Below are 115343 nucleotides of genomic sequence, written 5' to 3' on the forward strand. Positions count from 1 at the left end.
TTCACACACCAGGTTGAGATATTCCTGATGAGGTAGCCCGGTAACCAATGCACGCAACAAAGGAGCTACTACCAATTCAAACCAGTGACATTCGCGCCGATGTAAAATGGCCATGACCTTGTCAAGGTTGGGGCCGTGCCGCTCGACACACTGATCCAGTTCCGCTTCTATATCCAGAAGCTGGGAGGCGCGATTGGCCTTCTGGCGCTGCTGTTGTACGGCCGTATCCTGTTCAAATAAGTAATGCCAGGAAATATTAAGCAGGTTATTAAAATAGCGATTAACATCCGGCTTGAATGGCAGTGGTGTGCGACAGAGTTCTGCCAGTTTATCCTCACCTTTTACTTTGACGTCATAGAGATAACCGAAATGGTTAATACCAAAATAGCGCGCATCCACATCGGCAACAGCCACACCATAATAGTGTGCAATAGAATGACGCATCATCTGCGGGTAATCACAGATACCCACTACGGGAATGGCAAAGTGCCGCTTTATGTATTCCGTGACGATAGAACACGGGTTGGTAAAATTAATAAATTGATATGAACCCTGTTTTTGCTGTATCAATTCCAAAAAAGGTTTAAGGGCGGTTATCGTCCTGACCGCATTACTGGCGCCGACAATTCCCAGTGTCTCATCCGCAAACAGCCCCACATCCAGTGCTATTTTTTCGTCCTGGTCACGGCTTTTTAACCCGCCAAAACGCATCTGGTTAAAGATCAGGGCGTATTCCGAAGACAGGCAATCCTCCAGCTGCAAGCTGTAATCAACCCTCAGGCTGCCGGCAAAAAGTTCTGTTCCACAACTGACCAGGGTACGCAATCGCGATTCGTTGCGCGCAAACAGGGTGATACGCCCCAGGTGTTGATCCAGCGCAACATCCTTCATCGCCTGAAACAGCAGGAGCGTGTAGTAGGTACTGCCACCCAGGATAAATAAACCGGGTTTAGCCATGGTGAGCCTCCATATAGCGCCCCAGGCCAATCAACGAATGGTCATCATCCAGGGCGCCCAATTCACACACCCTGGACATGTCCTCAACAGTTAAACCAAACCAGGATTCCTGTACCAATAATTGGCGCAGACTCGACAGGTAGATATCGCCCAGGGCAGCGACAAAACCGCCAATAAAAATAAACCGCTGCAATCCCATGGCGTGATAAAGGCTGCTCATCACCTGAACCAAATACTGTTGGCTTGATACAAGTACCTCCCGACAAAATGGATCATCCTGTTTCAGGGCTATTACCAGGTATTCGCTGGTAATAGCGGCAGGATTATGCTGCACAAGATTCCCCAGGTAAGAGCGGGCAAATGACGAACCCTGCTCTCCCGCCAGGTGTTTTGCCAATTGCACTAATCCCCGACCAGAAGCCATAGCACCCAGGTGTCCTTTTCCACCGCAGTCACAAGGTAATGCCCTATCACCGTATTCAACCCGATGATGGCCCAGCTCACCGCCCTGGCCCAACTCACCCAAGAGAACATTGCCCTGGCGAAAAATTTTATTACCCACACCCGATGAAATCGTGAAGATGCAAAATGCATCCTGTTGCGACTCCACGTAACGCCATACTGCTGCACTAATATCATTCATCAACAGCACACGACGCCCCAGCAAGGCTGAACAATCCTCCAGGAAAGGAATATTCTGCAGATGGTTGCCCCAGAGTGTGGGCGCGCTATACACAACACCCTGGGGACTGATAGGCCCCGGGAAAGATAAGGCCAGGGGATAATCCGGATAATCGCGCAAATAAGGCGACAGCGCCGAGGCGAGCTGATCCATAAAGGATTGGTATAGCGCCCTCGGTTCCGCACTACTGGCATTGATAAAATTATTGACTTTGGTTCGGCTCACTTGCTGCAACTGGCCCTTGGCAAAAATACCACAGCGCAAATTGGTTCCACCGATATCAACCACTATGCTATCCATACCGGTGCTCACTTAATGAAAATATTCAATATGGCCCTGGCTTACCAGGGCATTGCTAATGTGGGTGCCGGCGGGCAATTCTGCATCGGGCATAATCACCGAGTTTTTAATAAAGCACTGTTCACCAATACGTGCACCGGGAAAAATAACACTGTTTTCCGCCTTGAAATCCACACGGATAACCCGGCTATCAGCCAGGACACGATTGCGTTTTTCATCGTCAATCAGACGGACTTCTTTTGCATCGGATAACGTTTGGGGTGGCAGCAAGCGGATCTTGCCATTGACAAGGTTAAGGTGTGCCTTATAAAAGCGCTCGGTTGTACCTATATCTTCCCAATAATCCTCGAAACAAATGCCTTTGATAATTTCACCATTGCGCAACATGGCTGGAATCAAATCATGACTGATGTCATGGCGCCATTCCGTGTGCTTAAGCTGATCCAGGTACTGGTACATCAAGCGGATATTGAAAATACACACGGCAGTAAAAACTGTATTGGCCGTTGGGTTCGCGGGCTTTTCAACAAATTCAACCAAATTGCCATCAGTATCAAACCTGGACATTCCAAATAATTTGACATATTCCAGGGGGATTTCCTGATAGCCAATGGTCAATGCAGCTTTACTGGATTGATGCAGCTCATACATTTTCTTAAAGTCGTAGTGATAAATATGGTCTGAGTGCAAGATCAATACGTCTTCATAACCATCGCGGCAAATATATTCACGCCCATTGAGCAACGCATCTGCGGTGCCCTGCTCATCCGGTTTCTGTACGCTGGCATAAACCGTTTCTGCAGGCTGGTGATGGAGCGCCTGGTAAGGGCCAAAATGAATTTTTATTTTGTGCGTCCACTCAGCTAATAAATACTGGTGGATCAGCGTTTCCATATGTTTGGACAGCAACATCACTTCCTGTACACCGGAATCAACACAGTTTTGCAGGCTAAAATCGATCATGCGACATTGCGCGGCATAGGGAACCAGGGGTTTGGGAAGCTCACGCGTCAATTGTTTAAGGCGCTGGCCTTTACCACCTGCCAACAAAATGCCCAATAATTTGTTCACAACCGATTCCTTTTAATGAAGGGAAGAGGGAGACAGAAGGCCATCCCAGTATTGGACGCCATTGCGCAGGGTGACCAGCAGAAAAAGATCGCCAGATGGAGGCTGTGCCAGCAAAAACTCATCGCCCTGTGCCGACAGGGTGTGGCGCTCGACATGACCATTAACCACAAACGCCTCTACCGCTTGCGCCTGGGGATACCGGTAGCGGATCACCTGATCCCGGGTCAGTTGCGGTAGCTGTGCCTGTAGCGATAAATCCTGTTTCTGGCTGCGCAGGCTGATGAGTTCACCCAACTCATCAATCGCATCTTCCAGTGACGCAGCGGTTAACGGCAAAGAGTCTGCCGCTGATTGCTGCCGGGCAGGCGTATCCCTGTCCTTGATGAAATGCGCCAGGTGTAAATCGGCAACCTTGGCCCAGGTAAATTCCTGTGCATGCCGCCTGGCGCGCTGCGATAGCAATTGATACTCGGCAGGTGTTTCAACATAGAGCCTGATAGCCTGCTCAATTTTTACCGCCAGGTCATGGATAAGCTGGGCGTCCTCCTCAACAAAAGAGCGTACAACCGAGAAGCCGGTTACTTTACTCTCGTCGCCGGTTAAATCCGTGCAATGATTCCAATGCATCATTCCCAACTGGGAAGAGGCAATCGGTACACACCCCGCCAGCATGGATTCACCCTGGGCAATTAAAAAAGTATCCATCTCAAACTTGGAGGGGAATAAGGAAAAATCGGCAGCCGCGGCCATCGCCATCAACTGTTCCTCTGCCTGGTACTGCCACATAAGCGCGACCTTGTTCGGATAGCGCGCTTGCAGTTCATGGAATCGTTGATCGGCAATGCCGTTACCGGATACACAGCGCAAGATAAAATTGGCCTCGGCACCCGATGCAAGCACCTTGGCAATTGCCTGCACCAATTCCACTTGCCCCTTATGGTTGGGTGCATAACGGGCATTGTGATAAAACGTAGGGAGTTCCGGTGTTAATCCCAAATCGCGCAGCACCTGATTTTTTTGGGCATTCCATGGTGAAAAATCCTGTTTCAGCCAGGATTCGGATAGGGCACATCCGCCGACAAACAAGTGTGCCTGTCGCTGGTCAACCAGGGATTTAATCCGCAATTGGTTGTACAGGGCTCGAAATGCCGTACCTTTAAATGCCTGGTAAAACGCCAGGTGCCCTTCTGATAAGAAATCCACCTTGTCGCTATACGCCAGGGTCAGGGCATACAAATTAATGTAGTCATCGGGATAGGGGTAATTCAGGTGCGTCCGCGGCATATAATCCAGCAGGCATTGATTGAAGCTGTCTTCGCTCAAGTGATCATCAAACTGGTTAAGGTCGATGGCCACACCCAACTGATCAAGCAAGGCCGCCACCTTGGGTTTGTAGACTTTTTTATTGACAGGCATATTGCTTTGTACGGTACTCACGACCCTGTAGCCATCGCGTGACAGGGAGCATGGCAATAAATACTGATAATAGGGCTCGTGTGCATGCACCACTATATCGGGGTTATTAAAGAAATCGCGAATGAAAAAAATGGCTTCCATCTGGAAAATAAGCGACTTATAAAACCCCAAATCCTTTCCCTTACTTGAATAAGGCGGATAAAAAGTATCCGGATACCTATCCAGGTATTCATTGGATAACAGGTAAATATCAACACCGTCCTTACGAATCCTGTAGGCCTTGGTTACCAACGCCAGGGACACTCTGGATTGATCCCCCCAAATGGCAGGGTCCAATACCAGGTCCATTTTCCATTGACGACAGTAATCCAGTTCTTCCAAGTCATAGTGTTCGCGCAGGTATTCCTGTTTACCGTGCATGGCTGTTAATAAAGAAACCTGGTGCCCCTTTTCAACAAAAGCCTTACTCAGGTTCCACATATAGACGGAGATACCGCCTTTAATGAGGTTGTAATCGTAGCCGCCGGACTCCAGATACACTTCCAGAATATGCATGGTTAAACCTCTATGGGGATAGATTGTTTGCGTGCTGTTACGGGCGCAGGCGAGTTTTTAGCGAGCGCAGGAAAATCAATGAATTTCCTCAGGTAGAAATAATCACAATACTTAAACAGGTTGCGCTCATAGGCATAGTTGTATTCCATCTCCTTTAGCAGGCGACAGAAATAAAACAATTGCATCACCTCACCCTGCTTGCTACTGCTGTGCGATGCCTGACTGTTATAACCCTGCATTAATCCATCAAATACCACATCGCTCCAATAACAGAGCAGATGGAAGTGCGCAGGGTAAAGCTCCCGGGCTTTGGCTGGATAACGCCATATAAAGTGGGCGGCATCCAACTGGGAAACACCCATGGCAAGGGCCAGGTCGTCGACAATTTCATCGTAGGAAAAATAATCCAGTCCGCGGTGCAGGTTTTTTAAGTCCTGCAGGCAACTCTGGGTTACAAATTCCCGCTCATGTTCATCCAGGCTGCGCGGCGCAGGGTCGATCAACAGGCAACGGGACACCTGGGCCGGGTCGATAAAGAGATGGGACAGGTGCAAATCACCATGGGAAATACTGGCGGGAATACCCGCATTGTCCTGTACAAACGCATCACCCAGGTAACGCTCATAGCCTTCCTGTAGCAAGTGGCACAAGTAGTCGCTATCACTTGAACTCAAAGACCGGTCTTGCTTTAACAAGTCATAGACACGTAACCAGCGATTGCGGTTGCATTGGACATAGCTGCCCACATCGAACGCTTGCTCACCCTGCTGCACATAATGGGCATTCACCTGCTGGTGAAAGAAAGCGGTATTAGCACCAATAGAAAAAGAGAGCAGATATAAGTCTTCAACCTGGGTCAAGGCGGATAAATCCAATACCTCGCCCGCCGCAATACGTGAAAATAACGCCTTGATACTGCGGCTATACAATTGATAGGCGGGAACCCCTTGCATAAATTTGTTGGCAATGGCCAGGGTCGTCGATGACACCTGTCCATTCACACAGGTTTGATACTCTAATGTACCGGCAATAGCGTAATCATTGCTTTTTTTCGCTAAGGCCTTGAGTACACTGACTTCATTTTCATTATTGTGGGTCAGGGTGCGATAGAACTTTACCGCCCAGGCACTATCCGGGGTGCTCAATTTAAAGAGCGTATTGGTGGTCATGTTTTTTTCGAGCGGTACGACCTGGAAGGGCGCCGTTAATGTGCAAGCTGCATTGAATGCTATGAATGCACCTTTGGCTGTTGGCAAGCGCTTATCCGGACACGCCAACAGGCAATGGACTAACTCACTGCTATACGTAGCATCTTCATAGAGATGCAATTGCGGATGCTGCCGGATGACAAAGGAATAGCGCCGCTCGCTGGCAAGATGCTGCATGAGTATCCACAGACAGTGCCACGCCTGATCCTGGCTAACCAGTGCCCAGTCCAGGCATTGAAACTCCTCACAGCTGGCCTCTTTATCAGCAAACCAACGCAATGGGCGCAGTGAATCCAATAGCGCAGGAGTGACAGAGACAGGTGTGGCAGATGCGAGTGTCATGCGGCAATCCTCGCCTGGCGCAACTCACCCAGGACCTGATCAAAAATCCGGAGTGCTTCCTGTATCTCTGCATCATCAATCGTCAGCGGAGGCCCTATACGCACAATGTTACCGCCCACACACACCCGCGCCCCCAGCGCCAGGGCGCGGGTATAAAACGCCTTGGCCATGTCACTGTCCGGTGTCTTGGCAATCGGGTCGGATACAAATTCCAGTGCCCAGAGCAACCCCAGGCCGCGCGCATCGCCGATCACCGCATGGTCCCGCGCTAATTGCTTAAGCCCATCGCCAAGCAACCGGCCTTTGCGCGTTACGTCATCAATGACATGTTCTGTTTTTAATATGTCCAGGGTCGCGGCAGCAGCCGTGCAGCTCAATGGGTTACCGCCATAGGTTGACGAGGATGCGCCCGGTGCTGCAAACGCCCCCTCCGCCATCAAGGCCTCTTTTCCTGCTAACACCGAGAACGGAAAACCGGAGCTTAAGCCCTTGGCAGCCGTCACCAGGTCAGGCTTAAGGCCATAATATTCACACGCCAGAAAATAGCCTGAACGGCCACCCGCCGTTACGATTTCATCGGCGACCAGCATAACCCCGCTTTGACGACATTCGCGCTGGATAATGTCCCAATATTCCTTGGGTGGTACTATGACACCGGCGGCGCCTTGAACAGGTTCAAAAAATAAGGCAGAGATATTGTCTTTACTGGCGATATGCTTAGCGACCAGCATGGCACACTGCATATCACAGGACGGATAGGTGCGACCCAAGGGACAGCGATAACAATTTGCAGAATATCCCAATACGGAATTGCCGGAAAAAGCACTAAAGCCCACATCCCAATGCACCAGTGAGCGAGCGCCCTGGGTTTTGCCATGGAAGCCATAACGCAGGGCTGCCATGCGTTGGCGCTTTGGTGATGCGGCGGCTAATACAGCGCGAATTGCTGCCTCCACCGCCTCTGCACCGGTTGAAAAAAATGCAAAGCGCTGCAGCTCATCCGGAAAGCATTCACTTAAATGCAGACACAGTTGCGCACGCGCCGGATGGCTGGAGTCGTGGACATTCCACAACTGATCCACCTGCTGCTTGAGACGTTCAACCAATTGCGGATGACCATGGCCGATATTTTGCGTAAAAATCCCCGCGGCAAAATCCAGGTAAGCTTTACCCTCGGCATCATATAAATAGCAGCCCTCACCACGCACAAACGCCATATCTGCCAGGCGTGCTTCCTCCGAGATTCCCGGAGCCAGATAGTCGGCTTCTATTGTCTTGACCTGAATCGAATTCATAAACCCACCCGCTCGCTGTGTTGGAACACAACCAAATGAATATCCCTGGAGGAATTGTTAATTAATGCATGCTCGCCATAGGGCGGATTCACCAGTACATCCCAGGGAGCCACCTGGATGTGCTCACCCTGGAATATCATTTCTCCCTGCCCTGCCATAATGATGTACCACTCGGTATTGTTACCGTGGCGATGCCGCCCAATTGTTGCGCCCGGAGGAACAACAACAAAATCAATATGGTCGACCTGTTCAATCTGCTGCTTGCGATCAAAGGCCCGATAGACCTGGATACGCCCGATGCCTTCATGGCAACCTTCCTCAGGTGTCATTAGGTCCTTTAACATATTGCTGATCATGGCGTTTGCCCGTGCTCCTTGTTGATGCCCAGATGATCCGGTGAACGGAGGATTGTCTCGGCAAAGCTGTCAATCAATGATGACTCTCGATAGATGACCGATAGATCAGCCGCTGCTGAAAATGAAGAAGGTGATAGGAGGGCGGAAGACACGCTGGGTGAATAAGCTACCTGGATAACCAGAGACATCGGTTTTCCATCCTGTTCTGTACGCAGGACGCGCGCAACCGGCAGTATTAACGGCGCCGCTCCAGAGTGCGCCACTTGCAACTTCCATGAAGGCTCATCCATCACAAATACACCGGGGGCCAATAACCTCCAGTGTCCTGCGGATGAATTCACCAATAGGGATTGTTGTGATGATACAGGCACCAAAGACCAATACGCTTGCTTCTGCGATTCGCCGGTGTGAATGGATTTACTGGCGATGAGTGATGCGCGAGTTGATCCATCCATAGCCTGCAATATTTTTTCGGTTAACAGCGTTACCCTGGCTTTTTCTACCAGGGGTGTACGCATTAATTCAACCATTGCCCCTACAACCAACACCAATAAGATAATTAATATCCAGGCGCTATGGTTGGTTTCCTCCAGGTAATCGCGCTCAAGGTAGGCAAGGAAATTAGTGACCATGGCCAGTCTCGCCTCCGTTCACAGCAGCACCGGTTATCCTTCCTTCGATGCTTTTTCCTGATGCACTTCTTTCTGATACTGAGCCTTTTTGCAGATCAATACACACATCCGCCAACAATTTTAACGCCGGTGAATGGGTGCACAGGACGACAATTTTTTGCTTTGCTTCCTCGCGCAATACCGCCAGGATCTGACGCTCAGTCACCACGTCCAGGTTTGCCGTCGGCTCATCCAGCAGCAGCACTGATGCATTACTATAAAATGCACGCGCCAGGCCCAGGCGACGCAACTGGCCACCAGACCAGTTTCTGGCCCCGGAATCCTCAAGCGAGAAACCGGTATTGGCAAAATGGCAACTCGCCTTATCCAGGGCCTGTTGTATAGACTCCAGGTTAACGGTTTCAGCAAAGAGACCGAGGTTATCGACCAGGCTGGCCTCTGCCCAATAAATTTGCTGGGGACAATAATGTAAGGACGGATAAGCCTTTTCCAGAAAAGCGGGAATAGCAATGCCATTCCACAAGGCCTTGCCGTGCGAGGGAGATTCCAATCCGGCAATCAGTCGCAGCAGGCTGGACTTTCCTGTACCACTGGGGCCATCAATCAGATAAATCTTGCCCGGCTCAAGCCGGATATTGATTCCCGTAAACAGCGCCTGTTGTCCCCGGTGCAGGCTGACACCAGATAATTCAATCCGTTGCAGATCCTGTACCGGCAGGGTCGCCAGGCGATAATCGGTGGCGGTATTCTTATCGGCGCAGGCCTCGCCCAATAATGCCTGCAACTGCGCCTTGCAATCGGCATAGGCTTTGGTAATGGCATTGAGCCGATAGATAGGGTCATACACAAAACCAACCAGCAAAATGCACAACAACACCAGCGCCATCGTTAGCTGCTCATCAAGCACAGCGACGATACCCACCAATAGCAGCAGGACAAACAGCAGGTTTTTCAGGAAGCTCTGGATAAGCTCCTGCCGATTCACCACCAATTCACGCTGATAGTAGGCGGCGTACAGCGGCTCGGTATCCTTACCCAGCAGGCTTTCCACATAGCGGTTCAAGCCAAAGACATTGATAATTTTTTTACTGGACAGCAGGTTGCCAATGCGCGCATTCATCTGGTTTTTTGTGTCTACATAGCGCGCAGACAGCGCTTTAGCCTGCCCCAGATGCGCGATCAAATTGAGGTAATGCGCCCCCAAAAATACCAATGACAGCGCTAAAAACGGTATCGAAGCATAAGCCAGGATCAATAACACCAGCGTCGAGACAAACAATGAATAGAGTAAAAAATAAAACAGCTCTGAAAAATTAAACTGGAAATTGGTAATAAAGGTAGAGAACCGTGCAACCACATCATCACCAGCATTGCCGGGTGCCGATGCCCTGGCATGCAGGGTTTTGCCCATCACACGCCACAGCACCCACTTTTCAAACAGGAAACGACTTTTCATAAAAAAGTAGTCCTGCGCAAAATTAGCCAGCATGCGCACCGCCACCATCGCCAATAAAAGACCGATCATGAGCGAGAAATGCACAACATAGCCCTGGGGCAAAATAAAATCGGTGACTACAGAAAAAGCCAAGGGCACAACAATAGCAAATGAACTGACAGCGATAACCAGCAACACCAGGAATAACATATGCAACTTGCGTTGCCTGAAAAATATCACCAGGGGAGTCATGGCTGTCGACCTCCCTGCCTATCCTGTACGCTGCCATCACCAGCCAGGGTCCATACACGATGGGCAATATCAGCAAACCCTTCGCTATGGCTAATCACCAAAACGATGGCATCGGTTAACGCCAGCAGCAAATCCTTGATAAGGTCTTCATTGACGCCATCCAGGGCGGATGTCGGCTCATCAAAAATAAAGACATCTGCCTCATATACATAGGCACGCAAAAAACACAGGCGCTGTATCTCACCACCGGATAACTGGTGGACGGGTTTATGTCCCCAGGCGCCCAGTCCCAAACGATGGCATGCACGGGCAAACCGCTCCGGGTGGATGGGACGCTTTACCAGCTGGAGATTTTCCTGTGCCGTCAGGCTGGATATCAGCAGGTTATGCTGTTCTTGCAGGGCGATGCGCTGCCAGTATGTCGATAACTGCTCTGGCGCGAGTGGTGAGCCATTGACAAGCAGCGCCCCCTGGTCGGGAACCTGGAACCCCAACAACAGGTTAACCAGGCTGGTTTTTCCACTGCCACTTTTTCCGCTCAGCAGATACAGCTGTCCCCGGGACAATTCGATCCTTACCTCCTCAAACAGGGGATGATCATGACCCGGTAACAGCAAACGCTGGCAGTGCAGCACTATGTTCTTTAAAGGGTTACCCAGTGTTGTATTGGTGACCGGGCCAGTCGGATGGCGATTCCCCACCTGCTGGAGGGATTCCAGGTGCTCCAGATAATGGGCTTGCTGGTAATAGGCTTTTAAGGACTGTAAATAGTTATAGATTTTATACAGGGAGTCTAATCGCGGAACTGTCATGGAAACCAGGATGTAAATTGCTATCAGCTCTGCAACACCTATTAGCCCATAAAAATAGAGCGTACCACCAATACCCAATAAGCCAATGGACGTTAAAATGTTGAGTGTTACCTTTAAGTTGAAGGCAAAATTCCAGGTAATCCACTTACGTCCTTCCACCACAAAATATTCCTGCAACGCAGTTTGTATCCGCCTGAACAGATGGCGATTATCCTGATAGGCGAGCAAGTCACCCAGCCGTAAAATAGACAGCAGATAATGATTGAATTGATTGAGCGCATGAGGCTCTTCATCTATGGCAGGCTGGGCTTTTTCAGCCAACCAGATAGGACTGAAGAATGTCATTGCCAACGCGACAAAAACCACCAGGATAAACCAGGGGTTATGCGCGAATAAATAAGCCAGCGTGATAGCGACAACCAATACAGCACGCAGTGCATTCTGTAACACATAGAGTTGGTGGCGCTGGAACACCTCCACCGAATCGGCCAGGAAACTTTTGACAGAATGTAAGGCAGCCTGATTGGCGGTCGTAGGCCGGGCGCTCAGTGCAATACCAAAGAGCTTGCCAATATTGCGCTGCCACAAGCGGGCATTGATGGAAGCCGCACAGCGATTAACGGCGTAATCACTGAGCGATCCTAATAACAACAGTACCAACACCAATGCACTGACCCGTGCAATAACACTGAGCGATTCAGTACCATCCCAGTGTTGGGTTTCCATAACACCGAAGGCATAGCCAGTATAGAGGGACAAGACGAAGGGACCTGCCAGTACCGCCGATAACAAGCTTGCTATACATAATTGCCAGCCTCCCGGAGAAACGCGTACCTCTTGCCATATCAAGAGGGCAACCTGTGCAATCGTCATCACCGGTTTTTCATTTTCCTGGCCAACAGCTGAAGTGCTGGCAGAGATAGATTCTGGTGTCTGCGCAGCAGTATCCCTCCCTGTTAGCGAAGCAGCAATCCCTCTGTTAGTGGAGGAATTCATAAACCGGGAGCGCTTGTGAATGTATTGGCTTTTAGCTGCACAGCGTAATGCTGTTCCAATATTTCCGGAGCAAGATTTTCAGGGTAAAGGTGTTCGGAATTAATACACATGGCAGCCACAGTAGCGCCATACTGCATAGATTCCTGCAAGGTTTTTCCGCGACCATAGGCGTACAGAAAACCACTGAAATAGGCATCGCCAGCACCATTGCTATCAACCAGGGGATAACCGGTCGCTATGCCGCACTCATACCAATTACCCTGTGAATCCAGTGCAGTTGATCCCGCTTTACCATGGGTGCACACCACAAATTCCTTTCCAGCGGCAACCTGCTCGCGCATAAATGTCTTATAGTCAGGAAGATTATCACTGGCGACAAAAATAACATCTGCCGCATCAATAAACGCCTGGTGATAGGGATTTTTTCCATCGTAGTCGTGCAGGTCAATCCAGACGGCTTTTCCGGCAGCGCGGGCAATCGCCAGGGACGGGCGCGTGTAGTTGAGGATGGAGATTGCCGCGATATCAATTGTGTCGATTGCCGCTTCCAGGAACTGCCAATCCAATGCGGGTGATTCACAGGGCGGGATGGTGTACAGCGAGATACGTTCGCCAGTGGGAGCCATTAAATTGGTATGTTGTTCTGTGGGCTCATCCAGGTAATCCACTACCAGTTTGATATTGGGATGATCACAGGTTTTGATGATCTGTTGCGCTTCGGCGTCGCGCCCCAGGATACTGTGCATCAACACCGGAAACCCCAGGCGCGCAAGGTTTAACGCCTTGCCGGCCCCCGTACCGCCGACAGCTTTATAGGCTTTTTTGGCCCATATTGTCTTTGGCTCACCGGTGAGCGGTGCGGGTAAATGAATGATGGTATCAATCGAGGTTCCCCCCACAATCAATACGGTTTTATTTGAGCGGGTGTTTGCATTCATTCAGGTTTCTTCCGTAATCAAAATACCATTTTTGGCTTTACCATTGGTGCACAATAACTGTTCATCCACGCACAGCAATTAATCACTTGCATTTTTTCAGGAAAATACGGGGGCGGATTTTTACAAATTCGAAAGCAAGGATAAGGCAACGTCAGACACAGTGGATTTCGGCATGGCAATGCTACTTGCATTTTTTTACGCACAACAAGCAAGTGCATACGTATTCAGATGCGTGGGTTAGCACATAAATCAGATTGCAAAAAATTACATACGTATTCATTTCCCGGCGAATTGCTTTTTAAAAATGAATAACTCACCTTCCGCGGTTTTTTGACCAATTTCACAATGGTGATCCCATGAAAAAAATAGGCATGTGTGCTTTGCTGGCATTGCACAGCCAACTGCTGTGCGCGGCGCAGATAGTTGAAAAAAACGATAACAAAAATGAATGCGACGACAGACAGGCAGTATGCGCTCCAGCAGAAAAAATGATTCACGTGCCATCACCAGAATGGCAGGACCAAATTATTTACTCATTGATGATTGATCATTTTTACGATGGCGACAAAAATCGAAACGACCAGGGCTTTGGACTTTATCGCCCCCAGGAAGAAGGTTTTTATAGTGGAGGAGACATTCCCGGCATTACCCAAAAAATTGATTATTTAAAAAGCCTGGGGGTCACAACCTTGCTGATCTCGCCGCCGGTTGCCAACCAGTGGTGGAATGGTTGGCTCAAGTCAACCGGTTATCACGGTTATTGGCCGGTAAACTTTCGCGAAGTCGATGCCCATTACGGCAGCCTGGAGGATTACAAAACCCTGGCTGGCAAGCTGCATGAAAACCAGATGTATTTAATTCAGGATGCCGTGCTTAACCATGTGGCCCCCTATTACGAATATATTGGCAAATACGATCCTGAAGATCGCCGCAAAAATTATCGACTCGACCAGGAGTCAATTCCCAAGGTTCCCACCCAGTTTCCGTTTAATAAAATCGATTTATTAAATCCGGAACACGAAAAGGCAGCGGTTTACCACTGGACACCGCAGATTACCGACTACACCGATCCCGAACAGTCATTTCGCTACCAGGTGGCCTTTGTCAACGATTTGAACACCAGCAACCCATTGGTGCGCAAAACCCTGACCGAATCCCATACCTATTGGATCAAGGAGGTGGGGGTTGATGGATTCCGCTTTGACGCGGTTAAACATGTCGAACCGGACTTTTGGTATGAGTTTATGAATGGTGACGATGGTTTGCTGGCGGCAGCCCGGAGCACCGGACGCAATAACCTGTTGACCTTTGGCGAGTCCTACAATTTTTCTGATCCCTATCGCAACGATGGCGAAAAAATTGCGCTGCTCAACCTGGGCACCGAGGAAAAGCCAACCATTAAAACTGTGTTTGGTTACCCGCTCTACAATGAGTTGCGCCGTGTGCTAAATGATGGCGGTGCAACAGCCTACCTGGGCTATCGGATTAACGCGCAGATGACGCTGTTTCCCGATCCCTTTATCGTGCCCAACTTTATTAATAACCACGATGTCGAACGCTTCCAGAAAAGCAGCAACCCACAGAGTTATGAGCAAGCCTGGGCGGTGTTGTTAACCATTCCGGGTATTCCGGTTATTTACCAGGGCGATGAGCAAAATTTTATGCCGATTCGCCAGGCCATGTTTAAGGGCGGTATCCGATCTGATCGGGATCATTTTGACCAGGACAGTCACTTTTTCAATCACCTGCAGAAACTGATTGACATCAGGCGGCAGCACAAGGTGTTTACCCGCGGCAGTTTTTCCCTGCTGCAGGACAACACCGCAGGCCCCGGAATATTGGCTTATTCGCGCCACTACCAACATGATACAGCCCTGGTGGTGATTAATACGTCCGATGTGTTTAGCTCCCTGGTAAACCTTCCTGCGGGCAGCTTTCCGCCCAATCGTCGATTAAAACCGCTCTTTGCAGATAAAGGCTCCACCGGCGTTAAGCCGTTGGTAACAGGCCCCAACGGGGAGTTGGTATTTAATGTGCAAGCGCGCAGTACGCTGGTGTTTATCCTGGATGACAAAGAACAGCGTCCAGCCTCAAAAAGTCGCCATTGGATTACGCTCGACCAGCAACTGAAGAACAACGAAATCGGCAAGGCAACAGATTTGAGCGGCCGCTTATCCAAGGCGAATACCGATATGCTGCTGGTGATTAATGGCAACCTGGATCGGGCGCTGCCCCTGCGCAGTGACAACAAAGGCTACTGGTCCGTATCCCTGCCCGCCCTGGGCATTAACAATAAAGCGCAGGAGTTTTCACTGTATGTGCCCACACTGGGCCTGGCCTCGCCCACACAACAATTAACCGTGTCCGCCCAGAGTGGCGTGAATCACTATCGCGTGGAAGATCCACTGGGCGATGATTACGGTTTGCACAAGAACTACACCAAACCGCGCTATCACACCTTCCGCCAGCAAATGGATATCAAGGCCGTACAGGTCAAACATCGCGGCCCGGCATTGGAATTGACCATCGAAATGCCCGAAATAACCCACATGTATGCCTACCCCAACGGGTTTGACCATGTCGGTTTCCATATTTATTTTGATGTAAGTGCGCAGGGCGACCGCCACTTGCCCATGCTGAATGCCGAAACACCGGCGGGCATGCGCTGGGATATCGCACACCATATGTTCTGTGCCGGCAATTACATTTACCTCAACACCGGCAGCGATCGCAACAATCCAGGTAAGCGCATTAACCTGTCACCGGTCATTGATATAGACCGCAAACAAAAAACCTTTACCTTCACCTATGATTTTTCTGCGCTGGGTGTAGACAATTGGCACGGCAAGAAAATTTATATCACGACCTGGGATCGCAACCAGGATGGCCTGCGTCCACTAAAACCGGTGGCGAGCCAAAGTGATTTTGGTGGCGGCAACGATAGCAGCGCCAAAATTTTGGATGATATTCTGGTGAGTATTCCCTAGCTGGTTTCTCAGCCGGGAATTAGCGCAGTACCGGCAACCTGCCCACGCAGGTTGCCGGTCTGAAAATGGATTACAGGACTTTCTCGATTGCGCTGGTCAGCTCGGCGGCATCCGGTTTCACACGGCTGCCAAAATGCTGGATCAGCTTGCCGTTTTTATCCAGCAGGTATTTATTGAAATTCCACTTGGGTTCCGTCGACTCTTTGGCCAGGGTTTTAAACAAATCATTCGCCTGGTCGCCAGTGACATGGGTGGGCGCCAACATGGTAAAGGTGACACCGTAATTCAGGTAGCAAATTTCGGCCGCTTTTTCTTCGTCCTTATCTTCCTGCTTAAAGTCGTCACTGGCAAAACCCACCACGACCAACCCCTTGTCTTTGTACTTCTGGTAGACCGCTTCCATTTCCTTGAACTGGGAAGTAAAGCCGCAATGGCTGGCGGTATTTACCACTAATACCGGCTTGTTTTCCGTCAGTTCACAGAGATCGACCGACGCCTGGGAATGCAGTTTGCGGTACTCACCCTGCAGGTAGTCCGGGCAGGCAGCCTGGGCGCCTGTAGCCGCCAGCAGGGCGCCGAATAAGAGTCCGGAATAACAGTGTGCAGCCTTGATCAACACGATAAACCTCCTGACGATAGAAAGGGGAAAGACTGCTGATCATACGCCTGCCGGCAGGAAATGGATGCGAAGAATGGTTAAGGAATAGCGAATCGGCAGGATTTTCTGCCGATCCGTTTAATACCAGAAGGAGAAGTAGAAGCGGATAACGTCAGCTTCAAGGCTGTAGAGCGGTTCAGTACCGGCGGCATATTCGCTGGGATTTACACGCGCATCGCGGAAATCATCGTAATCAATACTGAAGTGATCCCAATAGAGGTTGACGGTGGATTTTTCAAACCAGGGGACAAAACCTTTGGGTAGTTTATAAGTAGCCCCTAAACCTATCACAGACGATGAAAACGGGCTCAGCTCCTTATCGCGCGCCAGATAATTCTGGGCATCACGGAACGGAAAAAGATCATTGTAAAAATCCGCGCCGGTTTTCTGGTCGTAGATACGCACCTTGCCTTCCAATATCCAGTTATCGCGCCAGGCATGGGTATAACGCAACTCGTAGTTTTGTGCCTCAATACCCCAGCTGTCCTCAAAGGTGCGGTACTCACCGCGTATCGACGCGCGCCAGGGCAAATGGTAGATAGCCCGAATACCAAAGGCATCACTATTGCGCGTATGCGGGTAGCGCTCAGCTTGATACGAATACCCTCCCGATACCGCATCCAGGAAACGCACCGAACGATAGGGGTTGTTTAAACAACTTTGTTCATCAGTCAGGTTGAGGCACTGGTCTGTCGCCGCGTCGTAGCTGAAGGAGGCGAGCAGATTTTTAGTCACAATCTGCGAGGCATTGATGCTGTATTTGCGCCGCTGCAAATCGCGCTTATAGGTGGGGTCGGTATTTTGGCCAACCACATCCTGGCCAAAACTCACGCCAAAACCCAGGGTGGTCAGGTCACCAAAAAAGCTCTGGTCGATGCCAAAACTGTAGGTTTTTGCGTCGTAATCATTTTCCTTGCTGGCGGTATAGCCGAGGTTGATGGTGGACCGGTCCACCAGGTACTGCGCACTTAAACCGTGCTCCTTACGCTCTTCGCTGTAGGGGCTTGCGGTGGCCTCCACGTCAATCGACGCACTGCTGACCATATCTACATAGTAATTGGCCGCCAGCGACACCGAAGCGCCCACATTTTTGCGCACCAGGATTGAGGGGCCGTCGATTTGCGCACCGCCGCCATCGTAACCGTGGTAGAGGATATCGATACGCTCATCGGGCAACACGGCGGCCCGGGCAGACACGGACAAGACCAGCAGCAGTAGGAGCAGGCGATTAATTACAGCCACAGCCACCTCCCGATGCGCCATCGCCACCGCGCGCTGCTTCACGTGCATCGTAGACGTGGTGCAGATAGCTGGACGCTACCGGATCGCGATCAAAGCTCATGATTTCATCGGCGATATTCTGCCGTTCATAAGGTTTGACCCAGGGTTTAATCGGACTGCAGGCGGCGATAGCAAAGAGCGACGCCAGCAACAGGAGGCGCTGTGTTTTCATTCTTTGATCAGCTCGCGGATCTGGTCGCGGTATTTGTTTTCGTCACCGGGTTTGTAGCCGCGGTTGACGTAGCGGATCTGGCCTTTTTTATCGATCAATACCGTGGTGGGCATGGCATCGACTTTGTAGAGGCTGCTGGCTTTGCTCTCAGGGTCGTACAGCACCGGCAAATCCACGCCCAGCTCTTTAATCAGTTTTTTCGCGTCGGTGTTGTCCTCTTCCACATTCACGCCGTAGAGCACAAAACCAGCCGCGCTGTAGCGCTTGTACATGGCATCCAGCAGCGGCATTTCCTGGCGGCAGGGGCCGCACCAGGAGGCCCAGAAGTTGAGCATCACCACCTTGCCGCGCTGTTCGGCCAGGCGAACATTTTCACCGGTGCTCGATTGCAGGGTGAAGTCCGGGGCAGGCTGTGCATTAGCCGCGCCAACCATCAGGCTGGCAACCAATGCCAGGCCGAGCGAGAGAATGGTTTTGCGTATCAACATAGACATAACTCCATGGTCATAGGGCATGTGCCCGTTGAAAAACAGTCATAGGGCCTAGGCCCGTTGAACATTAGAAAAACAGCGAAATACCGAAGCGCGTTTCCAGGTTATTGGTTGCTTTGGATTCGCCAAAAATCTCGTGCTTGAACGCGTGGTTGCGCATGCTGATATCCAGCGCTAACCAGTCGGTGCCATAAAAACGCAAACCGCCACCGATGTTGTAGGTGAAATATTCCTTGGCGGCAAATTCGGTGTTGCCGGCACCGGCAATCAGGTAGAAGTTGCTGTTAAAGGTCCAGCGCTTGGCGATGTAAATTTGCCCCGGGAAAAAATTGTAGCCGAGCGACAGGTTGTAATAGGTAAAGTCGCGCTCGTCCTCGGTGAGCAGCTCCACACCCCCACTGAGCAATTCATAACTGGTTTCCTGGGCCTCACTTAAACCATAGGCACCTTCAATAAATACATTTTCGGTGATGTGGTAAGTCAGGGTCAGGCCGGTCACCGCCCCAGAGCCAAAATCTTCGATGCTGAGCAAACCGGCAAACACACCAACCTCAAAGTTTTCACTGTCGAGGTCCGCCTCCTTGATCTGGCGCCGCTCAATATCCGGCGCGATGATCTTGCCCAGCTCGCCGTCTTCTTCCGCTTGCGCCCAGGTACCCAGGGAGCAGCTTGCAAGCGCCAGCGTCAGAAAAAGACGTTGAATCCAAGTTTCCATTCGTTGACCTCTTCATTGGTATTACGGCTGGTCAGCACATAGTGGTTGGCGTACTCAAGGCGCAGGAACAGGCGACCGTTGAGGTGGATATAGGAACCCAGACTGGCTTGCAGCAGGTTGTCATCGCGGTCTTCCGCTTCGACCAGGGTTGCGCTGGGATAGGTTTTGATGGTGCCGGCACCGACACTGAAGTAAGGCGATACGCGCCATTGCGGGAAGGGTTGGAACAGCACCGCCGCCGCCATGATCTTGCTATCGGAGAATTGCCCGGTATTGGAGTCGAAGCGCAGCTCCGCCGAGAGGTTGCGCGTAAAGCGGTAACCCAGGTTGAACGCCAGGCCATCGGCACCGGCAAAGTCGCCGTAGGCTACCCCCAGCTCAAAGCGGTCTTCCAGGTAATCCACCTGGCCCGGATCGGGGAAATCCGGCACAGAGCCATCGGGCGACAGGGTGAGCAGCATGTCGCTGCGCTTGATCCAGCCCTGCAGGCCGCGGCGGGTTTCGATCTTGATCCAGTCGGTGCGGCTTTTAAGCAAGGTGATGACTTCATCGCGCTCGACCACATGGAAAATCGGATAGCCCGAGCCGGGCCCTGCATAGACATTCAGAAACGCATCGTTGACGGTCACTTGCAGCGGTGCCTTGTCGGAAAACCAGTTCCATTGGGCCTGTGCAGGCCCGGCAGCCAAGGTGGCCAGGAGCGCCAGCCATAGCAGATAAGGGCGCCACACTACGGCGGGGTACACGGCGGTCATGCCTTGATCTCGGTCTATTCGTTTAATTGGGGATCACCATCTCGAAAGGATTGGCGTAGTACTGCCCGTTGGTATCCAGCCACTCGGAGAGCAGTTTCAGCTCCGCCTCGTTGAGTGAACCGGCGTGGTCAACACTGTCCTGCAAGATGCCTTCCAGCATCGGGCGCTGGCGCAAACGCTGCCACTGGACAGTTTGGCCCTGGTTAACATCGGGCGTGGCGCCTACATTATCCACTCGCGCCTGGAATGTATATCCTCCTATACCATCACCAGCGACAGGGTCGTAATAGACAATAGCACCGGTTTTATAGTTGGCCGCGACATCCCAGTTGGGTGCAAAGCGGTCGAGGAAACGGTTGCTGCTGTTGGCCCCCGCGCGACTCATGGGCGGCGGCAGGGCGCCGGTCTCCACCATAAGGGGAATAGGATTGCCCTGCGCATCCAATTCCAACTCACCGGTTTCTTCATCGCGGATTTCAAACGGGCAATCGACTACCCCGGCACAGGTGGGAATCCCCTCTTCATCGAGGGTGACCTGGCATTCGGGGATAAAGTCGTAGTTATCTTCCAATTCACACACAGGCAAGAGCGTCGCCAAACCACCTTCGTACAGGTACTGGATGCGGCGCTGGTTGCCGTTGAGCAACTGGTTGTAGGAGGTCATGCGCGCATTGGCCTGGAGCTTGGTGCGGGTCAGGTCCAACTGGCCTTGGGGCACCTGGATATTGCCATCGGCATCGGCCGGCGCATGGCAGCCGGCACAGGTATTGGCTGTCACCACACCATCGGTCAGCGGCTGGCGCTCGCGCTCCCACAGCGGCTGGATGTGGTACTCGTAATTGATTACCACACGGCAGTTGTCGGTCCAGGTTGCCGCATTGCGGCAGGCTTCCGGGGTGGGCGCAGTGACCTGGTCAGGGGTGGCTCCGGGCTCCAGGTCGTTATAGCGCAGGCTGATGCTGGCCGATGGGGTAATACCGGGCGCACTCCATTCATCGTTGAATAACAGGTCAACCGTTATGGGTCGCAGGTTGCGCGCCTGGCCGGGACCCGCCATGGGTAAGCACACCACCTGCGCCAGGTTGTTTTCTGCACAGTAGGTGGACTCGGCGGCAAACTCGGCCATGGTCTGGCCCATCTCCGGGGCGATCAAGGCCCCCAGGGGATCGTAGCGCTGGGTGTTGGGAAAGTTGGCGGTCGTTGCGGCGCCGGTATTGAGCGGCGGCGGCGCTAAATCGGCACGGCTGAAAATCGCCAGGCCATTGCTCTCGCGCCATTCACCCGGGCGCAGGCTGGTCCATTGGCTCTGGCGCGCCAGGATACGGCGGCCGCGCGCATCCAGCACTTCGATGGTAAAGGCAACATCGGCAGGGACACGCGCCAGCACCGAGCCATCGGCCTCTACCGGCGCATAGCCGAGGATTTCAAACAAACCATTCACCTGGTTAAAGGTATTGGCGTAAATCTCGTCCGGCTGGTCGTCCAGGGTTTCGTTATCGGGCACAGAGACCGCCTTGATAAAACGCACAAAACGCGCCGGGCGCAATTCTGCCGGACGCGCGGCCAATTCACCCAGGCCGGCCGCACCGGAACCCAGGGGATTAAACACGCCGTCCTGGTCGTAGACACTGCGGATATGCACTATACCCACCCCCAATTCCGCCAGGGCAGCATCCAGTTCACTGGGGCGATATGCCGGTGGTGTGGCCAGGTTCTCCAGCGCAATAGCTTCGGTAAACAGCTTGCCATCTTCGGCCAATACCACCGGCAGTTGCGTCTGGTTGGCCATGTCGTAAATCCAGATGCCGTAGAAGGGCGGCGCCTCTTCATAGCCGGCGATTGGCTGGCCCTCACTGAACAGTTCGGCCAGGCAGGGGCGCAGGCGTTCGGTGGCGGTTTCCAGCAGGCGGCATTGGCTCCAGCTCACCAGCAGGCGGTTGGTGCCGTCGAACAGTGGGGAGAGCGACGCAAAGCGGCCGTGGAGCGAGACATTGCCGGGGGTGATATCCACCGGCTTGACCGAAATGGAACTGGGTTCGCCCTCGGCATCGGCGACCGGATTGATCACCACCATATCGCCCCCCAACTGGGTTTGGTTGTACATGTAGATGGCCGCAATACGACCATCGGGCAGCATTTGCGGCTGGAACAGGCGCGCCGTTTCGTCCAGTTCCGCATTGGCAATATTGAGGCTGGCGTAGCCGAAATAGCGCTGCACATCGCTGCCATCGGGATTCATGGTGTAGAAGCTCAGGCGATCCGTGGCAAAGCCATCCCAGCGCAGGTAGAGCACACGGCCATCGGCAAGCAGGCTGGGCTCGATATCGTGGCTCTGGTTAAAGGTCAGTTGCTGGATGTCGGTACCATCGGCGCGCATGCTGTGGAGGTGAAAGGCAGTCAGGTCATTGTCGCGCTCATTGACCGCGCCAAACTGCGGTTTGCCCTCATCGAGCAGGATTTCACGCGCGCGCTTCTGGCGGTCGGAACTGAACAGTATCCGCCCATCGGGCAGGTAGCGCGGGCTGACATCATTGCCCTTTTCCGCCTCGATGTTGGAATCGATGATGCGCCGCAGGGTTTTGCTGGCGATATCGTATTCCCATATATTCCAGGTGGGCTGCTCGTCCTCGTCCAGGTCGGGATCTTCAGGCGCACGCATGGCAAATGCCAGCTTCTTGCCATCGAGGGAGGAGGTCACATCCTTCACATCGTAATTGGGGGTTTCGGGCGTGAAATTGGGGTCGCCCTCAAAGGCGGCGCGACTGATATTGGCAACCGCTGCCTGCACCGTGGCGCGGTCTTTCAGGAATAACTCGGCCCCGGGGTTAAACGCATCCGGCTCAAACACATCGCGAAATACCGGATTGCCATCCTCATCGACCGGAATGCTGCGCTGCACATAGGCCAGGGGCATATCCACTACCACCGGGTCCGGCTTTTGGCCGGAATTGGAACTCCCTCCCGAACCACCGCCGCAGGCGCCCAGCATCAGGCCCGAGAGCGCCAGGGAGGCGATGGCCAGGCGGCGGATCAGGTAGAGAGATGAGGGGGATGTGTCAGTCATAACCGGGACCCGAGGTCGCTAGATAGTGGGTGAAGGGATGTTTTATAAAGTTTTCTTATCAGTTATTGCCAATATATAGCCAAAACTGACCTTGATATACAAAACCCACGCCAATCAGGCAAGGCCAGCCGGTATAAGCGGTGGAATCGCATCATCAACCCATTTCGGTTATGGAATTGTGAAAAGCCTCTCGATTTAACCAGAGGACATTTCCCGAGTCGATGGCCGGTTACTGCAGGCGGAATAACGGCAGGGATTACCGAATGACCCAAACGCCAAAAATGCCATCAAATCCCCGTCAAACACACCCCGGGGAACCAGTTCGCATTGCGCCCCTATTGGTACCAAATTGACAATCTGTGACATGGTCGATGCGTCCGGGTAAGCGCAAGCCAGGCTTTGTTATAGCGCCAGGTTTATACTTGGGCCTGATTCCGCCCCCGATAAGCAGGGACATCCTGCAACGTTAATCCGACTGACCCGATTCCCCTGGACGCCAGGCAAGCTGGCATCAAGCAAACATGTGAAAGATAAAGGCATTTTTAGCGATTTTTTACAGATTTTTCCTTATAAACCATAGATTTTACCTGTATCAGCCATGTGCAGTGCCACACCGGATATTGCGCCGCCCTGCCCACAGCGGCGGCGGCCTATCTGACAAAACAACCGGCTGTCGTTCCACAGGTGTAGCAAGCCCTGGCAAGCAGAAACAGAAAATGTGCGCCATTTTTTCAAAAACTGTGACCTATGCTCAAAATCATGCAAGAAGCCATGTACCCCATTACTTTTAGGCATAGCGGCTGCATATAAGCGACAAAATGGCTATTTATCCATCAGTCGTCAGGTTGCGCGCATATCCGCTTGTAGCGCCAAAGCAATGGACACATTACGCACGCACAACGAACCGGCATGAGCAACAAAAAATAAGCACGATGAAATAAGCCACCCGTTCCAGGCTGTTAACTATTTTCGATTAAACCAGAGCGCCCCCGCGGCGCCTTTATGGGAGCAACCGTGACCACTCAATCCGCCTCCTCCAGCTCAGGGACTGCCATTACCTGGCAGCGCCTGTTGCGACAGTTGCCCCGTATCGGGCTCTTGTCGCTCGCCATCGCCAGCAGCTATAGCCATGCCGGCCCGCGCGAGCAAGCCCTGCAAATCCATAACCGCGTCGCCGGTGTGCTGCCGACCGAAGCCGTGCTGCAAACCATGGCCGACCACATCCGCAACAACGATGTCGCCGCCGCCGTGCGCGTTGCCATGGATAACGAAGCCTTCTACAGCGTTACCCTCAAGAACCTGGCCACACCCTGGACCAACCGCGACCGCACGGTCTTTGCGCCGCTCAATGACTACACTGCAACGGTGATTGGCATGGTGCGCGATGAACTGGATTTTCGCTCCGCGCTCTACGACAACATCCTCTACACCAGTAGCGCCGGTGGCCTGCCCGCCTACTCCAACAGCAACAATGCCCATTACGAGGCCATCGAAAACCAGGGCGTCAGCCTGAAGAATACCCTGGTGCGCCGAACCCAGACGGAAGTGACCGGGCTGCCGGCAGCCGCGACCTCGGGTGTCATCACCACCCGTGCCGCCGCCAAGGCCTTTTTCTACGCCGGCACCAACCGCGCCATGTTCCGCTTTACCCTGATCAACCACCTGTGCCGCGACCTGGAGCAGGTGCACGACACCAGCCTGGTTCCCGACTTTATCCGCCAGGATGTGAGCCGCAGCCCCGGCGGCGACAGCCGCGTCTACCTCAATAACTGTATCGGCTGCCACAACGGCATGGATCCCCTGGCCAAGGCCTACGCCTATTACGACTACGAGTACAACCTGGAGACCGACCCCGAAGGCCAGAACGGCAGCATCCATTACAACACCGAGAGCACCCTTGACCCGGATACCAACAGCCGCGTCGAGAAAAAATACCTGATCAACGCCAACACCTTCCGCTACGGCTATGTCACCACCAATGACGATTGGAAAAACTACTGGCGCGCCGGTATCAACAGCCACCTGGGCTGGGACAGCAGCCTGCCGGGCAGCGGCTCAGGCGCCAAAAGCATGAATACTGAACTGGCCCACAGCCAGGCCTTTGCCAGCTGCCAGGTGGAAAAAGTGTTTCACAACGTCTGCCTGCGCAAACCCGCCGATGCGACTGACCGCGATAAGGTGCGCGAGATCACCCAGAATTTCGCCAGCGCCGGTTACAACCTGAAGCAAGTGTTTATCGACACTGCCGACTACTGCAAAGGTGAATAAGGTGAAGATCGTGAACACTACCCGCCCATTGCTTCGCCCGCTGGCGCTGGTCGCCAGCTTACTTGTCGTCGGCCTGCTCTCCGCGTGCGGTTCCGGCAGCGGCTCGGAAGTCAAACCCAACACCCCGCCACCGCCCCCGGCGGGCGGCGGTTTTACCTATAACGGCAAGCCGGCTACCACCAGCGATATCACCAAGTTCCAGAATGAACTCTGGCTCAACATCGCGCGCGAGGATCGCTGCGGCGGCTGCCACCAAACCCAGGCGCCCACTTTTGCGCGCGGCGACGACATTAACCTCGCCTATGCGGCAGTGATCGATAACAGCCTGGTGAACCTGACCGATCCCGGCTCATCGCGCCTGGTAACCAAGGTGGTCGGCGGCCATAACTGCTGGCGCGCCGACCCGGTCGCCTGTGGCGACGATATGACCACCTGGATCAACCGCTGGGCCGGCCCGCGCGAAACCAGTGCCAATGACATCACCCTCAAGGCACCGGAAGACCGCGAGATCGCCAATACCCGCAGCTTCCCGGTGGATAACAGCGGCTTTGCGGCTACGGTTTATCCGCTGCTGACCCAATACTGCGCCGGTTGCCACTCCGAATCCTCCGCCACCCGCCAGCAGCCCTACCTGGCCAGCCAGGATGTGGCTGTCGCCTATCAGGCATCGAGAAGCAAAATCCGCTTGGACAATCCATCCCAATCGCGCCTGGTGCAGCGCCTGCGCGCCGACTCCCATAACTGCTGGAGCGGCAATTGCGCGAACGATGCCAATGAGATGCAGAGCGCCATCCAGGCATTCGCCAACGGTATCCCGGAAGTGGAAGTCGATCCGGATCTGGTGGTGAGTAAGGCGGTGGGGCTGGGCGATGCCTTCGTGCTCAGCAGTGGCGGACGTATCGACAGCGATATCATCGCCAAGTACGAATTCAAAACCGGCAAGGGCACAGTGGCGTTTGATACCTCGGGGATTGATCCGGTTGCCGACCTGGGCCTGATCGGCAATGTCGCCTGGAGCAGTGCCTGGGGCATCAAACTGGCCGACAACGGCCGCGCCCAGGCGACCGTGGCGGGCAGCCGCAAGCTCTACGACCTGCTGCGCGGCACCGGTGAATACAGTATTGAAACCTGGGTGATCCCCGATAACGTCGACCAGGGGATGAACAACGAAAACCCCGCGCGTATCGTCAGCTACTCCGCCAGCACCAACGAGCGCAATTTCACCCTCGGCCAATACGACTACAACTATGTGGCGATGAACCGCACCAACCAGAGTAATGCCAATGGCGAGCCGGTATTGGCCACCAATGACAACGACCAGCGCGTGCAGGCCTCGCTGCAGCATGTGGTCGTCACCTTTGACCCGGTCAATGGCCGTCGCCTGTACGTGAATGGTGAATTTACCGGCGACCAGGACCCTTCTGCCGGTGCGGTACTGCGCGACTGGGATAACGGCTATGCCCTGGTGGTAGGCAACGAAGTCTCCGCCAACCGTCCCTGGAAAGGCAGTGTGCGCTTCCTGGCTATCCACAAACACGCCATCACCGCAGAGGCCATCGCCACCAACTTTGAAGTGGGTGTAGGCGCCAAGTACCTGCTGCTGTTTAACGTGTCCGACCTGATTGACCTGCCCGGCAGCTACATCGTATTTGAGGTGCAGCAGATTGATGACTTCGGCTATCAATTTGCCACTCCCTTCTTCACCAACCTGAACGATGCGGAACCAGCCGGCGACATCCCACTCAAGGGCATCCGCATTGGCGTGAATGGCACCGAGGCGCCGGTTGGCCAGGTCTTTGGCCATATCGACACCCTCATCAGCGCGGCATCGATTGTCGATGGCCGCCAGTTGCTCTCGCCCCTGGGAACAGTGGTGGAAGCCAAATCCGGCCCCGAGGAAGACCTGTTCTTCCTCACCTTCGACCAGATTGGCGCCAATCTCTATAACCGCGAAATCCCCGCAGCACCGGCACCGGCTGATCCGGCGGATATTCCCGACCAGCCGCGCCTGGGCCTGCGCGACTTTGGCGAGATCAACGCCAGCCTGGCGCAAATGACCGGTATTCTTGCGACCCACACCCAGGTGGCCGCGACTTACGAGAAGGTCAAGCAACAGCTGCCAACCCTGACCAACCTCGATGGCTTCCTGGCAGCGCAGCAAATGGGCATCACCCAATTGACCGTCGCTTACTGCAATGCCCTGGTCGATAGCAGTGCAGCGCGCGCCCTGGTATTCCCCGGTTTCGACTTTAGCGCCGGGGCCAGTACTGCCTTCAATACCGCCACCAAGCGCGAGCAAATCATCGAGCCGCTGCTGGCGCGCCTGCTGGCCAGCGAATTAGCCGATGGCGACAACCCCGACAGCCCGCTCGCTGAGCAGGCGGACCCGGCGGCGCTGCGCCTGGAGCTGAACCAGTTGATCGACAACATGACCAGCTGTGGTGGCAGCTGCGCCAGTGATCGCACCCTGACCACCGTCAAGGCAAGCTGCGCCGCCGCCCTCGGCAGCGCCGTCATGCTGTTGCAATAATTCCCGGAGTGACAAAGACCATGGCCAAATACAAACAACCTTTACACCCGGATGCGCCCCTGTTGCTCAACAACCACCGTCGCCCGGTCACCCGCCGCGAACTTATCGCCCAGGGGTTTAAAGTGGGCGGTGGCACCCTGGTGGGCGGCTCGCTGTTGAGCCTGATTGCCAACCCGCTGCTGGCCGCTGAAGTCGGCCTGTCGCCGGATATAGCAGCGGTGCGCGATGCCTGCGGTATCGCCGCCCAGGGCGCGGGCAAGATTCCCTTCATTTGTTTCGACCTGGCGGGCGGCGCCAACTTTGCCGGCTCCAATATCCTGGTGGGCCAGCGCGGCGGCCAGTTGGATTTCATCAGTGCGGCGGGGTACAGCAAACAGGGATTACCGGCCGATATGGCGCCCAGCGCATCCACCGCCGGTACCCTGGTCGATACCAGTCTGGGCCTGGCCTTTCACAGTGACTCGCAATTGCTGGCGGGCATCAATGCCAAGATCCAGGAATCCACGGCAGCCAATATCAATGGCGCGGTGATCGCTGCACGCTCGGAAAATGACACCGGCAATAATCCGCACAATCCCATGTATGGTATCTACCGCGCCGGTGCGGGCGGTTCACTGGTGGATTTGATCGGCTCGCGCAACAGCGACTCGGGCGGCAACTCCATGGCGCCGGCATCGCTGATCAACCTCGAAGTGCGCCCCACCAAAATCGACAACCCCAACGATGTCACAGGCCTGGTCGATGTGGGCGACCTGGTCAGCCTGATGTCGCAGGAAGATATTGTAAAAACCATGGAATCCATCTACCGCATCAGCGATGCCAAAATTAATTCGATTCCCGCACTGGGCACCAGCCGCGATGCGCAATTAAAAGAATTGCTGCGCTGCGGTTATGTGAAGAGTGCCGACCTGGCCGCGCGCTTCGGCAACCCCGGCGACATCAACCCAATCCAGGACAGCGATATCGTCGGCAGCAATGGGGTCTTCTCGTTCGATGAGTTCAACAGCGACGGCGAATTCCGCAAAACAGCATCGGTGATGAAACTGGTGGTAAACGGTTTTGCCGGTGCCGGCACCATCACCATGGGCGGTTACGACTATCACACCGGCGATCGCTCCACCGGTGAAATCCGCGATGAGCGCGCAGGCAAATGTATTGGCGCCTGCCTGGAATATGCCGCGCGCAAAGGCATACCCTTGATGATTTATGTGTTCAGCGATGGCTCGGTATTCAGCAACGGCATGCTCGACAACTCTATGGCAGGCCGCGGCAAAGGCGTCTGGACGGGCGATGACCAGCAAACCGCCTGCTCCTTCTTTTTGGTATACAACCCGGCAGGGCGCCCCACACAACTCGACGGCAGTCTCACCGGCAAGCAAATTGGTTATATGCGCCCCAGTGGCGATGTGGAAACCGCCGGCAGCCCGGCAGCCAATAACGTCAACCTGCTGGTTGAAACCGTGTTGCTCAATTACATGGCACTGCACGGCGAGCAAAACCTGTTTGGCAGCCGCTTCCCCGGCCACGGCCTGGGCAACGCCACCATGATGGACCGCCTCACTGCCTTTCGCCCCATCGTCAACGGCACCATCGGCAACGCCCCCACCTGATTTCGTTGTTCTCCTTGCTAGCGCTCAGCCGGTACCCTGTACCGGCTTTTTTTATGGCGTGCCGTCCCGGTTTACAATAGTGTCCATCGCAACACCCGCCTGAACAGCCCATCCAATAACGAACAGGATTTTCCACAATGACACTACAACACTATGCCGCTACCCTGCTTATCCTGTGCAGCTCACCACTTCAGGCCGACATACTTTGGCGCGGTGATTTTGAAACCGGTGATGCGAGCCAGTGGCATACCGGTATCAATGCAGCGGGACTTTCGGTAACGGACCAATGCAGCTACGACGGCAGGTTTGCCGGCAGGGTACAACTGACGGGAGACGATATGTTCCTGTGGAATGGTAACAAGCAATTGAATCGCAGTGAGTTTCATCACCGTATGCCAGAGGGCGCGACCCGGGAAGGCAAGGACACCTTTTTTGCATTCGCTTTTTATTTACCCAAAGCCCTGAGCCAACACAAACATGAACTGGGCTACTGGGAATCGGATAAAAGCTGGCAGCAAATGTTTCGCTTTAATATCCACGGCCAGTCCCTGAGCTTCCAGCAATCCAATCAGGATACGCCTTTTTGGACACTCGATGCAGGAGCTGCCCCCGGACAATGGCAGCGAGTGGCGCTGCATATCCACTGGTCAACCAACCCGGCTACCGGTTTTGTCCAGACCTGGGTCAATGGCGAGGATATGGGCAAATACCACTTCCCTACCCTGCCTGCCAAGGATGCCCGGATGTTTACCCAAATCGGTATTTTGCGCACACAGGAAAAACAACCGGCGGAAATCTGGATTGATGCAGCGCTGGAAAGCAGTAGCCTTCAATCCCTGCTGGCCATAAAGTCAGACAAAAACAAGCGTGGATGCGAGTAGCTTTATAAAATGGCACCCAAACTCCTATTTATATTTAAAAATAATGTCTTTAGGAAAAGGTGGATTTTTATAGATAAAATATAAAATTACAAAAGAAAAAATAATTCCCCAAAATAGAAGCAACAAGAATTAATTGCCTATTTTTGTCATTAGTACACAGCAAAAGCTGCTGCCGGTTCTCATTTTGCTGCCCATACCAACAAAAGCATATTGTCTATCAATAAGACGGTATGACATTATGTAATCGATATCAGCAAACACTGATAACCATAATAACCAGTGATACGCGCACCACGATACAGTTCAAGGATACTGACCTTCCCATGTTCAGGTTTTATAGAAATGCGACCTTCGCATTTTTAACGCTTATTATTCTGACACTCATGATTGTGTATGCCGGTGTCGCCAAGTCAAAACTGAACACGCCCTTGTTTCCTGCGCGAGATCAGGATCTGCCATGGATATCCTCGACAGAACCACCAAGCCCCGTTGGTAAAACCGTGTTGTCGTTGAAAAGCGAAGTGGGCACTATCGAGTACGAATTTCTACTCGATCCGGAAAAACCATTTCCCTACACCCATTACTCTATGTACTTTATCGAGGCCGACCAGCCTTATCGCCTGGTTGATCTGACGCGATACAGCAGTTTCTCCTTCAAAGTGTTATGCGACCCTAAAAATGTCTTGCTGTTGGTATTGTTCAGTTTTGATGAGAAAGTTACTGACATCAACCAGGCTGTCACCCGACGGGTTTCCTCAACGGCCTTTTCCTGCAGCCACCATTGGAACACGATTACTATTGGCTTTGATGAGCTGGACACACCCCACTGGTGGCTAGGGCGATACGGTTATGAATACAGCGACAGGGGCTACCAGCTTGATAAGGTGATGGGTTTTGCATTTGTGAACTCATTACAAAGCCCATTGGATACCCCCTCTTATGTCAAGCTGACCGATATCAAATTGCTCGGCAGGGAGGATCGTTATCTGTATGCCGCAGGCGTTATCAGCCTGTGTTGCTGGATCATCTTTTTTGTGTGGATCTTTCGTCAATATGTCGTTGCCCTGACCGAGCAAATACGGGAAAAGGTCAAACAGGATCAACCCTTGATCGCCTACAAAAAACTGTCTATTGAGCCGCAAAAGGATAAAGAGAAAAGCGCGCTGTTACGTCATATAGCCACAGAATATGCCAACCCGGATATCAGCCTGGAAATAACCGCAACCACACTTGGTATTAATCGCACCAAAATCAATGATATTTTAAAAGATGAATTAGGTCTCACCTTCAGTGCCTACCTGAACAAGTTGCGCCTGACAGAGGCAGCCCGGCTGTTATCCGAAAGTGAGGAGGCGAACGTCTCTGAAATTGCCTACTCAGTTGGCTATAACAATGTGTCCTATTTCAACAAGTTATTTAAAATTGAATACGGCTGTACCCCTAAAATGTTCAAGTCCCTTTACCTGTCAGATAGCGATTAAACCCTGCACAATCCTATAACCCGAATAGTGCAAAAAAATGATTGCTCATGTTGCACTGACCTCTAACGATAAATAGTTCACATATTGCATTTTCCTGGCACAGATTTCATTTAACTAACTGCAAAGAATCTTCAACTTTTTACAGTTTTATAAAAAACCTTTCATTAGTGCAATTGCTTCCCTTGCTCCCTCTCTACTCTGCCGTCCCGGCACAGCGACAAACCTGACAGAGTTAAACACACCTGCCATGTCTATTGCTTCGAGCACATTCCATAAAAACACCGACTCAAATATCAAGGAGCTACCAATGAATAACAACAAGAACAAGGGTCTCTACAAAACCCTGTTTCTGTCGATTGCAGGTCTATGCCTTGCCTGCACCCAGGCTTTAGCACAAACCATCAATGTCAATGCCGCAACGGAGTATCAAACCATTCGCGGATTTGGCGGTATGAACGGTGTCGGTTGGATCAACGATCTCACCACATCCCAATTGGAAACCGCATTTGGCAGCGACCAGGGTCAGTTGGGACTATCGATTATGCGCATGCGCATTGACCCCAACTCCGCCAACTGGCGCCTGCAAGTGCCTGCCGCTGTACGTGCACGTCAACTGGGAGCAATCTTACTGGCATCGCCCTGGTCTCCACCGGCCCATATGAAATCCAATAAAAGCTTGATTAATGGTGGAAAGCTCTTGCCTGAATATTATGGTGACTATGCCACCCACTTGCTCGGCTTTGCCGATCATATGTCACGTAATGGCGCACCGCTGCATGCGATCTCCTTGCAAAACGAACCGGATTGGCATCCGGATTATGAGTCTTGTGATTGGAATGGCAATGACTTTGTGAATTTCCTCAACGCACAGGGTTCACGCTTTGGTGCCGACTTGCAAGTTGCCGTCGGTGAAGCCGTAGGCTTCACAAAACGCTTTACCGATCCGGTTCTGAATAGCCCAACCGCCGTACAGCACGCCGATATCATTGCCGGCCACCTCTACGGTGCAGTTCCCCAGGACTATCCACTGGCGCGCAGTAAAGGCAAGGAAGTCTGGATGACAGAGCACTACACCGATAGCAAAAATGATGCGGATGTCTGGCCCCTGGCATTGGATGTGGGTGTAGAACTGCACAGGAGTATGGCAGCTAACTTCAACGCTTATATTTGGTGGTATATCCGTCGCTTCTACAGTTTTATCAAGGAGGACGGGCAAGTTAGCAAACGCGGCTACATCATGTCTCAATACGCACGCTTTGTACGCCCTGGATTCAAACGTATTGGCGCCACCGAAAATCCCTATTCCGATGTGATGGTGACTGCCTATAAAGGCCCTGACAATAAAATTGTCATGGTGGTCGTTAACAACGGTAACGCATCGCGCAACCTGAATGTCAATCTGCAAAATGCCACGGTAGCGTCTTTCGTCAAATACAGTACCTCAGATACCCTGAATGTGAGTTATGGCGGAGCCTACCGTATGACCAATGGTGCCACCAGCTTCTGGGTTGAGCCTAAAAGTATTGCGACCTTTGTCAGTGAAGGTACAACAACCAGCAGCAGTTCCAGTTCTTCCGTACGCAGCTCAAGTTCAAGCTCCAGTAGCATCGTCAGCAGTTCCAGCAGGAGCAGTTCTTCTGTTGCCAATACCGGCGCCAATGCCAGTTGTACCTATGTTGTGACCAACCAATGGAACAACGGCTATACCGCCTCCATTCGCATTACTAATAACGGTACTACTGCGATTAATGGTTGGAATGTCAGTTGGAACTACACCGATGGCAGCCGGATTAGTAATAGCTGGAATGCCAACCTGACAGGCAGCAACCCCTATGCGGCCAGTGGATTGAGCTGGAACTCGGTGATCCAACCGGGCCAGAGCGTTGAATTCGGATTCCAGGGGACAAAAAATAATAATGCGGCCCAGGCTCCGGCAGTGACAGGAAGTATTTGCCGATAAAAAATTTTCCAACAGCACTTCAGAATAAGAAATCACAGCGGTAGTTAACGCACTGTGAAATACATCAACCAAACTCATGCTGCATCAGTACTCATGTGCAAGCTGTCGATTGTACCCCGTACTGAATTAACCCGGTCTTCGGACCGGGTATTTTTACAAGCAGCACCCGCAATTCATCCCTATAAATTCCATGGAGATTACCATGACAATTTCCGCAAGCGATTACCGTCACCCGGGTAATTTTTTAAAACGTACAACAGCGCTATTGTGCGTCGGCACTGCACTAACAGCCCTGGCCTTTAACGCATCGGCTGCCTGTACCTACACCATCGATAGCGAATGGTCCACCGGCTTTACCGCCAATATCACCCTCAAAAACGATACCGGTGCCGCCATCAATAACTGGAACGTGAATTGGCAATACTCCAGCAATCGCATGACCAGCGGCTGGAATGCCAACTTCTCCGGCACCAACCCCTACAACGCCACCAACATGAGCTGGAACGGCAGCATCGCGCCAGGACAATCCATCTCCTTCGGCCTCCAGGGCGAAAAAAATGGCAGCACCGCCGAGCGACCAACCGTCACCGGCGCCGCTTGTAACAGTGCAACCACCAGCTCTGTGGCTTCCAGCTCTTCAACACCCACCACCAGTTCATCTTCTGCATCCAGTGTGGCCTCCGCACTGCTGTTGCAAGAAGCACAAGCCGGTTTCTGCCGTGTGGATGGCACCATCGATAATAACCACACCGGCTTTACCGGCAGTGGCTTTGCCAACACCAACAATGCCCAGGGGGCAGCGGTAGTCTGGGCGATAGATGCTACCAGCAGTGGCCGTCGCACCCTGACTATCCGCTATGCCAATGGTGGAACCGCCAATCGCAATGGCTCACTGGTGATTAACGGCGGCAGCAACGGTAACTATACGGTGAGTTTGCCCACGACCGGCGCCTGGACCACCTGGCAAACCGCAACTATCGATGTGGATTTGGTACAGGGCAATAATATTGTGCAGTTGTCTGCAACGACAGCCGAAGGCTTACCCAATATAGATTCGTTAAGTGTTGTGGGTGGTACGGTCAGGGCAGGTAATTGCGGCAGTGTGAGCAGCAGCAGTTCCGTGCAATCGTCATCATCGAGCAGTAGCTCAAGTGCTGCATCGGCCAAAAAATTTATTGGCAACATTACAACGTCCGGCGCCGTGAGATCCGACTTCACCCGCTATTGGAATCAGATTACTCCTGAAAATGAAAGCAAGTGGGGTTCGGTTGAAGGCACTCGTAACGTTTACAACTGGGCGCCATTGGATCGCATCTATGCCTATGCCCGCCAGAATAATATTCCGGTAAAAGCCCACACCTTTGTGTGGGGTGCACAATCACCTTCATGGCTGAACAATTTGAGCGGCCCGGAAGTTGCCGTTGAAATTGAGCAGTGGATTCGCGATTACTGTGCGCGCTACCCGGATACCGCCATGATCGACGTGGTGAACGAAGCGGTGCCAGGCCACCAGCCTGCAGGTTATGCGCAAAGGGCTTTTGGCAATAACTGGATCCAGCGCGTTTTCCAACTGGCGCGCCAATATTGCCCCAACTCCATTTTGATCCTGAACGACTACAACAATATTCGCTGGCAGCACAACGAGTTTATCGCGCTCGCTAAAGCCCAAGGCAATTATATTGATGCAGTCGGTCTGCAGGCTCACGAATTGAAAGGCATGACCGCAGCGCAAGTTAAAACCGCCATCGACAATATTTGGAACCAGGTGGGCAAGCCCATTTACATTTCCGAATACGACATTGGTGACACCAATGACCAGGTTCAATTGCAGAACTTCCAGGCTCACTTCCCCGTGTTCTACAACCATCCACATGTGCATGGCATTACCCTCTGGGGATATGTGGTGGGCAGGACCTGGATCGAAGGCTCCGGTTTGATCCAGGACAATGGCACACCGCGCCCGGCAATGACGTGGTTGATTAACAATTACCTCAATCAATAAAAGCGCCTCCCTGTTGCTCATAAACAGGATTTTATGAGCAACAGCCGCTGAGTAAACATCACCCGTTTTTCGTGAACGGGCTATTAAACAATAGCGATGAAACCACTTTTGTAACGGAGATTATGATGATTAACCACAACAAGACTCCCAACATCCTCGCCAAGGTATTTAAACGTACCTGCGGCCTGGTGAGTACTGGTGCAGCCCTGGCGATCTTATCCCAGGCTGCGTCCGCCGCTTGTACCTACACCATCGATAGCGAATGGTCCACCGGCTTTACCGCCAATATCACCCTCAAAAACGATACCGGTGCCGCCATCAATAACTGGAACGTGAATTGGCAATACTCCAGCAATCGCATGACCAGCGGCTGGAATGCCAACTTCTCCGGCACCAACCCCTACAACGCCACCAACATGAGCTGGAACGGCAGCATCGCGCCAGGACAATCCATCTCCTTCGGCCTCCAGGGCGAAAAAAATGGCAGCACCGCCGAGCGACCAACCGTCACCGGCGCCGCTTGTAACAGTGCAACCACCAGCTCTGTGGCTTCCAGCTCTTCAACACCCACCACCAGTTCATCTTCTGCATCCAGTGTGGCCTCCGCACTGCTGTTGCAAGAAGCACAAGCCGGTTTCTGCCGTGTGGATGGCACCATCGATAATAACCACACCGGCTTTACCGGCAGTGGCTTTGCCAACACCAACAATGCCCAGGGGGCAGCGGTAGTCTGGGCGATAGATGCTACCAGCAGTGGCCGTCGCACCCTGACTATCCGCTATGCCAATGGTGGAACCGCCAATCGCAATGGCTCACTGGTGATTAACGGCGGCAGCAACGGTAACTATACGGTGAGTTTGCCCACGACCGGCGCCTGGACCACCTGGCAAACCGCAACTATCGATGTGGATTTGGTACAGGGCAATAATATTGTGCAGTTGTCTGCAACGACAGCCGAAGGCTTACCCAATATAGATTCGTTAAGTGTTGTGGGTGGTACGGTCAGGGCGGGTAATTGCGGCAGTGTGAGCAGCAGCAGTTCCGTGCAATCGTCATCCTCCTCATCAAGTACCCCATCACAAACCTGTGAGTTAAAAGCCCCCTTGCGCTGGACCTCGACCGGCCCCTTGATCAGCCCTAAAAATCCAGGCTGGATATCCATCAAGGATCCGTCCATCGTGAAATACAACGACACCTACCATGTGTATGCAACCTACTATGACACTGCCTACCGATCCATGTATACCAGCTTTACCGACTGGAACACGGCACAGCAGGCACCGCATATTTCCATGAACGGCAGCCGTGTCGGCAATACCGTTGCACCACAGGTGTTTTATTTCCGCCCGCATAACAAATGGTATTTGATTACCCAGTGGGCAGGTGCTTATGCAACCACTGACGATATCCGTAACCCCAACTGGTCAGCCAAACAAAAACTGCTACAGGGTGAGCCTAATGGCGCGCTGGATTTCTGGGTAATTTGTAACGATACCCATTGTTATTTGTATTTCTCGCGCGACGATGGTGTGTTGTATGTATCCAAGACAACCCTTGCCAACTTCCCGAATTTCTCAGGCTATTCGATTGTGATGGAAGATCACCGCGGCAATGGCAACAGCTATCTGTTTGAAGCAGCCAATGTGTACAAGCTGGATGGACAAAACCGATATCTGTTAATGGTGGAAGCCTATATCAGCGGCCCGCGCTTTTTCCGCTCCTGGACAGCGACCAGCCTGGATGGCCCATGGACGCCCTTGGCTGACACAGAAGCCAATCCCTTTGCCGGCAACAACAATGTGGAATGGTCCACCGGAAAATGGGCTGATGGTATTAGCCACGGCGAACTGATCCGCTCCGGTCACGATGAAAAAATGACGGTAGATCCTTGCAACCTGGAGTTCCTCTACCAAGGCGCATCCGGCCCCGGCTCTACGTACAACACGATTCCTTACAAGTTGGGGCTATTGCGACTTAAAAAATAAAGTCGCTATCCCTTCCAATCATTGTTTTGATTGCATCAGCAACATCCCGACGCCCGTCGGGGTGCTGCTGATGCTTTCCTCCGTACATTAATAACAGGTGTAAACCTTTAATGAGGAAGCCATCGTGAAACAAAACATCATCCCGGATATGCATCGGGTTAATTGGAGAAACCTGATCGCCATTGCCGGAGCCAGCGCGCTTACCTGCCTGTCAGCATCCGCTGCCATGGCAGCCTGCACCTACACCATCGATAGCGAATGGTCCACCGGCTTTACCGCCAATATCACCCTCAAAAACGATACCGGTGCCGCCATCAATAACTGGAACGTGAATTGGCAATACTCCAGCAATCGCATGACCAGCGGCTGGAATGCCAACTTCTCCGGCACCAACCCCTACAACGCCACCAACATGAGCTGGAACGGCAGCATCGCGCCAGGACAATCCATCTCCTTCGGCCTCCAGGGCGAAAAAAATGGCAGCACCGCCGAGCGACCAACCGTCACCGGCGCCGCTTGTAACAGTGCAACCACCAGCTCTGTGGCTTCCAGCTCTTCAACACCCACCACCAGTTCATCTTCTGCATCCAGTGTGGCCTCCGCACTGCTGTTGCAAGAAGCACAAGCCGGTTTCTGCCGTGTGGATGGCACCATCGATAATAACCACACCGGCTTTACCGGCAGTGGCTTTGCCAACACCAACAATGCCCAGGGGGCAGCGGTAGTCTGGGCGATAGATGCTACCAGCAGTGGCCGTCGCACCCTGACTATCCGCTATGCCAATGGTGGAACCGCCAATCGCAATGGCTCACTGGTGATTAACGGCGGCAGCAACGGTAACTATACGGTGAGTTTGCCCACGACCGGCGCCTGGACCACCTGGCAAACCGCAACTATCGATGTGGATTTGGTACAGGGCAATAATATTGTGCAGTTGTCTGCAACGACAGCCGAAGGCTTACCCAATATAGATTCGTTAAGTGTTGTGGGTGGTACGGTCAGGGCAGGTAATTGCGGCAGTGTGAGCAGCAGCAGTTCCGTGCAATCGTCATCGTCATCGAACAGCAGTGCAGGTGCAGCAGTACCCAGTGCCGGTTGCGGTAAACCGCGCACACTGCAAAACGGCAGGATTACATTGCAAAGCGGCGGTACACAGCGCAGCTACATCCTGGATGCACCGACTAACTACAACAATACTCGTCCCTATCGGGTGATCTTCGGTTATCACTGGGTCGGTGGTACCGCCGATGATGTAGCGACCGGCCAAACGGTTCAACGCAATACCTGGGCTCACTACGGGATGAAAAAGTTGTCTGGTGACTCCACGATTTTTGTGGCGCCACAGGGTATAGGTAACGGGTGGGGCAATGGTGGCGGTGCAGATGTCACGTTTACCGATAATATTCTTGCGCAATTAAAAACAGAATTGTGTATCGACGAGAGCCGCATTTTTGCCAACGGTTTTAGCTTCGGCGGATCAATGACCTATGCTATTGCCTGCGCCCGGGCCAATGTATTCCGCGGTGTTGCCGCCTACGGTGCAGGCTCAATCAGCGGTTGCTCCGGAGGCAATAGCCCTATCGCTTATTTCGGCGGCCATGGGATTCGCGACAATGTGTTTACCCCGGATCGCGGTCGCGCATTGCGCGATCGGTTTGTCAGAAACAATAGCTGTACCGTCATCAACCCACCCGAACCCTCCATCGGCAGCCTGCGTCACACCTGTACCAGCTATCAATGCCCCAATAAAAACTATCCTGTACGCTGGTGTGCCTATGATGCCGGCCATATTGCAGCACCCCATGATGGCTCGACTGGCGATAGTGGCAATACCTGGCTTGCCGAAGAAGCCTGGCAATTCTTCACACAATTCTGATTACGTGCTCGTTGATAATTAATCCTCATTGAAAGGTGCCTGGTCGCAAGCGTCGACCAGCGCCTTTCCGGTTTCAGGGTGATAGCCAACCCTTTGGCCCGGTTCAATACCGGGCCTTTTTTAATCGCGGTTTTTTTAATCACAGCGTACCGGGCTAACTACCTCACTATTTTTGACAAAGACAACAAGCTGTGCTTGCACAAAAGGCAGATCACCGTTAAATTCCTGAATACCTCCCTGGCATAAAAATAATGGAGTGGCGATAGGTTATTGGACGGGTGATTGGATTCAATATATCCAATACATCACAAGCACTATGGCATACACAATATCGGCGTACCAATCATCAGGCTGTTGCCCATGGGCAAAATACAAGGCTTTTATAAAAGCTGTAACTTTCTATGTTCTTATTTTATCGAAAAGTGATCTTGGCAGTACTGATACTATTGTCCATCAGCGCTGGGGTGGTTTTTGAACTTTTTTATTTGAGTAAAGCCCAGGTATCATTGTTGCCACAGAATGATAGTGCCATCCCCTGGCGCGCTGTGATCAGTACAGACATTGACCATGGCGGCAGCTCAACACTTAGGGCGCGAGACTCATCATATAATATTGAATATGATTTTTTTCTCACCGACAACACCAAATATCCCTTTACCTCTTTTGCATTACGCTTTGTCCAGCAGGAGCAGGACTCACAGCAATATGTAGACTTATCCGCCTATACCCGAGCAAAGTTTTATATCACATGCAATCCTGCTAATATTTTATCATTCACAATCTACAGTTTTGATGAGGCAATCAGCAGGGAAGCGGATCTATCCAGCTTGCGAATCCTCTCGACCTACTTTGCCTGCACACCGCAACAAGATGCAATTGAAATACAACTTGGCCAACTGGAAACACCCGAATGGTGGCTCGCACTCAATACCAATCTGGCCAATCGCAATTACTCCCTGAAAAAAACCTCGTCAATCACATTTGGTAATTCAACACAAAGCCCACTGGGTACATCATCCCATGTGCTTATCAGCAATCTGGTACTGGAAGGAAGAAACTGGACCCCTATTCTTATCGGCATCATTGGTGTAAGTATTATCTGGGGCATTTTTGCCTGGTGGGTGATTAAAGAATATACCGGGGCATTGATGAAACATGTGCAAGAGCGAATTGCCAAAGACACTCCATTTGTCGCTTACCAACAACTGTCCATAGAACCACACAAAGATAAAGAGCGTAACGCCTTATTAAAGTTTATGGTCACCGAATATCCAAATCCTGATTTGGGCATGGATCTTGCGATCAAACAGTTGGGTATTAATCGCTCCAAGATTAATGATATTTTAAAAAGCGAAGTTGGCCTTACCTTCAATACCTATCTGAACAAACTGCGCCTGACCGAAGCCGCGCGTTTATTAAGTAATAATGCTAATATCAATGTCGCCGAAGTTGCTTATTCGGTAGGCTATAACAATGTGTCTTATTTTAATCGGCTATTTAAAAGCGAATACCGCTGTACTCCCAAGGTTTTTCGATCACTGACAGTGAATAAAGACATAGTCTCCGAATAACAAAAGCCTGGTGCAGCGCCGCATGTTGCTCACATAATGACTGATAACTTCGTCTCATTTTTCAGTGCCACATCCAGAAATAAAATAATAAAAATAGATTAAATTCTTGCACAAACTGCCTGAATCAAATCTTTTAGCATTTTCTTTTAGATCACGAATAACTTCACCCCTACTCTGAGATTGCTTTGCAGTATCTTTTCGATACTTGCCAGGCAACTATAAAAAATTTACCCCGAAGAGTTGCTCACGATTGGCCCATCTTCTCTCCTGAACCAATTGCCTGATTTCACCTGTCCCGATCAATCACAACATTTCCATCACGCCCTGCCGCTGATCCACGTACAAAAGTGATAACAGGTTCCGGATTGATGCAAAGACACGATGTATCTGCGACAAACAGACAATGGCCAGCGGGCGGGCTACTACCAGCCGGACAAGTCAACCATCTTCAGGGAATTATTGGTCAACACACCATCATGAGGATATTTTCTATGCCTAATGCATTAGCGCTGATGCGCAACCTGCGGCGCAACCTCCGATTGGCCACAGCGGCTACCGGCGTTTCAATAGCCCTGGCAACTTTTGCACCACAGAGTATGGCGGCCTGCCAATATCAGGTGAGCAGCGAATGGGGGAGCGGTTTTGTTGCCAGCATCCGCATCACCAATGACACCAATACAACGGTCAATAACTGGAATGTTAACTGGACCTACAATGGCAGCAGCCGTGTCAGTAGTTCGTGGAATGCCAATGTCTCCGGTTCAAACCCCTACAGTGCAACAGGCGTCAGCTGGAACGCCAGCATCGCGCCGGGACAAACCGTTGAATTTGGTATTCAGGGCACAGGGGCGGCAGAAATTCCCGCGCTCACCGGTAGTCTGTGCAGCCCGTCGAACAGCAGCACCAGCCTGTCGTCCAGTAGTAGCTCATCCAGTGCAGCCAATAATGCAACGACTATCCTGATCCAGGAAAATGCCACCGGCTTTTGTCGCGCTGACGGCACCATCGACAATGACCATAGCGGTTACACAGGGCCAGGTTTTGCCAATACACCCAATACCGCCGGTGCGTCTATTGAATGGAGCGTCAATATAATCACGGCCGGCACCTATAGGCTGGAATGGCGTTTCGCCAATGGCGGTGCCAACGCAAGACCCGGCTCGATTCTTCTCAACGGCAATGCGGTGGGAACAGCCAGTTTTGATCCCTCCGGCGGCTGGGCCACCTGGACGACTGCCGGTGCAAACATCACCTTGACTGCCGGTGTACATCGTATTCGCCTGCAGGCAACCACCGGTGAAGGCCTCGCCAATATTGACTCACTGGCACTGACCGGGGCTAATGCCAGCGCAGCAAACTGTGCCTCGGTCTCTTCCAGTAGTGTCTCTTCCAACAGCAGCTCATCCAGCTCGGCAACAGGCGTGACTATGCGCCGCCCACTCTCACCGAGCCAGCCGATGTTTATGGTGCATATCGATACCTGGAATTCTGCTGATCCCCAGAAAATTATCGACCTGATTCCCGCCGACATCCGACCTTATGTGGTAATGGTCATTTCCATGTCTATTTACCATGAAGGTGCAAATGGCAATCAGTGCCGGTGGCTCCAGGTAGAAAATGGTATAGAGACTGCAAGGTCCTGGATAAAAACCGCCGCAGAAAATAACATCTGGGCGATGGTGCAACCCTCTAGCGGCGGCTTTACCCATTTCCCCGACTACGGCCCTAATGCCGATCTTGAATCGACAATTTATGGCGAACTGTTCCGCGACTATCCCAATTTCCTTGGCATCAATTACGCAGAGCAATTCTGGGGCTTTGATGAAGACTGCTCACCTTCCCCACAGCAACGCTGGGAACATTGGGCAAACTTGTTAAAACTCTCCAATAAATATGGTGGTTACCTGGCCGTTAGTTTCACCGGGGGATTCTGGGGTGCCAGCATTAACCCTATGGCCATGGCCAAACGCAATTCAACCTTTGAGTCTGCACTCAAGTCTTATTCGAACCATTTCATCATCCAGGAAAAATTCACCATGCCCTATGGTTTCCATGACATAGAGAGTGTGAGTTTAGGGATGTACCTGTCCGGTTTTGCGGGCCACTACGGTATTCGTACTGACAGAACCGGCTGGCAAAATGTGGATGGCAGCGATAAATACCCCGTAGCTGCTGGTTCACCACACCTGATAGAACACCTGACCTTTACCGGGCAAACTGTTTTCGACGGACCTGAGTTGATTTGGCTGGATACCATCAGGGGCTTATCCAATGGCAGTACCTCGGATGGTTACACCACCAGACGCTGGGAGCTTTTCCCGCAGTTTAAAAATATTCAACTGGATATTTATCGCAAAATTCTCGACGGTTCATTACGGATCCTGGATCGCAAAGAAGTTATCGATCGCACCAAGGTTGTTATCGTCAACGATATGAATACCGGTGATGACCGCGTGCGCTATGCCTCCCCCGAAACACTCTTCACGGGACTCTATCTGCTGGATGACGATGGTACTTATTTGAACCAAAAAAGCTGGTACAAAAAAACCGGACGCTATCCAGCCATTCCCACGGTATGGAAACTGAATGACAGCATCGCCAACTCTTTCCAGGTGCAAGTAAACAGATCGGGCTATAACGCGCGCTGGCCAAATATCACCGCCAAGGTCAACGAATTTAATAGCGTTTTCCCACAGGAATATACGGGGGACATTTACGCTGGACGCCAGGAAAATACCTGGGTGACTTACAACCCCTATAAAACCAATCGAACTGCCAGCGGCACCATTCCCTTCAAATACAATACCTGTGATGCCATGAGTGTGACTTACTCACAATTCACAACCGGTGTTGTGAAGGAATATACCAATAGACTGGACTTCTACCTGACCAACTACGACATTGACAATACGGCGCTTAAAACCAATGTGATTCGGATTACCGGGGCATCGTCACAGCCGACCTTTACCTTCAGGGATCGGGGCGAACACCAGGCCAGCAATGTCACCAGTAATTGGACAAATGGCGTACTCACACTGAATGTGAATCACAATGGCCCACTTGAAATTACAGTGAACTGCTCCGGTTCTGCCAGTGGCCGCCTGACCAGCTACAAGACTGCCACACTGCAACCACCCGCAGCACCACCCCTTTACACCGGTGCTCGCCAATATGAGGCCGAACACTTTGATTTCAGAAGTATTGGTGGCCAGGTAACAAATGGCATCAATGGTGCGATTCGCAACTACCAGGGCTTGGGTTACCTGAACTTTGGTACCAGTGCCTCGGCCAGTGTCCGCGATCATGTTAGTGTTTCTTCTGCAGGTACTTACCAGTTGCGCACCCGCTATTCACTGACCGGTGCCAACATCAGTTCAATTGATGTGTATGTCAATGGCGCTCGTGTAGCAACCCCCGTCTTTACACAAACCTCATCCACCAGTAACTGGGCAATCAACCAGCAAACCATCAATCTGAATGCCGGTAGCAATACGATTGAGTTCCGTGCAACAGCAGCAAGGTCGAGCATTATTTACTTCGACAATATCGTTATTACGAGGTAAATACTTCGGTTTGCCCGGCCCACAAGCCGGGCATTTTTTATTAATACAGCACTACATAACTTTATGTGTAACTAGCGGAGTTCTAACAATGAATAATGGAAAATACCCACTCAACTCATTAATGAAAATACTCAAGTACGGCTCGATGGGTGCCGGCCTCGCTTTAATTGCCTTATCCCAAGCAGCGTCCGCCGCTTGTACCTACACCATCGATAGCGAATGGTCCACCGGCTTTACCGCCAATATCACCCTCAAAAACGATACCGGTGCCGCCATCAATAACTGGAACGTGAATTGGCAATACTCCAGCAATCGCATGACCAGCGGCTGGAATGCCAACTTCTCCGGCACCAACCCCTACAACGCCACCAACATGAGCTGGAACGGCAGCATCGCGCCAGGACAATCCATCTCCTTCGGCCTCCAGGGCGAAAAAAATGGCAGCACCGCCGAGCGACCAACCGTCACCGGCGCCGCTTGTAACAGTGCAACCACCAGCTCTGTGGCTTCCAGCTCTTCAACACCCACCACCAGTTCATCTTCTGCATCCAGTGTGGCCTCCGCACTGCTGTTGCAAGAAGCACAAGCCGGTTTCTGCCGTGTGGATGGCACCATCGATAATAACCACACCGGCTTTACCGGCAGTGGCTTTGCCAACACCAACAATGCCCAGGGGGCAGCGGTAGTCTGGGCGATAGATGCTACCAGCAGTGGCCGTCGCACCCTGACTATCCGCTATGCCAATGGTGGAACCGCCAATCGCAATGGCTCACTGGTGATTAACGGCGGCAGCAACGGTAACTATACGGTGAGTTTGCCCACGACCGGCGCCTGGACCACCTGGCAAACCGCAACTATCGATGTGGATTTGGTACAGGGCAATAATATTGTGCAGTTGTCTGCAACAACAGCCGAAGGCTTACCCAATATAGATTCGTTAAGTGTTGTGGGTGGTACGGTCAGGGCAGGTAATTGCGGCAGTGTGAGCAGCAGCAGTTCCGTGCAATCGTCATCGTCATCGAACAGCAGTGCAGGTGCAGCAGTACCCAGTGCCGGTTGCGGTAAACCGCGCACACTGCAAAATGGTACCGTCAATATTCAAAGTGGCGGAACACAACGTTCTTACATTCTGGACGCGCCCGGTAACTACAATAACAACAAGCCTTATCGTCTGGTTATTGGTTATCACTGGCGGGGAGGCACAGCGCAAGATGTACATACCGGACAAACCGTTCAACGCGATGCATGGGCACATTACGGCATGAAAAAATTGGCAGGTGACTCCACGATTTTTGTGGCGCCACAGGGTATAGGTAACGGGTGGGGCAATGGTGGCGGTGCAGATGTCACGTTTACCGATAATATTCTTGCGCAATTAAAAACAGAATTGTGTATCGACGAGAGCCGCGTTTTTGCCAATGGATTTAGCTTCGGCGGTGGCATGTCCTACGCTATTGCCTGTGCCCGGGCAAATGTTTTCAAAGCCGTAGCAGTCTATTCGGCAGGGGTTATCAGCGGTTGTAGCGGAGGCAACAGCCCAATTGCCTACTTCGGTGCACATGGATTGGGAGATTCAGTGCTGGGCATTTCCGGTGGCCGGAGCATGCGCGATCGCTTTGTCAGAAATAACGCGTGTACCGCAATGACACCACCCGAACCCTCTGTGGGTAGCCGGTTGCACACTTGCACTTCTTACGTTTGCCCTAACAGGCAATACCCGGTGCGTTGGTGTGCATTTGATGGGGGACATGATGCGTCACCACTGGATAATGGTGTGGGCCAGAAAGGCTATACCTGGCTTGCGGATGAGGCCTGGAAGTTTTTTACACAGTTTTAATACAGCTGTGCTTATCTTGCGAGTTCTGCAAGTAACAACCTCATTGAAATAACGGTTACCGATATATTCCCACCAGTGACATTGCCCGGTTTATGACCGGGCTTTTTTATATTTACGGGCGACTCATTCGTTGAGCGACAAGTCTCCGTCACTGGATTTTTTTCGCCCTGCACGTGGGTGCGCCTTGTCGTAGACTTTTGCCAGGTGTTGGAAATCGAGGTGGGTATAGATTTGCGTGGTGGAAATATTGGCGTGCCCCAGCAGCTCTTGCACCAGGCGCAGGTCACCACTGGATTCCAGCATATGGCTCGCAAAGGAATGGCGCAGCATGTGGGGATGCACCGGATTATCCATACCCTGCTGCACACTCAATTGCTGCAGGCGCAATTGCACGGCGCGATGGCTGATACGTTTGCCGCGCTGGGTGATGAACAGCGCCGGTTCACTGGCAGGAGCGTATTGCTCACGCTGGGATAACCAGTCTTTTAATGCCGCGATGGCGACCGAGCCAACCGGTAAGGTGCGTGTTTTACTGCCCTTACCCGTGACAGTCACCATGGCATCACCCCAGTCGATATCACCGAGGTTAAGGCTGGTCACTTCGGCCAGGCGCAGCCCGGACGAGTAAATTAATTCCAGCAGGGCGCGGTCGCGCTTGTGAATAAAGTCATCACCCTCTACTGCCACAAACTGTGCGGTTTGATCCACGTCGAGTGTTTTGGGAAGTTTCTTCGGCGTTTTGGGCGCTGCTATACCATCAGCAGGGTTGATGCTCATCCAGTGATGCCTGATCGCGTATTGGAAAAACCCGCGCAGCGATGACAACCAGCGCTGCAAACTTTTGCCCGCCAATCCCTGGCGATGCAAACTGGCAACGGCCATACGCACAGCGCGTGCATCCACCTCGGTTAATTGTTGAATACCGGCATCGCGACAATAGCGCTGGAATTTTTCCAGGTCGCGGGCGTAATTGCTTTGGGTATGGGGCGAAAACTGCTTCTCGCTGCGCATGTAGGTATAAAAGGCAGCGAGCGGTTCAGCAAAAGGCAGTGGAGTCTCGTTCACAAGGCCTCCAGGCAAAAGCGATTAGCGTGGTAAATGCGGTGGCAATAAACGGTTAAGCACTTCCGCAATATAGCCCAGAAACAGCGTTCCCATGCTGGAGCGATAGTAATGCGGATCGCGATTGCCGATGGCGAGCAAACCAAAGGCACTGCCGTGCATCAGCGGTACGGTGGCAACCGATCCGATCTCACCGGCGTGCGCCCCAAAAATAAATGCCAGCTCGGCACTGCCCAGGGTGCCGCACATGGCGCGACTGTTTTTAATCAGCGGTGCAATATGCTCGCGCGCTTCGCCCATGCTCACTATCCGCGCCTGGCTGCTGGGGATTTTGTCGGGATTACCAAACAGCAGCACACTGGTGAAGTGAATGCCAAAATCCTTATCAAAACTGTAGTAGAGCGCGTCCAGCACATCGCCCATATCCTGGCCTTCAAGCAGGCTCAGCACCAGGCGCTTGGTTTTATCAAACAGCTTGTCGTTTTCGCGCGCATTGTCGAGCAATTTGCTCAGGCGATGGCGCATGTCCATGTTGCGCTCGCGCAGGATCGCCACCTGCCGCTCTACCAGGGAAACGGCCGCCCCGCTTTCGTGGGGCAGGCTCAACTCCGCCAGCAACTCTGGATGCTGCGCAAAAAAGTCCGGGTGGGCTTGCAGGTAGGCAGCAACCTGTTCCGGTTCAAGGGGGTCAGCCAGGGTGGGGAGCTTGGTATCGGTCATAACACAGGTCTTATAGTTTTATTTGTCCATGGAATACGGTCACTGCCGGGCCGGTCATGATCACCGAGTGCCCTTCACCTGGCCAGCTGATCCGCAAACTGCCACCGGGCAGGTTTACTTTAACCGTGTCGTTGAGCAGGCCGCGCAAACGGCCTGTTACGACTGCCGCACAGGCGCCAGTACCACAGGCCAGGGTTTCGCCTGCGCCGCGCTCGTAAACCCGCAGGTTGATTTCATCGCGCGATACCACCTGCAAAAAACCGGCGTTGACGCGCGCGGGAAAACGCGGGTGGTTTTCCACCAGCGGCCCCAATTGCCCGACCGGTGCGCTTTTCACATCATCCACCAGCATCACCGCATGGGGGTTGCCCATGGAAACAGCGGAAATACTGCACACTTGCCCCGCCACATCGAGCGGATAGGTAACAGCTTGCTGATCAGCCACAAAGGGAATCTTTTCCGGCAGCAGGCGCGGCACGCCCATATCGACACTGACCTGCTCGTCATCCTGCACCCGCAGTTCGATAATACCGCCGGCGGTTTCCACCCGGATCACACGCTTGCCGGTGAGCCGGCGCTCGCGCACGAACACGGCGAAACAGCGCGCGCCGTTACCGCAGTTTTCGACTTCGCTGCCATCGCAATTAAAAATCCGGTAGCGAAAATCCACATTCGGCTGCTCGGGAATTTCCACCAGCAATACCTGGTCGCAACCGACACCGAAGTGGCGGTCAGCGAGCTTGCGGATTTTCTCCGGCGTCAGGCGCACGGTTTGGCTAATGCCGTCGATGACGACGAAATCATTCCCCAAACCGTGCATTTTGCTAAAACGTATGCGCATGACTCTTTTGCCTCCACCCTTATTCGGGCAACAGGGCTTCGCCGCGAATCAAATCCTCGAAGGTTTCGCGTGCGCGCACCAGATGCATTTGGTCGCCATCGACTACCACTTCGGCAGCACGACCACGGGTGTTGTAATTGGAACTCATACTGAAACCATAGGCGCCTGCCGACATCACCGCCAGCAAGTCCCCCGGCTCAATGGCCAACTCGCGGCCCTTGCCCAGGAAGTCACCTGTTTCACAAATCGGGCCCACCAAATCCCAGGTTTTCGGAGCCTGGCCGCGCTGCTGGAGTGGGCGGATATCCTGCCAGGCCTGATAGAGTGAAGGGCGGATGTTGTCATTCATGGCCGCATCAATCACTGCAAAATTCTTGTGCTCGGTCGGTTTGAGGAACATCACCTGGGTGAGCAGAACACCGGCATTGGCCGAGATAGAGCGCCCCGGCTCAAACATCAGTGCCAGCGGGCGATCGCCCAGTTTGGCTTTGATCGCCGCCATGTATTCCGCTACCGGTGGCGGAGTCTCGTCGCGATAGGTCACCCCCAATCCCCCCCCTAAATCCAGGTGGGAGATATGAATCCCCTTGGCCGCCAGCTCATCAATCAGCAGCAGCAGGCGCTCCAGCGCATCCAGGAAAGGGGTCAGCTGGGTCAACTGGGAGCCGATATGGCAATCCAACCCCTTGATCGCCAGGCTGGGCAATTGGGCAGCGCGCGCATAGACGGCAGGGGCGCGCTCAATAGCAATACCGAATTTATTTTCCTTGAGGCCGGTGGAAATATAGGGATGGGTATTGGCGTCCACATCGGGATTGACACGCAGGGAAACATTGGCCACCTTGCCTTTGTCGGCGGCGACCTGGGCCAATAATTCCAGCTCGGCTTCGGATTCCACGTTAAAGCAGAAAATCCCTACGTCCAGCGCCCGCGCCATTTCCTGCACACTTTTACCCACACCGGAAAAAACGATGCGCGATGGATTGCCACCCGCGTACAGTACGCGCTCCAATTCACCGCCAGACACTATGTCAAAACCCGCCCCCAACTTTGCCAGCATATTGAGGATTGCCAGGTTGGAGTTGGCTTTGATGGCATAGCAAATCATGCCGGGGTGACTGCCCAGGGCTTGCGCGTAGGACAAATACTGTTGTGTAAACGCCGCACGGCTGTAGACATAACAGGGCGTGCCAAAGCGTTCAGCCACATCGCGCAGCGGTAAATCTTCGGCGTAGAGTTCACCGTTACGCTCGGTGAAATACTGCATGGGGTTACTCATGGGAATCCTGCACAAAAGCCGCAGTGCGGCGGTTAATCTTCATCGTCAGGGGATACTTGTTCCGGTGCCGGTTTATCCGATTGGGGCAGATACAGCGGACCTTTTTGACCGCAGGCCAGCAGGAGCGCACACAGGGACAACAACAGGATCAGGGGCTTCATGGCCGGCTCCCGGGAACAAATTCTGAAGGTGGAAAGCGGGGCAGTATAACCGCGCACCTGCCGGGTCACAATAAACCCGACACTATGCGCGCTACAGCCACCAGGCGATCATCGCAGGTAAAAATCCTGCGGCGGCAGGTAGTTTTCGAGCAGGTCGATGCCAATCATGGGTTCCTGGCTGACCAGGGTGAGCGTTTGGACCAGGCGCTTGAGTTGCTCTACGTTTTCTTCCCAGTAGAGCATTTCCAGCAACTGCCAGGCATCGGCAGTGAAATCAAATTCAATACCATGCCCAAGTTCATGAATAAAGAAGCGCACGAGATCGCGCACATCATCGCGCCGCTCCTGCAAACCCGGCAACAGCAAGTCAGCTGCATTATCGGCAAGCCAGGCTACCATACCCGGCGCACCCACCGCTTCGCGGCGGCTGAGGCTGAATAACAGGCGCACATCGCCCTGGGGATCGCCGGAATAGCGGCGGCGGCGCGCCACATAATCGCGCACCACCGCAAACCCCTGCTCACTGAGCGCATCCAGGTTGCGCAGAAACAAAGTACCGCCTTTGGCATAGGTATAGAGCGACTGGAGAATACTCAGCACTGCGGCGTCCTGCCATTCGCGGCAATCGGACTCAATGAAAGGCACTATATCGCTAAAGCGCTGGCAGTGGAGGCTGCGCGCCGCGATCACTTTCCCCGTGCCCTTATCACCGCGGATAACAACCGGAACATTGAGATGCGCCAGCTTTTCGATACGCTGATCCAGTTGGCGCAGCACCCTACTGTTACCAATCCAGTAAGCCTGGTCGCCATAAACGTAGATGGCGCGATAGCGGGTTTGATAGCGCTTGATAGTGCGCACTATTTCATCCGCTACCGCCTGTAAACCTTGGCTCAGCCGCGCATCCAGCGCAGCATCACCGACATGTGAGTAGTCTGTCCGTGGTTGCGCGAGCAAATAGCCCAAACGCTGTTGCTGGTAATCCACAGGTAGCGTCATTGCACGACACACATCCAGGCTGTTATCGGGCACACACATCAGATCCTGTGATGAGATGATGAACTCCTCAACCCGCCCGGCCGCTGCAATCTGGATATACTGGTCATCATTCACCAACACCAGATGGCGATATCCCTGGTGGGTGACACAGCGCAGGGTGACCGCGAGGGTCGCCAGGCCCAAACGCTCCGCCCCGGAGCGCAGCACAATTTTGGTCAGTGCAATAAAACTTTTATTGACCGGAACCCAACGTGCGCCAGCCTGGTTCAAGGTGTGAACAGCCTTGGCTACCGGTTTATGACCAGCAGAAGAGTAAAACGCAGAGCCCATGGATATAACCACCGCTTAATCCAAACCATCCAACGGGTGAATCCCGACGCAACCTATGGCAATCTATAAGCCGCCCGCGCCCTTGCCCATTACAGTGAATTACACGGCAGGCAAAATGAACTTATGGCAAGGCACGAGAAGGATCCGCTGCGCTGCACAATTAACAAGAACATCTGCTGATTACGGATACTTCATGGCTTATTTACTGGATCTAGCAAGCAACCGGCTTTTCCCCCTTGCCGCTCACCACACTTTTGGGCGTCTCGCTGCCAGTGTGGATACCTGCATTGACAGACCCTATGTATCCAAACTGCATGCCGCCATTGAATGGAACGGTAGCCACTGGCAAATCAAACACCTGGGATTAAACGGTACCTGGGTCAATGGTGTTGCGATTAACCAGGGGGAAACCCATCCCTTAAACCAGGGCGACATCATCCATATCGCCGAGCAAAGCGATCCCGGATTTGAAGTACGCGACCTCAACCCACCCATGGATATGCTCTGGCCATTAGACCAGTCCGAAGACCAGGCACAGCCAATGCCGCTGGTGCGCTACCACCTGCTGCCAGACACCCACCACCCTGAATTAGCGGTTTACTTCGACGAAATAGACCAGCAGTGGTACCGGGAACAGATCGACCGCGATGACCCGCGTATTCCGCTTGCCAATGGCGATTTGCTCGAATTCAACAACAGCCAGTGGCAATTTATCAGCGCCCAGATCTATGGGCCTACGGAAGCGCGCCTGCATACCACACGCCAGCTGGGCGATTATGATTTTGTCTTTACCCTGAGCCTGGATGAAGAGACGACCGAACTGGCCCTGCACCTGGGTTCACAGGTGATCGATTTGGGCGTGCGCACCCACCACTATCTGCTGCTGCAACTCGCTCGCCACCGCGTGGAGGACGCCGAACGCGGACTGGACAGCAAAACCCGCGGCTGGGTCTATGCCGATACCCTGGCCTCGGAACTAGGCCTGGATGGCACCCACATGAACATCCAGATTTTCCGCGCACGCAAGCAAATGGCCGACAGCCTGCCCCAGGTTCCGCTGCAACAGGGGCTGCTCGAACGGCGCGGCGGCAAGATTCGTTTTGGCTGTGACCGCTTTAAAATCTACAAAGGTGAGAAACTCACGCTAGAATCTCCGCCTGTCAGCCATACAACCCCCACCAATGCATGAACAGCTATAGCGCCAGCAATGCCCAACCCAGCCATATAGGCCACTATGAAATAGGCGCCACCCTTGGTCGTGGTGGTATGGGGTTGGTGTACCTGGCGCGCGATACCCGGCTGGGCCGGCAAGTTGCCATCAAATGCCTGCGCACCGACCTGTTCGAAGAGCATTACCGCGAGCGTTTCAAGCGCGAGGCGATGCTGCTCGCCAAGCTCAACCATCCACACATCGTGCAAATCTACGACTTTGTGGAATCACCCGACCAGCTGGCACTGGTGATGGAGTATGTCGACGGGCAAAACCTGCAAAAGCAATTGCGCGAGCAACTGGTGCCCTTTAGCCAGCGCCTGCAATGGCTGACCCAAATCGCCCAGGGCTTAGCCATCGCCCACGACGCGGGGATTATTCACCGCGACCTCAAGCCGGAAAATATCCTGATCAATAAGCGTGGCGATGCCAAAATCTCCGACCTGGGCATTGCCAAATCACAGGACTACAACGCCACCCTGACCGATCACGTTGCCGGCAGCTATTGCTCCATGTCGCCCGAACAGGCGATGGGAGAATCGATTAGTTTCAAAAGCGACCTGTTTTCGCTGGGTATCCTGGCTTACCAATTGCTGTGCGGCGCCCATCCCTTTGGCGACACCAGCAATAAACTGCAGGTTATGCAGCGGATTATTTCCCATCCACCGGTTCCACCCACCAAACACAACCCGGACCTTGCACCGGATATCATCAACCTGCTCGGACAATTGCTCAGCAAAAACCCTGACAACCGCCCGGATAACACCCACTGGGTTGCGGCGCAATTTGAACAATTAAATAAACAACACCAGGAACAACCGCTTACCCTGGACGATACCCTGGCTCTCACAGCACCGGCTCTCGCAGTACCAACCTCGGGAACCGGCTATACCCGCAGTCCTTTGCGCAATACCCAGGAACATCCGACATTTGATACGGTCTACATCAACCAGGCAGCGCTCAAACCCGGCCTTGGCTCACGCCTGAAAACCTACTGCAAAGCCAATGCAGCCAGCCTCTCCATGCTGGGGTTGGCACTGGTATTGGTCGGGGCCATCACCGCCTGGCAATTGCAGCCAAAACCACCCCAATATGTCGCGGTTATTCCACCGACATTAAGCGCAGACGGTATGCAGGAATCGCAGCAAGAGCTGGTAAAAGGCGCGGTGTATGATGCGATCCAGCAGAGTGTGATTCAGTTAGATGGGTATTATCTGATCCCGCGCATTGAAGTTGCCGACGTAAATGGCGACCTCCTGGCAGTACAAAAAGCAACAGCAGCCGACGAGCTGATTACCGCCGATATCCGTTGTCAGATTGATGCTTGTTCCATCAACCTTTCGCGCTTAAGCCCGGAATCTGGAAGTGAGCAAACACGCCTCAAAGTGGAGGACACAAAAAGTTTCGACGTACTGACCGAAGACTATTTGTGGATTGCCAATGCTGTTCAAAAAAACATAGGATGGTTCTATTCAGCAGGCGACATCTCCAGCTACACCCAGACGCAGAACCAAGACTACCGGGGGTTTCTGGAAGTATCTCAAGAATATGTGCTTCAGGGGGCATCTGATAACTTGCTGGAAAAACTGGAACAGGTTGGTAACCGTAAATCCCTGGAGGAGATAAGTACTCTCTATCGGGACATTGCCCTGGATTTACATTACGAAAATACCGAGGCCATCTACATAGAAAAGCTGACACGCTTCCTCAATGACAATACACAGAATCCCACACAAATACCGGCCCTAATCAATCAGTATTACTTGCAGCTAGCCGAGCAGCGTTTTAACGATGCAGACAACACGATTGCATCCATTTATGCTCGACAGACCGATGACGCGCTACAACTATTCCTCAAAGCCAACCTATACCAGGCCAAAAATGATTATCAGAAAGCAATTGAAACTTATCGCATTCTTGTGAAGCTCAAACCGACTGCCATCAATTACCAAAACCTGGCGATTGCCTACTGGTACTCAGGTAAACTCGACAGCGCCAAAACCAACCTGACCAAAGCCCTTTCACTCTCCCCATTGTCTTACAAAGCTAACCAGATCCGCGGAGCTATTGCCCTTTCAGAGGGTGATACGCAAAGTGCCATTGTCTCGTTTGGCAAGATTACGGATAAGCGCAAAAATCCCACCGACATTAGCAACCTGGGAATTGCCCACCTACTGGCCGGCAATCTGGACGCCGCTGCTTTGTACCTGGCACAAGCGCACCAACTGGCTCCCAATAATATCGTAATTTTGTTGAACTGGGCTGACGCGGAAAACCTGCGAGGAGAAAAGCAGCAAGCTACCGAAAAATACCTGGCTATCACTACACGGGTTAATGCCGATACACTGGACGCTAATGAATTGCGTAGCAAGGTACTCGCTCATGCCCATTTGGGTGAATTTTCGGATGCTATACGATTATTAAAACAATTGCAGAAACTTGATCAACAAAATATAGACACCCTCTATACAGCCACAATTGTCTATACCCTTGCCAATGAAGAAATCTCCGCACTAACCAATATTGAAGAGGCATTGGATAAAAAGCTCAACGCCAAGTGGTTTGATATTCCCTGGTTTGACTCGCTATGCGACCAACCCAAATTTATTAGTCTGATGAAAAACAACGGGGCACCTCAACGGTGCCCCATTTGATGATCCGTAAAGGATCGCTACTAATGAGCGAACTGTTAACGCGGACGAGTGATAATCACGCTCGGATCTTGCGACTCGTAAATCGACACCACACCCGTAGTAGCATCAGTGAATGAGGCTACAAAACCAAAGGGCACAGACTCGTAGGAATCCTGCAATGCATGGATATAAACGAGCATGCCAAAGCCATTATCAATGATGTCCAACACGATATCGTTATTGGGATCCTCATCCTGCTGATCTGTAGCTACCCCACCAAGCGCAAAACGCCAAGTACCTCCAGCTTGCTCATCCTGTTCAATGGAAATCACCAGCACTGCACGTTCCAGCTCACGCTCCAGAGCTGATTGGTTATCCGGAAAAGTCACCGTCAGGGAGGAAATATCCGTAGTGGTACCACGCTCAGCAAATATCCAATCACCGGGACCAATAGGGGTTGCCAGAGCAGGCTTCAAATTAAAGTAGCGAATAACCTGACCGCCCTGGGGCACATCAATAATCAAACTATCACTGGGATCACCCAATTTCTTCTTGGACTTTTTCAAAACAAGCTTGGAGGTTTTGGGAGCCTTTTTGGTACTTGCTTTTTTTTCGCCAGCCTTCTTTTTGTCTGCTGCCATAGTGACTATTCCTGTTACTAATGTGGGTAATGTTCCTGGTTATAAGCACTACACCCGTGTGATGACCAAACCACGGGTACAGGGCAGCAGGTTTCATCCCGGGAGCCTGCAGTAGTCGATGGGGGCTTAAAACTGGTAACGCGCAGAAACACCAACAGTGCGCGGGCGAGTGACATATTCAAACTGCCCTCTTTCACCGTAAAACTCATCGGTACGGATACCAGTAACGCCTCGCTCGTTAGCGATATTAGTCACGAATGCACCAAAGTGCCAATTACGCAGACTTACATTGATACGGGCATTGGCCGTGGTGTAAGCATCCAGGCGACTGTAATTGTAGAATTCGTCATTCAGCGCCGTATACACATCACCGATATGGCTCAGTTGCAGCGAGGCATCCAGCGCTGCTTCGCCAATGGGTTGCGCGTAGCTCACGCCGAGATTCCACTGCTGCTTCGGCGAGCCCGGCAAGCGATCACCGGAATAGGCATTTTCATAGCTACCGGTAATGGACTCCACAGTTTCTGTCAGCTCTGCCTCGGTAAAGGAATAGCCGAGATTGACGCTCCAGCGATCGCTGAGGATTGCCTTAGTTTCCAACTCCACACCCTGGCTGCGTGCATCACCGGCATTAACTGTGGCTCGGAAATCCTCGATATAGCTTTGTACCTGGATATCCTTCCAATCCATATAGAACACTGCGGCATTTACCAGCAGGCGCTGGTTAAACCACGCGGTTTTGGTACCCAACTCATAATTGAGGGCGGTGTCAGGATCGTAAGCGGCATAATCCTCTGCACCTGCCGGAACCAGGTTGGCCCCACCGCGACGATAACCTTCACTAACCAGGAAATAGGCCTGGTGCTGCTCGGTAAACCGGTAGCGCGTACTGAATTTACCCAGGGTACCGGTTTGCACATCATCGCTGGCGCTGCAGTCGAGCGGAATTTCAGTCTCGCCCTCCTCCAGTGGAAACAAGGCGTAACAGGAGTCCAGCTTATCGTCATAGCGGAAATGGCGCGCCCCCAGCGTCACCTCCCATTGCGCGGTGAGGTCATAGGACAGTTCGCCGAAGGTTGAAAATTCTTTCAGTGTTTCTGACTGGGTCGCAATGTAGTCCAGATCCAGCGGGCGATTTTCCTCCCAAAAGTCAGCAAAGCCCGGCAGGAAATCCGCTATCAGCACATCCAGGTCATCCTGGCTGTAGAAACCGCCGATCAACCAGCGCAGGGGTTGATCGTTATCCGATGCCAAACGGATTTCCGCACTGTCTTTTTTCACCTCGACATTACCGGCACCTACGCCAATAAAATCATCATAACTGGAGAAATAACCACTACCGGCGTCGTAATAGGATAGGAAAAGATCTGTCTGGTCAGAGGCCGTGACAGTTTCATAATCGTATCGATTCACACTGGCGGTTAATGTGGCCGTGTCAAATTGATACTCGGCATCAATACCGTACAAATGCCATTTTCCCTCCATAAATTGGGGGAAGCGATGGGAAGCCTGGTATTCATCGCCGGTAAACGCCTCATTGGCTGCCTGGCGATCATCCACATTCACTTTCTGGTAGTGATAACTACCCGCCAGGGAAAACGCATCCGTGGCCTGCCACAGGGCACTCAAGCGCACAGCTTCGGTTTTATCGTCATTGATGTCTTTTGTCGGCCCGGTCAAGGCATAGGGGTTATCGATAAAACCCTGGTTCTCTGTTTGGCTCAACAATAACCGCAGGCCAACAGTGTCGGTGAGCGGGCTGTTCACAACCAGGTCCGTATCGTAGTTCAGGTCATCACTTTCTGCCGTTTGGGAGATACCGGCACCCAGGCGTACATAGGATTGGCTCAGGTCAGGCTTGGCGGTGACATAGCGCACTAAACCGCCGGTGGAGGCATTGCCGTACAAGGTTCCCTGAGGTCCACGCAACACTTCTACCTGCTGTAAATCCTTGAGCGTAAATTGCGGCGGGACAAAAAAGCCCTGCAGCGGAATATTATCGACATAGGTGGCCACACTGCCGCCATCACCCCCAAAATCATTATCGCCAACCTCATCAAAACGCAGGCCGCGAATGGTAAGCGATGAGGGATTGCGAGAACCTGCATCCAATACCGTGAATCCGGGAACCTGCGCAGCAATATCCGACAGGTTATTGATTGCATCCAGGCGGGTAATCACGGTGACGGAACCAGCAACGTCCTGTAGTCGCTGGTCGCGCTTGGTGGCGGTAACAACCACTTCTTCCACCTCATTGGCCACAGCAGATGTGGCTATAGCCAACAGCGGAACCAGCAGGGCCAGGGGGCGCAGTGAATGAGAAAAGGGGTGGCGGTGTGATGGTATGGTGTTCATAGGCGCTGTTTTAATGATCCGTTTGGCGTTGACGGTATTCGCTGGGAGTCATCCCCACGAGCTTTTTGAAAAAGGTATTAAATACAGATTTGCTGTTAAAACCAACTTCCAAATAAATATCGGTAATAGTTTTAGCTTTGTTTTGCACATCGGCCAAGCGTTTTTTTGCCTCTTCGATACGATAGCCATTAATAAACTCATAAAAGTTATGGTTGAAGTGGCGATTGATCACCATGGATAAATCCTTGGCGGGCATAGCCAGCGTTTCAGCGAGCATGTCCAATGTCAGGTCCGGCTCCAGATAGGGCTTTTGCGCACGCATGGTGCTGTCGATCTTGTCGGCAAGCTCTGGATTGAGCAGTTTTTCCGGGCCCGGCTTTTTATTTGCCTCTTTTTGGCGCACCGCCTCGAAGTTGCTGAAATAGCGCATGCTGGTGAATACCAGGGTACACACCAGCATAAACAGGACGTAATAACCACTGAGGCCAATAAATTCAAAAATCCAGAGGTCGTAATGCTGGAAATCATAATTCATGAATACACCAATTAATTTGGCAAGCCCCAGGATGGACTCCATGACCGTCACTACCAGAAAACCGATCACCAACAGGCGCAGCCAGACAATATCGACCTTTTCAATATTGGAGTGAGTGGCCTTGAGCAGGTCGCGGTATTTCACGATCAGTTGCAGGCAGGCGACGCAGTAGGCCACACGCAGCAATTTGCACAACATATCAACACTGATATAGGCCGGGCTGTAGACAAATATTTCGCGGTGAATCCAATCGAGGCGGATGGCGAGTGGATAGCGGTAGAAAGCCAATAGGATAAACAGCAAAAACAACCCAACGGGCAATAGGTGCCAGGCATCGCGCGGACGCAGGTGGAAATCGCGAAACACCAGGGACTTCACATAGAAATACAAGAGCATGGCATCGACAAAGTAGGCCGAACCTCCGAGGAAATACACACTGCTCAAATGCGCACGTGCATGTAATTTGAATTCTGCTCCCCACTGCATCAACTCATGCAGGGGAATAAACGCATGCGCCACCAGAAAGGCGGCCAGAAAATAATTACTGGTGTTATTGGGTGGATTGGTAATCACCAGCAGGAGCGCAAAAAATATGCACAGCATGGCTGTCATCAGCAAAATGACATCGTGAAAATTAAATACAACCTGATTCATCCCACGCCCCTTTATTCATTATTCTTTGGTGTTTTTATGATGGTTTTATGACCGCCGGCAACGGTTAGAGAACTAACTGGCAGCAGGATACTATAAGACTTACCCGCCATAGGCTACCGCTGCACCATGATTTGGCCACAAGCCCGCGGAGGCCCGGGTTGCCTCACCTGCCCCTAACGGTGTATTCGTGCTTAGCCAAAACGCCACCGATATCACCGCCAATACCAACGTGCCCAATACCAGCACTGGCAGACCATCACCAACAGCGTCTACCTCAGCCGGGCGGCAGGAACTGGCAATCTATGTGCGCCAGGGCGGTTGGAATATCAATTGGTGGCAGTTGACCCGGCAGTAACGGCGGGTTGGAAAAACAAAAAGCCGATGCGCTGGCATCGGCTTTTTGCTTTTAACGACAGGCGTTATAACTATCGCTGTTTCCAGTAGTCCGGCTCGCGATGCAGGTTCATCACGGCCATTACCAAGAGTTCATCATTGCGCAATGTATAGATAAGCCCATAGGGAAAACGCCGCAACAGGGAGCGGCGAAAAACATCATCCAAAGGTGCCCAGGCTATTGGGTACTGCTCAGCACTATTCATTTCACAACCCTACCCAACGCCAGACTGGCCTCCAGCGCAAACGCCAATCCCAAGCCCGGTTCGCAGCTTTCATAGTAATCGACGGCAGCATTCAGTTCGGCTTCGGCATCCGGGTGGAAAGCAACCTTCATTTACCCAGGCGGCTCCAGAGTTTGTTGAAAACTCCGTCGGCTGCTACCGGTTCAACCGCTGCCTGATGTATTTCCGCCAAGCGCCGATGGGCAAGTTCAAGCCATTGCTGATCGATGGCTGATGAAGGGGGATTCAGGCTATACAGGAGGGAATCCACGATCCGCGCGCGCTCTTCTACCGGCAGCTCGTTCGCCTCGACAATCAGTTGCTGTGCATTCATAAAAACCTCCCGGATCAACACCTGCGCACACGCAGGTAATGCGCCCACTATAGCCAGTGGCTGATGCCAGTGCCAGCACCAGGGTTTCAAAGGCGGATTCCCAGCGGAAATCACTTGCTATGTGAAAAACCATAATTCATTGATTTAAAAGAAAAAACAAAAAGTTCGACTTTTCCAGCCACAATCGAACCTCCCAGTTTGCATTCCAGTGCGTTCGACTGCACCGAGTCGGACGACGGCCGTGGAGGCCAGTTCTAGATTCAGTCTCGCAGTTATCGGCAATCCGCAACTGTACTAACCATAACAACACCCAAAAGCTAATAAAAATGACGAGGATCACTCGATGAACGCATTCCCGAAAAAATTCCCTACTCCCCTGGCGCTGGCCATTGCCCTGCTCAATGCGGGACTGGCCACCACCGCCTATGCCCAGAATAACAGCAGCGAACGGCAGGCCGGTATGCTGGAAGAGGTGATAGTCACTGCCACCAAACGCGAAACCAACCTGATGGAAACGCCTATTGCCATTACCGTATTCGGCGAGGAAACCCTGGTGCGCGAGGGGATCGCCAATGTGAAGGACATGGCTAAACTGGTTCCCAATATGGATATCGCCATAGACTCCTCGCAAACCGCGCCGGTAATCACCATGCGCGGCGTGCGCTCGACCAATATCACCGAGCTGGGCGACCCGGCGGTGGGGCTGCACCTGGACGGTATCTACTCCCCCCGCCCGCAGGGCGCCATGGCGCTGATGTTTGACGTGGAGCGGGTGGAAGCCCAGCGCGGCCCGCAGGGCACCCTGTTCGGGCGCAACTCCACCGTGGGCAACGTGAATATCATTTCCAAACGCCCCAATATGGAAGAGTTTGATGCCAGCCTGGGCCTGGAACTGGGCCGCTGGAACCACCAGCAACTGCGCGGCATGGTGAATATCCCCGTGTCCGAGACCTTTGCCCTGCGCGGCTCCTTTATGACCGAGCAGCGCGACTCCTACCTCAAGGGCTACTACGACCCCAACCAGTGGGATACCCGCTACCTGCCCGATGAGGTGCGCAATGCCCCCTTGTACGAAGGCCCGGCGGAAGAACGCACCCTGATACAGCGCCGCCGCTGGTGGGAGGGTGGTGGCGATGGCATCCAGCAGATCGTCAAAGCCGACGCCAGTGATTTCTATAACAACGCCGACCAATACGCCTTCCGCGTTGCCGGCCTCTGGGAGCCCGGCGATTCGCTGTCGTGGATGCTCGCCTATGAGCGTTTCCAGGACTCCAGTGCCGGCGGTACCGATACCCTCGACTGCTCCAAGGCCAAAAAGCGCGTGTTTATGGAGAACGATGAGCCCGCGCCCCTGCAAGGCTGCGAATACGCCTATGGCCCGGGCGCCGATGAATACACCGTCCTGGTCAGCGTGCCCGGCATGCTCGACCTGAGCATCGAAAATATCCGCTCCAACCTGCGCTGGGATCTGAGCGATGACCTGGCGTTTGTGTACAACGCCGGCTGGGCCAAGCAGACCCGCACCCAGATGTCTGACCAGGATCGCGGTATTACCGACTGGGATATGTCGATTTTCTTCCGCGACGCGGCGTTTAAATCCCAATCCCACGAGCTGCAACTGCAATCCACCGGCGACGGCCGGCTCCAGTGGATTACCGGCCTGTTTTTCTTTAAGGAGAACAACGATATGCAGGGCGGCTGGATGAACTCCATGGCCAGCGCCAGCTACTGGAACCAGCCCGATCGCACCCTGTCCTCCGAGGCCATCTTTGCCCAGGGCACCTATGAGCTTACCGATGACCTGACCCTGACCCTGGGTTTCCGCCACACCCGCGATACCAAAGAGGACGTGGGCGGCCACAATATGGACTGTAACGACGCCAACCCCAACCAGCTCGACCCGACACTCAACGACGGCAAGTGCTTCCCGGCCTGGGACAGGGCCGCGTACAACAACCTGCCACGCGACTACTTCTGGAACCCGGATATCTATGTGGTCTCCAGCAATAACGACATCAAGGGCAAGTGGGATTACAACAACTACCGCCTGGGCCTGGATTACGACATTAGTGATGACACCATGGTATTTGCCTATGTGGCCAACGGCACCAAGGCCGGCGGTATCGGCGATGTGGTGGTGCAATACGAGCAGGACCCGCTCACCACCGAATACCCGGTGGACGACAACGGCGACCGCATCGTGAAACAGCGCCACGAAAACACCTACGACCCGGAAGAGGTGGTGACCTGGGAGCTGGGGGTAAAATCCGACCTGTTCAATAACTCCCTGCGCCTGAGTGCCACCGTCTTCTACAGCGACTACTCCGATATGCAGATTGCGGTAGCGCGCCCGCTGTTTGTCACCTATGCCTTTGAGCGCGATCCGCAAACCGGTGAGCTGACCGGCGAGATAGAACAGAACCCCTTCACTGTGTTCCAGACCGACAACGTGGGCGAAGCGGAAATCAAGGGGGTTGAAATCGAGTTCGATTGGGCGGTCAGCGAGAACGGCCGTTTGAGCGGTTATGTCACCTGGCTTAAAACCAAGATCGTGAGTGACTTTATCCAGCAGTGGAACTACGCCACCGTCGACCTCTACGAGATCGACCACGGCGATTCGGTCAACCCGGAAAACACCCTGCTCACCACCAACCTCAAGGGCAACGAACTGCCGGCCTCACCGGAGTTTTCCATCAACCTCAATTACAGCTACAACCTGATGTTGCGCGATGGTTCCAGCATCCTGCCCTGGATCGGTGTTAACTGGCGCGATGAAAGCTACTACAGCATCTTCAACGTGGACAAGCACCTGGACCGCTTTGCCAGCGACACCCCGGAAGCCTTCTACGACACCCGCGCGGCGGTTACCAACGTCAACCTGGGCGTCAAGTACACCGCGCCGGATGAGCAGTGGAGCCTCGAAGCCTTTGTCAACAACGCCACCAACGAGATCGACTTCTACTGGGGCGGCAGCGGCGATGGCTATATCAAAGGCCCAGTCTCCATGCCGCGCTTCTACGGTGTGCGTGCCAACTACAACTTTTGATCCCGACACACACGAGTCTGATGCCCTTTGCCCCGCCCCCGGCGGGGCCTTTTTCAGCATCGGCCCCGAACGGCAACCCCTATAACAACACGTGGAGTCCAGATAATGTTTTCCCTTACCCAATACCCGGCGCGGGCCACAAGGCTCGGCCAATGCCTGCTGCTCGGCGCACTCCTGGCCGCCATCGGCTGTGGCGGCAGCGGCAGCGGCGGCGGTAAACCCGGCAGTTCCAGTGCCTCATCCTCAAGCCAGGTTTCCAGCAGCTTGTCGTCGAGCAGCGAGTCATCCCAGGGCCAGTCCTCCTCCAGCTCCTCCTCCGGCCCGGCCGAGCTGAGCCTGCTTAAAGCCCAGGGTACCCACTGGGTCAATGCCGCGGGCGAGCCGGTGCTGCTCAAGGGCACCAACCTGGGCAACTGGCTGGTACAGGAATTCTGGATGATGGGCCAGGGCGGCAACGGCGTGCACGACCAATGCACCCTCGAAGCCGAACTGACCGAGCGCTTTGGCTACGAGGAAAAGGAGCGGCTGATCAAGCTGTTCCGCGATAACTGGATCAAGGAGCGGGATTTCGACCAATTGCAGGCCTTTGGCTTCAACCTGGTGCGCCTGCCGATCCTGTGGAATGTCATCGAGGACGAAACCCAGCCCAAAACCCTGCGCGAGGACGCCTGGCATTACATCGACTGGACCATCGCCGAAGCCAAAAAGCGCGGCATGTATGTCATCCTCGACCTGCACGGCGCCCTCGGCGGCCAGACCCCCAATGACCACACCGGCTGCTCCGGCCAGAACCACTACTGGACCAACCGCGACTACCAGGAGCGCACCCTCTGGCTCTGGCAGCAAATCGCCGAGCGCTACAAAGACGAACCCGCGGTGGCCGCCTATGACCCGCTCAACGAACCCTGGGGCTCCAGTGCCGAAGCCATGGCCGAGCGGGTGCTGGAACTCTACGACACCATCCGCGCCATCGACGACCGGCACATCATCCTCCTGCACAGCCATTACGGCAGCATTGATGTATACGGCAAGCCCGCCGAAGCGGGCCTGACCAATGTCGCCTTCCAGCTCCACCCCTACCCCGGCCTGTTCGGCGACCGCCCCGGTGACAGCCACTACGATATCCAGCGCGACTGGCTGCGCTGCGGTGACAGCGGCACGGGCGGCGTGTGCGAGTGGAACACCCGCCTGAGCGCGCTCGACACGCCCATGCTGATGGGCGAATTCCAGCCCTGGCAATCCGCCGGCCTGGAACTGGGCGGCAAACTGGGCCGCGCCACCTATGACACCTATGCCAGCTATGGCTGGGCCTCCACCAGTTGGGCCTACAAACTGGTCAGCATCGCCGGCAGCCAGGGCCAGGGCACCTGGGGCATGGTGACCAATGCCATCAATACCCAACTGGATGTCGGCACCGGCCTGATCACCAAAGCCAGCACCTGGGATTGCGCCGGCTGGGACAGCAGCTTTGCCGATGCCTGCGCGCGCAAGGCAACCAGCATCAACCCCGGGGGCGAGGGTGAAAAAACCTATTACCTGGTGATCAAAACCGGCGCCAACGGCGGTGCCGATCCCGATGTGAGCTACGACAGCATCAGCCTAAAACACAGCGAAACCGGCGAAGAGCGGCTGGTGAACGGCAACTTCGGCAGCGGCGCCGGCTGGACCAGCCTGAGCATCGCCGGTTCACTCCAGTTCGATTACAACAATACCGACACCGGCAAACAGCCCGGCGGCAGTGAAGGTGCCGTGCTGAGGATCACCCGCCCGGACGGCGTCAGCGGTGAAATCAACGGCGCGATTTACCAGGCGGTAACCCTGCAAGCAGGCCAGACCTATCACTTCAGCGGCGTGTTTAAGGACAACGGCAGCAGCAACACCTGGGCGGAAATCTACCTGGTGGAAGACGAACCGGTTGCCGGCGTGGATGTGGTCGACAATGCCGGCAAGGTGGATTTCACCACTGCCAGCATCGAAGAGATCGAGGCGCTGTTTACCCGCTACGGTGACATGGACTACGACGTGCACAGCGGCCTCGCCCACTGGCTGGTAACCGACGAGCACAATGATGTATTCGACTACCCGCCGCGCCCGACCAACCTGCAATTAACCGAGAGCGGCAACAGTGTTTCGCTCAGTTGGAGCCCAGCCAATGGCGACACGGTTTCCTACAGTGTCTACCGCGCCACTACGCCCGGTGCCAAGGGTGAGCCTATCGCTGAAGAGCTGACGCAAAACACCTACAGCGACACACGCCCCGACGCAGACCAGACTTACTTCTACACAGTCACGGCACGCAACCATATCGCCGAAAGCTACCGCAGCAACGAAGTGCACACTGCCCTGCAATATGTGCCCGTACCGGCGCGGATCCAGGCGGAAAATTACACCGCCATGAGCGGTATACAAACGGAAAATTGCGGCGATACCGGTGGCGGCCTTAACGTCGGCCATTTCCATCCCAATGATTTTATTGAATTCAAAATCAGCGTCGCCAGCGCCGGCACCTTCACCATCGACTATCGCCTGGCCTCGCAAACCGGCAGCACAGGGTTCGAGGCGCTGATCGACGGCGAAGTGGTGGACACCCAAACCCTGGCCGCCACCGGCGGCTGGCAGACCTATATCACCAAAACCGGCGCCAGCTTCCCCTTGAGCGCAGGCAATCACACCCTGCGTTTCCGCTCCATCGGCCAGGAGTGGAATATCAATTGGTTTGAGGTGAAACAGCAGTAAGCACCTTGTAGCCCGTCTGGCATCGGTGTTCAGGTTTCGAAAACGCATGAATACATCCCTGTAGCTCCCGCAAGTCATCCTGACTTGAGGGTTTCGAAACCTGAACCCCGACACCAAACTGACACTGAGCCAACTTCAAAAAATTATTTACTACGAGTCTTAGGTTATGAATCTTATTTTTCGCACCGCCTTTTTGGCCAGCGCGCTTATCAGCGCCAATGTTACCCAGGCCGTGGACACCGGCCCGCAAAAAACCTTGCAGGTCTACACCACCGCCAAAGACACAAAATTGCGTCTCACCTTGAGCGATAAACTCTCGCTCAAACCCGCGCAACAGGCGCCGGAAACCGACACCGCCATTTTCGTCAACCCGGACAAGCGCTACCAAACCCTGCTCGGTATTGGCGGCGCTATCACCGATGCCAGCGCCGAGGTGTATGCAACACTCGATCAAAAAACGCAGCGGGAATTTATGCAGGCTTACTATGACCAGGACAAGGGTCTGGGCTACAGCCTGCTGCGCACCACCATCCACAGCTCCGACTTTGCCAGCAGCAGCTACACCTATATCGAAGAGGGCGACAAAGCGCTTAACACCTTTGATATAACGCCGGATAAAAAACACCGCATCCCCATGATCAAGCAGGCCATCCGGGCCGCCGGCGGCAGCATCACCACCTACGCCAGCCCCTGGAGCGCACCGGCGTTTATGAAAGACACCAACAATATGCTGCAAGGCGGCAAGCTGCTGCCCGAATACCGCGACACCTGGGCCACCTACTTCACCAAATTTATCCGCGCCTATGAGCAGGAAGGCATTCCGATTTGGGGGATTACCGTACAAAACGAACCCATGGCCAAGCAAACCTGGGAATCGATGATTTTCACCGCGGAAGAAGAGCGCGATTTCCTCAAAAACCACCTGGGCCCGATCATGCACACATCCGGCCTGGGCGATAAAAAAATCATCGTGTGGGATCACAACCGCGACCTGATCACGCACCGCGCCAACACCATCCTCAGCGATCCCGAAGCGGCTAAATATGTCTGGGGCGTGGGCTTCCACTGGTACGAAACCTGGACCGGCGGCCAACCCATGTTCGGCAACGTGGCCGAAGTCAAGCAGGCATTCCCGCATATCAACCTGCTGCTCACCGAAGCCACGGTGGAAAAATTTGATGCGGCGCGCTACCACCACTGGCCCAATGCCGAACGCTACGGCAACTCCATCGTCAATGACTTCAACGCCGGCGCGGCAGGCTGGACCGACTGGAATATGCTGCTGGACGATAAAGGCGGCCCCAACCATGTCAGCAATTTCTGCTTCGCCCCCATTCACGCCGACAGCAAAACCGGCAAGCTGATTTACACCCCGACCTATTACTACCTCGGCCACTTCTCGCGCTTTATCCGCCCTGAGGCGCAGCGGGTCAGTGCGGTCAGCAGCCGCAGCGTGCTGCAAACCACGTCGTTTATCAACGCCGATAACCAACTGGCAACGGTGGTCTTGAATTTAAGCGATGCCGCCGTGACCTATCGCTTTTATATAGGCACACAGGAAACCACCGTTACTATCCCCGCGCGCGCCATCCAAACGCTGGTGTATTAAGCGTTAAATTTTTACAGCGCCACAAAAAAACGCAGGTCGCTCCCACAGCCTGCGTTTTTTATTGCGTGCCATCCATGGCCTACACCCTTCGGGCCGTCGCTACGCGACGTTGAAAATGGCTCCCGGCCATTTTTTATTGCAACAGGATTGTTATCGAGCGGACGCAACCAGCTCGAAATGATCAAGCAATTCCATCGCTGCAACGATCAAATGGTAAAGCGTACTGGCCGGTGCAACATCCACCACCACTTCATCCTGTGGGCCGCGCTGGTCAACATAGGAACCGGGCGTAGACGCGCAGAGATAGTAGGTAAACAAATCCTCCACCCCTTTAATGGCAATCGCTTCGGCTGCGGGATTGCCCGCGCGGATCTGCACCAGGCTCGCCTTGATTAATTCAGTAATGCCCCAGCAGCGCTTGTTGGGATCGATAATGCGGCCATCCGCCGCCACCGCATCGTACAACAGCCCCGAAGGCGCCAGGCCGATGGCCAGGCCGCGCTTGTACAGCGTATCAATATAGCGCGCTACCGGGCGGCCGCTGCGGCGGCCGTACCAATCCAACAGCCACACCCACTCCATCATATGGCCGGGCTCGACCGTATCGCCCTTGGCATTGGGCAGGCGCACCCAGTTATCGTCGAAAAATTCAAACAGCACACCCAACGGCGCATCGAAAAAACGGGTTTGAAACAGCGCAAATAATTCGCCGACACGGGCCAGCCATTTTGCATCACCGGTGGCATCATGAAGCGCCAGAAACGCCTCAAACAAGTGCATGTGCGGATTCTGGCGGCGGTAGGGATAAGCGTAATCCCCTTCAATCCAGCCACCTACACTGGAACCAAATTTTTCGTCCAGGTGAGCCACCAGTGTGTTGGCCTCATCCAGGTACTGCTGCTCGCCAAACGCGCGATAGCACCAGGCATTGGCGAGCAGGAAAAAGGCGTGGTCGTAGAGATCCTGCCGGGTATCCACCACCACAAATTCCGGATTCAGCAGGTGGGTATAACCGGCACCGGCGGTCGGATGGGCCGCATGCTGATGTACAAATTCCAGCAGGGCCTTGGCGGTTGCCTTGCCTTCCGGGCACCAGCCGCGGTGATAGGCCGCAGCAAAGAAAAACGCCTGGCGCGCCTGCACACGGACACGGGTACTGGCAGCCAGGTCGGGGACACCTTCAGGGGTCAGACGCTCATAGTGAGCGCGGGTCTGCGGGGCTATACCCCGCTCCAGCCACAGAGGCAGGGCATCCTGTCTGATCCAGTGTTCAAGGCGGCTGGCAGCCGCGCGCAATGCATGTGACATAAACTCAGGTCCTTCAGCAGTGGCTCTTAGGCGTAGAGAATGCAACACCCGTACCGCCGCAACGAAAACGGTGCATTCTGCGGAGACCAACCGCTTTTCGCAAACAAAAAATATCGGGAGAAATTTTTAACGTCGCCACGCGACGACCCACAAGGTGACTGCCGGGAACAGCAGGCCACAAAAAATTGCCAGGAGCAATTTTTGACGCCGGAAACGGCGGCCCCGCAGGGGTGGCTGCCATGGATGGCGGCCACAAAAAAAACCCCGGAAAACCGGGGGGAGAAAAAACACAACAGCGGGCTATGGCTTTCAAGCCTGACTATCACAGTTAGGTCGGGGATAAACTCGGCACCGAACCTGTAACCGATTACTGATAAAAAATCAAAGCTGGAAGGCCTTAGCGGGATGCAGTATGGCAAAAAATGTAACCGATTACAACATCAAGTGACAATTTTGATGACCCGTCTGCAAAATCTCCCGGGTTAAACCCATCTCAGGTTTTCGCCTGGCGCAAGCGGGGCAGGTACAACCCCATAAATACGGCCCTGGCAATCACATACGCAATAAAGGCGCACCAGAGCCCCTGGTTAGCGCCAATGGCCACCCACCAATAGCTCAATCCCAAAAATACCAACAGGGAATACACCGCGGTATTGCGCATCGCCCGGCTTTGGGTGGCCCCGATAAAAATGCCATCCAACTGGAAGGCCACAAACGAACAGAGTACATAGAGTGCCGCCAAAGGCAGGAACCGTTGCGCTGCCGCCTGAACCTGGGCATCCGGGGTCAGCCAACCTATCGCATAAGGCCCCACGAAGAACACCAAGGCCGCCAGCCCCAGTGCGGTGATCGCCGACAATTCCGTCGCGACACGGATCACCCGATCAAACAAAGTGCGATTGCGTGCCCCGATAGCTCGCCCCACCAGGGACTCAAGGGCAAAGGCATAGCCATCCAGGAAAAATGCCGACAGGGAAATAAATTGCAGCAACACATGATTGGCAGCGAGGGTGACATCGCCAAAGACCGCACTTTGATTCACAAACCAGCCAAAGCCGGCCAACAGGCACAGGGTTCGCCACATGATGTCAGTATTGGTATTCAGGGTATCGAGCAGCGCCCTGGCATGCCGGATACGCGCCCAGGGCCAGGATGACTCCCTTAGCCCGATGCCCAGCACATCCAATAACACCTTAAACCCCACCAGGAAACACAGCCATTCCGCAATCAGGGTACCCAGGGCAATCCCCTGGATACCCCAACCGAAGCCCATCACAAAAAGCACATCCAGGCCCAGGTTCACCCCGTTCAGGAGCAACTGCAGCCCCAGGAGCACACGGGTTTTTCCCAGCCCGATCAGTGCCCCCATCACGGCATAATTGGCCAGTACGGCTGGCGCACCCCAGATTCGCCAATCCCAATAAAGCACAAACTGCTGCTCTACGCTTTCGCTGGCACTCAATAACCAGAGCGCGAAATAACGCAGCGGCACTTGCAGGAACAGCAGCAATACCCCGATGGCAACCCCCATAAACAGCGCCCGGGCAAAAGCCGCACGAACCTCTTCATCATCACCGGCACCCGCTGCCTGCGCCGTAAAACCGCTGGTGCCCATGCGCAGGAAACCAAAGCCCCAATACACAAAACTGAACACCAGCGCGCCCAGGGCAATACCACCAAGATCCACCAGCGAACCACCGTGACTAATCACTGCCGTATCAACCAGGCCCAATAAAGGCGTAGCCGCATTGGCCAGGATAATAGGTATTGCCATACGCAGAATGGCGCTGTGGCTGGTGGGTATGGGAGTCATATCAAGGACTATCTGACAGCGGGACAGGTGAGGAGAATATTTACATCATCCAATGACAACGACCTAACGGATAGAGTAGCAAGGCTCTATCCGGTCGGAATGAATAACAAAATCCTAAATTTAACTAGGGGCGAATCAGGATAGTTATTGCTCTGGGGGCATACCCCAAACACCCACTCACTTTTACCATAACCTCTTTTCCCGACATTAAAGCAGCCAATGCAACACTCAACATAGCTTTGCCACCGGCAGTTGAAACATCAATTAACGCCCTGTCGTTATGGGTACAATTTTGACTGGGGATAGTTGCTTCAACATAAATATCGTGAACATCCACACTACGAGACTCAATCTGCCTAACTTTAGTCCAAGGTGTGGCATCAACGGCATAGGTCGATATAGAAAACAATAAACAGAAGGCTAATATTAGTTTCTTCATCATAAAAAATCCTTAAAAAGTCAATAATTAGAATTCATTCTGCCAATAAGCCTATTTCTTATATTGCTCAACCACACCTTACACTCATCACCAATCTCATCCAAGGTATACGCATCAACACTCTCAATTAAAGACATATACCCTCCCATCCGTTCTGCAAAAATATCCATGAAGTCAACACATTTCGATCATGCATTTACTCATAGCTACACCCACACCACGACAATTTTCCAACTGGGGATTTATTGTGGAGTAAGGTGTTTGGTGTTGACGGCAGAGTAACGAACAAACCACACCTTTTAAAAACAAAACCCCGGGTAGCGAACTAGCTGGAGAATATGATTTTAAATGAACAAGCTATGATCCCTTTATTTTCGACGGAATAAATACAGATATTTCACCAGCTTTGTATTTTTCATTTAACACAGCAATTTCTGAAGATAGCCACGTATCAAAATCTGGCCATTCCTTAATCACATGAACTCCATCCTTTGCAGAAAAGCGAATAGCTTTTCCCACCTCATTTAACAATACATAAGAGCCATCTGATTTATACCACGCGACAACGACATCAGTTCCTTGAGTACCATTAATACGAGCGCTTACATTGGGAATGGTTACCGAGGATGGATAATCATAAACATCTGCATTAGATTTTTTTTTGATAGGTGTGTACCCCATAACACGGAGCGAACCCGAAAAAATCATTAAGCCATTAGCAAAAGAAAGAAAAGCTTTAAACTGTTCAGGAATTTCACGACCCAATATTTGAGTAAGCTCATCAAAATCACGATTATTCAATGGCGGATAAACCACATTAACGTAAGCTCTAGGTGCTATATGGGGAGCGTGTCCAATTAATTGGGTTCCCATATCATTTTGAGTTTCACCGAGATGAGCCCATCCTTTCAATGGGCCCAATATTTTCTCATTAAAAAAAATCTTATCCATATTAATCCTGTTTTTGACATTTAAAAAACAAGCACTTTTAAATTATTCGCTTGGACAATTTAACTCTGCACAACCAACCTTAGGAACCGAAAATATAATTGTCGGATCGGGAATTTGTGAAAGGAGGTCCAGTCCATCAGCGATAACACCAAGCGCTATAGCACCAATAGGGACTTGAGTGCCGCCATTTTCGGCATGTTTTGCCTGATGATCGGCTTTCTCCATGAAGGTAATGTTGTCTGGATTTTTAGCAATGTCAATCTTTTCTTCAAGAGTTTTTCCTGAGCTAACAGATGGCTCATGATGACCATCCATATTTTTCAACTTACCAGTTTCTAAAAGCTCTGTCTTTCTATCATCCGACAAATTGGATTTGCTCTCTCCAGTCTCCTTGAGTTGTTGTCTTTCCTGCTTTAACGCTTCACGGCGCCCCTGAGCTTTAGCATTTTTTATTTGTCGTTTTGCTTCTTTACGAAGCTCTTTCGCAGCCTCTTTTAAAAATGGTTTTTTTGCATTTTTTCCTGTTGGGTCGATCTTATTAAGCGGATCATTTCCCACATAAGCATAAAGATTCATCTGATCTTTATACCCGATAGGATCCGTCTGCAAGAAACGCCCTAAGCCGGGATCATAGTACCGTGCACGATAATAATACAATCCAGTCTCTGGATCTAAGCGCCTTCCGGTATAACGGAATGGAAAACCTGCTGCACTATTTACCTCACCATAAGGGCTATAGGTGTAAATATTATTCGATGTAACCTGCCCGCTGGCATTGGATACCGCAATAACCGAGCCTTGGTGATTGCGGTGGGCATAGCTATAGGTATTGGCAGCCACATCTTGCATGGCAATAATTTCATCTACATTCTTTCCATAAATAAACCGCTTACTGGGTGTACTGGTGTTGGCGGCATATTCCGCAATTTCGTGATCGCCATCGGACAAATAATCCGTAATAGTGCTAACACCTCCCTTAACAACCGTTTTTTGTGTACGGCGTCCGTTAGCATCGTACGTATAATTTGCCACCAATGCACCCTGTGGACCAGCAGCACCAATATTCGCTTGCAATAAGCGATTTTCCGCATCGTACTGGAACGTCCCCAGCTGTCCAGTTGTCAGGTTGCCAGCCTTGTCATAATTAAAGGCAACACCACCAACACTGGTGTATTGGTTTAGCTTATTGACACCATATAACTTTTCAGTAGTTGACGGTGCACGCCAATGAAAACTGCGATTACTGAGCGAGGTGCTGATGAGTTGCGCCGCTGTATTAAAACTATAGGTGTATTTAACATTATTACTTCCACCGACAAATTTATGCTCGATAAAATCCAAATCACCATCTTTCTGGATTTGATAATCCGATACAGCGCCATTACCGTAGGTAACCTTATCAAGGTTACCCAGATCGTCGTAATCATAATCTGCCAGTTTGAGCGAGCCGGCATTGACCTGATCAATGCGATTTAATGCATCGTATACATATTTAACTGTGTAATTATCGGGCCAAACTATTTCGCTACGATTGCCAGCAGCGTCATAACGATTAATAACCTTACGCACCACACCAGAGGATCCAATTTTCTGGCTAGACTCTGTAACACCGCGATCTGCATAATCGTAGGTAAAGGTTAAGGTATTTGGATTCAGGCCTGTTTGGCTAATGGCTGTCGGTTTACCAAACACATCATAACTGGTGTAATTGACGGTATATAAAGAACTGCCAGCCCCCACCGTTTTGACATCAACCAGAGAAGGATTGGCATTCGAGTTTTTATAGGTATAGCTAACCGTTTCACCACGGCGATTAACCTTGGTTTTTACACCTCCGCCAGGCCAGTACTCAAATTGCTCGTAGGTAATACCATGGGGAGATTCGTTGGGGAAAGTAGTCTTCCAGAGCTGCCCATAGGCATTGTATTGAACCGTTGTCTGCTTGTTTGTGTTATCCAACACGCAATCACTATTAGGATCTGAATCTGCACTGTTGTATGCAGTCACCAGCCCCAAAGCATTGTATTGCAAATGTTTATAGGTACGCTGCAAGCCTGTACCCCAACCATCACGCTGGCAAATAAGCTGGCCAGCACGATTGTAATCGTAACGCCTAGCCCGCCCCATGGGGTCTGTACTTTTTTCCAGTAATCCTCGTGCATCGTAATCAAAATATTGGGTATCACCATCAGCGTCTTTTAGCCATACCATCCAGCCCAAAGGATTGTAACCAGCTGTAACCTCACTGGTGCGCGCATTGCCATCCACAAGAATAGAATTGAGCTGTCCCCCCAGGGTATAACCAAAAGTAGTTTTGGTATTTTGTGCATCCCAGCGGAATTTCAAACTTCGATCAGCATTGTATTGCGCACGGGTGACATTACCATTTGGATCAGTCAACTTACTGACATTACCGATGTTTCCATAAACGGCATCATTATATTCTGCCGTTGTTGTAATCTTTCCAGAGCCGTCTGGCTTTTGGACGGTATAATTGGTGAGGTTACCATAGCTGTCATAAGTCAGCGCTATGTGCCTGACGCTGCTCTCTTTAATTAATTTAGGCAGCCCCATCCAGTAGTTTTCATAGTTTGTTGTCAGACCTGTTGCATGATTCGTCGATTGCTCCAGGACACCTGTCGTAACATTGTACTGGTTTGTTACCGATACTTGAGAAGTGGTTCCCTCTGCATAACGAAAGGTTTCTGTTTTCAGGAGGTTGTAAACAGGTTGCCAGGTTCGACTAATAACTAAGGGTTGATCTGCATCGGGCGCCCCAATCTTGGGGTACAACATTTCTTTGGTAATATTAGAGCTGGCGTCATATTGGAAAACCTCACGTTTCGAAAAACTCCCATTATAAGCAGTATATCCAGGCAGATCGGATGGCCATGGATGTGCGAGGTTACTAATCGCTCGTAGCGCTACTGAAGACTCGAAAATACGTCGATCTACAGCACGATGAGTATTATCGTGCGCAGTCACCGTAAAGTGATTCATGGCATCTTTTTGATAGACGGTATTCCCCGTATTATCAAAATAATCGATAGTTTTTGAGTCAGCGATATCAACTTCAATATTGGCATAACCGGGTAACACACCCCAGCGATATGCATTATTCCAATTTGAACTTTCATTTTTGCGCAAGTCAACGGCTGTAACTTGCCACAAATTATTGTAATGATATTGGACAATTGGGTTATCGGTATCTTCCGGAGAATAGATCGCCTCCAATGCCTGGCCATGCAATATCAATTTGCCAGCCTGGGCAGGATTTGCCAGCTTTGCAATCCACTGCTTTCCATCAGATTTGGTTATAGCTATGCTGTTTTCACTGATGTTCTCACTGACAGATGCACTGCGAGAGCCACTATTAATGGTAAGGTTGTAGCCTGTATCTGGATGTCCACCATGAACAAATGAGAGTGTTCGCCCCAGATTATTGCTTATAGCTGTTAATTGTTTGAAACCATTGTACGTATAATTAACCTCCACCCCTTTATTATTAGAATATTGCACAAGCGGATGCCACGGATTTTTAGCTGAGCAATCAAACCGTGAGGTCACATAGCTACGTGCATTGTATTTTTCCTTATCACCATTCTTAAGTGTTCGAACAACATCACCAATAATTATTCGTGAATATCCCGATCTTAACCACTCAATATCATTCGGGTTCGGCGGGGAGGATGTACTAAGATTACAACTTTGGCCTACGCCCGACGGCGCCAGATTCCGGGTAAGTGATACAGTCACTGACTCTGGTGAGCCCGGTTTGGCATAGAAATAACCATCGGCATGACGAACATATTCATCAGAGCCATTAGGGCTGCTGATATTAACGGTACTCTCCAGTACTTGATCTGCCAACCATTTTGCAATAAGTGCATTAAACACATGCAGGTCTTGCCGGCCCGAGTGGCTAATATCCAACAGTGCCATTACTGCAGCAACAGCATAGGAGGCTTCCAGAGGGGTTCTCTTGCCCAGCAAATTAATACTGTCACTCACAAAGCTGGCACTACCGGCATTGGTTACTTCGAATTGACGCTCAATACGCTTCCAGAGTCCAGTATTCGTACCCGGTGTTAAGGTGGCGGTAAACTCAGGCTCACCTCGTTTGGTTTTGATGGCAATGTCCGCCGACAGCCCATACGGAAATTCCGGCCCGACAGAAATAATTGAATTAAAGTTATAGGCAACATCGCCAGTATTCTTCTGTACTCCATGCTCTATCTTTTGACGGCTATCGGGTTTAGGGGCTTCCAATTTGCCGCCATCCAAGGTTGGTGCAGCACGGGTACCGGAACCTCCACCGCGATTCATACCGAAATAATCCACCATATAGTGAACGTAATCACCGGTTTGGTTATTTTCGGCATACATAGCACTGCCGTATTGCATACCCAGGTCAGCCACGTAGTTATAACCAGCTACACATCCTGTACAACTGTTGTAAAATCTCGACCATACAAACTCGCCTGGTCCCATAACGGCAACGCCTGGCATAATAATTTTGTAGCCTTTATTTTTATAGGCGGTAGCAACCTCAACCATTTTATCGGCGATAACCCCACCGCTTTGCTCCAAATTAATACTGATAGTCGTGCCTGCGCTGGTCTCAGGTGCAGTAAAGATCGTCACATTCGGACGTGGAATAGTTGCTCCCCCTGAGTATTGTCCGAAGGAAACATCATTCGCTACGCCCCAGGCAAAACGATGTGTTGTTGAATAAGCATCAACACCTCCATTAATACGTTGGGTAACCTCACCCTCCAGGCTTGCCAGCAACCAGGACAAGGCCCGGCCAACACCGGAGCGAATTGGGTTTGCGGGATAAGCCTGGGACGCCTGTAGTGTTGTATTTTGGGTCACCACAAAATTGTTACAGTTGCCACTAACGTTGTAACCTGCTCCAGCCGTCAAACTACAGTTTTGTGTTGACCCGCTGTAGGTAATAGTTTTTATGATTCCATAGCAACTTAATTGATAAACTGCCACAACACCGGACTGTGAATGCACCAGGTTCCATGTACAACCCGAGGTACTCACTACTTGGGGAGGAATATTTTGAATATCATCCGGATACAACACATTAATTGGCTCTTTGGGCGTATAACTCATGGCCGCATCAAGGCTTAATTCCAGTGACTGCTGAGAAACACTGGCAACACCTCCTGCAGGCTTATCAATCTTGACCAGCGTTGATGCCAAACCGACTGTATGATGATGTTCAATATTGGCTTTACCCAGCGCAGCAACAAATTGCGTACGTTGTGTTTGTTCATACAGATACTCACTGGCGACAGGTATGATCTGCTGCCACCCCATTGCAAAATCTGACAGGATAGGATTTCCATTCTCCGCACCGAAGCTACTGGTATAACGGGTTTCTTTAGCTTGTTGTTGATGGCGTTCAGCCAATGCCTTACCCGCATTTCCAAGCCCGAGAACGAGCGTATTGGGCATCCTGCAATTGAGTAAAAACCTGGAGGTGTTATCCATATAGCTGCTGGTCGTTCCCGCCTCATTCGCAGACAGGTAAGGGTGGTCGACCTTAACCTCAACAACCATGGATGCAAATTGTAGATAACTGCGATGAACCTCTGTGAGGCCATCAAACACCATATGACAATAGATATTGTCATAATCGTAAGCGTTGGCATGAGCTGGCGGTGCAAATGAAATCGTAGCGCCATAAGTTTCATCTGCAAAAAAATTGAACACTTTAGGCGAAACAGTATTGTTGGGCGTAGATAGTTGTGAAAGGGTTAGCTTTGTTCGCAAACGATCAGGAATAGACTCAACAGAATTGATCTGCTGACCAGAATACGCAAGGCCAGTCAAATCACCGGCCGTAGCATTAACGATTTTTTCAGTGATGGTATTTCCCCCCAGCACATCCAGACTGGATTGATTCGGATAATTATTTTTTACATTCTGATAATAAGTCTGGGCAATTCCATTCAGTGCATTATTAAGACCGGAAATATTCCAGGAACCATTACTGTTTTTAGCTGATATCGCTAACGCTGAACGGCTATAGTTTGTAAGTGCCACTAGATCCAGTGGATTTTTATGGGTCATTTTCTTAAATGATGGATCCAGCAGTTGCACTGTTCCTGCAACATTCACACTTAACCAGACATGTAAAAATGCCACACTGGATACAGCGCCGGCATAATCACAATCTGCCGAGAATGTACCATTGACCTCTGCCGGAATACCGCCATTAGCCAATAAACGGCATGCCTCACGCGCCGTATTAATCCCAGTCCATACCTGAAACTGTTCCCCGGTCAAGGTAGCCTTGCCCAATACATAATTAGCACTGATAGATTTTGCAGCCAGCAAATCACGCAACAACTGTGCTTGATCAAAAGGTGTTCCTGATTTATCCAGTAATGCTCCAAAACCTCCTTTACTCAATCCAAAACGGAACTCCGGTGCGATCTCACTTTTCACATAAGCATAAGCATGGGCAATATAACTGGCATTAACCAAGCCAGAACTATTACGTTCTGCCATCAACTCAATACTATCTGCTAATGCAATAATATCTCGGGAAATTTCTGCTCGACCGAAATCACCCCGATTAGCACTGCCTGGTGAGGAATATAATAAAGTCCCCTCTGCCAGAGAAACCAGTTTTCCTTGCCCCAACTTGACTCCACCCGCCCATGTTGCACTACACAACGCAAACAGGAATAACGCACCCATTGTAACTTTTAAAAAAGAACAGATTTTTTTCAGAAAAGCAAAATAACTTGACAACACCATGTGCGCCATCCCAATTCATTATGACTATTTAAATATATCTGCCATGCACATACAGCAGCTTTTGGATATCCTATCTACCAGGAGTTACCTGCAACATTAATAATTAATCAACACCTTTAACTTCTCCTGACTGGCGACGATTATCCTCTGCATCCAATGTATAGGATTGCACTACGCCATCTGAAGATTCCATGCGAATTAAACGACCAAGATCATCATAGAAAAAATTTTCCGTTACCGGCCCACTCACTTGATTTAAATTGTATGGTTTATCACTTAGCAGGCCATTGTAATTAGATAAATACACCTGCGCATTAACCACTACATCAGCTCTGCCATCAGCATTAACATCCTGCAGGCTGAAAGAAAAAGAACGATCACTAAAGTTGGGCTTACCTGTTTCATATGCATATATCGCTGCAACCAATGGTAAATCAGCACTCCCCGATGCCAATAACAAAGCCGGGGCATAATTATCGGCACCGCGCAACAGTACACTGGTAAAGCCATTTAGGTTATCACGCCAATACAGCACATCCGTCGAGATTCCCAGGCCACTATTACTAGCAGTCGCTAAACGTAATTTACCCAGAGTAATCATATTCATTAACTGAGCATCAGTGAGCTTGAGTGCAGCAGCAGGCGAATAACCATTACCCTCACGATAGATAGAATAGCTGGGAGTACCGGCAATCAATAATGGCGTTATTACATCACCGTGTAAGAGTACAAATTGGTTTTTACCATGGAAGTAATAATCGGCAAAACCATCATTATTCAAATCACCGATATAAACGTCATAGCGGTTCGGTGTAAATTCTGCTGCAGAAAGGTAAGCAGAAGTAAAACTTAGTATTAATAGTGGATACAATTTTTTCATTTTTTGTCCATTTTTTAACTGGTGCTCCATTTTTATATTCAATACTCTATTAAATATAAAAAAGCTCAATATTGAATTAACTCAAAGAGGGCTTATCTAGCCGATAAAAATCAGTACTGATAACTACCATTGGAACCACACAGGATCTAATAACTTCCCACAAGGACCATGAGTCCTTGCGGGAAGGGCGTGAATTATCACTTATTGCGGCAGGAAATCAAATGTCTGGTTGATCGTTGTGCGTATTACATTGGATGCGGGGAAGGTAATCAATTTAATACGGCTCAGGATTCTTGATTCCAAATCGGCATCGCCCAATTCGCTGGATACCAGGCTGGCTTCGACAATGCGGCCATTGGGATCGATGACAATCTTGACCACCATTTTTCCCTGAAGCGCAGCATTTTGGCGCAGCGCGCGATTGTAGATTGAATAGATAGCGCCTTTATGCTGCTCCATGATTTTACGGATTTCTTCCTCGCTGCGCCCGGCGCCACCACCGCCATCGCTGTTACCCGGTTTTGCCTGCGCCGCCTGCTTGGCAGATTCCGCCAGGGTGCTGGTGACCTTGGTATTTTCCCGACCGGACAATGCCGTACCGCCGGTATCGCGGCTCAGGGCAGCGCTGTTGATGCCGCCACTGGCGACCTTGGCACCACTGTTAATCATGCTGCGATCAACCTGTGCTGCTTCGCCGGTGCTGTTAGTCACCGTGGTTGCCGCTGTCTCGATTGCAGAGGTTTGCAGCATCTCCCGCATTTCGGCCAAGTCATCCTTAAATTGCATGACACCGGCACTTTGTGCCTGCTCACGCGCTTTTTCGATGGCTTCTTTCGGTGGCTGCTTAACCGGCTCCCTGGGTTTTTCGACGGGTTTTGGCTCAGGCTTTTTTTCTTCGACTGGTTTGGGCTCCGGCTTTTTCTCTTCCACTTTGGGCGGCTCTACCGGCTTGGGCGGAGGTAACTCCTGCTTTTCCAGGATGACCCGCGCCAACTGTGGCGGTAGTTTTTCCTTTTCATCGCGTGAAATTTCCGGCAGATCTACCAGCGTCACAATCACACTGGCCACTAACATAACAACCGCGCAAATACCCAGGATTTTGTTGTAGCGCCGATCATCATCAATCGATGAACTCCAGGGCAATTCCAGTTGGGGCATGATTAGCATCGCCATACTAGCCCTCCCCTGCTTCATCGGCGCTTACCTCTTTTTGGGTAACGGCCAAAGAGATATCGCGATATTCCGCCCCGGCACAGGTCGCCATGATTTTTTTCAAAAGATGGTAGGGGACTTTTTGATCCGCCATGATCGTCACCGGACGCCCGGTAATTTGTTGATCGGCTTTTAGCGGGCCGGCCTTTTGTGCCTGGTATTTCAGCTCTTCCGTCAGGGGAGCAAATTGATCGGCGGTGTCTGCTGTCAATGCCGCGATACTGCCCACACTGCGGCCGCCAACAATGACATCCGTTGCGCTGACCAACACCACCAGGTTATCTTCCGGGAGCTGGTCGGAAACGGAGGCGGGCAGCTTGATACTTTTATCCGTTTGCAATACTTCGACATCGCCGGAATTTACCAATAGGAAAAATACCAGGATGGTGAAAATATCCATCAGCGAAACCAGGTTAAGCTTGGGTACCTGGTTCAGGCGGCGGTGATGCTTGGCCATGCGTTTGGCACGCAGGGATTGTTTCATTGCACACCTCCCGCGGAACCCACTGCCGATGTAGAACCACCGGGGGCAGGCGCATCGCCCAATGCAATTTCAGGAAACAATTCTGCATTTACCACATTGGCGGCGACCACCGCTTTGAATGAGCGCGCCGTATCCATAGTGCTGACCAGGGTTTGGTAGTCTGTGTCTTTTTCGGAAAGGATGTAGATATCTTTTTTATCCACCCCCTTATCTTGTAACAGGCGTTTGGTTTCCTGCAAAACACTGGATAGCATTTTGTAGTCATAATCGCCCTCGGAGTTTTTTTCTATCCACTTCAGCTTAATGCCTGCCGGATAGTTCACCTCAAACTTGTCTGCACGAATGATCACCTCCAACTGCTGGGGAGGTTCTTCCGTTGCCGGGGTACTGGAATCTGCCAGGTCGGGCAGTTTTAAATCCAGCACTGTCGTGCGCGAGAGCACCATGCTCATCAACAACACCGGCACCAGAATGATCATCAGATTCATAAAGGAGGTGATGTCGAGATCCTGCTCTTCTTTGTATCGCCGTTTAATACGCATAACTTCTAGTCCTCTGACCAATTTACAGAGCGTAAACCCAACCTTTCCCAGGGAACTTATGGCTTGGGTGCAGAGCTAGCAGCGGTATCTTGTGTACGGGTACGGGGAGTCACCTCTTGTACATGGGCGATGATATTCAGGCATTTCACGCCGGCCATTTCCAGGCTGTCGATAATTTCTGTTGTTTTACTTTGCAGCATGGAATGGATTAACAACAGGGGAATCGCCGAAATCAAACCAAAGGCGGTAGTATTCATCGCAACCGCGATAGAGGAGGACAACAGTGCTGCCTTTTCTGCCGGATCGGCATTGGCTACAGCGGTAAAGGCGGCAATCAAACCAATAATGGTACCGAGTAACCCAAGCAGGGTGGAAATGTTGGCCAGGGTGGCCAGGTAAGCGGTGCGTTTTTCCAGGCGCGGCATGGCCTCCATAACACCTTCCTCCATCGCCAGTTCAATATCATCGCGACGCGGTGATTGCGACATGCGCACCACACCTGCAGCAATAATTCGGGCAATGGGTGCACCCGTGGATTTGCTCAGGTTGATCACCCCGGCGTAATCTTTTTTATGCAACAGCGGCAGGATGCGATTGAATGCCTGGCGGTTAGCACTTTTAGCGGCAGTGAGCACTAACCAGCGCTCTATTGCAATCGCAATCCCCACAACCAGCACAATGGCAATAGGGTACATAAAGCTGCCGCCGTCTTGGAAAAAACGAATCAAGGTATCCATAACACGTTGCCTCAACAAATATTCATGGTGATGTAAAAATTGATGCCCTACTCAGGCGATTTATCGCTATCCAGTTCGCCAGCGGCTTCCAGATTGCGCAGTAATTCTTCGCGCTCTACATGGCCAAACACAGCATCCTGTTGCGAACCCAGCATTTCCATATCCAGCTCGGGCGTCGCAGGTGATTGCCAGGGCATGATATACAGCACGCGCGGCTGTTCCTGGTTTCCGGTCACTGTGGTGCGCAGGTTAATCGTTGCCGAGTCAATCGTTTTTGGGGAGGACTCTGCTGCAGGCGCTTGTGCCGCAGCCGATGAGGCTGACGATGGCTGTGCCAACACAGGGACCGACAGCATGATGGATAACAGCCCTGGGAAAATAAGCCTATCAGTTTTCATCCACCGGCTCCTCCGCTACAGGCTCGGCGACTGTCGGCGCCGCTTTAGGCTTTGGCGTAATCCCAAGGCGACGCTGCAAATCCGCAATCCAGGAATTCACCTGTTTATCATTATCGCCAACCAATTGCTGGTAAGCCTCGTAATGGGGCAAGGCCTCCTGCTGCTTACCCATGTAGAGATCGTACAAGATGGCGATATTTTTGTGGCTTTCCGGATGCCAGGGCCACACACTCAACGCTTTGCGGTAATTGCTTTCTGCGGCCGCAAATTCCCCTTTCTCCCGTTGCAAAAGCGCCAGGGCATTATAGGCATCAAGATTGGTGTGATTAACTTCAATTGCCCGGGTAAATGCCTGTTCGGCGCGCGCAGTATCATTTTGCGCGCGATAGACAAATCCCAGATTCAAATAGGCACCGGATAGCTTGGGATTTTCCGCAATAACCTGCTGTAACAATGTCTCTGCCTGCGCCCATTGTTTGTTGCGCATAGCGCTTGTCGCCTGCTCGAAACGCTGGACAAGCTGACGACCTAATGCGGGTTTATTGTGCATATAGGGATTAGGTAACACAGGGCCGGGCGGCAAAATACTGGCACCGGCCGCAGCGACAGGCCCCTCGTCTGCTGCCGTTTTTGTGCGCGATGGCTTGTTACCCGGTGTGGATGAACAGGCACCTAACAACAGCGCCAGCAACAGTAGCGCACTGAGGGCCTTAATGGATTTCATTGCTCACCTCCAGACGCGATTCCTGCTTGTTATAACGGGCGGGCAAGAGTTTGGCGAGCGCATCAAAACTGCGCTTCACCCAGGTATCATAAGTACCTGTCCAACTGCGCTGGGCGTTGGCCTGGTGAATCTCAATCGCTTTTTCTTCAAAGGGATAGGCTTGCTCTTCCAGCAAGATGTCATACTGTTCTAACGCCAGCTCATCCAGTTCCCTGGGGCGCTGGGAGTCCATCAGGTCGCGACTCAGTTGCGCGTAGATTTCACCGATCTGGAAACTGGCCTGGGTGGTAAATTCCGCAATGCCATAGCCCAGCACCTGCTCCTGGCCTTTCAGGGCCTTTTCCATCGCAGCGCGCTTACGCTGCAAACTGTTTTTAATCGGCAGGGTTAATTTAATACGATTAAATTCATCCAGTGACGGTTGAACCAACTCCATTTGGGCACTGGCAGCCAGATAGGCCGAGCGCTCTGTCTGGGCTGCGCCTGCCGAGCGATGGGAGTCGATAATTTTTTGCAGCCAGTAGAGCCTTTTATCCTGCTCACCTGTCGCTTGATAGAGCTCGGTTAGCTTGTGCTGCGCTTCCAGGTTATTGGCGAAAGGACGCGGATACTCCAAAGCGTAGCGACGATATTGCTCGATCGCCTGGGTGCGACGACCGGATTTTTCGTACAGCTCAGCACCCATATACAGCGATTGGCGTTTGACCTCCGGATCAGAGCTGGAGCGCTCCATCACCACCAGTTCATCGGCGGCCAACTGCCATTTTTCCTGGCTTTGGTAGATCAATACCATTTTGGCGGGCAGGGTCGCCGTCAGACTGTGCTGGGGATATTTTTGGCGGAAACCGAGGTATACATTCTCTGCCTGCGACCACTTTTCCTGTTCCATCAGGTAAAGCCCGGCATCGTACTGTGCCTTAATCGCGATATCGGTATCGGGCGTTACCTGGGTAATGCGCAGCAACTGGCTGATGGCTGTGTCCTTATCGCCAAACTCCAGGCTTGCCTCTGCCTGGCGATAGATACTGGCAGCGATACGCTCGCGCACTTGTTGTGCACTGGGTGCGCCCGGCTTGTTGCCATGGGCCGGATGCAAGGCAAGCACCTGGGTATAGGCCTGCTCCGCCTGGCTGTAATCTTTCAGCTCAAACAAACTGTGACCCAGTATCAGCCATGCACTGAACAACAGCTTGCCATCGGCAGGCGGCTGCCAGGCAATAACGCGCTCCGCCACAATCCTGGCCTCGCTGAAACGCTGTTGCGCCAACAGATCCGAGCCTGCATCAGCAAGGACCGGTAATGCGCGCGTATCGGCGCTATAGACCTCAGCAAAACGCAAGGCATTTTCAATTTTTCGCTCCTGCCACTCCATGAGCTTTGCATCGGGAAACTCTTGCGCGCGACTAATGAGTGTTTGCGGCAAGAGTACCGCGGCATAGGCCGCATCAGCACCGCGGATCGGATCGCGGTACTCATAGGCAACTCGCTCAAAGGCCTCCATCGCACCCGGCAAATCCCCCGCTTCATTCAGACATTCAGCCAGCAAAAAGGTCATCTCAGCCGCTTGCGGATCTTTTTCAAAGGTCTGCACAAATTCGCGATACCAGTTGGCAGCGCGGGCATAGGCCGCTGCTGCATCCGCCGGCTTGGCCGCTTTCAGGCCCTGGGCCTGGGCGTGCTCATATTGCGCCAGCTCCTGCAGGGATTGATGCAGATACATCGTGGCGATACTGCCAATCACGCCCTTGCGCGCCGTCCAGAAATTGCTGCGGATACCATAGCGCTGAACAAACTCCTGCTTCGCCGGGAGAATCAGGCTGGGAAAATTTCCCTGTTGGTAGACCTCAATGGTTTTAATACTGAAGCTGGGGGCAAAATCCGAATCGGAATTATGCTGCACAAAGTGCTGATAGGTTTCTGCACTGTCCGTAAAGCGTTTTTGTTCGAGGTACAACTGTCCCAGTTGCTGATACAGCATGTATTCGTAAGGACGCTTGCCACCGAGTTTGGCTTGCAGGTCGGTAATAGACTTGGGGCCCTCCAGATACGAAAGCGACAAGCCCATAACACGCAGGGTATCCGACACCAGATTGGTTTTGGCCGCGCCCAAATCGATCAGCGCCTGCTCCATCGCCTCCGGTGCACCGCTGCTTCCTAACAATTGATCCATCACCTGTGCAAAAGAGAGCAATGACAGATCGTAGTCGCCGCGCTTGAACTGGGTCCAGCCTTTCATGTAGAGCGCGTTTTGTTTTAGCTGCGGGTTATCTCCACTGGTCATTGCAGCGCTATAAGCGGCCTCAGCGGCAGCGTAATTACCTTCAGAAAAGGCTTTTTCCGCGCGGCGAAATTGTGTCTCAGCCAAAAAAGGCGATTGTGTATCCGCGGCGGCCAATTGATCCAATACTTGTGCGGCTTCGTCGTTGCGCCCATCGAGCGACAGGGCTTTGGCAAGCTTGTAACGCAACTGATCCGCCTCTATACCTTTCACCGGTTGCGGGTTATTGCGTTGCAGCTCCAGCAACTCGCGATACATGGTGACAGGTTTGTCATAAAAGCGACGTACATCGGTGGCATCGAGCTGCGCTCGCTCACTGCGCATCATTTCCAGATCGGCAATGCGCTGCATAATTTGCTGGCGCAACTGCGGCTCTTCTGCCGCCGCCAGGGCGCGCCGATAACTTTGTTCAATCCGGTCGATATCGACCACATCCACTTTGGTTTTCACATCCGGCAGACGCGATTCCGGCAGGTCTGCCAGGGTGCGACCACGGCCATCATCACTGGATGAGAACCAGCTGCACGCGGTACAACTTAACAAGCTGGCAAATACCAGTACCAGAGGAATGCGGGATACATGAGGACAACGCGACGGGATCACGGCTGCTTCCTCAACTCGGTGTCATACAGACGGGCTACAGCCAAATGTGATTGCGCCAGATAGGTATTGAGGCGCTTTTCATGGGCCAGTAATTGCGCATCAACCTGCTGGCGCAGGATGGTTCCCTGGGCGTGAATCAAATCGCGGGTACGCGCCAGTAAAGCATTGTTTTCCCGCTCTGATTGCTGGATACGCACTAACATGGGCTGGACATCCAGACTGGTTGCCAGTATGGCCTGGATACGCTCGCGGGTTTCAGCCAGCTGTTGCAAAGTAACCTCTGCCTGTTGTTGCCGGGCATTAAGATCTGCCAGGCGCCCCGGAAATTCCTGTGCTGCCTGCCACAACAAAATCCCCCGGAACATACGTAAGCGTGTCGCCGCTTCACTGGCATCTTGTCCGGCTGCATTCATGCGTTTAATCGTTTGCTCGCCACGCATAACCAATTGGTAGAGTTCGCGACTGTCATCATCGGCCAGGGCCATGTAATCATCGCTGCTTTCAATGGCCTCTATCCGCGCCCGCAATTGATCTCGGGCCACACCCAGCTGTTGCTCTTTTTGTGTTAATTGCTGACTCGCTAATTGGCGTTCCTGGCGATTGCGTTCAGCCTGTTTTTGTAACAGCAGCTCGCGGTATACATCCAGTTTTGGCTGCCAGGCTTCCAGCAATTTTTGCAGGCGCAACAAGTCGCGTAATTGCAAGACCGCCGTTTGAAATTGGTTTTGTGAAAATAACTCAGCGAGATAGGCAGAGCGGGTTTTGATAATGCTGGTCTGGTCTAATCGAAGCCAGTTTTGGCCATCATCGGTTACTGCGGCGGCCACAATTCCCGGCTCATCCTGTACCGATTGTTTGGACCATTCCTGTAAGGCTTGCGCAGAGAGCGGCTCCCCACCCACCAAGGTCAGCAATTCTTCTTCTGTCAGTGTTGCGCGCATATCGCGCACCAGTTGTATTTCACGCTCCAGCAATACTTCTGCCTGTTGATAGGCAGCCATTGCCTCACCGGGCGCGTCCAGTTTTTCATAGGCAAACGGCAATGCCAACAGGGATTCCTGTACCGCCGGATAAATCAGGCTGCGGGTGCGCAGCAACTGCCAGGGCTGCAGGGCTTTGGAATATTCCTCCTGGGCGACGGCTGCCCAGCCATACCCCAGCAACGCCTGGTTGGCAAAGGATCCATTGAGTCGCACCTGGGTAAATTCGCGGATAGCCGCCGCATAACTCTGCTGTGCCAGATAGGAATATCCCATAGCAGTATGGGCTTTGTCCTGCAGCGCCCAATGCTCACGTTGGGCCGCAACACCTTTGCCGGCATCCTGCTGTGAGAGTTCACGGAAAAAAGCCTGCGCCTGTTTAAAGTCGCCAGCGCGGGCATGGGCCGCCCCCAGGTTGTAATACACATAGGGAAGCCATTGTCCTTTTTCATCCCGTTTGAGCTGCTTGATGGAATAATCACTGAACACTTGCTGATGGATAGCAATACTGATTTGTAATGATTCCATTTGCGCTCGCAAATCCGGATCAAAGGATCGACTAACACGGGCGAAACTTTCACTGGCTGCGTCCCAATCACCGTGCAAGTAATGCAATTTGCCCAAATAAAACCAGGCGGCATCACGCACAGATTGCGGACGGCGCTCATCTTGCAGAATGCTACGAAATACCTGCTCGGCATGGCGTTGCATCCCAAAGGCAAGGCTGACACCACCGGCAATCAATTCGGGATTATCGCCGTGGCCTTGAATCCCCTCTTTGGCATCGGCCACCATCAATTCGCTGAGCGCAGCCAGGTAATCCTGTTGATAGTAGTGGTAGAGCGCAACACCGTAGCGCAGGTCGGCAACTGCAGTCTTAGGTTGATCGGCAAAGGCGGGGAGAAAACCACACAACCCGGTAAGTGATACCAGGGCAATACGCACCATCCGACCGGCGCACAGTCGGCAGGCAGAGAATTGACGGAGGCGGGGGGGCATCACATCTGCCATTGCTTGATATCAAAGACAGGTTGCAACTGTGCAGTAGAGTCCACAATGCGCAATTCCAGAACCAGCGGTTCCTGTCCCTTGGTAACAACCAGCTTGGCACCGCGCTTGTAATCCTGCTGGGGCCCTTTACCGGTGAAGAAGGCACTGATTTCATGCTCGCCGGTTTTGAGGTTGCCGATGTACAACCGCTGTACACCACCGCGATACAAAGCCCTGGTTTGCTTTTCGGTATACAGCTCACTGGCGACCAATTTATTGTTGATTTCCAGTTTGATGGCATCGAGAGTGAAATACGTGCCCAGATCCATGGAAACATAAACGGCAATCTGGCTGCTGGCGGGATAAAGTAATTCCTCCTCAAGGATCAGCAGATCCCGATTGAGGGTCAGCACCGATTCCTTAAGCGCCTCCACCTTGGGTGCAACCGCCTCGTCCTGGGCAGCGGATGGAACAGCAACCGCCAGCAAGAGCATCAGGCTTGCCCAGAACTTGCGCACAAAAACAGACATTATTGTTTCCTCTCACTCGGCGGCTCAAAGCCCTTTGGATACTCAATTAATGTGCCAATTCTAGGAGCCGGAACGGGCACAAAATGTGACAGCCTGCACAGTTAACCTGTCATCAAAAATGTTTTCGAACGCGATGGATTAAGAATCAACCAGAATATCCGAATGGGCTCTCGGAGCATGATGGGTATCTGTGAACTACACCCCATGAAAGCCTAGTTCTTTTTTGATTTATGGTTGTAATAAATGACGCTGCGATAACACTAACAACAAAATTTGTCACTCAATAACAAGTTTTGTCCCGGCCTAAATTTCCGCTAACCACCCGCTATTCCGGTGGAGTGAGCCCTTTACTATAGTGAACCTTGCCTGCCTCGGTGATAACAACAGCATCATAGCCGGGCATACCCTCGATAAGCGCCAACCCTTTTTCAACCCCCATCACAAACACGGAGGTAGACAGTGCATCGGTATCGAATCCCAGCGGACCAATGATGGTGACACTCATGATTCCCCTGGCAGATTTGCCCGTACGAGGGTTCATAATATGGTGCACACGCTCGCCCTGCTCATCAATAAAATAGCGCTCATAATCTCCCGAGGTGGAAATAGCACAGTTTTCCAGGGGCAAACTGATAACCACCCCCTCTTCGGCACGAGGATTTTTAATGCCGACCACCCAGGGACGACCACGCTTATCCCCTAACAAGCGACTATCGCCACCTGCACTGACGGTGGCATGCTTAACCCCCCGCGCCTGCAAGATCGCAATGGCCCTATCTACGGCGTAGCCTTTGGCGATTCCCCCCAAGTCGATGTAAACACGCGGATGCTCAAACCAAAGCTTATGGGAATGTTTATCCAGATGCACATAACGGTAATTAATCGCAGGCATCACTGCCTCGCGCTCGGCCTCATCAGGCTTCAGTTTTGCGCGATAGTCATAGTAACGCCCCAGGGAGGCATAGGTAATATCAAAGGCTCCACCGGTAAGTTCACCGTAATGCAGTGACCTTTCGATCAATAGCGCCAGCTCAGGAGAAATCACCAACGGCTTTTGGGCATTGGCAGCAGGTGCAAGCTGGTTTGCGCGGGATAATTGGCTGGATTCGATATAGGGACTGAATTCGCGATCAATGCGCCGCATTTCTTCCATCACCGCAGCCAGGGCTGCTTCGGCCTGGAGCGGATCGTCATGCCAAAGCACCGCACTGACACGGGTTCCCATAATATCCTGGGTATCGCCGTGCCAGGCAGCCATGGCATGGGAGGATAATATCAACAGTGCCAGCCCTCCAAAAAGCGGGCGGCACATAAACACAAATGGGCTCAACAGCGCCTGCTCCTGCGATGCAACGGGATAATTATCAGAGTGACATGTCCACCTGGTAGCGGCTTTTGCCATTGGGATCGGCTTCGCCCGGCTGTGCAATCATCGCCAGTAAACCTGCGGCATTACTGGCGTCGACAAACGCCTTGTCCATCAGCAGTTGTCCATGCACCCGACCACCGGATGGCGCCTTCAACTCAACCGTAAGATCCAGCTCTACCGGTCCGGACAACTGGAATACTTTGGCCAGTACACCATTGCTGCCATCATCCTTCAGCTGTGCAGCATAGTTACCGACATCCATCCAGTTAGCGCCATTGTTAACCTGCGCACCATTCCAACTGAGGTTGCCGTTAAGTTTGCCCAGCACATTGCCGCGCAGTTGGAGTTCATCAATATGCACTAAAAGCTGGCCATTGACGGGGATAGGCAGCATAGATTGCACCAGGGCAATAGGCATGGATAAATCGGCATCGCTCACACGCAGGCTGCCATTACTGGACGCACAGACATAACCGGTAAAGCTCTGCCGATCCAGCTTGGTGGCAATATCAGCACAGGGCTTGAGTAACAGCAATGACAGAGGATTGAGATCCCAGGACAGTTGTCCCAAGGACTGCTCCTGCCCTTGGGGCAAGCGCACACTGGCGAGGCTGGCTCGCCCTTCCCACAGGGTACCGGTGATACCCGACAAGGCCAGGCCAGTACCACGTGTCAGTGCATAAGCACCCCAGGTTGCCGGAATCTGGCGCAACAGGAAAAAAACAAACAAGCCAACGCCCAATAAAATCCACCAGCGATTACTGGTGGGCAAACGATCGGCAGAAAAACGAGCCAGCAATTGATTCATAAAAACCTTGTGTCCAAATTAAGAACCCTGAACGCTAAAAGCTATTGGGCTTTTTGCAGGCGCAGGTTCACAGTGACTAAACCGGGATCATTGGTAGCGGCCAGGGACAGGTCGCGCACGCTGACACCGTGTTTAAACTCCAACTCGTACAGCCATTGCATAAGCGGCTCATAGGCGGCGCGATCGAGACGAACCCGAACTTCACCGGCAACCCCCGGCTGAAATCCGCTCATGGTGAGTCCATTGCCGCGCAAGCTTGAATCAATTAAACCGCTGATATTTTCGCCGGAGCGCGCCTGGCCGCCCTGGTCGCGGGCCTGCTGAATTTGTGCCGCCATAATGCGCACCTTTCCCAGCGTTTGGGTCGCAGCCGTATTGGCGGTTTGCAGCTGTTCACGCTTTTTCTGCAGGGGAGCCAATATCAATATCCACAATAAAAAAATCACTACAGCAATACCCAGTGCCAACAGGGCAATTTGTTCGCGGCGCTGGTAGCGGTTGAGAAAGGCGAAAAGCTGATTCATCACATTATCCTCACTGCTTACTGACTTTCAGGCGCGCAGTCTGCACATTGCCCTGAACGTTGGCACTCAGTAATTCGGCAGCCAGGCCCTGGGCCTGGATATTTGAACTGAGGGTTTCAAAGGTACTGAAACTATCTGCCTGAATATTAATATTCAGCTCGCCGGTTTCACTGCTATAGGCAACACCTTTAATTTGTACGCTGGACAGTGCTGCAATTTGCGGCAGGGTTTTGGCCAACAGGGTCATGACACTGCCCGATGCCTGGGCAGGTTCCATTTGGCGCAATAAGCCAGTGAGTTGTTTTTCCGCATCCACAATTCGCCCCTGTGGAATTGCCAGGCGTGCAGCCGCTTCAATGTCCTGGCGAATGGCCAGGTTTTCCTTGCCCAGTTTACGAATCTCAAACAACGCTGTACTGAAATACACCAGCAGGCAAACACCGGCGAAAATAGCAACGGATTTCCACAGCTTCCACCAGCGCTCAACCGGTAAACGCTGGGAGAAATCGGCCTGGCACAGGTCAATGGTATTGGTGCCGAAATCCAGGGCCCATTCATCGGCAATTTGCTGGCTGGCGATCTGCCCTTGCAACATGGAGGGCAATAAGCCGCGCAAGCTATCCAGCTCAGCCTCACTGGCTGCACGCAAATGCAATGCGGGTAAATCGCTGGACTCGCGCTGGTTTAGCAGGAGTTGCAACGCCAGGGGGGCGTAGGACGAACTGGCGCTGAACCCTTGGTAGGCATTGTGACGCAATAGCAATTGGCCCTGGTAAAGTCCCAGTGTCCAATGCTCGGCAATCGCCTGGTCTGGTGCACCGCTGTCGGTGTCTTCTGCTTTCACCAGTGGCAGGGTCATAGGAGCCGACCAGCAGCGCGTAATTTCCAGCCCCAGAGAGGCCAGTTCAGCAAATACCATGTGCAACCAGTTTTTATCGGTATAGGCCAGGGTGACATGGCCATCGCGCGGTGTTGACAAGGCGAAGTGAAAATCCTCGACATCGCCAATTACGGTGTCTTCCAATTGATAAGGCAAAAGGTTGCGCAGGTGTTTTTTCTCTTTATCCGAATATTCAAGCGCGCGCGTTGCGACACGCGACCCCGGCACAATGAGCCAGGCCGATTTGGGATTGGCATCCTGCAGGATGGCCGTGCGCAGCGCGTCGCGGTCACCACTGTCCGCATTGGCCTGGCCATCTGCCCCCAGCCAACACCAGCGAAAGAAGTCCCCGAGGCCTTTACCATCCTCCGAGGTTGTTATCGAGAGCACCAGTTGCATAGACATAATCGGCTCTGCTTACCTTGTTATCAGAATTGTTAACGATTCTATTCCGCCAAAGGGATTTGCCCACCCCCTTGCCAAAACCAAGTCCATCACCTTAATTTGAAAACAGTGATGAGCTTTTCTTTTTTTCCTTCGTATTGACCACTCGCGGTAATTCATACACATCTTCCCGCTGAATGACTTTCAGTTTGTTTTCTTCGCCGCGCAACATCAGGCTGCGCATGCTGCGACGCTGATCACCCATTTGGACACTGGCATTGAGCCAGAAAAATCCCGACTTGAGATTCAAGCCGGTGCCGTCCAGATTGCGATCGCCAAAAATCTTGGTCCACTCCTCAATCAGGACCCCATTATCCGGAAAGCCGGTTTCAGGGCGCATGGACATAAATTGCACGGCATCTTCATCACTCAATGGCGTCAGGTCATTAACCCCACCCAGGCTGCGAATCAAATTGTTGGCCCGCTGCTGTATACCGTTGGCCGTCTCCTGGTTGATGGTCGCCTCAATGGTGTTGATATTGATCCCCACCGCATTACCCGGTAACACGGTAATAAACGGTAGCAATACATTTACCAGTTCCGGGTTTTCATTAAAACCACGCACCAGGCGCAACTCATCCACGGATTTGAACAGGGCATTGGCCGCCAGGTAGGGATCTGCCAAACCCTGGTAGTAATTGGATTCCGCACCGTACATCCCCGATTCGTTATCGTCCGGATCTATCCAGTCAACAATAGCTTCCAGTAAGCCTTCTGCATCCTGCTGCGAAATCGGTAATTCCGGAAATGATTGCAGCAAGCGGATGAAACGCCGCTGCGGCTCCTTATAGCGCTCTGGAGAGCCTATGGGCTTGTCTCCCACTAATGCATCACCCAGATCATTCAGGTTGAGCTGGCTGGTTGCATCCATTAATTGGGCAACCCCTGTCACGCCTTCTTCCTCAATCGGCACCGGGTTATTCCAGGGCTCACCCAGATAGTCGGTATTGGGGTCGAGGTCCGCCTCGGGAAACAACAGTTTCGCAACTTCTTCTGTGCCCTCCAGGAACTGGCGCGCCTGGGTACCGTGCCAACGGCTCTCGGCGCGAGCCAAGCCCAGTTGATACTGACTGGCAAACTTGATCCCCAATCCTGCCACTATGGCCACGATCAACAGCACTGCGATCAAAATAACGCCTCGCTCCCGCGCAATCGGCGAGCGGCGCTTGCCATGGGCCGGGTTACTGCTCAGGAAAGACGAATAGACGCACACTGGCACCAACTCCTTTAATCTTGAGCGTAATTTCAACGGCAATCGGCAGGCCTGTTGCCCCCGCCTGGGCCGGATCAGGCCACTGTTGCAACCAGTTATCGCTGTAGCCCTGCCCCTCCAGAACACTTTTGCCATTCAGGCTCAGCAAATTCTGGTGCAGGAAACGCAGCTGCACATCTTCAACATTTTCCAGCAGGCGCTGGTGGAAGGCTTCGCGCTCCATATCAATCTGGGAGACATCGCGATTAAACTCCGGCAGGAAATCGCGCCAGAGTATCCCCTCATCAAGCCGGTACCCCACCATCTGCAAATCGCTGCGCGGTTGGTTGGAAAAGTTTACCCAGGCACGTCGCTTGAATAACATCAATAACTGTTCGGCATGCTCGCCGGGTGTTTGCAATGTCTGGGCCTGAAAAATGGTATTGCGCCCATCGGGTGGCAACACATGGCGCAAATCATTGGCGATAATCTGCCAGGTGCGGTCCAGGCGATTGATTTCATCCAGTACCGTGTTGGTACGCTCCGCCCCGCGACTGGCACCATCCAGTGCACCGAATGCCATAATACCAATCAGCGCTGCAATTACCGTGGCAATCACGACTTCCAGCAGTGTGAAGCCCTGCTGCGCAGCGCGCGGATTAAAAGGCTTCGGGATCATTTATATACCCCATCAGGCTGGCCAGTGGCGGTGAATTTTCATCGACAATCGTCCCGCCCAGACTGACCCCCTCCGCCAGGCCCAGCAAACGCACATCAATCTCCACGCGCTTGAAGCCTTTAACGGGTAAACCATCCAATTCAATTGTTTTCATTTGCCACTGCCAGCGCAATCCCAACATCACCGTCACACCGGATTCTTTTTCCGGCAGCTGGTAGTTGCCAATCTTGTTTTGCAACTTTTGCTGCTGCAGTAATTTGATCCGTGCCATCTGGTTTTCTGCCACCCAGTAGGCATAGGTTTTATCGCGGATACTGGCGGCCCCGTCCAGTTGCGTCATGACCAGGGTTACCAACGCGGGAAGAGCAACGGCTGCAATCATCAGGGCAATCATGGTTTCAATCAGGGTAAACCCCAACGCCTTGGCAACGCTCCGCCTGCCTCTGGTTAATCTGCTGGTAGCCATTAGCGGAACATTCTCCTGCCGGATGACTCGTAGCGATCATCGCGCTTAATACCCAGGCGATCCTCTTCGGTTATCCAGTGCAATTCGCCCATGAGGTTGAGCGTAATACGCTCTATATCGTCCTCGCGCGCGCTCATGGCATCGGCTTTGAAAAGTGCAATTTCTATTTCGCCCGAGGTATCGCCACTGGGATACAAACCAAATACCGGATCCTGGAACTCCAGCTCCGGATCGTATTTCCACAGGCGTTCATCCACCATCACTTCAATGGTTACACCTTCCGGTAAGCAGGTATCGTCGGGAAACTCGGGGAGCGCATCCCAATTCCTGTCGCGCACCCGGCGCCAGTAATAGCACCATTCACTACTCGCCTCGGTGCTAACCTCGGCGAGGGGGCGCTCTTCGAGGAAAAAACCGTAGGTCTCCCCCTTGAGCACCGACTGCTCCGAGAGATATACCGTGCGCAGCATGAAATCTTCGGCAGCCTTGCGGGCTATGGTGCGCGGGTCATTGGCTCCGACGGCAATCGTCACCATACCAATGACCACACCGATCACAATCACCACCACCATGATTTCAATCAGGGTAAAACCCTGCTGTTGCAGGTGGCGCGCGCGCGACAACCGGGGTTTACTGAGTGCCATCATCCCACACAGAAAGATCGGCATTCTGGCCATCGCCGCCATTTACACCATCGGCGCCAAGGCTGTAGATGTCATATTCATGTCCCTGACCCGGGCTCATATATTGGTAATCATTGCCCCATGGATCTTTGGGCAGGGTTTCCAGGTAACCATTTGCCTTGTAGTTGCGCGGCAAGGGCGCAATCGTAGGCTTGGTCACCAGCGACTCAAGGCCCTGTTCGGTTGTCGGGTAGTTAAAATTATCGATGCGGTACAGCTTGAGTGCCGTCTGCAGAGCTTTAAAGTCGGCACGGGCTTTTTGCACGTTAGCCTTGTCCAGGCTTTCCATGACGTTGGGCACGACAATACCGGCGAGCAAACCGATGATGATCACCACCACCATGATTTCGATCAGGGTAAAACCGCGCTGGACGCGATGTTTCATTGCACGAATGTTATTCATACTATTCTTCTCCAGTCACTCAAACAAAGAATGGCCTTAGGAGGCCATCTGGGTCATTTCAAAGATGGGCGTGAGTATCGCCAAGACGATCAAACACACAGCGCCACCCATAAAAATAATGGTTGCCGGTTCCAACAGGCCCATAGCAACACCAAGCATCATTTCCAGTTCCCGCTCCTGGTCGCGCGCGGCGTTGTCCAGTTGCTGCGGCAAGGTGCCATTGGTTTCGCCCGAAGCCACCAGCTGCACCAACAGCGGCGGGAATGCACCGCTGTTTTCCATGGCGCGATTCAGGCTGGTCCCTTCACGCACCGCCGCCGCGACAGAGTCGCAGGCTTCCTGCATCACCTTGTTGGTCATGACCTGGCCGGAAATATTGAGCGCCTGCAACAGCGGCACACCGCTGGCTGACAATAAACTCAGGGTGGCGGCAAAACGCGATGAGTTAATCTGTTTAACCAATTCACCAATTACCGGCAGTTTTAATTGCATAACATGCCAGGCGCGCAAACGCTTGGGGTCGCGCAACAAATGCTGGATACCAAAATAAACAGCAATAATGGCGATAAAGAGCACAACACCATAGTTTTGCAAAAACTCACTACAGGCGATCAATGCCTGGGTCAGCATCGGCAGCTCGCGTCCGCCCTGCTCAAAGATTTTGACCAGCTTGGGGACGACCCACACCATCAGCGCCACAATTACCCCGATACTAACCATGAGCATCACGACCGGGTAGATCATTGCCATCTTGATGCGCTGCTGCAACTGCTGGCTGGTTTGGGTGTAATCCGCCAGGCGTTCCAGCACCGGACTGAGATAGCCCGAGCCTTCACCCGCGCGCACCAGCGCGCGGTACATATCGTTGAAGGCACCCGGGTTGTCCCCCATGGCCTGGGCAAGGCTGAACCCCTCCAGTACACGGGTACGCACTTGTAACACCACCCGTTTTACATTGGCTTTTTGCGATTGTTTCGCCGTTGCCTGCAGAGCCTCATCCAGGGGTAAGCCGGAGCGCACCAGGGATGCCAATTGGCGGGTAATCAGGCTCAGGTCGCGCACGCTCAATTTGCCTGCACGGCGACGCCCCCAGCCGCCAAGCCCCGTATTTTCACTATTGGCCGCAGACTCCGCGCTACTGCTCAGGACTTCCAGCGGTTTGAGTTTTTTAGCGCGCAGCTGCGCGCGGATATGACGCTCGGAATCCCCTTCAAGGATGCCCTTAACGGTTTTTCCATCTTCATTCAGCGCTTTGTAGCTGTAGGCACCCATGGCTTTACTCCGCGGTTACAGCTGGGTGGTTACACGCAGCACTTCTTCAATGCTGGTAATACCGTCAAGCACACACTGGCGCCCATCGTCGCTGATCGATGGACTGTGTTTGCGCGCCTCCGTGAGCAGCTCTTGCTCGCCCGCCTGCTCGTGGATCAGGTGGCGCAGGCGCTCATTGATTTCAATTAATTCGTAGATACCCTTACGACCGCGATAGCCCTGATGGTTGCAATGTTTGCAACCGGAGGCCGCCGGGCGATAAATCGAGGTATTTGCCGGCAACTTGAGCATATCGCGCTCGGCGTCGCTGGGGACGTATTGTTCCTTACAGTGGCTGCACAGCAAACGCACCAGGCGCTGCGCCATGACCACTTCCAAACTCGATGCCAGCAGGAAGGGCTCAACCCCCATGTCTTTCAAACGCAGCACTGCACCGATGGCGGTATTGGTGTGCAATGTTGATAACACCAGGTGACCGGTCAACGATGCCTGGATAGCGATTTCCGCCGTTTCACCGTCACGGATCTCACCCACCATCACCACATCCGGGTCCTGGCGCAGGATGGCGCGCAAACCGCGTGCAAAGGTCATATCGACCTTGGTGTTAACCTGGGTTTGACCGATACCGGGCAACAGATATTCCACCGGGTCTTCGATGGTGAGGATATTGCGACTGCGGGTGTTGATATGACTGAGGCCGGCATAGAGGGTGGTGGTTTTACCGGAACCGGTAGGACCGGTCACCAAGATAATGCCGTGAGGTTTCAGCAGGTTTTTGGCGAAGCGCTCCATCACATGGCGCGGCATATTCAGCTGTTCAAGTTTCAGCTGGCCGGCGGCCTGATCGAGCAGACGCAGTACGATACGCTCACCAAACGCCGAGGGAATGGTAGATACGCGAATATCCACCGCATGGCCAGCGAGGCGAACCGTAATACGGCCATCCTGGGGCAGGCGTTTTTCAGCGATATCCAGGCGCGCCATTACCTTCAAACGCGATACCAGTACCGGCGCCAGTTCGGGTTTGGGCGAAAGCACCTCGGTCAGTACGCCATCGATACGGAAACGCACCGATACCCGATCTTCAAAAGGTTCCAGGTGAATATCCGACGCCCCCTCGCGCACTGCCTGGGACAAAATGGCGTTAATCAGACGGATAATCGGCGCATCATCATCACCGGCAAGCAGGTCGGTTCGATCCGCCAAATCATCGGCCATGGAAGACAGGTCAAACTCATTGCCCAGGTCTTCTGCGGCGCGTTGCGCGGCGCCGTCACCGCTCTGGTACTCCCGTGTCAGGCGCTTCTGGAAATCTTCCGAGGGCAGCTCTTCCAGCTCAAAATCCGCGCCCAATACCCGTTGCAATTCGAGGAATACATCCAGCGTTAATCCGGCGCGAAACAGCACGCGCGGCTTTTGCCCGGACTCCAGCGTATCCAGCATCACCCCATGGGTTGAGGCAAAACTGAAAGGCAGGCGCTCGTAGACAGGCACAGCGGCCTCATCAACAACATCAGAATCCACAACCACCGGCAGGCCTGGTTCGGCGACCAGAACAACCGGTGAATCGCTCAAGGCATGCTCGGTCACAGCTTATTCCTCAGCCTTGGCAGGTTCTGGATCCTGGCGGAGATCAATGACTGGCTGGCGGCTCTCCCACTCGGGTAATACCGGGATTTCACTTTTCCTCACCAGCAATCCACGGTTGCGCACATGGTTCAGCTGCTCTTCGCGAATCAGGCGGTATTTTTCAGCGGTTGAGCCGGTAAGCACCTTGTCATCGCGTACAACGGTTGCGCGGATAAATACCAGCAGGTTGGTTTTGGATTTTGACGATGTCTGGCTACGGAATAATTGGCCCAGCACAGGAATGCTGCCAAGCACAGGGACTCGACGCTCACCCGTTTGGACTTCATCGGTAATCAAGCCCCCCAGGACAATCGTCTCACCATCGGAAGAAAGTATCTGGGTTTGGATTTCACGCTTGTTGGTAATAATGCCGTCTTCACTGCTGACATCAGACAAGCTTGATACTTCCTGCTTGATATCGAGCACAATACTGTCGCCTTCATTGATGTGCGGCGTCACTTCCAGCTTAAGGCCGACATCTTCACGGTTAATGGTGGTGAACGGGCTGCCGATCGTACTGTTCCCGCCGGTGCCGACTGCGCTGTAGGAACCGGTGCGGAAAGGCACCTGGCGACCAACCGATATAACCGCCTGGTTGTTATCCGTGGTTAACAGGCTGGGGGTAGAAAGAATGTTGGTTTTACTGCTGGACTGCATCAGTTTTAACACCGCCAGGAAGTCGGTGCGCTCACCCAGGCGACCAAAGCCAAACATCTGCCCGGACAAGCCGGATAAACCGGAAGCAAGGTTGGCCAGCGCGGTATCCTTATCATCCTGGCTCGCATTTTTATCGCTCGCGGCTAATACCGCGGAGCCAATACCGCCGATAGATCCGCGTGAACCATTGGCAGAGGCGCCAAAGCCATATTTATCATCGCGGTACATCCACTCAATGCCCAATTCCTTACCGTCTTCGTCTGATACTTCGGCGATAATGGCTTCAACCAATACTTGTGCGCGACGGATATCAAGGCTGTCAACAATCGATAGCATGGTGTCCATGGTATCCACGTCCGCTGTCAGCAAGACTGAGTTGGTCGCCGGGTCAGCCTGCACACCCGGCTGCTGCGTGTTGGGTGCAGCGCCCTCGGCCTGGCGGCTTTGGGTGAAGCTTTGCATCATGCCGGTCAGTACCTTGGCAACATCTTCCGCCTTGGCATAGCGCAGATAAACCACGCGCACATTGGCATTCTTGGTCTGCGGGCGATCCAGATCATCAATCAGGAATTTGAGGCGCTGGCGCGACATGTCATCGCCACTGATCACCACTGCGTTAATACGCTTGTCCGCCACAATCACCGGCGGGGAGGTTGTCATACCGCGGTTGGGATCGGGCTTTTCCAACTGGGTCAGCATATTGACCACTTCAGTGGCATTGGCGTAGCGCAAGGGAATGACATCCGTCTGGGTTATACCAATTTTATCCAGCTGCACCACCAACTCATTCATACGCGCGACGTTGGCGCGGGTGTCGGTGATAATCAGTGCATTACTGGGTTCGTAGGTCGTCAGGTGACCATACTGCGGTACCAGTGGACGCAATGCCGCCAGGATTTTTGCAGCGCTGGTATTTTTCAGCGGAATGACCTGGGTAATGTATAAGTCATCGCGAACATTAACGTTTTTTTCTGTTGGAATCGGCAGGTTGCGCGCATCGCGGTTGGCAACGATACGCACGATGTTGCCGCTTTCCACCGCGGTAAATCCGTAGACATCCAGGGAGGCGAGGAAGAGTTCATAGACTTCCTTGGACGTAAGCGGCTTGCTGTTGATGACCTTGATCGGGCCGCGCACCTTGGGGTCGATAATGATCGTTTTGCCGGTAGCACCGGCAATGAATTTAATCACTTCCTGGATATCGGTATCGTTAAAGTTGACCGTCCAGGTCTGCTCGCCCTGTGCATTGGTAGAGGTTGGATCCTGCGCCCAGACAGCGCTGCCTGCTGCTACCAGGGTAGCCAGCAACAGGCCCTTGAAGAAACTAGTGTTGTGAGCATTAACGCGGTTCACTGGGCGACCTCATTTTTAATTAAGCACTATATCGAGATTGATCACGCTGCCGCCGCGTTTTATTTCCAGGTTGGCGGAGGTGGCATTGCTCATGTTTTTGTAGATTTCCATGATTTTCCCCGGACTGGTTAAAGGCACACCGTTAACGGCGGTGACTATGTCGTCCGTCTGCAAGCCCAGGGAATTAAACATTTCGGCATTGCGGCCGGGGCGGATTTTGTAACCAACCACTTGTCCACCTTCGCGATGGATACTCATAGCAACCACATCGGCCAGGGTATTGCCCATCGCGGCCATACGCGGATCGCCCGCCGGGTCAGGACCAAACTGGCGCTGCTCAGGCTGCGGATCTACATGGACAGGACGCTGCTGGAAAGGTGCCTGGGCATAACCGGAATCGCGCTGGGGATTGCCCGCCGGAGGACGGGCCATGGGCGAGGCAATCTTGGGCGCATTGGGATCATCTTTAAAGAGCCAAAGGGACTCATACTTACCGTTATTGCTGATGATCACGCGCAAATCGAGCACTTTAGCGAGGGTCACATTATTGCCCACAGGTAACTTGTCGCCTATCGCGTAGACTTCCTGGCGGTCGCCCGAGGAAATCACAGCGCGCGCCGCCTGTTCGTGGTTACTGGCCAGCACACCGCGCAACACCAGGTTGAGCTGGGTATCCGCGGCATCATCTTCAATACCGGTTGTCGCTGCTGCCTGGGGCTGCTCCGGCTCGGGGGCCGCAACCGGCGCATTGCCAAACGGTGTCAGGGTTTTTAGCTGGTTGATATTGATCGAGGATTCTGCCGCCTGGCCGGTTGAACCAGCGCCCCCGGTTGCTACCAGGGCAATACTGGCCGGAGGGATTTGCGGACTTGGCATTAACAGCCAGAAGAGTTGGGCCAGTGTATGGCTCAGCCATAACACCAGGAAGAAGGTAATGATCCATTGCCAGGTACGCAGGGGGATACGCTTTGCCCCGGCCAGCAACTGGTTGAGATGCTGCTCCAATTGCGCGCTGCGCTGTGCTAGCGCGGCGCGGCTGGAAGAGTGCGACTGATGCATGGATTCGGACATGAACTGGGTTAAATCCTTGGCACTGTTGAAAGATAGCGTTGGAGGGAAGCGGGTTTCCGGCCTGATACCGGTCAATGCACCCATACTACCCGAAAGCTTAGTGCGTTATGGTTATAAAAGCTGCCGGATTGTACTCTATAGCCAGCGCAAATGCGAAATCAGGCGGCAAGACTGAGACCCAACCTACGCAAGGCGCGCCAAACAGCTCTCCACTACCCCCACGAGCAGTTCTCGTTTGAGGCAAAGTTTGTTAACAAGTTGCGCGGAAATCACAAAAAAACCCCGCGGCGCAGGGACACCAGCGGGGTTTTTACAGGATGTTCGGGCCATACCTTGGATATACCTAGCGCCTCCGTGAGTGTCCCTGCTAAAGCGGCTGCTCCCTGCAACCAATCCGTCAACCTAGCCATTATTGTTGAGTATTGTGCCAGTCACCAGTGGCGTATCTCTGTAACTTTTGTAGGAAATATCTCACAACCAAAAAATAACCCGGGACGCCCATAGCGTATCGGCAGGTTACATCCAGGCAGTTTATAATCCCACTTTATTGCAACCCCACCCATGCCTCCACACCATCTACCCGTAACGAGCGATAAGCATGCCCCCAAAAAAGAAACCTATCGATTTCGAACAGTCCCTCAATGCCCTGGAGGCACTGGTTAACCGCATGGAGCAGGGTGACATGCCCCTGGAAGAGTCGCTGCAAGCCTTTGAGTCCGGGATTGCCCTGACGCGCGAGTGCCAGGCCCGCCTGGCCGCTGCGGAACTGCAGGTCACCAAGTTGATTGAAGAACAGGGCAATATCAGCCTGACCGGGTTCGACCAGGATCAGGATGATGCACTATGACCTGGACGTTTCGCGACTTTGCCAGCCATTGCCGACAACAGGTCGACACCGCCCTCGATCAACGATTCCCCCTGGGTGATGACCCGACCCAATTGCGCGCGGCCATGCGCTATAGCCTGTTCAATGGCGGCAAACGTGTCCGCCCGATCCTGGCTTATGCCTCGGCCCTGGCCATTAACCCTCATATTTCCCTCAAGCAGGTTGATCCTATTGCGGCGGCAGTTGAGTGCCTGCACGCCTACAGCCTGGTGCACGACGACCTCCCCGCCATGGACGATGACGACCTGCGCCGCGGCAAACCCACCTGCCATATCGCCTTTAATGAGGCCACTGCTATCCTCGCGGGCGATGGCTTGCAGACACTCGCTTTCGAGTTGCTTGGCAGCATCGAAGCACCCGCCGATATCCGCATCCAACTCATCCAGGTGCTGGCTAAAGGCTCAGGCGTAGAGGGTATGGTATTGGGCCAGGCCATCGACCTGGCTGCCGTTGAGCAGCAACTCACCCTGGAGCAACTGGAAACCATGCACCGCTACAAGACCGGTGCACTGATCCGCGCCAGTGTGACCATGGGCGCCCTGTTCGCCGGCGCAAACAACACCCAGCTCGCCGCCCTGGACCAGTATGCCAGCGCTATAGGCCTGGCGTTCCAGGTACAGGACGACATCCTCGATGTCATTTCCGATACCCAGACGCTGGGCAAACAGCAAGGCGCCGATATTGCCCGCAACAAGCCGACCTATGTATCCCTGTTGGGACTGGATGCCGCCCGTACCAAGGCGGATGACCTGTACCGGCAGGCCCAAAAGGCGCTGGACGGTTTTGGCTCCAGCGCTGATCCACTGCGCCAGTTGGCCAGCTATATAGTAGAAAGGACGCATTGATTGTGTCCTGGCTGACCGGCCCAGCCAGCGCTGGCTAGGCATTTGTGCTTTCGACGCCTACAATGGCCGGCCGCCCACAAAAACGATGACGATCCAGCAACCGCATGTACAACGAAATCCCCACCAATCGCCCGGCAACCCCCCTGCTGGACAGCATTGACAGCCCAGCCGAGCTGCGCGCCCTGAGCGAAAAGCAACTGCCCCAGCTCGCCGATGAGCTGCGCGCGTTCCTGTTGTATACCGTGGGTCAGACCGGCGGTCATTTCGGTGCAGGACTGGGTGTGGTGGAGCTGACCATCGCCCTGCATTATGTGTACGACACACCGGAAGATCGCCTGGTGTGGGACGTGGGCCACCAGACTTACCCGCATAAAATCCTCACCAGCCGCCGCGAGCGCATGCACAGTATTCGCCAGGGCGGAGGCTTGTCCGGTTTTCCCAAACGCGAGGAAAGCCCCTACGACACCTTTGGTGTCGGCCACTCCAGTACCTCTATCAGTGCCGCCCAGGGTATGGCCATAGGCGCCAAAATGGCCGGTACAGAGCGCAAGGTGGCAGCGATTATTGGCGATGGCGCCATGACCGCCGGTATGGCCTTCGAAGCCCTTAACCACGCGGCCCACACCGAAACGGATATGTTAGTGGTGCTGAATGACAACAATATGTCCATCTCACCCAATGTCGGCGGCCTGTCCACCTACCTCTCCAAAATCTGGGCCAGCAAGTTTTACAACTCCCTGCGTGAAGGCAGCAAGCAGGTATTGGGCAAGATCCCACCCGCCTGGGAGTTTGCACGGCGCACCGAAGAACACTTCAAGGGGTTTATGTCGCCCGGCACCCTGTTTGAGGAAATGGGTTTTAACTACGTCGGCCCGATCAACGGCCATGACCTGGGCGACCTGGTGCGCTGCCTGCGCAACCTGCGCGAGATCAAGGGCCCCAAGCTGCTGCATGTGATCACCCAGAAAGGCAAAGGCTTTGAGCCTGCCGAGCTGGACCCGGTGGGCTATCACGCCCTGAATAAAATCGAACCGAAAAAAGCCGCTATAGGTGCAGTTGACGCCCCTAAAAAAGTTAAATTCCAGGATGTCTTTGGCCAATGGCTGTGCGATATGGCCGCCCGGGATGACAAACTGATCGGCATCACCCCGGCCATGTGTGAAGGTTCAGGCATGGTGGGATTTGCGCAGCAGTTTCCCGAGCGCTTCTACGATGTGGCGATTGCCGAGCAACACGCAGTCACACTCGCCGCCGGTATGGCCTGCGAGGGACAAAAGCCGGTGGTGGCGATTTACTCCACCTTTTTACAGCGCGCCTACGATCAACTGATCCACGACGTCGCCCTGCAAAACCTGGATGTCACCTTCGCAATCGACCGCGCCGGCCTGGTGGGCGAAGATGGCCCAACCCATTCCGGCAGTTTTGATATCAGCTACCTGCGCTGTATACCGCAGATGCTTCTCGCCACCCCCAGCGACGAAAACGAATGCCGCCAGTTGCTGTATACCGCCTACCAATATCCCGGCCCTGCCGCTGTGCGCTACCCGCGCGGCACTGGTGCAGGTGCTGTTATTGAGCAGGCCATGACGGCCCTGCCCATCGGTAAAGGCGTGGTCCGGCGCGAGGGCAAACAGGTTGCGCTGCTCTGCTTCGGTACACTCTTGCCCACGGCGGCACAGGTTGCTGAAAAACTCGGTGCCAGCCTGTGCGACATGCGTTTTGTAAAACCCCTGGACAGTGAATTAATTGCGCGCATGGCTGCCAGCCACAGCCTGTTAGTCACCCTGGAAGAAAACGCCCTGGCGGGTGGAGCAGGCAGTGCGGTCAGTGAATACCTGAACAGCCAGGGTATTGCGATTCCCCTGTTGCAGCTGGGTTTTGCCGATGAGTTTATCGATCACAACAGCCAGAAACAGCAACTCGCCCAACAGGGACTCGACGCCAAAGGCATAGAAACCGCTATTACCCAGCACCTGGCAATGATGGCCGCTGCCACCAAAGCGGTGGCCGGCTAATCTTCCGGTTTATTTCCACACCCTTTCCACAAAAAAATACCCCCGAGCAAACTCGGGGGTATTGTGTTTCTGGCGCTGGCAAATGCCCTGTCAGAAGGTTGCGTTTACAATCGCGCGGATAATATCCGGATACAACTGGTTGCCCGAATTGCGATCAAACAGCGCGAAGCCGCCATCGCCTGAATAACCATTATCCCAATAGACAGGTACCAGGCCACGCTGATAGGCGGACTTGGTAATGTACTGGTTGTAGTAAACCCGGAAGGTTTCGTGACCAGACACATTCAGGCGGGATACCACACCGTATTCACCCAGGATGACCCCGACGCCCCTGTTGATAAAGTTGGTGCGCATCTTTTCAAACTGTGCATCGGCATAGGCTTCATTGGCCCAGGTTTCGGTCACCGCAGGATTGGTTGCAATAGCGCCCCACTGGGTGATATTGCTGCTGGTGTTGAGGGTGAAGTTATAGGGATCGTAATAATGCACTTCCATCAGCAAGCGATTGCTCGCACTGTCGGTCGGGATGCGCGCAAAATTCACGGTGTGATCGATATTGGTATTAAAACCCTGCACCACCAGGAAGCGATTGGCGTTATTACCGCCCGTCGCACGCACGGTATCCACGAAGGTTTGGTTGAAGCTGTTTTGTACCGTGTAGTACTCCACTGTCGGCGTGCCATAGTCGCCCTCAACCATGACTTCGTTGGTACCCGCAAACAACAACTTATCGCCGTAATTGCGGAAATGATTGGCAATCTGGGTCCACATAATCGACAGTCGATTATTTACATAGGCCTGCTGTGCATAGGTGGGCTGCATCCAGCCACCATCCCAGTGGATATTGATCATCACGTACATATCTTCGTTAAGGGCGTAATTCACCACCTGTTCAACGCGGTTTAACCAGGCCGGGTCAATGGTGAAAGTGGCCGCGTTGGTAAACTTACTCCAGGCCACCGGCACACGCAGGGTTTTAAAGCCCGCGGCTTTTACCGAGGAAATCAGTTGCTGGGTAATCAGCGGGTTGCCCCAATTGGTTTCGCCACCAATCGCATCCAGGGTATTTCCTACGTTCCAACCCACCCCCATCAGGCGCGTTAACTCCACACTGGTCAGGCTGCTGCCGGATGAGCTGTTCACACTGGAGCTGCTGCTGGAACTGCTGGAGCGCACACTGCTGGAGGAACTGCTGCTGGACACCACCAGGCTGCTGGATGAGCTGGAGGTCGGGCAGTTATTGCCGGCAACTATGCCGAAAGGCGACGGCTGACCGCTACAGGTACTGGGCGCAATACAGCTTTGTGAATTTTCCCAGCCCCAACCGCTGGTCGTGGTATTACACAGGGGATAGCGAGTGCCATACCAGTTGCACTGCTGCGCACAGGCACTCGCCTGGCTGGAGCTGGCAAGGCTGCTGGAAGAGGAGCGGGACGATATGCTGCTCGGCACCACAGAACTGCTGACAGAACTACTGGAAGACGATGAAGGCTGGCTTGAGGAGGAGCGGGACGATGACACGCTGGAAGTCGTCCCGCCACAAATACTGCCAGTGACGGCTGGCGTCTCGACACTGCCGTTGGCATTGACCTGCAATCCAAAGGAAACTGTTTGCCCCGGCTGGATTCCCGCGTTCCAACCCAGGTTGGTTGCTGAGTAGGGGTTTGAGCCCGATACGGTCGCATTCCAGCTATTTGTGACACGGTTATTGGTGTATTGCCAACTCACCGACCAACCGTTAATGGCGCTAGTGCCCGTATTGGTGATTTCGATAGCGGCAGTAGCGCCACTGCCCCAACTGTTGGTCACAACATACTTACAACTGGCTGTTTGGGCCCAGGCCCCGCCAGTCAGCCCAAGGCCGAGCAGCGCGGCCAGGCCTATAGCTTTGAGTTTATGGTTCATCATTAGCGTTATTCTCCGTTGACACCCAGGATTAGCGGGAGGCCATTGCGCCCCCCCAAGGTGCGCCCTGTGCGGGCAACACCGACCCACGCGGACCACACACTGCCCGGGAGCCCCAGAGAAATAGTCCGCTTGACTAAATACTAACGACTTGAATTGCCGGCAGGCGCCAGAGTCTGTCGTAAATGCCACTTGGCGTGCCATTAAGTGAGATTTGAGAAGCAATTCACAGGAGGAATTATTTTTATATATAAAAACAAATCATGGAGGTTTATCAAAATGTGCACTACCGCCAACAAGGCAGCCTTGCCATATCCTCTTTTTTCCTCTAATTTGTAATCGATTACAAAAATAATAGCGAATGCATCCATTATTCAAGCGTGGCTGATAGCGCCAATGAAACCGCATAAAACCTGATTTATTCGTTATTTTTATCACTACTTACCCAATTGATCTGCCTGTAGTCACAACCAGGCATATCGCAATTTACAGCCAAAAAAAGTAACCGATTACAAACACAAGAGCGCGACAAGCCAACAACAGGGAGAAGGAAGGCAGGAGGCAGGGTTTTGACAGCAAGTTCAAACGGGAGGTGTTGTCTTTTCAACGTCCTCCGCATCAACAACACAATAATGATAAAGGTAACGCTATGTCGCTCTTTACCCCTCTATCAGAGACTAACGTCAGGTCACACACCAACACATCCTCTGTATTTTGCCGCCGGATAAAAACACTGGTCGCTGGCCTTACTGCCCTGGGCCTGATGCTGGCCGCTGTATCAGCATCTGCCGGGTTTTATGTGTCCGGCAAACAGCTGCGCGAAGGCAATGGCAACAACTTCATTATGCGCGGCGTTAACCTGCCCCACGCCTGGTTCCCGGATCGCACCAACCAGGCCCTGGCAGATATCTCCGCGACCGGCGCCAATAGTGTGCGGGTGGTATTAAGCAATGGCCGGCTCTGGTCGCGCACCCCCGAGTCACAAGTGGCCAGCATTATCAGCCAGGCCAAGGCACGCCAATTGATTACGGTATTGGAGGTCCATGACACCACCGGTTACGGTGAACAAACCGCTGCCACCCTGAGTGAGGCCGTGGATTACTGGATCGCAATCCGCAATGCGCTGATCGGTCAGGAGGATTACGTGATCATTAATATTGGCAATGAGCCGTTCGGCAACGGCCAGTCGGCCAGCACCTGGCTCAACCTCCACCGCGATGCCATCAACCGCCTGCGCAATGCCGGTTTTACCCACACCCTGATGGTGGACGCCGCCAACTGGGGACAGGACTGGGAAAACATCATGCGCAATAACGCCTCCAGCCTGTTCAATAGCGACCCGCGCCGCAATGTTATTTTCAGTGTGCATATGTACGAGGTGTACCCCAACGACACCGCCGTCAATAATTACATGTCGGCATTTAACAGTATGAATTTACCTTTGGTGGTAGGTGAATTTGCCGCTAACCATTTCGGCAGCTATGTGGATGCCGGCTCCATTATGGCGCGCGCGCAGCAATACGGTTTTGGTTACCTCGGCTGGTCCTGGTCGGGCAACAGCAGCAACTTGTCAGCACTGGATGTGGTCACCAACTTTAATGCAGGCAGCCTTACCACCTGGGGCAACCTGTTGATCAATAACACCAACGGTATTCGCAACACGTCGCGCAAAGCCACCATCTTTGGCGGCAGCGGTAGTTCGAGCAGCAGTGCCGGCAGCTGCGGCACGGCGCCTAACGGTTATCCCTACTGCTGTAACGCTTCCTCTGCAACCGGCAACGGTTGGGGCTGGGAGAACAACCGGAGTTGCGTGGTGGCCACCACCAGTACCAGCTGTAATTGGTATGGCACCAGCTATCCCATCTGTGTGAATACCAGCAGCGGTTGGGGTTGGGAAAATAACCGCAGCTGTATTGCAGCCAGCACCTGCGCAGCGCAGTAATTCCCATGAAAAAGGCCGCGCCTGTGATACAAGTGCGGCCATCAATAAACGCTCCGTTTTCCTCGCGCGATACATAACTGCAACGCGCAATTTTACTGGCAGAACACCAAAGGAAAATTGTGGGAAATTCAGCAGATGGGAATAACGGGCGGTTGTGTGAAGGAGATCCGTGGACGGAACTCAATTCCTTTTGAGTTCACTAAAACCACTCACTCATGCATAGTCATGCAGGTAAATTTATACACCCGGATTGCAATATTGCCCAAGTGCCAAATCCGCAAATGTGAACCACGTCCTGATTATTGGCGCATCAGTGCCGGTATCACTCGGTGACGGCGCACAAAATCACTGCGTACAAATTCATGCCAGCCATCAGCGGTGCGTTTCAAACAAATAACCGGCGTGATAGCGCAGGTGTTCCTCGATAAAACTGGCGATGAAAAAATAGCTGTGGTCATAGCCCGGTTGACGACGCAATACCAGCGGGTGTTTGTGTTTCCAACAGGCCTGCTCCAGCAGCTCGGGTTTTAATTGTTCCTGCAAAAAATTATCAGCGTCGCCCTGGTCGATAAATAGCGCCTGCTTACTGTCGCCCTGGGCAATGAGCTCACAGGCGTCATAGGCTTTCCAACTTTCGCGGTCACTACCTAAATAACCCGCCAGCGCTTTCTCGCCCCAGGGACACTGGCTGGGCGCCACTATGGGGGCAAACGCAGACACCGAAGTAAAACGCCCTGGATTTCGCAGTGCCAATACCAATGCACCGTGTCCCCCCATGGAATGGCCGCTGATGGCTTCGCGGCCATTGACCGGAAAATGTTCGCGCACCAGTTGCGGCAATTCCTCATTGACGTAGTCGTACATGCGGTAATGCCGGTTCCAGGGAGCCTGGGTTGCATTGACATAAAAACCGGCGCCACTGCCAAAGTCATAGCTGTCGTGTTCACCCGGCAGTTCCAGACCGCGCGGGCTGGTATCCGGGCACACCAGCGCAATGCCCAACTCTGCCGCAACGCGATGGGCCCCCGCTTTTTGCGAAAAGTTTTCGTCGGTACAGGTCAGGCCGGAGAGCCACCAGAGCACCGGCACCGCGGCTGTATCAGCCTGGGGCGGCAGGTAGATGGCAAAAACCATATCGCAGTTGAGTACCTGCGATCGGTGTTTGTATCGCTTCAACCAACCATCAAAGGTGCGTGTTGCAGACACTAGGGTCAATGCGGAATCTGCACTCATGCAAGGGTCTCCTGCCTAATAATGCAAAACGGTGCGAATGCTTTTACCTTCGTGCAGCAAATCAAACGCCTGGTTGATTTGGTCGAAGGGCATATCGTGGGTAATAAATTCGTCAATTTTGATCTCACCATTCATATAGCGCTCGACATAGCCGGGCAACTGGCTGCGACCTTTTACCCCACCAAAGGCAGAGCCCCGCCACACGCGACCCGTGACCAACTGGAAGGGGCGCGTGGAAATTTCCTGGCCGGCACCGGCCACACCAATGATGATCGACTCACCCCAGCCCTTGTGGCAGCACTCCAGCGCAGAGCGCATCACATTGACATTGCCGATACATTCAAACGAGTAGTCCACGCCGCCATCGGTCATATCCACAATTACCTGCTGGATGGGTGCGCTGTGATCTTTGGGATTTACGAAATCCGTAGCGCCGAATTGGCGCGCCAGCTCGAACTTATCGGGATTGACATCAATCGCGATAATGCGTGCGGCCTTCACCATCTGTGCGCCCTGGATCACCGCCAGGCCAATCGCTCCCAGGCCAAAGACAGCGACGGTTGAACCGGGAGTGACTTTCGCCGTATTGATCACCGCGCCTATGCCCGTGGTAACCCCACAGCCGAGCAGGCAGATTTTATCGAGCGGCGCCTCTTTGGATACCCTGGCCAGTGAGACTTCGGGCAATACGGTATATTCCGAAAAGGTCGAGGTACCCATGTAGTGGTACAGCGGTTTGCCATCGAGCGAGAAACGGGTGGTGCCATCGGGCATTAGACCCTTACCCTGGGTTGCACGCACCGCACCACAGAGGTTGGTTTTGCCGGACAGGCAGAATTTGCACTTGCCACACTCAGCGGTGTACAGCGGAATCACATGGTCGCCCACCGCCAGGCTGGTCACCCCCGGCCCCACGGCTTCGACAATACCGGCTCCTTCGTGGCCGAGCACCGCCGGGAAAACACCTTCCGGGTCAGCCCCCGACAGGGTATAGGCATCGGTATGGCACACACTGGTCGCGACTATGCGCACCAGCACTTCACCGGCTTTGGGGCCTTCAACATCGATATCAACCAGCTCCAGGGGTTTACCGGGGGCGAGCGCAATGGCGGCACGGGATTTCATGGGGGGGTGCTCCTTGGGAATCAGCAGGACAGGAACCGCTCGCCAGGCATGAGGGCAAGCAGGGGATTTTAGGTCGGACAAAAGTGTAGACTATTCACCATTCAGCAATAAACCAACTAAAACTCACTTAATTATTGCCATGGAGCAACAATGCAACATTGGGAAAGCGTCGAAGCCTTTATCCAGGTGATTCGCCAGGGCAGCTTTGCCGGCGCAGCGCGCCAGCTCCAGGTCTCCAACTCCCACGTCAGCCGCCTGGTGAGCCAGTTGGAGCTGCAATTGGGCACCCAATTGCTCTACCGCACCACCCGCCAGATCCGCCTGACCGACGCCGGGCAAGTGTATTTCGACCACTGCTGCCATCTGTTTGATGGCCTGCGCGAAGCAGAGCTGCTGCTCCATCACTACCGCGACCAACCCTCCGGGCTTTTGAAAATTACCGCCGCGACCACCTTTGGCGACAAATTTATCGCGCCAGTGGTCAACGATTTCCAACTGCGCTACCCGCAGCTCAAGGTGAGCATGTATTTCAGCAACCGCCAGGTGGAGTTGATTGAAGAAGGCTTTGATGTGGGCATACGCATGGGGGTATTGCGCGAATCCACCCTGGTGGCCAAACGCCTGTGCGACCGGCGCGAATATATCGTCGGCTCGCCCGCCTATTTCCGGCGCAGTCCGGCACCCCAATCACTCGCGGAACTGGACAGCCACAACTGCCTGGTGGGGACTCGCGGCTATTGGCTCTTGAGCGATAAAGGCCAGCGCAAGGATCTGGTCGTGCGCGGCAACTGGCAGGCCAACTCCGGCCCGGCACTGCTGGATGCAGCCCTCAAAGGCATAGGCCTGGCGCAGTTGCCGGATTATTACGTGGATGAATTCCTCGGCGATGGGCGCTTGCAGTCTGTACTGGAACAACACCGCTATAGCGATACCGGGGTGTGGGTAGTCTATCCGCAACAGCGCCACCTGGCCCCCAAGGTACGACTGTTTATTGATTTCCTGGTGGAGCGTTTTGCGGGAGGAATTAGTGACGTCTTGCCGCCGCCCTGAAGTCATCATTGGCCCTCCATGGCCACGGCGGATTAATGCTGGATCTGGTCCGCGCGCACTTTTTCGTCCTTAAAGCTGAGCAGGAACAACACCATCACCGCCAGGGCAATGGCAGCCGGAATAATCCAGATATTGAACCAGGCATGGGCACCCTCAACGGTGTATTTGTCGCTGATAACACCGGCGAGGGTAAAGCCAATCAGCATGCCCACACCATAGGTGGCCAGTGTGATCAGCCCCTGGGCCGCACTTTTGATTTGCGCACTGGCTTTGTAGTTGGTGTAGATCTGGCCGGTAACAAAGAAAAAGTCATAGCAAATACCGTGCAGCACAATACCGAGGATCAGCATCCACAGTTGATCGCCCGCGTCGCCATAGGCAAACAGCACATAGCGCAATACCCAGGCAGCCATGCCGACCAGCAGTGAAATCTTGATGCCGAAACGCACGATAAACATCGGCAGCAACAGCATGAACAATACTTCGGACACCTGGCCGTAGGACATCTTGGTAGCTGCACTTTCCACACCCACCGCATTTAAAAACAGGTTGGCGTTTTGGTAGTAA

The 115343-nt window shown here is 52.9% G+C and carries 87 protein-coding genes (2 of these 87 only partly in view); 25 read left to right on the plus strand and 62 right to left on the minus strand.

Annotation, left to right across the window (positions count from 1 at the left end; translation table 11 throughout):
- The 11 genes in view from CJA_RS15675 to CJA_RS15725 are tightly spaced (at most 23 nt apart) and all read right to left on the minus strand, a layout consistent with a single transcriptional unit that may run on beyond the window.
- A protein-coding gene (locus CJA_RS15675; RefSeq protein WP_012488828.1) for a family 4 glycosyl hydrolase crosses the window boundary here: on the minus strand, nucleotides 1-957 show its 5' portion. It extends 294 nt beyond the left edge of the window; only the first 957 of its 1251 coding nucleotides appear in the window; its start codon is at nucleotides 955-957; the stop codon falls past the left edge of the window.
- Complete coding sequence (locus CJA_RS15680; RefSeq protein ID WP_012488829.1) at nucleotides 950-1939, minus strand: ROK family protein; 990 nt, start codon at nucleotides 1937-1939, stop codon at nucleotides 950-952. The genes CJA_RS15675 and CJA_RS15680 overlap by 8 nt, the downstream gene beginning before the upstream one ends.
- Nucleotides 1940-1951: 12 nt before the next feature.
- Nucleotides 1952-3010: a sugar phosphate nucleotidyltransferase gene (locus CJA_RS15685; RefSeq protein ID WP_012488830.1), complete on the minus strand. Its 1059-nt coding sequence runs from the start codon at nucleotides 3008-3010 to the stop codon at nucleotides 1952-1954.
- 12 nt (nucleotides 3011-3022) lie between these two features.
- Nucleotides 3023-4981 carry a glycogen/starch synthase gene (locus CJA_RS15690; protein WP_041551639.1) on the minus strand — a complete coding sequence of 653 codons (1959 nt, stop codon included), beginning with the start codon at nucleotides 4979-4981 and terminating at the stop codon, nucleotides 3023-3025.
- A gap of 2 nt (nucleotides 4982-4983) precedes the next feature.
- A complete protein-coding gene (locus tag CJA_RS15695; RefSeq protein ID WP_012488832.1) occupies nucleotides 4984-6531 on the minus strand; it encodes a hypothetical protein in 1548 nt (515 codons plus the stop codon).
- On the minus strand, nucleotides 6528-7826 hold the full coding sequence (locus tag CJA_RS15700; protein WP_012488833.1) for an aspartate aminotransferase family protein: 1299 nt from the start codon (nucleotides 7824-7826) through the stop codon (nucleotides 6528-6530). The genes CJA_RS15695 and CJA_RS15700 overlap by 4 nt, the downstream gene beginning before the upstream one ends.
- Complete coding sequence (locus CJA_RS15705) at nucleotides 7823-8155, minus strand: cupin domain-containing protein (RefSeq protein ID WP_012488834.1); 333 nt, start codon at nucleotides 8153-8155, stop codon at nucleotides 7823-7825. The genes CJA_RS15700 and CJA_RS15705 overlap by 4 nt, the downstream gene beginning before the upstream one ends.
- A gap of 23 nt (nucleotides 8156-8178) precedes the next feature.
- Entirely contained in the window at nucleotides 8179-8814 is a 636-nt protein-coding gene (locus CJA_RS15710; RefSeq protein ID WP_041551642.1) for a hypothetical protein, read from the minus strand.
- Nucleotides 8804-10501 carry an ATP-binding cassette domain-containing protein gene (locus CJA_RS15715; protein ID WP_012488836.1) on the minus strand — a complete coding sequence of 566 codons (1698 nt, stop codon included), beginning with the start codon at nucleotides 10499-10501 and terminating at the stop codon, nucleotides 8804-8806. Before CJA_RS15715 ends, CJA_RS15710 begins: the two co-directional genes overlap by 11 nt.
- A complete protein-coding gene (locus tag CJA_RS15720; protein WP_012488837.1) occupies nucleotides 10498-12309 on the minus strand; it encodes an ATP-binding cassette domain-containing protein in 1812 nt (603 codons plus the stop codon). Before CJA_RS15720 ends, CJA_RS15715 begins: the two co-directional genes overlap by 4 nt.
- On the minus strand, nucleotides 12306-13247 hold the full coding sequence (locus CJA_RS15725) for a carbohydrate kinase family protein (protein WP_012488838.1): 942 nt from the start codon (nucleotides 13245-13247) through the stop codon (nucleotides 12306-12308). Before CJA_RS15725 ends, CJA_RS15720 begins: the two co-directional genes overlap by 4 nt.
- A 356-nt stretch (nucleotides 13248-13603) precedes the next feature.
- Here CJA_RS15725 and CJA_RS15730 point away from each other — a divergent pair, with 356 nt between their 5' ends.
- Nucleotides 13604-16234: an alpha-amylase family glycosyl hydrolase gene (locus tag CJA_RS15730; protein ID WP_012488839.1), complete on the plus strand. Its 2631-nt coding sequence runs from the start codon at nucleotides 13604-13606 to the stop codon at nucleotides 16232-16234.
- 70 nt (nucleotides 16235-16304) lie between these two features.
- On the opposite strand, the gene CJA_RS15735 is transcribed toward CJA_RS15730, so the two are convergent.
- The 7 genes from CJA_RS15735 to CJA_RS15765 form a co-directional block, all read right to left on the minus strand.
- Nucleotides 16305-16853, minus strand: a complete 549-nt coding sequence (locus CJA_RS15735) for a glutathione peroxidase (RefSeq protein WP_012488840.1) — start codon at nucleotides 16851-16853, stop codon at nucleotides 16305-16307.
- 117 nt (nucleotides 16854-16970) lie between these two features.
- Nucleotides 16971-18134: a DUF3570 domain-containing protein gene (locus CJA_RS15740; RefSeq protein ID WP_012488841.1), complete on the minus strand. Its 1164-nt coding sequence runs from the start codon at nucleotides 18132-18134 to the stop codon at nucleotides 16971-16973.
- Nucleotides 18121-18345 (minus strand): DUF4266 domain-containing protein, encoded by a 225-nt coding sequence (locus CJA_RS15745; protein WP_012488842.1) that lies wholly within the window; start codon nucleotides 18343-18345, stop codon nucleotides 18121-18123. The genes CJA_RS15740 and CJA_RS15745 overlap by 14 nt, the downstream gene beginning before the upstream one ends.
- The gene (locus tag CJA_RS15750; protein ID WP_012488843.1) at nucleotides 18342-18833 is read right to left on the minus strand and encodes a TlpA family protein disulfide reductase; all 492 of its coding nucleotides are present in this window, start codon (nucleotides 18831-18833) and stop codon (nucleotides 18342-18344) included. Before CJA_RS15750 ends, CJA_RS15745 begins: the two co-directional genes overlap by 4 nt.
- 70 nt (nucleotides 18834-18903) lie before the next feature.
- Nucleotides 18904-19551: an outer membrane beta-barrel domain-containing protein gene (locus tag CJA_RS15755; protein ID WP_012488845.1), complete on the minus strand. Its 648-nt coding sequence runs from the start codon at nucleotides 19549-19551 to the stop codon at nucleotides 18904-18906.
- Complete coding sequence (locus CJA_RS15760; protein WP_012488847.1) at nucleotides 19521-20306, minus strand: SH3 domain-containing protein; 786 nt, start codon at nucleotides 20304-20306, stop codon at nucleotides 19521-19523. The genes CJA_RS15755 and CJA_RS15760 overlap by 31 nt, the downstream gene beginning before the upstream one ends.
- A gap of 22 nt (nucleotides 20307-20328) precedes the next feature.
- A complete protein-coding gene (locus tag CJA_RS15765) occupies nucleotides 20329-23370 on the minus strand; it encodes an HzsA-related protein (RefSeq protein WP_148208903.1) in 3042 nt (1013 codons plus the stop codon).
- 1002 nt (nucleotides 23371-24372) lie between these two features.
- Here CJA_RS15765 and CJA_RS15770 point away from each other — a divergent pair.
- From CJA_RS15770 to CJA_RS19195, 12 genes are all read left to right on the plus strand, one after another.
- Complete coding sequence (locus tag CJA_RS15770) at nucleotides 24373-25638, plus strand: hypothetical protein (RefSeq protein ID WP_012488850.1); 1266 nt, start codon at nucleotides 24373-24375, stop codon at nucleotides 25636-25638.
- A gap of 10 nt (nucleotides 25639-25648) precedes the next feature.
- A complete protein-coding gene (locus CJA_RS15775; RefSeq protein ID WP_238526780.1) occupies nucleotides 25649-28168 on the plus strand; it encodes a LamG domain-containing protein in 2520 nt (839 codons plus the stop codon).
- Between the two features lie 20 nt (nucleotides 28169-28188).
- Nucleotides 28189-29778 carry a hypothetical protein gene (locus tag CJA_RS15780; protein WP_012488852.1) on the plus strand — a complete coding sequence of 530 codons (1590 nt, stop codon included), beginning with the start codon at nucleotides 28189-28191 and terminating at the stop codon, nucleotides 29776-29778.
- 137 nt (nucleotides 29779-29915) lie between these two features.
- Nucleotides 29916-30659: a polysaccharide lyase family 20 protein gene (locus tag CJA_RS15785; protein ID WP_012488853.1), complete on the plus strand. Its 744-nt coding sequence runs from the start codon at nucleotides 29916-29918 to the stop codon at nucleotides 30657-30659.
- A gap of 323 nt (nucleotides 30660-30982) precedes the next feature.
- Nucleotides 30983-32140: a helix-turn-helix domain-containing protein gene (locus CJA_RS15790; RefSeq protein ID WP_041551645.1), complete on the plus strand. Its 1158-nt coding sequence runs from the start codon at nucleotides 30983-30985 to the stop codon at nucleotides 32138-32140.
- A gap of 307 nt (nucleotides 32141-32447) precedes the next feature.
- Nucleotides 32448-34100 carry a cellulose binding domain-containing protein gene (locus tag CJA_RS15795; RefSeq protein ID WP_012488855.1) on the plus strand — a complete coding sequence of 551 codons (1653 nt, stop codon included), beginning with the start codon at nucleotides 32448-32450 and terminating at the stop codon, nucleotides 34098-34100.
- A gap of 202 nt (nucleotides 34101-34302) precedes the next feature.
- A complete protein-coding gene (locus CJA_RS15800) occupies nucleotides 34303-36102 on the plus strand; it encodes an endo-1,4-beta-xylanase (RefSeq protein WP_012488856.1) in 1800 nt (599 codons plus the stop codon).
- A gap of 125 nt (nucleotides 36103-36227) precedes the next feature.
- A complete protein-coding gene (locus CJA_RS15805) occupies nucleotides 36228-38087 on the plus strand; it encodes a non-reducing end alpha-L-arabinofuranosidase family hydrolase (RefSeq protein ID WP_012488857.1) in 1860 nt (619 codons plus the stop codon).
- A 124-nt stretch (nucleotides 38088-38211) separates the two neighbouring features.
- A complete protein-coding gene (locus CJA_RS19190; protein ID WP_238526781.1) occupies nucleotides 38212-39963 on the plus strand; it encodes a cellulose binding domain-containing protein in 1752 nt (583 codons plus the stop codon).
- Between the two features lie 509 nt (nucleotides 39964-40472).
- A complete protein-coding gene (locus tag CJA_RS15820; protein WP_158304079.1) occupies nucleotides 40473-41534 on the plus strand; it encodes a helix-turn-helix domain-containing protein in 1062 nt (353 codons plus the stop codon).
- A 491-nt stretch (nucleotides 41535-42025) separates the two neighbouring features.
- Entirely contained in the window at nucleotides 42026-45097 is a 3072-nt protein-coding gene (locus CJA_RS15825; RefSeq protein ID WP_158304080.1) for a glycoside hydrolase family 98 domain-containing protein, read from the plus strand.
- An 88-nt stretch (nucleotides 45098-45185) separates the two neighbouring features.
- Nucleotides 45186-46934 (plus strand): cellulose binding domain-containing protein, encoded by a 1749-nt coding sequence (locus CJA_RS19195; protein ID WP_012488863.1) that lies wholly within the window; start codon nucleotides 45186-45188, stop codon nucleotides 46932-46934.
- A gap of 123 nt (nucleotides 46935-47057) precedes the next feature.
- On the opposite strand, the gene xerC is transcribed toward CJA_RS19195, so the two are convergent.
- From xerC to CJA_RS18820, 6 genes are all read right to left on the minus strand, one after another.
- Nucleotides 47058-47999, minus strand: a complete 942-nt coding sequence (xerC, locus tag CJA_RS15840) for a tyrosine recombinase XerC (RefSeq protein WP_012488864.1) — start codon at nucleotides 47997-47999, stop codon at nucleotides 47058-47060.
- Between the two features lie 21 nt (nucleotides 48000-48020).
- On the minus strand, nucleotides 48021-48716 hold the full coding sequence (locus tag CJA_RS15845; protein ID WP_012488865.1) for a DUF484 family protein: 696 nt from the start codon (nucleotides 48714-48716) through the stop codon (nucleotides 48021-48023).
- A gap of 10 nt (nucleotides 48717-48726) precedes the next feature.
- Nucleotides 48727-49557, minus strand: a complete 831-nt coding sequence (dapF, locus tag CJA_RS15850; RefSeq protein ID WP_012488866.1) for a diaminopimelate epimerase — start codon at nucleotides 49555-49557, stop codon at nucleotides 48727-48729.
- 19 nt (nucleotides 49558-49576) lie between these two features.
- Entirely contained in the window at nucleotides 49577-50824 is a 1248-nt protein-coding gene (lysA, locus tag CJA_RS15855; RefSeq protein ID WP_012488867.1) for a diaminopimelate decarboxylase, read from the minus strand.
- A 44-nt stretch (nucleotides 50825-50868) separates the two neighbouring features.
- On the minus strand, nucleotides 50869-50997 hold the full coding sequence (gene lptM / locus CJA_RS19200) for an LPS translocon maturation chaperone LptM (RefSeq protein ID WP_083766887.1): 129 nt from the start codon (nucleotides 50995-50997) through the stop codon (nucleotides 50869-50871).
- 108 nt (nucleotides 50998-51105) lie between these two features.
- Entirely contained in the window at nucleotides 51106-52326 is a 1221-nt protein-coding gene (locus CJA_RS18820; RefSeq protein WP_012488869.1) for an AAA-type ATPase lid domain-containing protein, read from the minus strand.
- Nucleotides 52327-52519: 193 nt separating this feature from the next.
- Here CJA_RS18820 and CJA_RS15870 point away from each other — a divergent pair, with 193 nt between their 5' ends.
- Together CJA_RS15870 and CJA_RS15875 are read left to right on the plus strand one after the other, a co-directional pair.
- Nucleotides 52520-53515, plus strand: coding sequence for an FHA domain-containing protein (locus CJA_RS15870; RefSeq protein WP_148208904.1), 996 nt, complete (start codon nucleotides 52520-52522; stop codon nucleotides 53513-53515).
- The gene (locus tag CJA_RS15875) at nucleotides 53512-56190 is read left to right on the plus strand and encodes a serine/threonine-protein kinase (protein WP_012488871.1); all 2679 of its coding nucleotides are present in this window, start codon (nucleotides 53512-53514) and stop codon (nucleotides 56188-56190) included. Before CJA_RS15870 ends, CJA_RS15875 begins: the two co-directional genes overlap by 4 nt.
- A gap of 35 nt (nucleotides 56191-56225) precedes the next feature.
- On the opposite strand, the gene CJA_RS15880 is transcribed toward CJA_RS15875, so the two are convergent.
- The 3 genes from CJA_RS15880 to CJA_RS15890 form a co-directional block, all read right to left on the minus strand.
- On the minus strand, nucleotides 56226-56810 hold the full coding sequence (locus CJA_RS15880) for a DP-EP family protein (protein ID WP_083766888.1): 585 nt from the start codon (nucleotides 56808-56810) through the stop codon (nucleotides 56226-56228).
- Nucleotides 56811-56936: 126 nt separating this feature from the next.
- On the minus strand, nucleotides 56937-59165 hold the full coding sequence (locus tag CJA_RS15885) for a TonB-dependent receptor (protein ID WP_012488874.1): 2229 nt from the start codon (nucleotides 59163-59165) through the stop codon (nucleotides 56937-56939).
- A gap of 10 nt (nucleotides 59166-59175) precedes the next feature.
- Nucleotides 59176-60354 carry a helix-turn-helix domain-containing protein gene (locus CJA_RS15890; RefSeq protein ID WP_012488875.1) on the minus strand — a complete coding sequence of 393 codons (1179 nt, stop codon included), beginning with the start codon at nucleotides 60352-60354 and terminating at the stop codon, nucleotides 59176-59178.
- 187 nt (nucleotides 60355-60541) lie between these two features.
- On the opposite strand from CJA_RS15890, the gene CJA_RS19495 reads away from it, so the two are divergent.
- Entirely contained in the window at nucleotides 60542-60709 is a 168-nt protein-coding gene (locus tag CJA_RS19495; protein WP_012488876.1) for a carbohydrate-binding protein, read from the plus strand.
- 70 nt (nucleotides 60710-60779) lie between these two features.
- On the opposite strand, the gene CJA_RS19675 is transcribed toward CJA_RS19495, so the two are convergent.
- Genes CJA_RS19675 through CJA_RS15900 form a run of 3 tightly spaced genes read right to left on the minus strand, consistent with a single transcriptional unit; the run spans nucleotide 60780 to nucleotide 61305 of the window.
- Complete coding sequence (locus CJA_RS19675) at nucleotides 60780-60953, minus strand: hypothetical protein (RefSeq protein WP_012488877.1); 174 nt, start codon at nucleotides 60951-60953, stop codon at nucleotides 60780-60782.
- Nucleotides 60950-61084 carry a hypothetical protein gene (locus CJA_RS19905; RefSeq protein WP_012488878.1) on the minus strand — a complete coding sequence of 45 codons (135 nt, stop codon included), beginning with the start codon at nucleotides 61082-61084 and terminating at the stop codon, nucleotides 60950-60952. Before CJA_RS19905 ends, CJA_RS19675 begins: the two co-directional genes overlap by 4 nt.
- On the minus strand, nucleotides 61081-61305 hold the full coding sequence (locus CJA_RS15900) for an addiction module protein (protein ID WP_041551649.1): 225 nt from the start codon (nucleotides 61303-61305) through the stop codon (nucleotides 61081-61083). The genes CJA_RS19905 and CJA_RS15900 overlap by 4 nt, the downstream gene beginning before the upstream one ends.
- A gap of 343 nt (nucleotides 61306-61648) precedes the next feature.
- Between CJA_RS15900 and CJA_RS15905 the strand changes: the two genes are divergently transcribed.
- The 3 genes from CJA_RS15905 (at nucleotide 61649) to CJA_RS15915 (ending at nucleotide 68696) form a co-directional block, all read left to right on the plus strand.
- Nucleotides 61649-64351, plus strand: a complete 2703-nt coding sequence (locus CJA_RS15905) for a TonB-dependent receptor (RefSeq protein WP_012488880.1) — start codon at nucleotides 61649-61651, stop codon at nucleotides 64349-64351.
- Between the two features lie 105 nt (nucleotides 64352-64456).
- A complete protein-coding gene (locus CJA_RS15910; protein WP_012488881.1) occupies nucleotides 64457-67087 on the plus strand; it encodes a cellulase family glycosylhydrolase in 2631 nt (876 codons plus the stop codon).
- Between the two features lie 166 nt (nucleotides 67088-67253).
- Nucleotides 67254-68696, plus strand: coding sequence for a glycoside hydrolase family 30 protein (locus CJA_RS15915; protein WP_012488882.1), 1443 nt, complete (start codon nucleotides 67254-67256; stop codon nucleotides 68694-68696).
- 150 nt (nucleotides 68697-68846) lie between these two features.
- Here the strand turns inward: CJA_RS15915 and CJA_RS15920 are convergent, their stop codons facing one another.
- On the minus strand, nucleotides 68847-70004 hold the full coding sequence (locus CJA_RS15920; protein ID WP_041551651.1) for an AGE family epimerase/isomerase: 1158 nt from the start codon (nucleotides 70002-70004) through the stop codon (nucleotides 68847-68849).
- Between the two features lie 39 nt (nucleotides 70005-70043).
- Here CJA_RS15920 and CJA_RS15925 point away from each other — a divergent pair, with 39 nt between their 5' ends.
- The gene (locus CJA_RS15925) at nucleotides 70044-70367 is read left to right on the plus strand and encodes a hypothetical protein (protein ID WP_041551652.1); all 324 of its coding nucleotides are present in this window, start codon (nucleotides 70044-70046) and stop codon (nucleotides 70365-70367) included.
- A gap of 130 nt (nucleotides 70368-70497) precedes the next feature.
- Here the strand turns inward: CJA_RS15925 and CJA_RS15930 are convergent, their stop codons facing one another.
- The 27 genes from CJA_RS15930 to gspC form a co-directional block, all read right to left on the minus strand.
- Nucleotides 70498-71817, minus strand: a complete 1320-nt coding sequence (locus CJA_RS15930; protein ID WP_012488885.1) for an MATE family efflux transporter — start codon at nucleotides 71815-71817, stop codon at nucleotides 70498-70500.
- A 124-nt stretch (nucleotides 71818-71941) separates the two neighbouring features.
- On the minus strand, nucleotides 71942-72259 hold the full coding sequence (locus CJA_RS15935) for a hypothetical protein (protein ID WP_041551654.1): 318 nt from the start codon (nucleotides 72257-72259) through the stop codon (nucleotides 71942-71944).
- Between the two features lie 354 nt (nucleotides 72260-72613).
- Nucleotides 72614-73207, minus strand: a complete 594-nt coding sequence (locus CJA_RS19550; RefSeq protein WP_187422472.1) for an SMI1/KNR4 family protein — start codon at nucleotides 73205-73207, stop codon at nucleotides 72614-72616.
- Nucleotides 73208-73249: 42 nt separating this feature from the next.
- Nucleotides 73250-79996, minus strand: a complete 6747-nt coding sequence (locus CJA_RS15945) for an RHS repeat-associated core domain-containing protein (protein WP_041551656.1) — start codon at nucleotides 79994-79996, stop codon at nucleotides 73250-73252.
- Between the two features lie 94 nt (nucleotides 79997-80090).
- Nucleotides 80091-80867, minus strand: coding sequence for an RHS repeat protein (locus CJA_RS15950; protein ID WP_148208905.1), 777 nt, complete (start codon nucleotides 80865-80867; stop codon nucleotides 80091-80093).
- 201 nt (nucleotides 80868-81068) lie between these two features.
- Entirely contained in the window at nucleotides 81069-82040 is a 972-nt protein-coding gene (locus CJA_RS15955) for an AgmX/PglI C-terminal domain-containing protein (RefSeq protein WP_012488888.1), read from the minus strand.
- A gap of 1 nt (nucleotide 82041) precedes the next feature.
- Nucleotides 82042-82563, minus strand: coding sequence for an ExbD/TolR family protein (locus CJA_RS15960; RefSeq protein WP_012488889.1), 522 nt, complete (start codon nucleotides 82561-82563; stop codon nucleotides 82042-82044).
- Nucleotides 82560-83105 (minus strand): ExbD/TolR family protein, encoded by a 546-nt coding sequence (locus CJA_RS15965; RefSeq protein ID WP_012488890.1) that lies wholly within the window; start codon nucleotides 83103-83105, stop codon nucleotides 82560-82562. Before CJA_RS15965 ends, CJA_RS15960 begins: the two co-directional genes overlap by 4 nt.
- Nucleotides 83106-83161: 56 nt before the next feature.
- Nucleotides 83162-83842: a MotA/TolQ/ExbB proton channel family protein gene (locus CJA_RS15970; RefSeq protein ID WP_041551659.1), complete on the minus strand. Its 681-nt coding sequence runs from the start codon at nucleotides 83840-83842 to the stop codon at nucleotides 83162-83164.
- Nucleotides 83843-83889: 47 nt separating this feature from the next.
- Nucleotides 83890-84240: a hypothetical protein gene (locus tag CJA_RS19555; protein WP_012488892.1), complete on the minus strand. Its 351-nt coding sequence runs from the start codon at nucleotides 84238-84240 to the stop codon at nucleotides 83890-83892.
- Complete coding sequence (locus CJA_RS15980) at nucleotides 84230-84964, minus strand: tetratricopeptide repeat protein (protein WP_012488893.1); 735 nt, start codon at nucleotides 84962-84964, stop codon at nucleotides 84230-84232. The genes CJA_RS19555 and CJA_RS15980 overlap by 11 nt, the downstream gene beginning before the upstream one ends.
- Nucleotides 84951-87845 (minus strand): tetratricopeptide repeat protein, encoded by a 2895-nt coding sequence (locus CJA_RS15985; protein WP_012488894.1) that lies wholly within the window; start codon nucleotides 87843-87845, stop codon nucleotides 84951-84953. Before CJA_RS15985 ends, CJA_RS15980 begins: the two co-directional genes overlap by 14 nt.
- The gene (locus CJA_RS15990; protein WP_012488895.1) at nucleotides 87842-89824 is read right to left on the minus strand and encodes a mitotic spindle assembly checkpoint protein MAD1; all 1983 of its coding nucleotides are present in this window, start codon (nucleotides 89822-89824) and stop codon (nucleotides 87842-87844) included. Before CJA_RS15990 ends, CJA_RS15985 begins: the two co-directional genes overlap by 4 nt.
- Nucleotides 89824-90345, minus strand: a complete 522-nt coding sequence (locus CJA_RS15995) for a hypothetical protein (RefSeq protein WP_012488896.1) — start codon at nucleotides 90343-90345, stop codon at nucleotides 89824-89826. The genes CJA_RS15990 and CJA_RS15995 overlap by 1 nt, the downstream gene beginning before the upstream one ends.
- A 325-nt stretch (nucleotides 90346-90670) precedes the next feature.
- Complete coding sequence (locus CJA_RS16000; protein WP_012488897.1) at nucleotides 90671-91657, minus strand: FAD:protein FMN transferase; 987 nt, start codon at nucleotides 91655-91657, stop codon at nucleotides 90671-90673.
- Nucleotides 91658-91709: 52 nt separating this feature from the next.
- Nucleotides 91710-92522 carry a type II secretion system protein N gene (gene gspN / locus CJA_RS16005; protein ID WP_083766889.1) on the minus strand — a complete coding sequence of 271 codons (813 nt, stop codon included), beginning with the start codon at nucleotides 92520-92522 and terminating at the stop codon, nucleotides 91710-91712.
- A 41-nt stretch (nucleotides 92523-92563) separates the two neighbouring features.
- Nucleotides 92564-93046, minus strand: coding sequence for a type II secretion system protein GspM (gene gspM / locus CJA_RS16015; RefSeq protein ID WP_012488899.1), 483 nt, complete (start codon nucleotides 93044-93046; stop codon nucleotides 92564-92566).
- 10 nt (nucleotides 93047-93056) lie between these two features.
- On the minus strand, nucleotides 93057-94331 hold the full coding sequence (gspL, locus tag CJA_RS16020) for a type II secretion system protein GspL (RefSeq protein WP_012488900.1): 1275 nt from the start codon (nucleotides 94329-94331) through the stop codon (nucleotides 93057-93059).
- 94 nt (nucleotides 94332-94425) lie between these two features.
- Nucleotides 94426-95583, minus strand: coding sequence for a type II secretion system minor pseudopilin GspK (gene gspK / locus CJA_RS16025; protein WP_012488901.1), 1158 nt, complete (start codon nucleotides 95581-95583; stop codon nucleotides 94426-94428).
- Complete coding sequence (gspJ, locus tag CJA_RS16030) at nucleotides 95552-96241, minus strand: type II secretion system minor pseudopilin GspJ (RefSeq protein WP_012488902.1); 690 nt, start codon at nucleotides 96239-96241, stop codon at nucleotides 95552-95554. The genes gspK and gspJ overlap by 32 nt, the downstream gene beginning before the upstream one ends.
- Nucleotides 96222-96707, minus strand: coding sequence for a type II secretion system minor pseudopilin GspI (gspI, locus tag CJA_RS16035; RefSeq protein ID WP_012488903.1), 486 nt, complete (start codon nucleotides 96705-96707; stop codon nucleotides 96222-96224). Before gspI ends, gspJ begins: the two co-directional genes overlap by 20 nt.
- Nucleotides 96707-97375, minus strand: a complete 669-nt coding sequence (locus tag CJA_RS18835) for a prepilin-type N-terminal cleavage/methylation domain-containing protein (RefSeq protein WP_158304081.1) — start codon at nucleotides 97373-97375, stop codon at nucleotides 96707-96709. Before CJA_RS18835 ends, gspI begins: the two co-directional genes overlap by 1 nt.
- Nucleotides 97338-97793, minus strand: a complete 456-nt coding sequence (gspG, locus tag CJA_RS16045; RefSeq protein WP_012488905.1) for a type II secretion system major pseudopilin GspG — start codon at nucleotides 97791-97793, stop codon at nucleotides 97338-97340. Before gspG ends, CJA_RS18835 begins: the two co-directional genes overlap by 38 nt.
- Nucleotides 97794-97829: 36 nt before the next feature.
- Entirely contained in the window at nucleotides 97830-99065 is a 1236-nt protein-coding gene (gene gspF, locus CJA_RS16050; RefSeq protein ID WP_012488906.1) for a type II secretion system inner membrane protein GspF, read from the minus strand.
- 15 nt (nucleotides 99066-99080) lie between these two features.
- On the minus strand, nucleotides 99081-100595 hold the full coding sequence (gene gspE, locus CJA_RS16055; protein ID WP_187422493.1) for a type II secretion system ATPase GspE: 1515 nt from the start codon (nucleotides 100593-100595) through the stop codon (nucleotides 99081-99083).
- A 63-nt stretch (nucleotides 100596-100658) separates the two neighbouring features.
- The gene (gspD, locus tag CJA_RS16060) at nucleotides 100659-102704 is read right to left on the minus strand and encodes a type II secretion system secretin GspD (protein WP_012488908.1); all 2046 of its coding nucleotides are present in this window, start codon (nucleotides 102702-102704) and stop codon (nucleotides 100659-100661) included.
- A 15-nt stretch (nucleotides 102705-102719) separates the two neighbouring features.
- The gene (gene gspC, locus CJA_RS16065) at nucleotides 102720-103775 is read right to left on the minus strand and encodes a type II secretion system protein GspC (protein ID WP_238526782.1); all 1056 of its coding nucleotides are present in this window, start codon (nucleotides 103773-103775) and stop codon (nucleotides 102720-102722) included.
- Between the two features lie 598 nt (nucleotides 103776-104373).
- On the opposite strand from gspC, the gene CJA_RS16070 reads away from it, so the two are divergent.
- The 3 genes from CJA_RS16070 (at nucleotide 104374) to dxs (ending at nucleotide 107521) form a co-directional block, all read left to right on the plus strand.
- Entirely contained in the window at nucleotides 104374-104622 is a 249-nt protein-coding gene (locus CJA_RS16070; protein ID WP_012488910.1) for an exodeoxyribonuclease VII small subunit, read from the plus strand.
- Nucleotides 104619-105506: a (2E,6E)-farnesyl diphosphate synthase gene (gene ispA, locus CJA_RS16075; protein WP_012488911.1), complete on the plus strand. Its 888-nt coding sequence runs from the start codon at nucleotides 104619-104621 to the stop codon at nucleotides 105504-105506. Before CJA_RS16070 ends, ispA begins: the two co-directional genes overlap by 4 nt.
- A gap of 104 nt (nucleotides 105507-105610) precedes the next feature.
- Entirely contained in the window at nucleotides 105611-107521 is a 1911-nt protein-coding gene (gene dxs, locus CJA_RS16080; RefSeq protein WP_012488912.1) for a 1-deoxy-D-xylulose-5-phosphate synthase, read from the plus strand.
- A 90-nt stretch (nucleotides 107522-107611) separates the two neighbouring features.
- On the opposite strand, the gene CJA_RS16085 is transcribed toward dxs, so the two are convergent.
- Nucleotides 107612-109429 carry a cellulase family glycosylhydrolase gene (locus tag CJA_RS16085; RefSeq protein WP_012488913.1) on the minus strand — a complete coding sequence of 606 codons (1818 nt, stop codon included), beginning with the start codon at nucleotides 109427-109429 and terminating at the stop codon, nucleotides 107612-107614.
- A 646-nt stretch (nucleotides 109430-110075) separates the two neighbouring features.
- Between CJA_RS16085 and CJA_RS16090 the strand changes: the two genes are divergently transcribed.
- The gene (locus tag CJA_RS16090) at nucleotides 110076-111368 is read left to right on the plus strand and encodes a cellulase family glycosylhydrolase (protein WP_012488914.1); all 1293 of its coding nucleotides are present in this window, start codon (nucleotides 110076-110078) and stop codon (nucleotides 111366-111368) included.
- A gap of 372 nt (nucleotides 111369-111740) precedes the next feature.
- Here CJA_RS16090 and fghA read toward each other — a convergent pair whose 3' ends face one another.
- Both fghA and CJA_RS16100 read right to left on the minus strand, forming a co-directional pair.
- Nucleotides 111741-112601 carry an S-formylglutathione hydrolase gene (gene fghA, locus CJA_RS16095; protein WP_012488915.1) on the minus strand — a complete coding sequence of 287 codons (861 nt, stop codon included), beginning with the start codon at nucleotides 112599-112601 and terminating at the stop codon, nucleotides 111741-111743.
- A gap of 15 nt (nucleotides 112602-112616) precedes the next feature.
- Entirely contained in the window at nucleotides 112617-113726 is a 1110-nt protein-coding gene (locus CJA_RS16100; protein WP_012488916.1) for an S-(hydroxymethyl)glutathione dehydrogenase/class III alcohol dehydrogenase, read from the minus strand.
- 150 nt (nucleotides 113727-113876) lie between these two features.
- Between CJA_RS16100 and CJA_RS16105 the strand changes: the two genes are divergently transcribed.
- Nucleotides 113877-114776: a LysR substrate-binding domain-containing protein gene (locus tag CJA_RS16105; protein ID WP_012488917.1), complete on the plus strand. Its 900-nt coding sequence runs from the start codon at nucleotides 113877-113879 to the stop codon at nucleotides 114774-114776.
- A gap of 32 nt (nucleotides 114777-114808) precedes the next feature.
- On the opposite strand, the gene CJA_RS16110 is transcribed toward CJA_RS16105, so the two are convergent.
- Nucleotides 114809-115343 carry the 3' end of a nucleoside permease gene (locus tag CJA_RS16110; RefSeq protein WP_012488918.1) on the minus strand. It continues 680 nt past the right edge of the window, so the window shows 535 of its 1215 coding nt (coding positions 681-1215); its start codon lies beyond the right edge, outside the window; the stop codon is at nucleotides 114809-114811.

The organism is Cellvibrio japonicus Ueda107 (assembly GCF_000019225.1).
In the GTDB taxonomy this organism is placed as follows: Bacteria; Pseudomonadota; Gammaproteobacteria; order Pseudomonadales; family Cellvibrionaceae; genus Cellvibrio; species Cellvibrio japonicus.

Coding starts and splice junctions, on each gene's coding strand:
- CJA_RS15680 (WP_012488829.1), bottom strand. CDS start 1,939: ATGGATAGCATAGTGGTTGATATCGGTGGAACCAATTTGCGCTGTGGT.
- CJA_RS15690 (WP_041551639.1), bottom strand. CDS start 4,981: ATGCATATTCTGGAAGTGTATCTGGAGTCCGGCGGCTACGATTACAAC.
- CJA_RS15695 (WP_012488832.1), bottom strand. CDS start 6,531: ATGACACTCGCATCTGCCACACCTGTCTCTGTCACTCCTGCGCTATTG.
- CJA_RS15700 (WP_012488833.1), bottom strand. CDS start 7,826: ATGAATTCGATTCAGGTCAAGACAATAGAAGCCGACTATCTGGCTCCG.
- CJA_RS15705 (WP_012488834.1), bottom strand. CDS start 8,155: ATGACACCTGAGGAAGGTTGCCATGAAGGCATCGGGCGTATCCAGGTC.
- CJA_RS15710 (WP_041551642.1), bottom strand. CDS start 8,814: ATGGTCACTAATTTCCTTGCCTACCTTGAGCGCGATTACCTGGAGGAA.
- CJA_RS15715 (WP_012488836.1), bottom strand. CDS start 10,501: ATGACTCCCCTGGTGATATTTTTCAGGCAACGCAAGTTGCATATGTTA.
- CJA_RS15720 (WP_012488837.1), bottom strand. CDS start 12,309: ATGAATTCCTCCACTAACAGAGGGATTGCTGCTTCGCTAACAGGGAGG.
- CJA_RS15725 (WP_012488838.1), bottom strand. CDS start 13,247: ATGAATGCAAACACCCGCTCAAATAAAACCGTATTGATTGTGGGGGGA.
- CJA_RS15730 (WP_012488839.1), top strand. CDS start 13,604: ATGAAAAAAATAGGCATGTGTGCTTTGCTGGCATTGCACAGCCAACTG.
- CJA_RS15745 (WP_012488842.1), bottom strand. CDS start 18,345: ATGAAAACACAGCGCCTCCTGTTGCTGGCGTCGCTCTTTGCTATCGCC.
- CJA_RS15750 (WP_012488843.1), bottom strand. CDS start 18,833: ATGTTGATACGCAAAACCATTCTCTCGCTCGGCCTGGCATTGGTTGCC.
- CJA_RS15755 (WP_012488845.1), bottom strand. CDS start 19,551: ATGGAAACTTGGATTCAACGTCTTTTTCTGACGCTGGCGCTTGCAAGC.
- CJA_RS15760 (WP_012488847.1), bottom strand. CDS start 20,306: ATGACCGCCGTGTACCCCGCCGTAGTGTGGCGCCCTTATCTGCTATGG.
- CJA_RS15765 (WP_148208903.1), bottom strand. CDS start 23,370: ATGACTGACACATCCCCCTCATCTCTCTACCTGATCCGCCGCCTGGCC.
- CJA_RS15770 (WP_012488850.1), top strand. CDS start 24,373: ATGGGAGCAACCGTGACCACTCAATCCGCCTCCTCCAGCTCAGGGACT.
- CJA_RS15780 (WP_012488852.1), top strand. CDS start 28,189: ATGGCCAAATACAAACAACCTTTACACCCGGATGCGCCCCTGTTGCTC.
- CJA_RS15785 (WP_012488853.1), top strand. CDS start 29,916: ATGACACTACAACACTATGCCGCTACCCTGCTTATCCTGTGCAGCTCA.
- CJA_RS15790 (WP_041551645.1), top strand. CDS start 30,983: ATGTTCAGGTTTTATAGAAATGCGACCTTCGCATTTTTAACGCTTATT.
- CJA_RS15795 (WP_012488855.1), top strand. CDS start 32,448: ATGAATAACAACAAGAACAAGGGTCTCTACAAAACCCTGTTTCTGTCG.
- CJA_RS15800 (WP_012488856.1), top strand. CDS start 34,303: ATGACAATTTCCGCAAGCGATTACCGTCACCCGGGTAATTTTTTAAAA.
- CJA_RS15805 (WP_012488857.1), top strand. CDS start 36,228: ATGATTAACCACAACAAGACTCCCAACATCCTCGCCAAGGTATTTAAA.
- CJA_RS15825 (WP_158304080.1), top strand. CDS start 42,026: ATGCCTAATGCATTAGCGCTGATGCGCAACCTGCGGCGCAACCTCCGA.
- CJA_RS19195 (WP_012488863.1), top strand. CDS start 45,186: ATGAATAATGGAAAATACCCACTCAACTCATTAATGAAAATACTCAAG.
- CJA_RS15845 (WP_012488865.1), bottom strand. CDS start 48,716: ATGACCGATACCAAGCTCCCCACCCTGGCTGACCCCCTTGAACCGGAA.
- dapF (WP_012488866.1), bottom strand. CDS start 49,557: ATGCGCATACGTTTTAGCAAAATGCACGGTTTGGGGAATGATTTCGTC.
- lysA (WP_012488867.1), bottom strand. CDS start 50,824: ATGCAGTATTTCACCGAGCGTAACGGTGAACTCTACGCCGAAGATTTA.
- lptM (WP_083766887.1), bottom strand. CDS start 50,997: ATGAAGCCCCTGATCCTGTTGTTGTCCCTGTGTGCGCTCCTGCTGGCC.
- CJA_RS18820 (WP_012488869.1), bottom strand. CDS start 52,326: ATGGGCTCTGCGTTTTACTCTTCTGCTGGTCATAAACCGGTAGCCAAG.
- CJA_RS15870 (WP_148208904.1), top strand. CDS start 52,520: ATGGCTTATTTACTGGATCTAGCAAGCAACCGGCTTTTCCCCCTTGCC.
- CJA_RS15875 (WP_012488871.1), top strand. CDS start 53,512: ATGAACAGCTATAGCGCCAGCAATGCCCAACCCAGCCATATAGGCCAC.
- CJA_RS15880 (WP_083766888.1), bottom strand. CDS start 56,810: ATGGCAGCAGACAAAAAGAAGGCTGGCGAAAAAAAAGCAAGTACCAAA.
- CJA_RS15885 (WP_012488874.1), bottom strand. CDS start 59,165: ATGAACACCATACCATCACACCGCCACCCCTTTTCTCATTCACTGCGC.
- CJA_RS15890 (WP_012488875.1), bottom strand. CDS start 60,354: ATGAATCAGGTTGTATTTAATTTTCACGATGTCATTTTGCTGATGACA.
- CJA_RS19675 (WP_012488877.1), bottom strand. CDS start 60,953: ATGAATAGTGCTGAGCAGTACCCAATAGCCTGGGCACCTTTGGATGAT.
- CJA_RS19905 (WP_012488878.1), bottom strand. CDS start 61,084: ATGAAGGTTGCTTTCCACCCGGATGCCGAAGCCGAACTGAATGCTGCC.
- CJA_RS15900 (WP_041551649.1), bottom strand. CDS start 61,305: ATGAATGCACAGCAACTGATTGTCGAGGCGAACGAGCTGCCGGTAGAA.
- CJA_RS15905 (WP_012488880.1), top strand. CDS start 61,649: ATGAACGCATTCCCGAAAAAATTCCCTACTCCCCTGGCGCTGGCCATT.
- CJA_RS15910 (WP_012488881.1), top strand. CDS start 64,457: ATGTTTTCCCTTACCCAATACCCGGCGCGGGCCACAAGGCTCGGCCAA.
- CJA_RS15915 (WP_012488882.1), top strand. CDS start 67,254: ATGAATCTTATTTTTCGCACCGCCTTTTTGGCCAGCGCGCTTATCAGC.
- CJA_RS15920 (WP_041551651.1), bottom strand. CDS start 70,004: ATGTCACATGCATTGCGCGCGGCTGCCAGCCGCCTTGAACACTGGATC.
- CJA_RS15925 (WP_041551652.1), top strand. CDS start 70,044: ATGCAACACCCGTACCGCCGCAACGAAAACGGTGCATTCTGCGGAGAC.
- CJA_RS15930 (WP_012488885.1), bottom strand. CDS start 71,817: ATGACTCCCATACCCACCAGCCACAGCGCCATTCTGCGTATGGCAATA.
- CJA_RS15935 (WP_041551654.1), bottom strand. CDS start 72,259: ATGATGAAGAAACTAATATTAGCCTTCTGTTTATTGTTTTCTATATCG.
- CJA_RS19550 (WP_187422472.1), bottom strand. CDS start 73,207: ATGGATAAGATTTTTTTTAATGAGAAAATATTGGGCCCATTGAAAGGA.
- CJA_RS15945 (WP_041551656.1), bottom strand. CDS start 79,996: ATGGCGCACATGGTGTTGTCAAGTTATTTTGCTTTTCTGAAAAAAATC.
- CJA_RS15950 (WP_148208905.1), bottom strand. CDS start 80,867: ATGAAAAAATTGTATCCACTATTAATACTAAGTTTTACTTCTGCTTAC.
- CJA_RS15955 (WP_012488888.1), bottom strand. CDS start 82,040: ATGGCGATGCTAATCATGCCCCAACTGGAATTGCCCTGGAGTTCATCG.
- CJA_RS15960 (WP_012488889.1), bottom strand. CDS start 82,563: ATGAAACAATCCCTGCGTGCCAAACGCATGGCCAAGCATCACCGCCGC.
- CJA_RS15965 (WP_012488890.1), bottom strand. CDS start 83,105: ATGCGTATTAAACGGCGATACAAAGAAGAGCAGGATCTCGACATCACC.
- CJA_RS15970 (WP_041551659.1), bottom strand. CDS start 83,842: ATGGATACCTTGATTCGTTTTTTCCAAGACGGCGGCAGCTTTATGTAC.
- CJA_RS19555 (WP_012488892.1), bottom strand. CDS start 84,240: ATGAAAACTGATAGGCTTATTTTCCCAGGGCTGTTATCCATCATGCTG.
- CJA_RS15980 (WP_012488893.1), bottom strand. CDS start 84,964: ATGAAATCCATTAAGGCCCTCAGTGCGCTACTGTTGCTGGCGCTGTTG.
- CJA_RS15990 (WP_012488895.1), bottom strand. CDS start 89,824: ATGCCCCCCCGCCTCCGTCAATTCTCTGCCTGCCGACTGTGCGCCGGT.
- CJA_RS15995 (WP_012488896.1), bottom strand. CDS start 90,345: ATGTCTGTTTTTGTGCGCAAGTTCTGGGCAAGCCTGATGCTCTTGCTG.
- CJA_RS16000 (WP_012488897.1), bottom strand. CDS start 91,657: ATGTGCCGCCCGCTTTTTGGAGGGCTGGCACTGTTGATATTATCCTCC.
- gspN (WP_083766889.1), bottom strand. CDS start 92,522: ATGAATCAATTGCTGGCTCGTTTTTCTGCCGATCGTTTGCCCACCAGT.
- gspM (WP_012488899.1), bottom strand. CDS start 93,046: ATGAATCAGCTTTTCGCCTTTCTCAACCGCTACCAGCGCCGCGAACAA.
- gspL (WP_012488900.1), bottom strand. CDS start 94,331: ATGTCTATGCAACTGGTGCTCTCGATAACAACCTCGGAGGATGGTAAA.
- gspJ (WP_012488902.1), bottom strand. CDS start 96,241: ATGATCCCGAAGCCTTTTAATCCGCGCGCTGCGCAGCAGGGCTTCACA.
- gspI (WP_012488903.1), bottom strand. CDS start 96,707: ATGGCTACCAGCAGATTAACCAGAGGCAGGCGGAGCGTTGCCAAGGCG.
- CJA_RS18835 (WP_158304081.1), bottom strand. CDS start 97,375: ATGCCGATCTTTCTGTGTGGGATGATGGCACTCAGTAAACCCCGGTTG.
- gspG (WP_012488905.1), bottom strand. CDS start 97,793: ATGAATAACATTCGTGCAATGAAACATCGCGTCCAGCGCGGTTTTACC.
- gspF (WP_012488906.1), bottom strand. CDS start 99,065: ATGGGTGCCTACAGCTACAAAGCGCTGAATGAAGATGGAAAAACCGTT.
- gspC (WP_238526782.1), bottom strand. CDS start 103,775: ATGTCCGAATCCATGCATCAGTCGCACTCTTCCAGCCGCGCCGCGCTA.
- CJA_RS16070 (WP_012488910.1), top strand. CDS start 104,374: ATGCCCCCAAAAAAGAAACCTATCGATTTCGAACAGTCCCTCAATGCC.
- ispA (WP_012488911.1), top strand. CDS start 104,619: ATGACCTGGACGTTTCGCGACTTTGCCAGCCATTGCCGACAACAGGTC.
- dxs (WP_012488912.1), top strand. CDS start 105,611: ATGTACAACGAAATCCCCACCAATCGCCCGGCAACCCCCCTGCTGGAC.
- CJA_RS16085 (WP_012488913.1), bottom strand. CDS start 109,429: ATGATGAACCATAAACTCAAAGCTATAGGCCTGGCCGCGCTGCTCGGC.
- CJA_RS16090 (WP_012488914.1), top strand. CDS start 110,076: ATGTCGCTCTTTACCCCTCTATCAGAGACTAACGTCAGGTCACACACC.
- fghA (WP_012488915.1), bottom strand. CDS start 112,601: ATGAGTGCAGATTCCGCATTGACCCTAGTGTCTGCAACACGCACCTTT.
- CJA_RS16100 (WP_012488916.1), bottom strand. CDS start 113,726: ATGAAATCCCGTGCCGCCATTGCGCTCGCCCCCGGTAAACCCCTGGAG.
- CJA_RS16105 (WP_012488917.1), top strand. CDS start 113,877: ATGCAACATTGGGAAAGCGTCGAAGCCTTTATCCAGGTGATTCGCCAG.